Genomic DNA, 115,343 nt, shown 5'->3' on the forward strand with positions numbered 1-115,343 from the left:
TTGGCAGTCAATGTGTTGTTGTTGCGATTGATGCGAAACAAATTAACGGACAATGGATTGTGCATTTGGTTGGTGGAAAAGTGCCTACAGAACTTAATTTATTCGATTGGGCAATTGAAGTTGCTGAACGTGGCGCAGGAGAAATTTTATTTACGTCAATGGACAATGACGGAACCAAAAATGGTTTTGCAAACGAAGCTTTGGCTAAATTATCGACTTTAATAAATATCCCGATTATAGCTTCAGGCGGTGCCGGAAATATTCAGCATTTTGTAGATTCGTTTAAAGTGGGTAAAGCTGATGCGGCTTTGGCAGCAAGTGTTTTTCACTTTAAAGAAATTGAGATTCAGGCTTTGAAGGAAGAACTAAGAAGTAATGGTATTGAGGTTAGACTTTAGAAAATAGAGGATAGAAAATAGAATATAGAAGAAAGATCTTAGAAGCAAGATTATAAATAAATAGTAATAATATAGAAGTTCGAATCTAGTTTTATCTTTAAGACTTTCGACTTTAAAACTTTAGACTAAAAATTATGGACATAGATATAAAAAGCGCACACGGATTGATTCCGGCAATTATTCAGGATTCTGAGACAAAAAATGTTTTGATGCTGGGATATATGAACGAAGAATCGCTTCAGAAAACAATTGAGACTCAAAAAGTAACATTTTTCAGCCGTTCGAAACAAAGACTTTGGACAAAAGGCGAGGAAAGCGGAAACTTTTTGAATTTGGTAGACATCAAGAATGATTGTGATGGCGACACGCTTCTAATTCAGGCGAAACCAGTTGGACCAACATGTCATACAGGTGCTGATACATGCTGGCAAGAAGAAAATAAGGAAAATTATGGCTTTATTTCTCAATTAGAAAACACAATCAAAACAAGAAGAGAAAACGCCGATTCTGAAAAAAGTTATGTAGCTTCTTTATTCGAAAAAGGAATCAATAAAATTGCTCAAAAAGTTGGTGAAGAAGCTGTAGAAGTAGTTATTGAAGCCAAAGATGATAACGATGATTTATTTTTAAGCGAAAGCGCCGATTTGTTATTTCATTATTTGATATTATTGCAGGCAAAAGGTTTTCAATTGAATGATGTTGTCGATGTTTTGAAGAAACGTAAGAAGTAGTATAGTTTTAAGGGAAGAAAATATAATTGCATTGTGATTTATAACTATTACAGTTTTAAACATAATGCAATTTTTTTTTGTGTAATATTTTTTTAAAAAAAAAGTACTTCATAAACCTAAAATCTGGTTTATTGAATCACTTTGCAAGGCTTCGACTTCGCTTAGCTTGACAAAAACAAAAAAGAAAAAAAATCCGTTTAAATCCGCGTTTTCGCATAGCGAATCAGTGTCATCCGCGTGCCATCTCAACGCTACTCTATAAACTCAAAAATCGTAAATTCTTCTGGTTGATGAAAACCATATTTCAAACTTTTATAAGGCTGTAAAGCAAGATATTCTGTGGTATTACCGTAATCAATTCTAAAAGCATTTCCTTTCCATTTTGTTCCTGTTTTTGGCTTTGTAAAATTCCCGTTTTTAACAGTTTTCAAACTCGAAAACGGAATCTTGATTTCGGTATTATAACCTTCAGCTGTTATTTTACTAACGGTTTCTAATCCTGTAATATCAAAAGACATTGTTGTATTCCAGCCACCACAAACTGGCGAAATACATTTTAGCAGCATATCATAATTAGAAGAAAAGGCATTTACTCCAATCTCAACATAATTTTGTCCGTCGCCATCAGGATCTATAAAAATCTCTACTAAATCATCAGTATTAAAAATTGGAGAATCTTTCTTTTGAACCTTTCCTGTTATTTTAGAATCAGTAGAACGGTACGCTATATATAAGTTTTCATCATTCCACGAAAGTGAAACAAAAGTATTCTGAGTACCACTTTTACCGGAATTATGAATTACAAACGGACCAAGAAATGGCGTTTTCCAGTCTGATAGATTTCCGTCAATACTTAAATTTTCAATTATTTTATGGACAGGAATATTTTGCGAATAATTTGTTGTTGAGTAGATCAGGCACAAAACAAAAGTGATTGCACTAATTTTCATAAATAGTAGAAATGATTTGACAGGCTAAAATACAGAAGAATAAATGAAATTTAACATTAAATATTCAATACAGGGATTATAAAAATATTTAAAACTTGATTCGAATGTTTACATTTGTTGTGGTTAAAGCAGGTTGAATGCCTTCTTTATTTTGGTTAAAAGCAAATATTTAATTCGTATGAAAAAATACTTTGGCGGCGTTTTTATCGCCTTTTTAATTGGTTCTACAGCCAATGCGCAAGGACTTCTAAATAAGTCGGAAACGGTTTTTACACATCAGGATTCTTTACGCGGAAGCATTACAAAAGAAAGAATCTGGTGGGATTTAAAATACTATCATTTAGATGTAAAAGTAAATCCTAAGGAAAAAACTATTACAGGTTCGAATACCGTTCGTTATACTGTTTTGACTGCATACAACAAAATGCAAATTGATTTGCAGGAACCTATGCAGATTTATAAAGTAACGCAGGACGGAAAAGAATTGAAGTTTGAAAGAGACGGAAATGCTTTTTTTATTGAATTAACAGCAAATCAAAAAGTAGGTGAAACGAAGGAAATCGTAATTTCTTTTGGAGGAAAACCCAAAGAAGCAGTTAATCCGCCTTGGGATGGAGGAATTACCTGGAAAAAAGATAAAAACGGAAAAGATTTTATCGCTTCATCATGTCAGGGATTAGGTGCGAGTGTTTGGTGGCCAAACAAAGATCATATGTACGATGAAGTAGAGAATATGCTAATCAGCGTAAATGTTCCCGGAGATTTAACGGATGTTTCGAACGGAAGACTAAAAAGCGTTAAAAAAGAAAAAGACGGTACAAAAACTTTTAATTGGTACGTTTCGAACCCGATTAATAATTATGGTGTAAATATTAATATTGGAGATTATGTGAATTTCTCTGAAAAGTTTAAAGGAGAAAAGGGAGATTTAGACTGTAATTACTATGTTTTAAGAGATAATCTGGCTCTTGCGAAAGAACAATTTAAAGATGTTCCAAGAATGCTAAAGGCTTTTGAGAATTGGTTTGGACCTTATCCTTTTTATGAAGACAGCTATAAATTAGTCGAAGCCCCATATTTAGGAATGGAGCACCAAAGCAGTGTAACTTACGGAAATGGCTATAAAAATGGTTATTTAGGACGCGATTTAAGTGGAACAGGATGGGGATTAAAATTCGATTTTATCATTATCCATGAATCAGGTCATGAATGGTTTGCTAATAATATTACATATAAAGACATTGCAGATATGTGGATTCACGAGAGTTTTACCAACTACTCTGAAAGTTTATTTCTTGAATATTATTACGGAAAAGATGCTGCAGCAGAATACGTAATTGGATGCAGAAAAGGAATCAAAAATGACAAACCGATTATTGGAAATTATGATGTAAATAATGAAGGATCTGGAGATATGTATCCAAAAGGGGCAAATATGCTGCACATGATCCGTCAGATAATTAACGATGATGCAAAATGGAAATCGATTTTAAGAGGTTTAAACAGTACTTTTTACCATCAAACGGTTACTTCTAAGCAAATTGAAGATTATATAAACAATCAGTCAGGAATTAATTTTAACAGAGTTTATGCGCAATATTTGACTACAACTCAAATTCCGGTTTTTGAATATATTTTTAAAAATGGATCTTTTGGATATCACTGGACAAATTGTGTTTCTAAATTTGATATGCCGGTAAAAGTAATTTTAAACGGCGAAGAAATTTGGTTGAAACCTACAACAGAATGGAAATCGGAGAAAACAATAAACGAAAATAGAACTATAGCAGTTGATAAGAACTTTTATGTAACTAGTTCTAATATTGTTGAATAACGTTTAAAACAAATTCTAATTCGTTGGAATTAATAAACCCGACAGGTTTTTAAAACTTGTCGGGTTTGTCATTTTATATCATTATGTTTTTGTTTTATTTGTACGAATATTACCTTTTTATTTTTTAACTTAGGCGACAATTATCTGAACATAAGTGAGTTAATTTGTTCAGATTTTAAAAAGCGTATTCCGAAAAGCTAATAGAGTAGGAACAAATCAAATCATGTTATTATGAAAAACCTAAAAAACCTAAGAAACGTTGAAATTTTGAGTAAAAATGCACAGAAATTTATAATTGGCGGAGGTCTCCCATACGTAAATCCAACTATAGGTTTATGCGACAGATTGTGCGGAGAAGCCGGTGGAGTATTATCAAATACACCAGGAAGGGGTGATGTTTGCCTTGCAGGAACATCAACGTGCTGTTATTGCAGATAAATTGGTATTAAACCCTACAGTCCCGAAGCCTTGGGATAAAACCTGTAGGGTTTGTTATGTTCAACGTCAAAACAAATTTATCGGCTATTAAACTTCGCTTTTTCTTTGATAATATCGGCAATTTTTCGGTTTTCGATTTTGCTTTCAAGCCACGAGATAATATCAAGATATAAAAACGCTCTTTTTTCGTAGGTGTTCTTTTCGAGTTCAACGAAACGCGCATGCATTTTTTTGAATTCTTTTTTAATATCAGCCGGATAAAAGTTATTCAGGTTTCTTAGAAACTTAATGATTTCTTTTTGTACTTCGTGTAAGTCATTCATTTTCAATAAAAACTTATACGTATTTTTAAGGTGATTTTCTAAGTAGTAATCTTTTCCTAATTCATAATGCGCTATTAAAGACAAAAGTCTCGCAAAACACATTAGATCTTCACGCATGCTTAAGTTTTTGTTGTTTATGATTTTATCGAGATAGAAGATGCATTCTGTATATTTTTCATTTCCAAAATATATAGACGCTATTTTATAGAAAAACAACATTTCGTGATGTTCATCAAGGTGCTCGCTATGTATTTTAATCTTCTCCAGAATTTCAGGAATTAAATATTCGCTTTCAGCAAAAGTACCTTCCAGAATGTGCAAGTTCAATTTATTGTTATAAACGTATAGAAATGATAGTGATGCAATGTTATCATTTACAGGAAATTTTTCATCCTGAATCGTTTTTTCTAAAAGCGAAAGATATTTTTTGAAATTCGATTTGTATTTCAACATATATAAGGACTCCAGAAAATAATGATTCCCTTTAAGGAAAAATACAGGATTCTGATAAATCATATTGGGATTGTCGTAAAACAGCGTAACCCATTTATAAGCATATTTATAGCTTGCCAGGAAATCCTGAACAAGGAAACTACGCCATAAATTGGCATTATAAAACCAATATTTTTCACGGAAACCAAACTTAGTTTCATCTAATTTGGCAATATGTTTATTAAAATAGTCATCGATATATTTATATTCCTCATCATTTTTTACATAACCAGTTTTAAGCATGATTCCGTAAAGCTGAAGCGATAAATTTGATAATTTGCTTGAAATTGTGTTTCTGTAATTCAGTTCTTTTGCCTGAATAACCAGTTCGTCTGCACGTCCCTGAATACTGCGCGTAATATATTGTGATTCGATAAGTTTCTCGAATTCCACAATCTCATACGCCATATATTTCTCATCATTTTCCAGCGCAATCATTTTTGTTTTGTCCAGAATTTTTAAACTCTGTTTATACAATCCTTTGTTATATAAAATACCGGCAAAATCTATTTGTTCGCGCAATTGATAACGAATGTTCTGGCTGGGGATATTCAATCGAATACTAACCAGTATTTGCTTGTATAAGTATGATTTTAAGTTAGATAACTGTACTTTTTTAATGATTCCGCTCTTTAGGATAAGCTTTTCATCGTAGTTTTCAGATTTGTCCAGAATATTAAATAATTCAATGAATTTAGTATTTGAACTCGTCTCTAAACGGCTTGCAAAAATCTTAAACTGTCTTTTTTCTGATTTGGAAAGCGATTTTATTAATACAAATAAGAAATCTTTTTGATGGTTAGCCATTGTAAAATATAATAATATAACTTATTGATTATTAGTTATTTAGTTCGTTATAAATTGTGTTATGAACAGTATAATTTCATTAAAATGAATTTCATACTGAATAAGTACAATATATATTTGTTATCAAGATGTGAAATTACATTAAATAAATGAATATGAATAGAGAGAAAGTTCAAATTTTTGACACCACTTTGCGCGATGGTGAACAAGTTCCAGGATGTAAGTTAGATACTAAACAAAAATTAGTTATCGCAGAACGACTTGATAAAATGGGAGTTGATGTTATCGAAGCAGGTTTTCCTGTGTCAAGTCCGGGCGATTTTTTATCCGTCTCTGAGATTTGTAAAATTGTAGAAAACGCAACCGTCTGCGGATTAACAAGAGCTGTAAAAAACGACATTGATGTTGCCGCAGCTGCTTTAAAGCATGCTAAAAAACCTAGAATCCACACAGGAATCGGAACATCTGAATCTCATATACTCCATAAATTAAATACCACAAGAGAAGATATTATTGCCAGAGCAAAATATGCAGTATCACATGCAAAATCATATGTAGAAGACGTTGAGTTTTATGCAGAAGATGCCGGCAGAACTGATAACGCTTTCCTTGCAAAAGTTTGTGAAGAAGTGATTAAATCCGGAGCTACCGTATTAAATATCCCAGATACAACAGGATATTGTTTACCAGAAGAATACGGAGCAAAAATTAAATATTTAAGAGAAAACGTAAAAGGAATCGAAAACGTAATCCTTTCATGTCACTGTCATAATGATTTAGGAATGGCAACTGCAAACTCTATTGCAGGCGCTATAAATGGAGCGAGACAAATAGAATGTACTATTAATGGTATTGGTGAAAGAGCTGGAAATACGGCACTTGAAGAAGTGGTGATGATTTTTAAACAACATCCTTACTTAAATCTTGATACCAATATTAATACAAGAGAATTGAACGAAATGAGCCGATTGGTTTCTGAAAGTATGGGAATGATCGTGCAGCCAAATAAAGCTATTGTAGGAGCAAATGCTTTTGCACACAGTTCTGGAATTCACCAGGATGGTGTGATCAAAAACAGAGCAACGTATGAAATCATGGATCCGCTTGATGTCGGTGTAAATGAATCTTCAATTATTTTAACAGCAAGAAGCGGAAGAGCTGCTTTGGCATATCGTGCTAAAAAAGTTGGTTACGAGCTTACAAAAGTACAATTGGACATTGTATATCTTGAGTTCTTGAAATTTGCAGATATTAAAAAAGAAGTAATTGACGCAGATATTCATCAAATTATTGAAGCTTCGAAAATTGAAGGCGATTTAATTAGAAGCTAGATTGAAAAAGAGAGGAAAGAATAAAGAGAATAGAAGATAGAGAATAGAATAAAGAAGAAAGACTAAACTAAGATATAAATAAAGATTTAAATACATAAAGAACGAGACGTTATGAATTTGAAAATAGCAGTTTTACCAGGAGACGGAATTGGACCGGAAGTAATTTTACAAGCCAAAAAAGCTTTATACGCTATTGGTGAGGTGTACAATCATGAATTTGTTTTTGAAGAGGCTCTCATGGGGGCAATTGCTATTGAAAAAACAGGAAATCCATTACCGGAGCAAACGCTAAATCTTTGTTTAAATACTGATGCTGTTTTGTTTGGTGCTATTGGAGATCCTAAATATGACAACAATCCAAATTCAAAAGTTCGTCCGGAGCAAGGTTTGCTAAGGCTTCGTAAAGAACTGGGATTGTTTGCGAACATCCGTCCTATAAAACCGTATAAATCATTGATCGATTCTTCTCCTTTAAAAAGAGAAATTATCGAAGGTGCTGATTTTACTATTTTCAGGGAATTAACAGGCGGAGCTTATTTTGGAGCAAAAACATTAAATGAAGAAGGAACACATGCTTCGGATTTATGTGAATACTCAGAAGAAGAAATCACCAGAATTGCACATTTAGCTTTTAAATCGGCACAAAACCGACGCAAGAAGTTAACAATGGTAGACAAAGCAAATGTTTTGGAAACTTCAAGATTGTGGAGAAAAGTAGTTCAAAAAGTAGGCGAAAATTATCCTGATGTATTGTTAGACTTTTTGTTTGTAGATAACGCAGCGATGCAGATTATCTTAAATCCAAAACAATTTGATGTGATTTTGACAGAGAATTTATTTGGAGATATTTTATCAGATGAAGCCAGCGTTATTACAGGTTCTATTGGTTTATTGGCTTCGGCATCTTTAGGAGAAAAAAATGCGTTGTTCGAACCTATTCACGGATCTTATCCTCAGGCAAAAGGAAAAAATATTGCCAACCCAATTGCTTCCATTTTATCAGCCGCAATGTTGTTAGAACATTTTGGTTTATATAAAGAGGCAAATGTAATTTATCAGGCAGTTGAAAAAGCAATCGAATATAAAGTTGTTACAGTTGATTTAAAACCAGATTCAAAATTCGGTACAAATGAAGTAGGGGAGTTTGTTTCTAATTTTATTTTCAGCAAAGACGACTTGCTATATTTTAATAATGACAATGTTCATATCGGTCAATCTACAATTGTTTAGGTTTTTTATTAAAATAATGAAATAAATAACAAGAAGTATGTGAAATGTTGAGATTTTATTTTTTTAGTCCTGTTAGTTTTCATACTTTTGTGACACTAAAAAATAAAGAATGCAAATCTCAATTATTATTACTTCTGTCTTTGTTGTCAATGTGATTCACACATCTGCACTGGGAATGGTATAAATATAATTGAAAAACTATATTAGAAACCTTCCAAATACTGGAAGGTTTTTTTTTGAATAAAAATTAAAATAAAATAATACATAATGGAATTAAATAAGTACAGCAAAACCATCACTCAAGATCAAACACAACCTGCAGCGCAAGCCATGTTGTACGGTATTGGTTTAACTGAAGAAGATTTGAAAAAAGCACAAGTAGGTATTGTGAGCATGGGTTACGATGGTAACACGTGCAACATGCACTTGAATGATCTTGCAAAAGATGTTAAGAAAGGTGTTTGGGATGCAAATTTGGTCGGACTTATTTTTAATACCATTGGTGTAAGTGACGGAATTTCGAATGGTACTGAAGGAATGCGTTATTCATTGGTTTCCCGTGATGTAATTGCAGATTCTATCGAAACAGTTGTGGGAGCACAATGGTACGATGGTGTAATTGCTATTCCTGGTTGTGATAAAAATATGCCAGGAGCATTAATCGCAATGGGAAGATTAAACCGCCCGTCGATGATGGTATACGGAGGTTCAATTCACTCTGGAAAATGGAAAGGTGAATCTTTAAATATTGTTTCGGCTTTTGAAGCTTTAGGAAAAAAAGTAAAAGGAGAAATTACTCCGGAAGATTTTAAAGGAGTAATTCAAAATGCATGTCCTGGTGCTGGTGCTTGTGGCGGAATGTATACGGCAAATACAATGTCGTCTGCAATTGAGGCATTAGGAATGAGTTTACCATACAGTTCATCAAATCCGGCTCTAAGTCAGGAAAAAAGAGATGAATGTCTTGCTGCGGGAGAAGCTATTAAAATATTATTAGAAAAAGATATTAAGCCAAGAGACATTATGACTCGCAAAGCTTTTGAAAATGCAATAACAATCGTTGCAGTTTTAGGAGGTTCTACAAATGCAGTTATGCATTTAATCGCTATGGCTCATGCTGTTGACATCGAAATAACTTTAGATGATTTTCAGGCAATCAATGACAGAACACCAGTATTGGCAGATATGAAGCCAAGTGGTAAATATATGATGGAGGATATTCATGAAGTTGGAGGAATTCCTTCAGTAATGAAATATTTATTGAAAGCGGGATTAATTCACGGAGATTGTTTAACGGTAACCGGAAAAACTGTAGCTGAGAATTTAGCTTCTACACCGGATTTACAAGATGGTCAGGAAGTAATTCATGAAATACAAAAAGCATTAAAACCAACAGGAAATATTCAGGTTTTATACGGAAATCTTGCTTCTGAAGGTGCTGTTGCAAAAATCAGCGGAAAAGAAGGAGAATATTTCGAAGGTCCTGCTGTAGTTTTTGAAGGAGAATTTGAAGTAATTCCGGGTCTTGAGGCCGGAAAAATAAAACCGGGTAATGTAGTCGTCATCAGGTATTGTGGACCAAAAGGTGGTCCGGGGATGCCTGAAATGCTAAAACCTACATCGGCAATTATTGGAGCCGGATTAGGAAGTACGTGTGCTCTTATTACAGACGGCAGGTTCTCTGGAGGTTCACATGGCTTTGTCGTAGGACACATAACACCAGAGGCTTATGATGGTGGCGGTATTGCTTTAGTTAAAGATGGTGATTTAATCGCGATCGATGCTGTAAAAAATACAATCGACCTGAAAATTTCCGAAGAAGAATTTGCAGCCAGAAAAGCGGCTTGGGTACAACCACCGTTGAAAGTTACAAAAGGAGTTTTGCTTAAATACGCCAGATCGGTTTCAAGCGCATCTACAGGTTGCGTTACCGATAAATAATTTTACAACAACATATCAAAATCAATTGCGATTTTAATTAAAATCGCAATTGATAAAAAAAATATACTATGAAAATATCAGGGGCAGAAGCCGTTATAAGATGTTTATTAGCAGAAGGAGTAGATTTGGTTTACGGATATCCGGGAGGAGCCATAATGCCGGTTTACGACGAATTGTATAAATTTCAAGATCAGTTACACCATGTTTTAGTACGTCACGAACAAGGTGCAACTCATGCAGCTCAAGGGTATGCAAGAGCTACAGGAAAAGTTGGGGTTGCAATTGCAACTTCAGGACCGGGTGCTACAAATTTAGTGACCGGAATTGCAGATGCGCAAATTGATTCAACTCCTATGGTTTGTATTACCGGACAAGTAGGGAAACATTTATTAGGTTCTGATGCTTTTCAGGAAACTGATATTATCGGGATTTCGACTCCGGTAACCAAATGGAATTATCAGGTTACAGAAGCATCTGAAATTCCTGAAATTATTGCAAAAGCATTCTATATTGCTCGTTCTGGACGCCCGGGACCTGTATTGATTGATATTACTAAAAACGCTCAGTTTGATGAGTTCGAATTTAGTTATGAAAAATGTACGGGAATCAGAAGTTATGTTCCGGTTCCGAAATTAAAATTAGATAAAGTGGCCGAAGCTGCTGCTTTAATCAATAGTGCAAAAAAACCTTTTATTGTTTTTGGTCAGGGAATTATTCTTGGTCAGGCCGAAGAACAACTGAAAGCTTTTATCGAGAAATCAGGAATCCCTGCAGGGTGGACTATTCTTGGACTTTCGGCTTTACCAACAGATCATCCGCTAAACGTAGGAATGTTAGGAATGCACGGAAACTATGGTCCAAATATGTTAACCAACGAATGTGATGTTTTAATCGCGTTAGGAATGCGTTTTGATGATCGTGTAACGGGAAATTTAAATACGTATGCAAAACAGGCAAAAGTAATTCACTTTGAAATTGATCCTGCAGAAATTGATAAAAACGTAAAAACAGAAGTTGCGGTTTTAGGAGATGTAAAAGAAGCCTTAAATGCATTATTACCTTTAATTGATGCGAAATCGCATGATTTATGGCATAATGAGTTTAAAGAACTGCATAAAATAGAAGTAGAATCTGTTATAAATGAAGAGTTAAATCCAACGAATGGTAAAGGGATTTCAATGGGAGAAACGATGGAAATGATTAATAAACACTCAAAAGGTGATGCGATTATTGTTTCAGATGTTGGTCAGCACCAAATGTTTGCGTGTCGTTATGCTAAATTTAATTCAACCAAAAGTAATATTACTTCAGGAGGTTTAGGAACAATGGGATTCGCGCTTCCAGCTGCAATTGGAGCAAAAATGGGAAGACCGGATCGTGAAGTTGTGGCGATTATTGGAGATGGTGGATTCCAGATGACTATTCAGGAATTAGGAACAATTTTTCAGACTAAAGTTCCGGTAAAAATTGTGATCCTAAACAATGAGTTCTTAGGAATGGTGCGTCAATGGCAAGAGTTGTTTTTTGATAACCGATATGCATCGACAAATATGATCAATCCAAATTTTGTTGCTATTGCAGAAGGATATTACATTAAATCTAAAAAAGTAACCCAAAGAGAGGATTTAGATGCAGCTGTCGCAGAAATGATGGCTTCAAAAGATTCTTATTTCTTAGAAGTTATGGTAGAAAAAGAGAATAATGTATTCCCAATGATTCCAACAGGAGCATGTGTTTCTGAAATTAGATTAAGCTAAAGAAAAAAAGTTTCAAGTTTTAAGTTTCACGTTGCATAACCTGAAACCTGAAACAAGAAAAACTTTAAACAAAATAACATGGAAGATAAAACATTTACCATATCGGTATACTCAGAAAATAACGTGGGTTTGTTAAATAGAATATCAGGAATATTCTTAAAGCGTCACATTAATATATTAAGTCTAAACGTTTCAGAATCAGAAATAGAGAATGTTTCAAGATTTATTATTGTTGTAGATACAACTGAAAAATGGGTTAAGAATATTGTAGGTCAAATAGAAAAACAAATTGAAGTAATAAAAGCATTTTATCATACAGATGAAGAAACGATTTATCTTGAAAATGCTTTGTTTAAAATCGCTTCAAGTTTGTTGTTTGATGAAAAACAAATTCAGAATATCATCAAAGAAAGCCAGGCGACAATTGTAACGGTTTCGAGAGATTTCTTTGTAATATCAAAATCAGGAAGACGTTCTGAAATTGAAGAATTATATGCAAAATTTAAACCTTACGGCATTATGCAATTTGTACGTTCGGGCAGAATATCAGTTTCTAAAGAAAAAATGGAAATTTCAACATTATTAGAAACATTCAAATAGTATCATTTTAGTTTCCTTATTAATCAATTATCAAATTACACATTCATTAAATATTAAAAAAGAAAATGGCAAATTATTTCAATACATTACCACTTAGATTACAATTAGAACAGTTAGGAGTTTGCGAATTTATGGAGCAATCAGAATTTGCAGACGGGATTTCAGCATTAGCAGGAAAAAAAGTTGTTATTGTAGGTTGTGGTGCGCAAGGTTTGAATCAAGGTTTAAACATGAGAGATTCTGGTTTGGATATTTCATATGCATTACGTGCAGATGCAATCGCTGAAAAAAGAGCATCTTATAAAAATGCTACTGAAAACGGTTTTACTGTAGGTACTTATGAAGAATTAATTCCAACTGCAGATTTAGTTTGTAACCTTACTCCGGATAAACAACATACTGCTGTGGTTACCGCTATTATGCCATTAATGAAACAAGGTTCGACTTTAGCATATTCTCACGGTTTTAATATCGTTGAAGAAGGAATGCAGATTCGTAAAGATATAACCGTAATTATGTGTGCGCCTAAATGTCCTGGTTCTGAAGTTCGTGAAGAATACAAAAGAGGATTTGGTGTACCAACTTTAATTGCTGTTCACCCGGAAAATGATCCAAACGGTTTTGGTTTAGATCAGGCAAAAGCTTACGCTGTAGCAACTGGAGGACATAAAGCAGGAGTTTTAAAATCATCATTCGTAGCCGAAGTAAAATCAGATTTAATGGGCGAGCAAACGATCCTTTGCGGATTATTGCAAACCGGATCTATTTTATGTTTTGATAAAATGGTCGAAAAAGGAATCGAGCCTGCATATGCTTCAAAATTAATTCAATACGGATGGGAAACTATCACAGAAGCTTTGAAACATGGTGGTATCACCAATATGATGGATCGTCTTTCTAATCCTGCAAAAATTGAAGCTTATGAAATTGCAGAAGAATTAAAAGACATCATGCGTCCATTGTTCCAAAAACACCAGGATGATATTATTTCAGGAGAATTCTCCAGAACTATGATGATCGACTGGGCTAATGACGATAAAAACTTATTGACTTGGAGAGCTGCTACAGGAGAAACTAATTTTGAGAAAACTGCTCCTACAGACGCTCCAATTTCTGAACAAGAATATTTTGATAATGGAGTTTTAATGATTGCAATGGTTAAAGCTGGTGTAGAATTGGCTTTCGAAACAATGACAGAAGCAGGAATTATCGAAGAATCAGCTTATTATGAGTCATTACACGAATTACCTTTGATTGCAAATACAATTGCAAGAAAAAAATTATTTGAAATGAACCGTGTTATTTCGGATACTGCAGAATATGGTTGTTATTTATTTGACCATGCTTGTAAACCGTTATTAACTGAATTTATGAAAACTGTTGAAACAAACGTTATAGGAAAACCATTCTCAACTTCAAACGGAGTAGATAATGCTATTTTAATTGCAGTAAACAAAGAAATTCGTCAACATCCTATCGAAGAAGTAGGAGCATGGTTGAGAGAATCAATGACTGCAATGAAAAAAATTGGATAATAAATTGGGAATTACCACACATTTGAATGTGGGATTTGCACTGTATCTCTGTTTTATGTAATATTTTGAATTAGTAAGCACTTATTAAGAAAAATGGATATAGATGCATATTGCATTCACTTAACTTCTGCAAGCAAGTAAGTTAAGTGAAGCTAATCCCTAATGAAGGGGTATATTTAGTAAAATAGATATACTTGTTGAAGTTTCATTTTAATTAATAAAGATGCTGCTATTTTCAAAATAGAACACGGCAGTGTAATACAGAATTACTGAATTAATTGTTATTGAAATTGTTAAAAATAAAAGGCATGGTATTCATTTATCGTGCCTTTTTTGTGACATGCTTTTTTGTTCTTAAAAGTAAAAATTTATAGTAAATGCAGAAAAAATCCATATTTTTTCTAATATGTGTTTTTTTTAGATAAAATTTATGAATTAAATAATTTTAAGAATACGTTGATATTTAATACATTTATAAAAAAATTCCAAAAACATATGAGTTATTATAAAATTGAAAATTTAGAACAATATTTTAAACATTACAATAAGTCAATAAGGGAACCAAGGAAATTTTGGGGGAAGATAGCTGAAGAAAATTTTACTTGGTACCAACAATGGGAAAAAGTAGTAGATTTTAATATGGCTGATGCCGAAGTGAAATGGTTTACTGAAGCAAAAGTTAATATAACCAAAAATTGCATCGATAGACACTTAAGTAAAAGAGGAGAAAAAACGGCCATTATTTTTGAACCAAATGATCCTTCTGATAGTGCTTTACATATAACGTATAACGAATTATACGAAAGAGTTTCAAAAATGGCGAATGTTTTGCGTGAGCAAGGTGTTCGTAAAGGCGATAGAGTTTGTATTTATTTGCCTATGATTCCTGAGTTGGCCGTTTCGGTTTTAGCTTGTGCGAGAATTGGGGCAATTCACTCGGTTATTTTTGCAGGATTTTCAGCTTCTGCAGTTTCTGCAAGAATTAATGATTGCGAATGCAAGATGGTAATTACTTCTGATGGAGGTTACAGAGGAAATAAAACGATAGATTTAAAAGGAATTGTAGATGAAGCATTAGAAACCTGTCCATCTGTTACTAAAGTTTTGGTTGCAAAAAGAACCAATACAAACATCAAAATGAAAGAAGGCCGTGACGAATATTTACAGCCTTTATTAGATGCGGCTTTAGATAATAGTGTTGCTGAAATCATGGATGCCGAAGATCCCTTGTTTATTTTATATACTTCAGGATCAACTGGTAAACCAAAAGGAATGGTACATACTACGGCCGGATATATGGTTTACACTGCTTATACATTTAAAAATGTTTTTAGTCACGAAGAAAATGATATTTTCTGGTGTACAGCAGATATTGGCTGGATTACAGGTCACTCATATATTTTATACGGACCTTTATTAAATGGAGGAACTACAGTAATTTTTGAAGGAGTTCCATCTTATCCGGATTTTAGCCGTTTTTGGGATATTATCGAAAAACATAAAATCACACAATTCTATACAGCACCAACAGCAATTCGTTCTTTAGCAAAAGAAAGCTTAGATTATATTCAAAAATATCCTCTAAAATCGCTTAAAGTTATTGGATCTGTTGGAGAGCCAATCAACGAAGAGGCCTGGCACTGGTTTAATGACCACGTGGGAGATAAAAGATGTCCTGTTGTAGATACTTGGTGGCAAACAGAAACTGGCGGAATCATGATTTCTCCTATCGCTTTTGTAACACCAACAAAACCAACATACGCCACTTTACCATTACCGGGAATTCAGCCTGTGTTAATGGATGAAAAAAGAAATGAGATCGAAGGAAATCAGGTTGTAGGTAGTTTGTGTATTAAATTTCCATGGCCGGGAATCGCCAGAACAATCTGGGGAGATCACCAACGTTATAAAGACACTTATTTCTCTGCTTTCCCTGGGAAATATTTCACAGGAGACGGAGCTTTAAGAGATGAAGTTGGATATTATAGAATTACCGGTAGAGTAGATGATGTTGTAATTGTTTCAGGCCATAATTTAGGAACAGCTCCTATCGAAGATGCGATCAACGAACATCCTGCAGTAGCTGAATCTGCCATTGTTGGATTTCCACATGATATCAAAGGAAATGCTTTATACGGTTACGTAATTCTAAAAGAAACCGGAGAAGTTAGAAATAAAGAGAATCTGTCTAAAGAGATTAATCAATATATTTCTGATCATATTGGACCAATTGCAAAACTGGATAAAATTCAGTTTGTGTCTGGATTACCAAAAACGCGTTCAGGAAAAATTATGCGTAGAATTTTACGTAAAATAGCCGAAGGAGATTTTTCTAATTTTGGAGATACTTCAACACTATTAAATCCTGAAGTTGTAGAAGAAATCACAAAAGAAAGAATTTCTTAATTCTGAAAATAGATAGTAATAAAAAAGCCTCTTAAGAAATTAAGAGGCTTTTTTATATTTGAAATTGTATGACTTAATATTTGTCTGACTGAGCGAAGTCGAAGTTTTTTTATGCTGAATCAACTTTGCGGGACTTCTCCCGAAGCCTCGGGATCGCTTAGCTTGACAATTACGTAGTTTATGTGTAAACTACGTAATTTGCAAAAGATTTACAAAAACTTATCTTTTCTTATATCACTTATATGGTTAAAAAAAATTATTTAATTCCCAATCTGGATTTTAATTTCAAAAACAAAAGTGCAATTTTATAAGCATCTTCAGAAGAAGAATTTCTGTCACTTTTTGGGATTTTGAATATTTCGCTTAAATCGTCTAATGAAAACTGTTTGTCATTGATATCCATTAATTTGCGATACATCATATCAATATCAAGCGCTTCATTTTTTAAACGTCCACAATCCAGACGCTCAAGTGCAGCATTTAGCATTTCAATATCAAAATTAATATGATGTCCCACTAAAATAGAATTACCTATAAAATTCACAAACGCTTCAATAGCCTCTGGTTCAGGCATTTTTATCATTTTGCTTTCGATGATAAACTCATTAGAAAGTCCGTTATCCTGCAGGAATTTATATTGCAGTAAAACAGCCTCGAAATTTTCTTTTATTATAATACTGTCGTCTACCACTGAAAAAGCTCCCAAAGACAGAATAACATCTTTATTGGGGTTTAATCCCGAAGTTTCTGTAGATAAAACTACGAATCTATTGGGTTTTGCTTCGAGTTTAGTCAGATAATCTTTCCAGAAATCCGGATACTCTTTGTTGATATTTTTAATCCAGTCTAGCATAGTTATGAGAATTGTGTAAGTTGAAATTTACTCTTAATTAGTTCCTCAAGGTCTTTCATTGGGGTTAAGGCATTTTTTAACTTTTCTTTGTCTGTTTTAGACATCTCTCTTATATTGATATATTGTCCGGAATCGTCATTTTTTAATCCTTCAACAGTTCTAAATTTTGATAACGTTAAAAATGCTTCGGCACAACTTAAATATATTTCGGCATTTTTAGAATCTGTTATCGCCAGTTGTTTGAATCGTAAATAGGTATTTTTGATCCCTTTTATATTTGAATTTAAAATCAATAAGCGCGCAGCATCAATTAATGGCATTAATGCACGGGTTTTTATATCAAATTTTGTTTTATGCGGACCTTCTTCTTCCAAAATGAATTTTTTGAAAAAGCTTAAAGCAGAGTTTTTCTTTAAAGCATCATTTCCTAAAAAGTCAAAGAACAAAGTATTATTTACGGCATTCTTAAAAATGACATTTTCTATTACTTCTTCAATTTTTGGTTCACCAAAAACAATTTCATAATCAAAGAAAATACTGCTTAGATCGTTACTGTTTTCACCTGGAGTATTCATCCAGCTATTGTATTGTTTTGTCCAGTCTGTCAATGATTTACACCATAACATATTGCTTCCCATATGTCCGTTTGGGCAATATTCATAACCTACTTTTTCAAGTATGGCAGTTGTTCTTTTGGCTAATCTTAAAAAGTAATCTTTTACTTCTCTGTATTTTTCGGGCGCAACATCTTCAAAAATAAGTATACTATCCTGATCTGTAAGTAATAATTGCTCTTTACGACCCTGACTACCAATACTTAACCACGCAAAACGAGCAGGAGGGGAGCCTAAATCTAAAATAGACAACTCGACAGCACGTTTTATAATCGCCAGATTAATTTCGCTGGCAATATTACTAATATGAGAAATTGGAATATTTTTCTGAATTGAGTTCTGAATCAGATCAGACAAACGATCACGGATCTGTTTTAAGTCTTTTGGCAGCTGTGAGCGTTTAATTTCTTTAATTAACACACCAGGATTACTGGCTTGAGCTACAATTAAATCGTGTTCAGAAATAATTCCTTTCACAGCAGACTTACTTGTACCGTCTTTGGTAACACATAAGTGCGTAACATTGTGCTTTAGCATTAATAATTGTGCCTCGGCTAAAGAAACATTTTCAATTACGGTAACAACCGGTGAAGACATAATCTTATCAATTGTTTCTGTGATAGGATAACGTCCGGTTGCAATTTTAGACGATAAATCAGCATTTGTTACAATCCCAATTGGATTGTTTTTCTCGCAAATTACAATATTGTCAACCATTGATTCTGTCATCAAAATGGCAACATCTTTAACAATACGGTTAGATTCAGTAGTTAATGGCGAATTATTGTATACAAGTGATTGTATATATTGCATTTCTGTTTGCTGATCTACATAGAAAGCAGTGTCAGAAATTAGTTTTCCATTAGAATTTACATTGTCTTTTGCGTGTCTTGAATTGATGGCAAAATTCTCCAGTAAAAAGTTTAAAACGTCTGAATTATTAGCAACAAAAGGTCTGAAAACCGCTATAGGTATGGCGTAAATAATACTTTCTTCACGTGCTTTTGCTGTCATCATATAATTGTTTTTAGCAAAAAACGGACGCAGACCAAAAATATCGCCTTCATGACATTTGTTTATGATCGTTTCTTCGGCATCAGCAATTGTAGTTAAATTTATGACACCCGAAGCCACAACATAAAAACTATCATGAAGTACGTCGTTAATTTGAAATAAAACAGCGTGTTTTTCTAAATTGATAACACGAATATTTGTTGCAATATCAGATAATTCCTGAAAAGTTAAATTATCAAATGGCGGGTATTCTTTTAAAAAATCTGCAATATGCTCAGCAATTGTATTCATAATGTTTGATAATTTTTTTTAAAGTATCGAATGTAAAAATAATAAAATAAAGTCTTACAATGAAAGCATCTTCACGAGAATATAATTATTTTGAATAATTGCTAAAGTTTCCTGTTTTCAAGGCTTTAAAAATGTTTTTTTAGTCTTTTGAAATTGTTATTTGCATTTCAATTTAGGCAATTATAATGAAATTAATTAGAAGAGAACTTATATACTAATCGTTATGGAGCATTATTGTAGAATTTTATTATGAGAATCAGAATATATTGGAGAAGGTTTAAAATATTCTATTTTACATAATATAAATTATAGTTCAAATAGTATACATGAATTTAAGCGCTGATTTGCATTAAACCATGTTTTTAGCTAATATAACTTCGTGAGAATTATTTCTTTAGGAACTAAATCAGCGCCGCCTCTTTTAATAAACTGCAGCACTTCGTCATTTGTAAAAATAACTGCGCTTACGGAGCCATCTTTAGATTTGATATTTATTTGAGCTTTTTCTCCAAATGAATTTACATATCCTGTAACTTCCATAACGCCTGTAACAAACTTTTGATTGTCACTGATGATTTCTGCAGTCCCAAATATTTTATTATTTGATTGTGCGATATTAATCGTAAAAATATATTCTTTGCTGCAATCCTTGCAATTTTCAGTGCTCCATGTTCCTGTAAATCGATTTGTTTGTGCATGTGCTGAAAAAGAAATCAACATCAATAATAGAATAAATTTTCTCATATAAAATTTTCAAAAAAACTTTTAATAAATATGCTTCAAATATAAATCAAAAAAGCATTCACCACAGTGAATGCTTTTCTTTTCGATGTAAAATTAAATTATTTAATTTTTTTCAAATAAACAGATTTACCGTTAAGTGCAACATTTATTTCATTATTTTTTTCTGAAAAAGTTGTTCTTAAAGCGTTTCCTTTAAAAATGCTAACATCTCCGTAAACTTTTCCGGTTTCATCAGAAACATATTCAAATAATAATTTTTTATTATCTGGCTCAATTCCAATTTTATAACTGGAGAATTTTGATGTTGTAAGATTGAATTCTTGCTGTGTGTCAATAATTTTTCCGTCTGCATAGAAATTTGTAACAGATTTGTTCAAAGTAATGTCCGGATAATATTGGTTTACTTTTTGTAAAAGTGCATATTGCTCTGGCGATGCATCTTCGATTTTAGTTGTAATAGTCTGAGCAAATGACATTGTTGTAAAAATAAGAGCGAATAGTAAAATGTAATTTTTCATAAATTTTAGATTTAAATTAATGCTGATCTCATTTTTTGAAATCAATTAGGTGTCAATAAAACCATCTTTTGTTATTATAAGATGTGTTTAATTACATAACAAGGTACTAAATATTTACCTTTGCAGGAAATTAAAAGCAATTTTTTAAGAAAATGACAACAAAAAAATACATTAAACTCATACTTATTTTAGGTTCTTTGACAGCTCTTGGCCCTTTTTCAATCGATATGTACTTACCGGGATTTTCTGGTATCGCTAAGGATCTGCATACTACAGTCGCCAAAGTCTCCATGAGTTTATCCAGTTATTTCATTGGGATTTCTGCCGGACAATTGCTTTACGGACCTTTACTGGATCGTTTCGGTCGTAAAAAGCCTTTATTTGTTGGTTTGTTAGTGTATATATCGGCTTCTTTAGGCTGTGTTTATGTCACTAATATTGACTCGTTTATATTATTACGTTTTATTCAGGCAATTGGCAGTTGCGCTGCAACAGTTGCTTCTGTGGCAATGGTCAGGGATTTATTTCCTGTAAAAGATATTCCAAAAGTATTTTCCCTGTTAATGCTTGTTCTTGGTCTTTCGCCAATGCTGGCACCAACAATTGGCGGTTATGTTACTGAAGATTATGGCTGGCATACTGTGTTTTTTATTTTAATGTGTATGGGAATCGCTATTTTAATCGCCGCACAACTAGGTTTGCCAAATAGCTATAAACCGGATACTTCAATTTCTTTAAAACCAAAACCTATTATTTCTAACTTTTTAAAGGTGCTTAAAGAGCCTCAGTTTTTTACATATGCATTTACGGGCTCAATTGCTTTTTCAGGCTTATTTACATACGTTGCAGCCTCTCCTATAGTTTTTATGGATATTTATCATGTTGACGCTAAAACTTACGGATGGATTTTTGCCTTTATGTCGGTTAGTTTTATTGGGTCAAGTCAGTTAAATTCGGTTTTATTAAAGAGGTTTTCAAGCGAACAAATGATTTTTGCCGCACTAATTATACAATCTGTGACTAGTATTGTTTTCTTAATCCTTTCAGTAAATAATCTGTTAGGTTTGTATGAAACGATTGCAATGCTTTTTTTGTTTTTAGGATGTTTAGGAATTTCAAATCCCAATACTGCCGGACTCACAATGGCACCTTTTGCTAAAAATGCCGGAAGTGCTTCTGCTCTTATGGGCGCAATTCAGCTTGGTTTAGGAGCTTTGGCTTCATTTGCTGTTGGAGTTTTTGTAAAAGATTCTGTCGCACCAATGGTTCTTATCATGACTGTAACAACGATTATTGCTTTTATTGTTTTAAATATTGGAAAACGTTTTATTAAAAATAAAGTGGAAGTTTCTGAAAATGAAGATGTTTTGGTTGGGCATTAAATAAAACTTTTACAGAATCTTGTCATTTCGACGCAGCAGAAATCACAAACTGTTTCATAAAAAAAAGCCAGAATTTGATAATTCTGGATTTTTTTTATTCTGATCTAAAAACCCAATTAATTGGGATTTTTTTATCAATTTAAGATCTTTTATCCGGTCTGATAATCATTCTCAAAGACTGATCTCTTGCAAAATACGCAACCATCCAGTTCCAGAATGTATTTAATCTGTTTCTATAAGTAATCAATGATATTAAGTGGATAAACAGCCAGATAATCCAGGCAAAGAATCCTTTAAAATGCCATTTTGGACTTGGTAAATCTACTACAGCTTTATTTTTACCAATAATCGCCATAGAACCTTTGTCATTGTACATAAAAGGTTTTAATGGTTTGTTTTGAACTAATGCCTTAAAGTTTTTGGCCAAATTTAATCCTTGCTGAATCGCAACCTGAGCTACTTGTGGATGTCCGTCAGGAAAATTTTTATCTCCGGCTAAAATTGCCGTGTCGCCAATCGCATATACATTTAAAAGACCATTTACTTTATTGTACTGATCTGTTGCCATACGTCTGCCGCGGCCATAACTCTCTGTTGGAATTCCTTCAAATATTTTAGCCGAAACTCCGGCAGCCCAAATTAGATTTTTGGTTTTAATGGTTTCTCCATTTTCAAAATATACTGTATCGTCTATATAATCCGTAACCCGGCTGTTTAATTTAACCACAACGCCCAATTTTGTAATAGCGTCGAGAGTATCTTCTTGCGAAGCTTTGCTCATTGGTGCCAATAATGCGTCTCCCCCATCGACAAGGTAAACATTACTGGCTGATGTTTCTAATTCCGGATATTCTTTTAAAAGAATGTTTTTACGCATTTCAGCAAACATACCTGAAACTTCTACTCCTGTTGGTCCTCCTCCGGCAACAACAATTGTTAGTAGCTTACGACGTTTACGTATGTCTTTTGTAATTGCTGCTTTTTCCAGGTTTTTAAGCAATGTATTACGCATTTCGATGGCATCATTTAAGGTCTTCATCGGAATAGCATTTTTCATTACGTTTTCCATACCAAAATAACTTGTTTCAGCTCCGGTAGCAAAAACCAGATGATCATATGATAATTCGCCGTTATTAAGGATGATTTTATTCTCAGCAGGAACTACAGAAAGTAATTCACCTAAACGAAACTGAAGGTTTTTTTTGCCTGCAAAAAATTTTCTAAAAGGGTAACTGATGCTTGATGGTTCTAAGAACGCTGTAGCGACCTGATATATAAGTGGAGGAAAAAAATTATAATTATTTTTATCTACAAGTGTTACTTGTATTTTAGGATGGTTTACAAGTTCTTTTGCGAGATTTAGACCGGCAAAACCACCTCCTATGATGACTATATTCATATATGTATTATTAAATAGGGTTCGTGAGTAAAACTTTCTGCCTTAGCAGTTGTATAAATTTAACATTATAATTCCAAGATACAAAACCCAATTTGAGTTTATTTTAAATTGTTTCAGAATTAATTCGCTAATTTAAGTTTCATCATAAGATCTGTTTGTTCCTCGTTTCCTAATTTAAAAATGTGTTTGTCAAACTCAACAAAACCATTTTTTTTATAAAAACCAATTGCTCTCAGATTTTTCTCCCAAACACCTAACCATACATAGTCATTATGGTTATTTCTGGCAATTTCTATTGCTTTGTCGTAAAGTAATTGTCCAATTTTTTTGCCATGAAATTCTTTCGAAACATAAATTCTTTCAATTTCCAGCGCTTTATCGTCTTTTAATTCGGTTTGAGATTTACCAAAATTTACTTTTAGATAGCCAATTGCATTATTTTCAAGCGTAGCAAAATAAAATTCAGAATCGGTATTGTTAAGTTCTTCTGTTAGCTTTTCAGTAGAAAATTTTTCATCTAGATACTTTTGCATGTTTTGCTCAGAATTTGACTCTGAAAAGGTTTCATGAAAAGTTTTTCGGCCCATTTCTTTCAATTGGTTGATATCTTGTACTGTTACTCTTTTTATTTCAATAGTTTCCATGGGTAACTTTCTGTTGTTTTTTTAAGGTTTAGAATACCTTATAAAAATACAACAGAAACTATAAAACTATTGAACTGAAATGTTACTTTTTGAATTTTTTAACAGGCTTTTCGGTTACTTCAACTTTGTTTTGAAGAACGTAATTTGCCATTAATTTTTCAATCAATTCATCTTTAGTAAGATGATGAAAAATTGTTTTTACTTTCGTTTTTAGATCGGTCGAAATATCGTGATTCGGTTTTGTCTTGAAGATTTGTTTCGCCCATAAAAGGGTATTGTTTTCTTCTAAACATACTACAGAAGGTTTTTGAAACTGCGTAAATTTAATTCCCAATTCTTTTTCGAATTCCGGAATTTCAGCTGTTTCTTCTTCCTGTAAAACGGTTAACGAAAGTCCCTTTGCTCCTGCCCTTGCCGTTCTACCGCTTCTGTGAACGTAGTTTTCATACGTATCAGGCAAATGATAATTTACAACATAAGAAATCTCTTTTACATCTATTCCTCTTGCAGCTAAATCTGTTGCTACCAAAATGTTGATGTGTCCTTCACGAAATTGCTCCATGATTCTGTCACGAATTCCCTGAGATAAGCTGCCGTGTAATGCTCCTGAAGAAAAACGATTAATAGCTAAGTTTTTAGCCAGTTTATTGACTGCAGCTTTAGTTTTACAGAAGATGATTCCGCGTTCTCCGTCTCTTGAATTTAGGAAATGCATTAATACATCTAATTTTTCGATAGGATCAACTACAATATATTCGTGATCAATTCCTTGGTTTCCAACAGTTTCCATATTGGCGCTAACCTGAACTACGTTTTTATTTAAGTAATTCTGAATCAGTTGTTTGATTGTTCCCGGCAAAGTCGCTGAGAATAATAGAGTTCTGTGTTTTTTAGGAAGTTCAGCAACGATTTCGTCCAAACTTTCTTTTAAGATTGAAACCATTTCGTCGGCTTCATCTAAAACAAGATATTGTGTTTGTTTTAAATCAATCGCTTTACGCTGAATCAAATCGATTAAACGTCCCGGTGTTGCAACAACAATATGTGTAGGTTGTGTTAATCGCTCGATTTGTGGTTTTATTGGAATTCCTCCACACGTTGAAGCAATAGAAATGTTTGGAATATGTTTTCCAAAATCTTCTAAATTTCTAAAAATCTGTTGTCCAAGTTCTCTGGTTGGAACCAAAATTATGGCTTGTACAATTGGTGATTCTGTATCAATTAATTGCAATAAAGGTAATCCGAATGCGGCTGTTTTACCGGTTCCGGTTTTGGCTAAACCTACAACATCATGACTTTCAGATAAAAGTAACGGAATTGTTTTTTGCTGAATTTCTGTTGGTTCAACAATATTCAATTCGCTTAATGCTTTTAAAATTGGTGCTGAAATTCCTAATGATGAGAATTGTTTAGACATATTATATTTTTGTTTTTTTTTGTTTAAAGTTTCAGGTTTCAAGTTGTTCTTAAATTCGAATCAACTAGAAACCTGAAACTTTTAATTTTACCCCAATAAATATCGGGATAATGTTATTTCTTATGAAATCTAAAGCCCTAGCCCTGATGGTAGCGGCATCCTTTTTCTGGCTTCTTTAGCCGGGAAAAGATATAGCGGACAGCAGGAAATAGCTCCTAATTATTTAAATTCCAATTTTTTTATCCCGATAGCTATCGGGATCGCTCAGCGTGACAACCTGAAACCTGAAACTTAAAACTTGAAACCTGAAACAAATTTTTTATTCTTCGTCAGGTTCGTTCATGATTTTTTCACGATACTTTTTACCAATTAGTAAAACTAATTTTAACTTATAATCGTCAACCAGCCATTCGCGATAGTTTTTACTGCATTGGCTCAAACATTTTGCATAACGTTTGATACGGCATTCGATATCATCATCAAGTTCTTTTCCTAATGATTTTGCTTCTTGCAAGGTTTCTGTATTATCAACACACATGGCAGCGTGCTGTTCTAATGATTTGTCTAATACTACTTTAGAACGTAAATTTTGTTTGATGATTAGTTTGTGTTCTTCATCAACATCAAAAGTAACATCAGCAGTTTTGGCAAATTTTGCGCGCAATTCCGGTGGCATACTGTATTTGAAATACAATTCGATTTCAGTATCATCACGCAGATTTTCTAAATAAAATTCTGGTGATTTAAAGATATGCTGCCAGTTTACCGGCTCGCTCCATAAACCAAAACGTGCTGCATTATTACCTAAATCGATTACTGTAAATTCATCTTTACCTGGTAATTTACGAGATCCACGACCAATCATCTGATAATATAATGTAAGCGATTTTGTCGCTCTGTTTAAGATAATAGTTTCAACTGTAGGCTCATCAAAACCTGTTGTTAAGATTCCCACAGAAGTAAGAATTGCATCAGGAGTCTTTTTGAACCATGCTAAAATATCTTTACGTTCTTCAGAACTGCTTGTATTATCAAGGTGCCTGATGTCGTAACCGGCTTCTCTAAAAGTTTCATATACATATAATGAAGTATGAATACCATTGTTGAAAATCAGGGTTTTTTTACCTAATGAACGTTCTGTATAGGCATGCAGAAGTTTTTCCTGCATGATAGTATTTGTATATAAATCGTCTGAAGATTTTACGGTATAATCTCCGTTGATACCTACTTTTAGTGATGTTAATCCCACATCATAACTATAAGTAGTTGCTCTGGCAAGGAAACCTTTATCGATCAATGAACTAATGGTGTCTCCCACAATAAGTTCATCATAACTCTGGTGCATTGGTAATTTTATATTCGAACTCAAAGGTGTTGCTGTTACCCCAAGGATAAAAGCATTTTTGAATGAGTTTAATAATTTTCTGAATGAATTGTAATGTGCCTCATCGATAATAACCAAACCAATATTATCAAGATGTAATTTCTCGTCATTGATACGGTTTTTTAATGTCTCAACCATAGCCACAAAACAAGAATATTCGTTTTGATCCGGTAATTCTTTTACTTTACTGTTAATGATTTTATTAGAAACACCAAAACCTTTTAGCATTTTTGAGGTTTGTTTACAAAGCTCGATACGATGTGTTAAAACCACCACTTTTTTATCATTATTAGCTAAATAACGACGAACGATTTCAGAGAAAATAACTGTTTTCCCTCCACCTGTTGGTAATTGATATAATAAATGATGTTTCGAAGGAGCATTGTCTAAACGTTCAAAAATGGCATCGATATCGCCTTTTTGGTATGCATAAAGTTCTTTTTTCTCTTCTCTTTCTATTTCTAAAGTGTTTTGAGACATTGTTTATTTTTGGATTTTTGCAAAAATACACCTAAAAAACAGTTATTCATCTTATTTTAACGTAAAATAAATGATTTTTTTAAATAAGATTTTTTATGAGAAAAGCCTTTATAAGTCAATTTTGTCTGAAATTGCCTCAAAATCATACTTATTTTTCCATTTTTGTTGAATAGTTTCCTGTTGAATTGAGAAAACTCTTTCTTTAAATTCACTCAAAATCCCGTTAGAAATTATAAAATTGACAGCTTGCTCAAATGAATTGAGAATACTTTTGTAAAATAATTCCTGCTTAATAAAATTATTTGAAGAATAGGTTTGTGCGATTTCGATGTTATAAAGCATCAGATCAGCAATTACAAAAGGATCAACTCCAATCATTATAAAATGCTTGATGATTTTCTGGGCAACAGAACGTCGCATCTTAGCTTTTGGACGCCATTTTGCATTGGGTTTCTTTACAGGAAAATATTCATGCGAAATTTTTACTTTCGATTCCTGCAAAAGTTTGTCCTCTTTAGGATTAAAAACAAAATCATAATAGACTTTTACGGGACTAAATTTTTCATACAACTCGATAATTTGTTCTTCGAGTTGTTCCTTGGTCAATTCGCCAAAATATTTTTTTAAATCGCGTTTACTCATTATCAAAGTTTAAGGTTACAAAAGTAAATTACTTTATTGATTCATACTGCAAAAACCAATCCTAATACTTAATTTTGCTTGTATAAAACTTAAAAAACAGATACATGCTCAAGATTTTCAAAGTTACCGCAATTTTAGAGGGAATTTCTTATTTGGTGTTATTCGCTAATATGTTGATTATCAAAAACAACAATCCTGAATTATATCATTCTATATTACGTCCGTTAGGAATGACTCATGGTGTTTTATTTATTGGGTACATAATATTGGCAGTTTTGCTTAGGAAATCTCAAAATTGGGACTTAAAAACTTTCGGAATTATCCTGATTGCTTCTCTGATTCCTTTTGGAACTTTCTATATTGAGAAAAAATATCTGGAAAATAATGCATAAGCCTTTGGATAAAATATTTAATTTTTTATATCCGCTTTTTAGAGATTGGGGAATGAGCCGCAACTTTGCGTCTTATATTAGCCTTGCTCTTAACATTGTGATCATGGTAGTTTTGGCATTTGCCATTTATTATGTCGCAAAATTTGTTTTAGTGACTTTAACAGCGATTTTTGCGCAAAAAACTAAAACTAAGTTTGATGATTATCTAATTCACAACAAAACCACAAAATATACGGCATATTTAATTCCGTTTTTCTTTGTTTATAAGGCCGTTCCTATTATTCTGGATAAATATGAATATTGGGAATCCCTGTTTGGGAAAATAGTAGGTATTTATATTGTTTTGATTAGTTTATGGATCATCAGAACAATTTTTAATGCTTTACGCGATTATCTAAAACAGAAACCGGAATACAGCGACAAACCTATTGACAGTTTTGTTCAGGTTATTATGATTGTGCTCTGGATCTTTGGTGTTGCAATGATTATTTCGACATTATTCGGAATCAAAAAAGGAGAATTATTAACGATTTTAGGAACACTTTCGGCAATTATTATCTTGATTTTCAGGGATACTATTTTAGGATTTGTTTCTAGTGTTCAGGTTGCCATAAACGATATGGTTCGTATTGGTGACTGGATTACAATGGACAAATTTGGTGCTGATGGTGACGTAATCGAGATTAACCTGACAACGGTAAAGGTTCGAAATTTTGATAATACGATTACCACAATCCCTACTTATGCGCTGAGTTCAGATTCTTTTCAGAACTGGCGAGGCATGCAAAAATCTGACGGTAGACGTATAAAAAGACATATCCTGATAAAAAGCAGCAGTATTCGTTTCCTGAATAATGATGATCTTAATCATATGAAACGTGTACAGCTTATAAGTTCTTATATAGAAACCAGACAAGCTGAAATAGAAAAATACAACGATTTACGCGGTGTAGATAAATCGCTCTCGCTTAATGGTAGAAATATGACGAATCTGGGTTTATTCCGTAAATATATCATGCAATATTTAGTAACACATCCGGGACTAAATAAAGATATGCATATTATGTGTCGTCAGCTGCAATCGACTGCGCACGGAGTTCCGTTAGAGATTTATGCGTTTTCGAGCGATAAACGCTGGGCGAATTACGAATATATTATGGCTGATATTTTTGATCATGTAATGGCTTCGGTTATTTATTTTGATCTTGAAATATTCGAATTACCATCGACAATAGGACCGCTTAATTAGTTTTCAGTCTCAGTGGCAGTTTTCAGTTGTACTGACACTTAGAACTGAGGCTGAAAACTATTTTTTAATTTCTTCAAAAACAAATTTCGAATTATCATATTCTATTGGAGTTCCGGGCATAAAACACGGAAGATTGAAGTATATCCCTATTACCCCACTTCCTAAAAATAGTTTGTTTTCTTTTTTTAGCAAAGCAAGCGGTACTCTTTTCCAGCTTCCCCCGTTTGAGATATAATGAAAATCACCTCTTAAAGTGTCTCCTTTTATATCCCCTCTTACATCTCCTGAATCTTTACCTTGTTGATAATAAGATCTTTCGTAACGCCCGAAAAAGCGTTTGTCATTAATATCTATCGCTAAAACTGCTGTGTCCTTGCCATTTACGGCGTGATACACAATATGTTTGTACTCGCTTTTTTTGTCTCTGGAATTGCAGGAAACAATTAAAATTACGATTAAAACTGAAAACAATAAAGATTTTATATTCATAGAGAGGCTTTTTTTTACCATATAGTAATGTAAGTTCATTTAAAGGTTTACGCTTAATTTTTTAAACCATATAAGTGATGTAAGTTCATTTAAAACTTTACGCTTAATTTTAGATCAACTTATAATATCTTATATAACTTATATGGTGAAATTTTATTTATAATTCATACGGTAAAACTAATTTTCGCATTATAATTTTTTCTAAATTTAAAGAAAAAAGATGGAAGATAGAGATGCTTTTTTAAGAGAATTCAGAGGCGAAACTTTAGGAACAGTAAGTGCTCAATCTTCACCAGATGAGTTGTTTCAAAATCAGACGATTAGACCTATTCTAAAACTTCAAAATGATTTATTTATTGCCGTTTTTATCAACTACGTCAATAAAAACAAAGCTGATTTTTATTCGTATACAGTCGAAAAGAAACTTCAAACCATAGAAAATTCCATTCAGAAAGATATTAAGTTTAGAAATTCTCTTAAAGGAATTATTATGGCACTTTTTACGCTTGAAGAATATGATGCTTATATTCAGAACTCTTCGAGTTTAAACAAACGAATGATGAATTTGCTGGTTGAACGCTTGAAAAGTCAGGTACAATTGTTTGAGTTGGAAACTAAATAAATATAGTAAATGTCGATTAGAACCTTTTGGATAATTTTAATTAAAATATTAGGATTAATTTTAATTTCTCAAACTATAACAATAATTCCGGAATGGATTTCATCCATTTATTTCATATATGAAAATGGAGATACTAAAAATTTAATTATCCTTATTTTTAGTATTTTACTTGTTCTTTTTATTTTGTATTTAATTTTTCGTTTTTTCCTTTTTAAAGCCAATTGGATTATTGATAAATTAAGGCTTGATAAAGGTTTTGAAAATGATTGGATAGAATTGAATTCAAGCCAAAACAAAATAATATCAATAGCTATAATTATAATAGGAGGATTTATGTTTATTCAGAATGTTCCAATTATATTTAAGGAATTTTTTATCTTTTTTCAGCAGAAAATTCTTTTCAAAGATTATCCAAAATCTGGTTGGATTATCTTTTACTTTTGTAAAGCTATAATGGGTTATTTGTTAATAACGAACAGTTTTAGAATTGCGAGATTTATTGATAAACAGAAATAAAATTTAAATATTTATGTTCAATCAATTCCGAAATAAAATTCCATTATCTGATGAAAAATGGATTGAATATACCAACCTTTTCAATTGCATTGAAGTTCCTGCAAAAACAACCCTTTTAGAAGAAGGTGAAATTTCAAAAAAGCTTTTTATAATTGAAAAAGGATGCATCAGAGTTTGGTTTAATAATAATGGAAAAGATTTGACGACTCAATTCTTTTTCGAAAATCAAAGTGTTGCTTCTATCGAAAGTTTCATAAAAAAAATGCCAAGTCCGGTTGTGGTCGAAACTATTGAACCTTCTGTTTTATGGTGGATTCATAAAAATGATCTCGATAAAATTCTGGAAGAAATTAAAGAAATTCCAGCGTTGAGAGATCGTTTAATTGATATGCTTTTTCAACGCACATTTGATTATATGAAATATTTTTTTTCTTTTATAAAAGACTCTCCTACTCATCGTTATCTTAATTTAATTAAAGAAAGACCTCAAATCATTCAACGTGTTCCACAACATTATATTGCCTCTTATCTTGGTGTAACAACTGTTCATTTAAGCCGGATAAAAAGCAAATTACTACATAATAAATAATTAAATTTCACCATATAAGTTATATAAGTTCATTTAATTTTTTACTTATAATTTCTTATATCACTTATATGGTTTAATGTTTTTATTTGATAACAAATGTTATCGTCTTTCCTTTTATAGCGTTCTAATTTTGCTTCATAAAATTTAATAATTATGAAAGCAGCAGTTATTTATAAAAAAGGCGAATTGCCAAAATATGCAGAATTCGCAGAACCGATTGTGCAAAACGAAAATGAAGTTTTAATTTCAGTAAAAGCAGTCGCAATTACAAATCTGGATAAAGGAATTGTAAGCGGTGATCACTATTCTTCTGGTCATGAAAATCAAAACGGAATTGTAATTGGTAGCGACGCCATAGGTTTATTAGAAAACGGAACAAGAGTTTATGCTCGTGGAATTAGCGGCACAATTGCCGAGAAAGCGATTGTAGAAAAAAACAGAATGGTTCCTTTACCTGAAGAAATATCAGATGCAATTGCGGCATCAATGCCAAATGCCGTTGCAGGTTCAGCGATGGCGTTGCGTTTTAGGGCTAAAATCGAACCAGGAGAAACAGTTTTGATAAACGGAGCTACTGGTTTTACAGGCCAAATGGCGATTCAGATTGCGAAACATTACGGTGCAAAGAAAATAATTGTAACCGGAAGAAACGAAAAAATACTTCAAAGTTTACTGGAATTAGGCGCCGATGAAATTATTTCTCTTAAACAAGATGATAAAGTTATTCTTGCTCAATTGAAGTTAATTCAGCAAAATACGCCCATTGATATAATTCTGGATTATTTGTGGGGACATTCGGCTGAATTAATTTTCTCGTTTTTAAAAGGAAAAGGAAATTTTACGCATCACGTTCGGTATGTTTCTATTGGCGCTATGTCAGGTGATTCTATACAATTATCTGCAGCGATTTTACGAAGTGTAGATTTGCAATTATCGGGTTCAGGTTTAGGAAGCTGGACTAAAGACGAAGTAAAATTATTGTTTTCAGAAATTCTTCCGGAAATATTTGTTCTAGCTGCTCAAAATAAATTAAAAGTCAATATAGAAACTATTCCTTTGGTTGATATTGAAGAAATGTGGAATGCAGAAGTTCCGGACGGTAAACGATTGGTGGTTATGGTTTAAAGTCAAAATTATTGTGTTGAACGCGGATTAAACGGATTGCTAAAGCAAAACGCGGATAAAAACGGATTTATAGATGTCAATTATCGACAAAGTTTGTCATTTCGAGGAACGAGAAATCTCCACAAGAAACTCCGTAACGAGAATCTAATTTTGTCGAGCTTCTTACGAAGATTTCTCCTGCGTCGAAATGGCAACTATGTTTAAGCTTTGCGTTTTATTTATGTTGTAAATTCACAAAATCTATAAAATAAAAAAGGTTTGATGAGAAATAAATCCCATCAAACCTTTTAAATTAATTGTTATAAAAAATTACTCTTTAGACAACATCAATTCTTTAATGTATTTTACCGGAGCACTTCCAAAACTTAAGAATTTCTCATGAAATTTTTTCAAATTGAATTTATCTCCTTCTTTCTTTTTAAGTTCTTCTCTCAAATTATAAATCTCTGTATAACCTGTAAAGTACGAACATAATTGTACTTGAGATAAAGTAACACGTTTCCATTTTCCATCAGCTTCTGCTTGTTGCTGGAAAGCTTCTTTTGTCAATAAATCAATAGCAGCTTCTTTAGACATGTTTTTAGTATGAACGCTAATGTCTAAGATGGTATTACAAGTAGCTCTTAAATTCCATTTATAATACATTAACCACATTTCATCAGAATTTTTATAGCCGCTTTCCAGCATCATTTTCTCTGCATAAACCGCCCATCCTTCAACCATTGCACCATTTCCTAAGATTGATTTGATGATACTTGGCGATTGATTGCTGTAAACCAGTTGTGTGTAATGACCAGGAACTGCTTCGTGAATATTCAAAATCTGAAGAATATAATCATTGTATTCACGTAAATAACTTTCAGCATTTTCAGCTGTCCAGCCTGTCATGCTTCCTACATTATAGTAAGTATTGGCATTTTTATCATAAGGTCCTGGTGCAGAAATAGAAGCTCCTGCAACTCCTGCCATATAAGCTGGTTCTTTACGTACTACAAGTGGTTTTGATGGATCTATGTATAATAAATCTTTCGCTTTTACATACGCTGTTAATTCCGGAATTTGTTTCTCAATTTCTGATTGAAACTTTTCTGGTGTAGTATGTTGCAAGGAAATTTTATCAATTACTTGTTTGATTAATTCCAGTTTGTTTGTTGGTTTTGCTTCGTTTCCTTTGTATTTAGTCCAAAGTTTATCAGCCAAAACAAACATTTTATCATGTAAATCTTTTTTGTGATCGTTTGCAACTTTAAAAATCTCATCAGCAGTATAGCTTGACTGAATATCAAAATTGAATTTTTTAGCATATAATGCAGCGCCTAATCTAAAAGAACGTGGCGTTTTGTTTGGCAATTTTTTTAACCAATCAGCATAATCTATAACTGCTTTTTTAGCAATTTTTGCTTTGTCCAGGATTTCTTTTTTCTCTGCAGCACTTAATTTACTTTGTTCCAAAGCAGCATTTAGATCAGTGTCAAAAGCAGATGAACCGCCAAGATTTTGTGCTATTGCAAGTTCAGTGTGTTCAATAGTTGGGTTTTTGATGTTCTTTTTAGCAGCTTCATAATAAGCCGGAACATTATTCATTTTTATATTAAAAGCACGCAAACGAACTTCTAAAGGATCGTATTTTCCATTTAAAATCTCAGCAAATGCTCCGCATACATTGTATTCAGCAGGATTCCATTGAGATGATTTCATTTCTTTGATACTGAAAATAGTGCCTTCAAGCTGATTTTTTATCATTTGAAAATCGGTCTTGTTATTATCAGACAAATTTTCAATATCAAATTGTTTTAAAGAATCTAATTGTGCATTGACAAAATCAAGTTGAATTTTTTCTTCATTAGCATCCGGAACAGACAAAATACTGTCGTATTTATGATACCCAACGCCGGAAGCCCAACCTGGATTAATTTTCCATAAAGAAGTTACAAAACCATCTTTATACTTGTCAAATTTTCCGTCTAAAGCTTTATCTTCGTTAGACTTAGAACTTTTGTTACAAGAAAAAAGTAATGAAATTGCAAAAATTGAAACAAATAGTTTTTTCATAAGTTAATTTTTTAATGGTTTAAAGATAGAAAAAATGTTCTTTTTGCAAAACAATTTACTATTTGTAATCAATATTTCAATAATTCTGATAAAACTTCTTCAAAACGATTCTTAGGTAAAAACTGATCTTCTAATGCTTTTGTAAACGGAATTGGCGAATCTAAACTCGCAACCCTTTTTACCGGAGCATCCAGATATTCAAAACATTCCTCCATAATCAAGGCCGAAATATCACTTGCAATTCCGCCAAACAAAGTGTCTTCCTGATAAATGATTACTTTTCCGGTTTTCTTTACAGAAGCAAAAATAGTATCAGTATCCAAAGGCTGTAAGGTTCTTAAATCTATTAAATCAGCTTCGATTTCAGGATTCTTTGATAAAGTATCCAAAGCCCAGTGCACGGTAGCTCCAAAAGCGATAATAGTAACTGATTTTCCTTCTTTTAGCAAAGCTGCTTTTCCTAACGGAATGGTATAATAATCCACTGGAACATCCTGATAAACGCTGCGATATAATTGTTTATGTTCAAAAAACAAAACTGGATTTGGGTCATTTATAGACGTATTCAACAAACCTTTTGCATCATAAGGAAAAGCAGGATAAACGACTTTTAGCCCCGGAGTTTTAGTAAACCACGCTTCATTTGTCTGTGAGTGAAATGGTCCAGCCTGAGTTCCGCCGCCACAAGGCATACGAACTACAACATCAGCTTTTTCTCCCCAGCGATAATGTGATTTTGCCAGTAAATTTACGATCGGGTTAAAACCTGTCGAAACAAAATCAGCAAACTGCATTTCGACAATCGCTTTATAACCATTTATAGACAATCCCATTGCGGTAGAAACCACTGCACTTTCGCAAATTGGCGTATTACGTATGCGATCTTTTCCAAATAAGTCCACAAAACCATCGGTTATTTTAAACGCGCCGCCATATTCTGCAATATCCTGTCCCATTAGGATCAGGTTTCCGTGACGTTTCATAGATTGTTCCAGACTATATCTGATGGAATCTATAAAACGTATATTTTTTATTTCTTCGGAGGGATTAACTTCTTCATATTGATATGGTTTATAGACATCATCTAATTCTCCGCTGTAAGTTGGTACGATTTCAGGTTCTGCATTTGCAATGGCTAAATTTTCGTCAATTTCCTGTTTGATTTCATTGTGCAGCTTTTCATCAAATTCTGCGGTAAGAATACCATTTTCGGTTAAATATTTTCTATAATTTGCAACCGGATCTTTGGCAGCCCATTCGTCCATTAATTCCTGCGGTACATATTTTGTTCCGCTTGCTTCTTCATGACCACGCATTCTAAAAGTTTTAAACTCTAATAAAACCGGATGCGGATCTTTTTGCATGTCTTCTTTTAACTGCGTTATTTTATTGAACACCTCTACAATATTATTTCCGTCAACAATATAACTTTCAATTCCGTATCCAATACCTTTATCTGCAAGGTTTTCGCATAAATATTGTTCGTTTGTAGGAGTCGAAAGTCCATAACCATTATTTTCGATGATAAATATTACGGGTAATTTCCAAACAGCTGCAATGTTCAGCGCTTCATGAAAATCTCCTTCGCTCGTTGCGCCTTCTCCGGTAAATACAGCGGTTACTTTTTTATTGTTCTGAAGTTTATCTGCCAGTGCAATTCCGTCTGCGATTCCTAATTGAGGGCCCAAATGCGAAATCATACCTATAATATTATAGTCTTGCGTTCCGAAGTGAAAACTTCTGTCTCTTCCTTTTGTAAAACCATTTGCTTTTCCCTGCCATTGCGAAAAAAGTCGGTACAAAGGAATATTTCTGGTTGTAAAAACACCAAGATTCCTGTGCATTGGCAATACATATTCAGATTCATCCAATGCAGCAGTAACTCCTACAGCAATTGCTTCCTGCCCTATTCCTGAAAACCATTTTGAAACTTTTCCCTGCCGAATTAAGATCAGCATCTTTTCTTCGATTAAACGGGGTTTTAGAATTTTTTTATAAAGGTCAAGTAATTGATTGTCTGTAAGGTTTTGTCTGTAAAAGATCATTAGGTTGTTTTTTAGTAGTCAAATATATAAAAATATAACAATTTTAAAATTATTTGTTAAATAATTTAAAACCGAAAATCATTTTGTTTTAATAAAAATAAAAAAATAATTGGATGATTTTTATTTTTAAAAAACACAGCGCAAATATAATATGATATTTTGCTCTTAAATTAAATTTTATGTTATTTTAGCTACAAATCAATACTGGATGATTTTTTGAATATTCAAAAAATAAATCATTCTTTTTGGGTTAAAAATTGCATTTAAAATTAAATTTTATGGTAAAATTTAAAATTCAAATCTAAAATATTCTATACCTTTGTTATTGTAAGGATTAATATCCTTAGTTCTTTTTAATAAAAAATGTAAAGTATGCAAAACATTCCTAGTGTAGACTTACGTGATTTCCTTTCGGACAACCCGGAACGTAAACAAAAATTTGTAAATGAAATCGGCAGTGCATTTGAAAACATTGGCTTCGTAGCCTTAAAAGGTCATTTTTTAGACGACCAGTTAGTAGACGAACTTTATGGCGAAATTAGAAAATTCTTCGCCTTGCCAGTAGAGACGAAACATAGTTATGAAATTCCCGGAATTGGTGGTCAAAGAGGGTATGTTTCTTTTGGAAAAGAACATGCTAAAGGACGTAAAGAAGGGGATTTGAAAGAGTTTTGGCATTTTGGTCAATATGTTGACAAAGATTCTAAATATGCTTCAGAGTATCCTGACAATGTTGAAGTTAAAGAATTACCTCGTTTTAATGTTGTAGGTAAAGAAGCGTATCAAATGCTTGAAAAAACGGGCGTTTATGTGTTAAGAGCTTTAGCTTTGCATTTAGGCCTGGATGAGTTTTATTTTGATCAATATGCAAAAGAAGGAAACTCTATTTTAAGACCAATTCATTATCCGCCAATTACTTCTGAGCCGGAAAACGCAATTCGCGCCGCAGCTCACGGAGATATTAACCTGATTACCCTTTTAATGGGTGCACAAGGTAAAGGATTACAGGTTCAAAATCATGATGGAGAATGGATTGATGCTATTGCAGAAGACGACCAATTGGTTATTAATGTGGGAGATATGTTGTCAAGACATACCAACAACAAACTAAAATCAACGATTCATCAGGTAGTAAATCCGCCAAGAGAATTATGGGGAACTTCACGTTATTCTATTCCGTTTTTTATGCATCCGGTAAGCGATATGCGCCTGGATTGTTTAGAAAACTGTATCGATGCTGAGAATCCTAAGAAATTCGAAGATATTACTGCGGGAGACTATTTATACGAACGTTTAGTAGATTTGGGATTAATTAAAAAATAAGACCAAATAAAATTGAAATATTAAAATTCCAAATTCCAACTATCAATTGGGATTTGGAATTTAATTTTTAGAAACCACAACTATTGAAATTTATTTTTTAGCATAAAAAATTTATGGACTTACAAGATCAATTAAAAAACTTATTTCCGGATCACGTAGAATCAAATGAGCCTGAGGAAATCCAGGAGCAGGATCATGTTCTTTATATTCAAAAAGAACCTATGATTTGTAAATTCGAAAAGCGAAAAGGAAAAGCCACAACCATAATCGAAGGTTATGAAGGAAGTGACGAAGATTTTAAAATTTTGGCAAAAGAAATTAAAACAAAATTAAGCGTTGGTGGAACTTTTAAAGATGCTTCGATCATCATTCAGGGCGATTATCGCGATAAAATCATGGAAATCCTGAAAGCAAAAGGATTTAAAACGAAAAGAGTTGGTGGGTAAAAAAGTTTAAATTGTTTCAGGTTTCAAGTTTCAAGTTCTATGTTGAGATTTAAAATTAACTCATGAAATGATTTGCCAAAAAAGACGCACTGCTGTGCGCCTCTACAGAAAACCTTAAAAGAAAAAACATAAAATAAATCTGTGACAATCTGTTCAGTCCGTTAAATCAGTGGGCAAAAAAGATTACATCCTACAGGAAACCTCAGAACCTTTGAACCTTTGTCACTTTGAACCTTAAAGAAAAAAAATGATACAAAACTCAGAATTAATACTTAATCCGGATGGTAGTGTTTACCACTTGAACCTTCGTCCTGAACATATTGCTCATGATATAATTTTTGTTGGAGATCAAAACCGAGTAGAGAAAATCACACAGTTTTTTGATTCTATCGAATATTCTACACAAAAAAGAGAATTTAAAACACAAACCGGAATTTATAAAGGAAAGAGAATATCTGTAATGTCTACGGGAATTGGACCTGACAATATTGATATTGTTATAAATGAATTAGATGCTCTTGTAAACATTGATTTAGAGACACGCAAGCCAAAAAAAGAATTAACTTCTTTGAATATTATCAGGATTGGAACTTCAGGATCTTTACATGCTTATATTCCTGTGGACAGTTTTGTAATGTCTAAATTTGGTTTAGGATTAGATAACATGCTTCGCTCCTACCTGATCGATAAAGTATCGAATGCAGCGATCGAAGATGCTTTTATCGCCCACACAAATTGGGATATTAGAAAAGGAAAACCGTATGCAATTGCATGTTCTGAGAAATTAGAAAAAATTATCGAGTCAGATAAAATGTTTAAAGGTATTACTGCTACAGCCGGCGGTTTTTACGGACCACAAGGACGTGTTTTACGTTTAAATATTCAAGATGAAGCATTAAACAGTAAAATGGATAGTTTTACTTTTAATGAGGAGAAAATCACCAATTTAGAAATGGAAACGGCTGCTATTTATGGATTATCAGCACTTTTAGGACATAATGCTTTGTCATTGAATGCTATAATTGCCAATCGTGCATCCGGAACTTTTAGTGAAGATCCGTATAAAGCTGTAGATGAATTGATTGCTTATACTTTGAATAAATTAGCAGGGAAATAATTAGAGAATTTGTCCATTAAATAATTAGATAATTTATGGAAGCTGCTATTCTTAAAATTGAAAGATTATTGAAAAATGTCACTTATTTTCCAACAATAATTCAAAATATATTAGAAGAAAAAAAACTTGGAAAATGGTCTAAAAAAGAGATTTTAGGCCATTTGACAGATTCTGCCATACATAATTTGGTTCGTTTTACAGAAATTAATTATTTAGAAAAACCTTACCATTACAGACCATATAGTCAAATAGATTTAGTAAATTTAAATCAATATCAGGAAATGGATATTCAGGAGTTAACGCAGCTTTGGTTTTTATTAAACAAACAAATTGTAAAACTAATGAAATCTGTTGATGAGAAAGCTTTAGATTATAAAATTATTCTGACTGATGAATCAGTAATTGATTTAAAGTTTTTGATGACTGATTATGTAGAACATTTAGAACATCATATCAATCAGATAAAATCGTAGATTATGTTTTTAAGAGTAGCGAGACATACGAATAACCTGGAAGCAATTGAAGATTTTTATGTCGATATTCTGGGATTTGAGAAATTAGGAGGTTTTGAAAATCATAATAATTATGATGGTATTTTTATTGGTAAATCCGGTTTAGACTGGCATTTTGAATTTACACAATCCCAAACAAAAGCAAACCATACTTTTGATGAAGATGATGTAATTGTACTTTATCCCAAAACAATTTTAGATTATAACGAATTAATAAAAAGGCTTTTACAGTATAATATTTCAAGTATAAATGCAAAGAATCCGTTCTGGAATGAAAACGGACAAATGTTCCTGGATCCGGATGGTTATCGCATTGTTGTTTCTCCCTTGAAAGCAGAAATAGACGAAATTAATTAGATAATAAGTCAATTTGAAAATTAGATCATTGATTCTAATAGTTGATCTTAAAAAAATATTACAAAATAAATAATGGCAGAAGAAACACATAAAAAAATACTATTCAAATATTACAGCACTTATCTCGAAGAGATCGTTTCAGAGACCATGTGGGCAGAAATTATTGATGCTGAAAAAGGATATTATAAATTGGATAATATTCCGTTTTTTGGACCTTTGATTGCAACTGATGATATTTTTCGTGCAGAATATGACGAAAACGAAAAAAACTTTATACACAGGGAAACCATACAAAGTTCAGGAAATTCGATCGTTCAGGTTTTAATTTTGCAGGAAGGATTTGATAAGGAAATAATCAGAGAGAAATTAAAAACAATTAATTGCATATCAGAAGGTTTAAATGATACTTTTTTTGCTGTTGAGATTGTTAAAAATGTAGATTACGCAATAGTAAAGAGTTTATTGGATGAATATGAATCAAATTCAATAATAGAATTTGCAGAACCTTGCCTTTCAGAAAAACACAGAACCGATTTATTAAAAAACTAAATAACGCAAACTAAACAAACAAACTTAAAATACGCTTACCAAACTTAAACTTAACTTAAAAATGAAAACTGTAAAAATTGTAGGTGTTCCGGAACACTTCAATTTGCCATGGCATTTATGCATCGAAAATGGTGAATTTGAAGCTGAAAGCATTGATTTGCAATGGAACAATATTCCTGAAGGTACCGGTAAAATGTGTCAGATGCTTCGTGATGGTGAAGCTGACATTGCTGTTATTTTAACCGAAGGAATTGTAAAAGATATCGTTGCCGGAAACCCCAGCAAAATTGTTCAGATTTATGTACAGTCACCTTTGATCTGGGGAATTCATGTTGCGGCAAAATCAAGTTTTCAAACTGTAAAAGATCTTAAGGATAAAAAAGTAGCCATTTCCAGAGTTGGATCGGGATCGCAATTAATGGCTTATGTAAATGCACATGAAAATGGTTGGGAAACTGATAATTTGCAATTTGAGATCATCAATACTATCGATGGTGCTGTTGAAGCTTTGACAAAAGGAACTGCTGATTATTTTATGTGGGAACGTTTTATGACAAAACCGCTTGTAGATCAGGGTATTTTCAGACGTGTTGGCGACTGCCCTACTCCATGGCCTTCATTTGTTATTACGGTGCGTGATGAATTCCTGAAAAAGAATCCTAAAACAGTCGAGAAAATACTTGAAATTATAAACAAAACAACTCAGGATTTTACTGAAATACCTAATATAGACAAAACATTATCAGAATTATTCAATCAAAAAATCGAGGATATTCAGGAATGGTTAAAACTTACGCAATGGTCTCAAAAGAATTTGAGTGAAAAAGCATTTATTAAAATTCAAAATCAGTTATTTGATCTGGGAATTATTGATAAAAAAAGTACTTTTGTTGAAACTGTAAAAGCGCTGTAAATACTGCTTTTGATTCTTATGATAAAATTTCCTAAAATTGACTTTCCGCAATTAAAATCCAAATTACAGGTGAAATCTCCCTGGGACAGGATTATTATTATGCTGTTGAGTCTTTTAATCACGATCCCAATTTTTATCATACTGCATCAGAACCTGATTGATTTAGAATGGCCGTTCAATCTCGACCGCGTCTTTATCTTTATCTTTGTATTTGCTGCTATTTTCTTTCTTTTAATGTATCTGCGAACAATCATAATCTTATGTATTGCTGTTTATATATTGGTGCTTATCTACGGAAGTGTGATAGGAAATTATGGCTTTAGTGAAATATCCGAAGATTATAATTCGATGATTTATACGATGTCTGATAATCCTTTTCCGCAGGATATTATTGTGGCAAAGCTGCTTCCGTTTCCTAATAAATCAAAAATTATTAATGCCATAGAATACCAAAACCCAAAGGTTCGCAATTTTGCTATAATGGCCACTACGAAACATTTTAAAGGAATAAAAGGTTATTCAGATTATAGAACCATTATTCAGTGTTTTGCAGTTTTTAAAGAAATAAACGGACGTTGGAATTATGTTAATGACCCTAAAGAAGGAGATTATATTGCTACGGCGAGCGAATCATTAGAATATTTTTCAGGAGATTGCGACGATCATTCTATTTTAATGGCAGCAGCAATACGTTCTATTGGCGGAACTCCAAGGCTAATTCATACTAAAGGGCATATTTATCCGGAAATTCTAATTGGTTCCTTGATTGATCTGGAAAAAGTCAATTATTTAATCAAGAATGTGCTTTTTGTAAAAGAAAGTTATGGCAAAAAAATTCATTATCATATTGACGAACGCGGACAAGTATGGATGAATCTTGATTACACGGCAAAATATCCAGGCGGACCATTTATGTACGAAGAAATTTTAGGGGCGCTAACTCTAAAATAATTTTTTAGAAATTAATTATCTGAACCTCAAAGGTTTTAAGATTTTATGTAAAGGCACACAGCAGTGTGTCTTTTTTTTGTGCATTGCCTTTTTTTATTTAAGTATTGCATTTACTGATATCATAAGGAATTGTAAGGTTAGTTCCTGTTTATTTTTATAAATATTTGATTTTTAGATTTTTAATTAAAAATATTTTTGTAAATTTCTATGGTCTAACCTTAATCACAAAATCATGAAAAAATCTAAATTATTTATCTTCGGAATTGCATTATTAGCACTATTAATGGTTTCATGTCACAAAGATCGAAACAAATTGGTTAACTCCTGGAAAATAACAGCAGTTGAGCCTAAAATACCTCTTTCTGACTCTTTAAAAAATGTAATCCTGACGCAGGGACAACTTACATTTACAAAAGACGGACATGTTACGGGATATCTACAAAGAGAAATAACGGATGGTACATTTGCGTTGACAAAAGGAGGAAAAAGTTTAGTAATAAAAGATGAAACAGGAACCCCATATCCTTGTGAAAGTACTATAACTGATGACGAACTGATTTTAGACAGCAAAGAGATGAAAGTTACACTCAAAAAAATATAACAGACACTTTTTATATAAACCTAATCAACCACGCTGCAATACAGTGTGGTTTTTTATTTAAGACAAATTCTAAGTTGGGTTTGTTGTAATGAATTTATATTTTTTCTTTAAAATAAAAACACAAATTGTATCTTTGCAATCTTAAAATAATACAAATCACTTATGTGAAAAATAATTTCTTTCAGACAATTTAAAGCACAGACTGCAATCGCGGTTACGCTATTTATTCATCTTAACGGAAAGAAATTATGCTCATTCTACAAAACATTGCATATAAACACAGCAACACTAATTTATTGTTTGACACTATCAGTTTTACAATAAACAATCAGGATAAAATTGCCTTAATTGGTAATAATGGCGTTGGAAAATCGACTTTATTAAAAATTATTGCCGGCGAATTACAGCCTTCAAACGGAGAACTAAAAGTTAGTTCTGAGCCTTATTATATCCCTCAAATCTTTGGGCAATACAATCATTTTACGATTGGCGAGGCTTTGCGCGTAAATCATAAACTAAACGCACTTGCAGCAATATTGGACGGAAACGTAACGGAAGAAAATCTTACAGTTCTAAACGACGACTGGACTATTGAAGAACGTTGCAATGCTGCACTAAAATATTGGCAATTATCTGATTTAGATTTAGCACAAAAAATAGAAACACTAAGTGGAGGTCAGAAAACAAAGGTTTTTCTGGCTGGTATTTCGATTCATGAACCTCAATTGGTTTTACTTGATGAACCAAGTAATCATCTCGATTATACAGCGAGAGAATTACTCTACAACTTTATTGATTCTACAAATAGCAGCTTGATCATTGTGAGCCATGATCGAAAATTACTTAACCTTTTAAATACGGTTTACGAGCTCAGCAAACGCGGAATCAGTATATATGGCGGAAATTATGATTTTTATGCTGAGCAAAAAGAAATCGAAAAAACTGCATTGAACCATGATTTACAAAGTAAAGAAAAAGCGTTGCGAAAAGCCCGGGAAAAAGAACGTGAAACAGCAGAAAGACAGCAAAAACTGGACGCACGAGGAAAAAAGAAACAAGAAAAATCAGGTGTTGCCAGAATAATGATGAATACGTTACGCAATAATGCCGAAAATAGTTCTTCGAAACTCAAAAGCGTTCATGTCGAGAAAATTGATGGTATATCGAAGGAATTACGAGAATTACGCTCTGCTTTGCCTGATGTAGATCAGATGAAATTTGGTTTTGATAATTCGGGTTTACACAAAGGCAAAATTTTGTTTAAGGCAAATGCAGTTAACTACAGTTATAAAGAACAGTTATTATGGAAAAAGGATTTAAATATTGAGATAATAAGCGGTGAAAGAATTGTTCTAAAAGGTACAAATGGATCCGGAAAAACTACGCTGATCAAAATAATATTGGGAAATTTAGAACCAAAATCAGGAACGGTATATGCTGCCCCAAATAAATCGGTTTATATCGATCAGGATTATTCCCTGATAAATAATGAACTTAAGGTTTATGATCAGGCACAACAATTTAATAGCGCAGGATTAGAAGAACACGAAATAAAAATGAGACTTAATCGCTTTTTATTTCATAAAGAATATTGGGATAAACCTTGCAGCGCATTAAGTGGTGGCGAAAAAATGCGGCTAATGCTGTGTTGCCTCACCATTAATAACGAATCGCCGGACATGATTATATTAGACGAGCCAACAAATAATTTAGATATTCAGAATATCGAAATCCTGACCGCAGCTATTAATGAATATCAAGGAACATTGATTGTGGTTTCTCACGATGAATCATTTCTGGAGGCAATAAATATGGAGAAAACAATTGAGCTTTAATAAAAATAAAATTCTTGACAGAAAACCTCTAAAGTCTTATGATCTTAGAGGTTTTCATGTTTTTTAAGCATTCTAAATGTTTGATTTTGAGTAAATAATCAATAAATATTTTGCGCAGTCAAATAACTGCATTATATTTGCAGTCAAATAACTGCACAATGGAAATTCGTAGAGATGTATTTCAGGCAATCGCTGACCCTACCCGCAGGGCAATACTAAGTTTAGTAGCAATTCAGGCTATGACGCCCGGAACTATAGCGGAAAATTTTGATTCATCAAGGCAAACTATTTCAAAACACATTCAAATCCTGACGGAATGCGAATTATTGGAACAGGCACAAAATGGCAGAGAAATTTATTATCATATCAATGCCAAAAAAATGAAGGAAGTAGCTGATTTTATTGAGCCTTTTCGTCAAATGTGGGATGATCGATTTAACAAATTAGAAAGTATTATGAAGAACTATAAACCTAAAAAATAACTATTTATGGAACTAAAAACAAAAATTGATGCTCAGGATGGTAAACAGGATCTTATAATTACCAGAGAATTTGATCTTCCGTTAGCATTACTTTTTAAGGCTTATGATGATCCAGAAATTGTAGCACAATGGATGGGCACAAAAGTACTAAAACTAGAAAACAAGCAACACGGCGGTTATCAATTCGAAACGACTGATCCTCACGGAAATGTTGTATTTAAAGCAAATGGCGTAATTCATGAATACAGTCCAAACCAGAGAATTACACGTACGTTTGAAATGGAAAACTCTCCTTTTGCCGTTCAGCTTGAATTTTTAAAGTTTGAACTAATCTCTGATGAAACCAGTAAACTTACCATGCACATAATTTATAAATCAGCTGATCTTCGCGATCAAATGCTGAAATTGCCTTTTGCACAAGGTATAAACATGGCACACAATAGATTACAGGAAATTGTAAACAAACTTAAATAGCAACATCATGACAAAAAGAAATAAAATTATATATTGGATCGCTACTCTTTGGCTTGCATTAGGAATGACATCTACCGGAGTTGTACAATTAATTAAAATGAAAGAAGAAGTGGATATGATGACGCATTTGGGCTACCCTATTTACTTTTTGACACTATTAGGAATCTGGAAAATATTAGGTGTTATAGCCATACTTATCCCTAAATTTCCTTTATTGAAAGAATGGGCATATGCCGGTTTCTTTTTTGCCATGTCGGGCGCTGTTTTTTCTCATTTAGCTTCGGGAGATCCGGCTGTAGCACTTTTTGGACCAATCTTATTACTTGTTTTAACGGTTACTTCTTGGTATTTCAGACCTTTAGAAAGAAAAGTAACTTCTATAAATTTATAATATCCCTGTTTTTTTTTAACTTAGTAAGAAATTATTTAAACATATGAGTGCAAATAAAAATAAGTTGTCACCTGAACAACAAGAAGAAATACTGAATGTTTTAGAAACACGTTTTGAGAAAAATATGCAACGTCATAAAGATATTGAATGGGCAAAAGTAAAAGCTAAGCTGCAGGGTAATCCCAATAAATTATGGTCGCTCGATGAAATGGAAAGAACTGAAGGTGAACCGGATGTTGTAGGTTATGATAAAAAAACAGATGAATATATTTTTTATGATTGCTCTGCTGAAAGTCCAAAAGGCCGCAGAAGCTTTTGTTATGATCATGAAGCTTTAGAAAAAAGGAAAGAAAATAAACCAGCTGACAGTGCACTTAACAGGGCTACAGAAATGGGAATTGAACTTTTGAATGAAGAGCAATACAAGGAACTTCAGACATTGGGTAATTTTGACTTAAAAACATCCAGCTGGATCGCAACACCAGCTAATATTAGAAAATTGGGCGGAGCATTATTCTCAGATTTCCGTTACAATACAGTATTTGTGTATCATAATGGCGCCGAATCTTATTATGCCGCAAGAGGTTTTCGAGGATTGTTGCGAGTTTAGTTTTAAAGTTGATAAAGTAATTTTTTCAACAATAGCAAAAGCCTCCGTTCTCTTTAGACGGAGGTTTTGTTATTTAATTTAACTGAAAAAATATTCATTAAATTTTTAAAAATCTATTTTAAAAGTCTAGACATATTTCAATTTGGTTTTAATTATATTAGCAACAATTTTACCAAAACCAATAAATGAAAACAACTTTAAGCTTGCTTCTGTTTCTTACCTTTTTTAATGTATTTGCTCAAACTGAAGAACAACTGTTTCAGTATAAATATGAAATGTCGAAAGAATATCATAATAAACCTTCTTACGCCTTTAAGACCAAAAAATACGTTCCTGAAAAACTTTTTATTACCAGTAAATGCAAAACAGATATTTTAGAGAAATCTGCTGGTGTTTTTGCACAGAATACGATTTTATCAATACGAAAAAAAGAGAATAATCAAGTTGATATTATACTGGATTCTAAATTTCCGCCGGAGTATAATTGTGAATCATTTGGTTTTGTGAAACTGGAAAGTATAAGCAGTAATTTATTTGATTCTAAAAACAAAAAGATCAAATTATCTGATAGTGGTTTTTTGAATTTAGGAGGTGAATTCAAAAAAGATTCAAATACAGAATTAGAATATCAAACTGCTAATAAGCAATCTATTACGGTGGATAATAAAGATCTAAAATTAAAAGGAACTATTACTTATGAATTATCATTTCTAACCGATTATGTTATTCTTTCATTAGATAAAACAAAAGTGGGGTCAATTCTGGATATAAATGGTATTAAATATGAACTTTTCGAAATTTATAATAATAAAGTTATTTTGAAAAAGCTGATTAAGTCAAATTTAGAAAACAATATTAAGCTTCTTATTTTCAATAAAAAAAAGGAATTATTAGTTTATGAAGAAGGTTCGCGAAATTCTTTGATTTATAGTATGGCTTGTGGTCAGGAATATTTTGAATTTATATCAAAAAATAAAGATTACACTTTTGAAGAGTTTAAAAAGCATTTTACTTTTAAAGATATTATCAATAAAGAAAGTTTATATATAGTTCTCGAAGGTGTTGGCGATATAGAGAATGAATTTATTTTGTATGAACCAAAATATCAGGTCAAAAAAGAGTTTGAAGCAAAACTAAAAGGATAATTCTAATTTAAAAAAAGAAGTTTATAAGGCTATAAAAAGTATTAAACTATAGCTTTTTATACTACAGAGAGGATTTAGAAGATATTAAATTACAAAAGTTGATACAAAATAAATATGATTTTAGCCTTTGACACTTATTACTTTGACGGAAAAGCAAAAACGGTTTGCCTTGAATTTGAGGAATGGAACGAAAGTAAAAACTTTAAAATTCACACAGAAATTATCGATAATATCGAGGAATATGTTCCGGGAGAATTTTATAAAAGAGAGTTGCCTTGCATCATTAGTTTATTAAATAAGATAGATCTCACGAATATTGAAGCTATTATTGTAGATGGATTCGTGTATTTAGACGATGAAAAAAAATATGGTTTAGGTGGCCGTTTATATGAAAAACTGAATAATAGAATCCCAATAATTGGTGTTGCAAAAACAAATTTTGCCGCGATCGAAAAAAATAAGAGAGCTTTGAAGAGAGGCGATAGCAAAAAACCGCTCTATATTACTTCTATTGGTATTGAACTGGATGATGCTTTTGAAAAAGTAGAAAGTATGGCAGGAGAATTTAGATTTCCAACATTGCTAAAAGAACTGGATCGATTAACGAAAGAATTGTAAATACGGGCTATTTTAATAAAATTAAAATGGATTATTTGAAAGAATTAGAATTAACAGAGGACGATATACAATTTCTGAAAGCAAGAATTAAGGAATACGATAAATACAGCATTTTATGGGTAATCATTATGCTTTGTTTGTATTATGGTTTTTATCATTTAAATTTTTCAGAGGGAATTCCATCGGTGGCTTCAATTTTAGACAGCTTTATTATACTTGAATTTTTATTTTTAGGAGTTTTTACTTATGCGCTAATCAAAGGTTTTGAACGAAATGCAAAATGGAAGAAAAACCTATACAAACAAAAGAAAATTGCAGGCTCTTTTAAAGTTTTGGAGAAAATAATTACCAACCAGCATGATTCAGATTCGACGAGTCATAATGTGGTTAAAATATTTTCTGAGCCTGAAAATAAAAATAAATATATTTTTATGGATAATGATAACTTTAGAAAATTAAAGGTGGATGATTTTATTTATCTGGAATATTTTACAGATTCAGATCTCATCAAAATATTAGAATTCAACAATCGGAAATTAGAATACATAAGGTATCAAATCCACAATAACGCCTGGTGATAAATTACTTGTAAACGAGTGTTTTACTGAATTATATTTTAATTAAATTTGGATAAAACCGGATTTATAAATTAAAACAAATACCATGGAAGATTTAAAAAGCCAAACAGACTCATCTTTAAATGAGAACACGCCAAAAGTGACAGGAATTGGCGGGATTTTCTTTTTTTCAGAAAATCCTCAGGAAACCAGAGATTGGTATGCAAAGAATTTAGGACTTAATGTTAATGAATGGGGTTCGACTTTTGAATCCAGAAAAATAAATAAACCGGACGAAATAAGTTCACTGCAATGGAGTCCGTTTAAAAAAGGAGATGATTATTTTTCTCCGTCTCAAAAAGAGTTTATGATTAATTATCAGGTTCAGAATATTGAAGGACTTGTAGATAATCTAAAACAAAACGGAGTAACTGTACTGGATAATATTGAAACTTTTGATTACGGTAAATTTGTTCATATCATGGATGCAGATGGCAATAAAATAGAACTTTGGGAGCCGGTTTAATATCTTAATTATACTAAAACTGATTTTCGCAGCGGGTATTAAAGATCTTATTGAAATTTCATTTATCCATTAATAAGGTTCAATACGAATTAAACAACAATAATATGGAGGAAAATAATTATGTCTCTTTAATGAAGAATCTCGCTTCGCCATTAGATTATTCAGAAGGTTTTTATTTAGTATATATTGAAGTTGCTAAACCAACCACAGAAATAAGCGAAACGATTTTAGAACATGGTAAAATAATCTCAGAACTTGAATTTGGTTATTTATGCGAAGTCCATATGCAGGGTATTCCTGAAATCGCGCGCTCTTTATCCTTAAAAAATCATGCTATTTATCAAATGGTCAGATTGGTACGATTAAATAAAAAAACAGATAATAAGATTGATACAAAATAGCTTTGTATGATGCTCAGATACGAAAAGCTCCATTAGAAATAATGGAGCTTTTTTGTTCTTTAAATGAAGTTTATGAATCATTTTTCGTCATACTATTTTAGCTGAAATCAACTTTAAAACAGCATTTTTTTAGCTTAAATTTTGGAGTTAAAAATCAAACAAGCCTTATTTTGTTTGCTCCTTTTTGCAAAATTCCCTATATTACAGGAATTTAAAACGTCAATTTGTAACAAAATACCTTGACAGAAATATTAAGAAAATGAAACAATTACTTCAGTGGACCATCATAATTCCGGCACTTGCCTGGATTCTATTTTTTAGCGGACTAGTAGACAACAGCAGTATATTTCAGGTTATTGCAAGCATATTACTTATTCTTAGTGTTATGTCAGCCGTACACCATTCTGAGATAATAGCAGAAAGAGTTGGAGAACCTTACGGAACCATTATTCTGGCCATATCTATAACCGTTATAGAAGTTTCAATTATTGTCTCCTTAATGTTGTCAGAGGGTTCTGAAGCTGCTTCTCTAGCCCGTGACACGGTATATGCAGCGACGATGCTTATCCTGAATGGTATTATTGGACTTTGTCTTTTAATTGGTGGTTTAAAACATTATGAACAAAATTTTTCTGTTTCTTCTGTTACAATTGGCTTGGTTTCGTTGGTTTCGATTATCGTATTTACATTGGTCTTCCCTACTTTTACAGAAAGCGTTGCAGGATCTTATTATTCGACTCCGCAGCTTGTTTTCGCTTCAATTGCCTGTATTGTTATTTATTCTTCTTTTCTGTTTGCACAAACCAGCAGGTACAGACAATATTTTCTAACTGTTGGCGATGACGAAAACGAAGATGCAGTCGAACCAATAGCAATCGACAATAAAACCTTTTATACCAGTCTTGTTTTTCTTATTGTAAGTTTGGGGATTGTGGTATTATTAGCGAAAACCCTCTCTCCTACTATCGAAAGTATTATTGTAAGCTACCATCTTCCTAAAACTTTGGTGGGAGTTGTAATTGCAGCCATAATTTTACTGCCCGAAGCTATAGCAGCTATAATCGCAGCAAGAAAAAACAGGCTTCAAACCAGTATAAATTTAGCATTGGGTTCTGCTCTGGCGAGTATTGGGTTAACAATTCCCAGTGTTGCTGCAGTTTGTATCATGATGGATATGCCTATTATTTTGGGTCTGGACATTAAATCTATTGTTTTGCTTGCATTATCTGTATTTACAGTAATGTTGTCATTAAGCAAAGGAAAATCTAATATTGTTTACGGAGTCGTACTTCTGGTTAATTTATTTGCTTTTGTGTTTCTTATGATATATCCTTGATCTCATAAATAAATTATTTTTTGTGATGGAATTAGTTTTATATTAGTGTTTTAATCTACAAATAAAGAATTAACACTGGAATAAGAAAAAAATACAGAATCAAATAACATCATAACCAAACAGACAATGAAAAACAAAATTCTACTAACTTTTTTATTTTTAACGGCCTTTACTTTTGCGCAAAAGACAACTTTTAAAATTAAATATTCGGAACAGTTAGCAGTTTTTGTTTTTTTACAAAATCTTTCCCAGGATTATCCTGAAAATGTTTTTAAGACGGAATTTCAACAATCAAAATACAATATAGAGAAATATAAAAGTATAGTCTCAAAATTCGAAAAATTATCTCTTGATTATAGTTTTCGATTTGAAGAATATCCATATGGCTCAAAAAAGAGCATGCAAACAGAGGATATTTTGAAAAAAAATCTTATTGAATCCGAAAATTTAAGCGATTTCAAACTGCGGACTATTGGATTCATTCCTAATAAAACGTTGAGTGATTTAGCAGAATGTATTTCAGAATTTACGCCTGTTTATAACGAACTAATTTATTATCCGAATAAAGAAAAATTCGAAAAGCAACTTCTCGAAATCACAAACTATTCTGACGAGCAGGAAATAGAAAAATATTTTGCAACGGGATTGTTGTTCTATAATTCGAATTGGGACAAATCAATTCCTTTTATAATAGCTTTTTATCCTTTGCCTAATTCTAAAGGATTTACGGCACAAGCGTTTTGCAACAATTTTATTAGCGCGGTACAAACTGATTTAGGATCATATAAAGATCTTTTTAGTGTAATGTTACACGAAACATATCATATTATTTATGATGAACAATCAATTGAAGTAAAAACAGAAATTGATCGCTATTTTAAAGAAAATAAATCAAAATGCAGTAATTATGCGTATCAACTTATGAATGAAGCCCTGGCGACTGCATTAGGAAATGGCTATGTTTACGGAAAATTAGATGGCAAAATTGATGCTGGAGACTGGTATAATAAAAAATATATTAATCTCATGGCAAAGCAGATATATCCATTGGTTACAGCATATATTGATGAGAAGAAACCAATGGATAAAAATTTTATTGATACTTATATCAGGCTTTATGAAGAAAATTTTTCTAATTGGATAAATGAACTTGATAATATAATGACTTACAGATATGTATTGTCAGAAAATAAAAATGATGAGAATATGATAAGAAAACTGTTTAGATATCGTTCAAGATCAGAATTTGAAGATGAAATTACGGAAAGCAGTATCGAGAATATGCAGAAAACAACGCTAACAAAAATCATCATTATTTCGAAAAACAATACCGAAAAAATAAAACTGATAAAAAATAAGTTTCCGGAATTAAAAAACTGGAAAATTAATGCTGACAAAGAGTTTGCAGAGAAAATTCTATTAAATGATAAAAGCCAACTGATCGTATTAAATCAGAAAAAATCAACAATAGAAGATCTTATTAAATTGATACAATAGAAAATATATCGATCTCCTTTTTAAAATACTGATAAATTAAACTTTTGGTAAGAAATGAAAATTACACTGCAAATAATTATGCTAATTTTTATGTCGTCGGTTTATGCTCAGGAAAATGATGTAAAAAGTATCAGAACTACCAATAAAATCAAAACAAAGTATGGCGATCTTATTGTTAGCCAAAGCACAGGAAATGGAACTAAATTTACTCAAATTAGTAGTTTTATACATTTTTTTGAGGATTGCGAAGTTCAAAAAGAAACGGTTTACGTTAATTTTAATATAGATTCAGATTGCTTAATATCCTCATATGAAATGGATAAAAAAGGAAAAAGCAATTGTGCCATTACAACCATAAAGAATTTTTGCGATGAATTGATCTATATTATGAAAAAGGAAAACCTAATTAACGTTTTTGATAAAAGTGGTTGTTTTAGATTACCGTTTACAATTCAAAGTTCTCAGGAATAAGGGGAATTTATAACTATAAAAAAACTCCATTATTTTAATGGAGTTTTTTGGTTTCTAGAAGATTATTTTCTATTGAAAATTTTGACTTTTTATTTGTTTAATATTTTTTTCAATATGTTCTAAATAAATTGCATTAGTATTTATACTTCTTGAATATTTTTTTCTTGATTCCCAAGCACTTTTAGAAATTGGCTGAATTAATGGAGAAATTTGAAAATGCACTACTTCTTTCTTTCCTAAAACATTTATAAATGACATTTCAATGTAAGTTTTCACATTAACATCTCCAAAGTCTGAAATTTTCTCACGAGTTAAAAATTCATTCTCACTACAATATTTGTTATCAAATTCATAAATAAGACCTTCATTTTGTCCGGTAAATTTACCTTGACGGTTAATATATTCTGCTAGGCGAATATCTATTTCTTTATGGTCCTTTTTAACAATATTTAAAAATGATATTTCGCTTTCAATTTCAAAATTAGATATATTACTATTGTTATTAAATACAAGCCATTTTGTTACTGGATTTGTTTTAGTTGGATCATCATAATTTATTCGTTGAATTTCTATTTTTGGGGTGTTTTCCGAAGTCATAATCTTCGTTTGAATTTTCGAGATATTATTTCCTTGAGTTGCTATATTATTCGCTTGATTAGCGATGTCATTAGCTTTAAATGATACAAAAACACTAGTGACAGTTAAGGCTGTAGCTGCTAAAACTTCGAAAAATATTTTATTTCTTTCCAGAAAGCTGCGCAGATCAATTATTTTACTTTTCATAATTATTTTTAATTAGCGCGAATTTATATAAAATTAAAATTTTCTAATTAAGTAAAAATACCTGTTTATGGAATAAAATATTTTTTAAATCAGGATTAATTAAACCACCTCCAACTTCATAAAAACAATGTTAATAAGTCTTTTATTAACTTCAATTAGCTGACTATTTACAAGAAAGATATTTCTTATATTAGCCAACGATAAATGTTAATTTGTAATACAAATCCTTTATAAATTAGGAGTATTATTGCTGTTTATCGCTAACTAGTAACAAACCAAAACCACAAAAAAAAATTTTATGAAAAAAGGAACAATTCGTTTTACTTCCCTCGCTTTTATTTGTTTTACATCATCAATGTTTGCTCAATTAACATCTGAAAAAATTGATGCTTTAGTAGAAAATTCATTAAAAGAATTAAAAGTTGCCGGCGCATCAGTTGCTGTTGTAAAAGACGGAAAAGTAATTCATTTAAAAGGTTATGGCGTTAGTTCTGTAGAAACTAAAAAGCCTGTAAACGAATTTACCAATTTTCAAATAGCGTCTAATAGTAAAGCCTTTACAACTGCGGCGCTTTCTATTTTAGAAGATGAAGGCAAACTAAAATGGACAGACAAAGTAAGGGACGTTTTGCCTGAATTTAAGATGTATAATGATTATGTAACTGAGAATTTTAATATAGAAGATTTATTAACGCATCGAAGCGGACTTGGTTTAGGTATTGGCGATTTGATGTTTTTTCCTGATGGTTCAAACTTCACCATCAAAGATGTTATGACTAGTTTTCAATATTTTAAGCCAGTTTCGGCTTTTCGAACCAAATTCGATTATGATAATCTGCTTTATATTGTAGCCGGAGAAGTCATTGCAAAAGTAAGCGGTATGAGTTATGAAGCATTTGTACAAAAGAGAATCATTGAGCCTTTGCAAATGAATAATTCGTTTGCAGGAATCGATTTAATGAACGATAAAAGTAATCTGGCAGTACCACATTCGTCAGAATCAGGAACAATAAAAACTATCGAAAAATTTCAAATTCAGGTTAACGGTGCTGCCGGAGGGATAATCTCGAATGCTGCTGATATGTCTAAATGGATGATAACGCGCTTAAATAAAGGTCAATACGGAACTGATTTAAAATCAAAACTATTTTCTGAAAAAAACCATGACGAAATGTGGCGCATTCATACCACTTTAGGTGCAGATCCAAATCCCAGATATAATTCTCATTTTAGTGGTTATGGTTTGGGTTGGGGAATATCTGATGAGAAAGGAAACCTAAAAGTATCACACACAGGAGGATTACCAGGAATGCTTTCGATTGTAACTATGTATCCGGACCTTAATCTGGGAATTGTGGTTTTAACAAATACCCAAAATGGCGGTGCAGGACTTTTTACTGCAGTTACAAATACTATTGCTGATAGTTATTTGGGATTAGAAGATTATGGCTGGACCAATAAAGTAGTGGAATGGATGAAACAAGGTGAAAATACAAGTGACGACGTGACAAAAAGTATTTGGGAAAAAGTAAAATCCTCAAAAAATATAAAAGTAAAAAATGCAGATTTTATAGGAGTTTATGCTGATAAATGGTTTGGTGAAATTGAAGTATTTGAAAAAGATAAACAATTATGGTTCAAATCCTATCGTTCGCCTAAATTAAATGGTCCAATGGCTTTTTATAACGCCAATACATTTGCCATAAAATGGGAATATCAGGCAATGAATTGTGATGCTTTTGCTATGTTTTCGCTTGATGAAACAGGCAAAGCACAATCTATTTTGATGAAAGGGATTTCTCCAAACATAGATTTTAGTTTCGACTTTCAGGATTTAGATTTAAAAAGAGTAAAATAAGGCATTAAACTATAAAGATAATTATTATGAATGTAGATACATGTATACAAGGGTTTAATGACCAATTAAAACCCTATTAACTTTACTCAATAATGGCAGGATCAAATTTGTTACTTTTCTTTTTTAGTGCTTTAGGCGCTTTCAATGGTATTTTACTTTCGTTGTATTTTGCTGTAAATGCTAAAAAGAAAAATTTTACAAACTATTTTCTATCCTTGCTCCTATTGGTTTTAAGTATTAGAATTATCAAATCGATATTTTTTTATTTTAATCCGAATTTATCTAATATTTTCATTCATATTGGGCTTTCTGCCTGCGTTCTTATTGGTCCGTTTCTTTATTTATATCTAAAATCATATTCAGAAGTTGAAAAAGCAAACTGGAAACAAAATGTAATCCCTAATTTGGTAATAATTACCATTTTGGGTTCCCTATATCCTTATGTAGAACACAGGGAGATTTGGAGCAAATGGATTGTGTGTGTCATATACGCTCAATGGTTTGTTTACATTGTTTTATCTTTTAAATATATTCGTTCGATTATTCAAAAAATAAAGGGCAAAGAAACTTTAAAACGAATCGATGTTTGGTTTCTTAGTATTTATTTTGGCGTGGCATTTATCTGGTTGGCATATACATTTGCAGCTTATACATCATATATTGTTGGAGCTTTGTCCTTTACATTTGTTTTATATCTAATTATTTTACTATTAATCTTTAAAAACAGTCCTGAATCTACTTTCTTTAATGAAAAAGAGAAATACAAGAATAAAGAAATTGATAAAGAAACATTAGGTTTAATGAATCAAAAACTATCCGTTATACTAGAAAAAGAACTTTTTCTAAATCCTGATTTCTCTCTTGATGAAGCTGCAAAAGAACTTAAAGTAACCAAACATGTACTTTCGCAATATGTTAATGAAATATTGGGTAAATCTTTTTCAAACCTAATTAAAGAATATAGAATCGAAAAGGCAAAATTACTGTTAGAATCCACAAACAATTATACAATCGAAAGTTTGGGTTATGATAGTGGCTTTAGTTCAAAATCGACCTTTTTTACTACGTTTAAGAAAATTACGGGCATAACTCCTGCAGAATATCAAAAAAATATCCTGAAAAAATAAGTTCTACTTTATAATCTAAAACCCGCAAGCCGCATTAAACCTGAATATTTGTACTCATTATTAATAATTTAAAAAAATTAAAATGAGAAAAATGCTTTTATTTATTTCGGTTATTCTTTTGTCTTTAAATGTAAATGCACAAGCAAGCGACACTATAAACGATTGGAATCTGATTCAAAAAACAATAAATTTATACTTAGACGGTCAAGCTACGGGAGATTCAGTCAAAATAGGTTCTTCATTTGATGATTCCTGGCAATTGAAATATTTTGCTGATAACGAATTAAAAACCGTCACTAAAGCGCAATATGTTGTAGGTTTTACAGCGCATCCAAGACCCAAAAATTGGTCCGGTCGCACTGTATTTATAGATATTACAAACAATGTGGCAATTGCAAAAGTCGAAATTAGTACAGCAACACTTCTATTTATAGATTATTTTCATTTTATAAAGACAAACAAAGGCTGGTTAATTGTGGATAAAATTTCGACCAGAACACCTCATAAAACCGTTGAAGTTCCTGCGCCAAAAGCAAAATAATAATGTTGTTTTTTATAGTTAAACATTCTAATTTCTAACAAATGAAAATAACGATAATCTTATTATTTACTTTAACAGGCTTGAATTGTGCAAGCATCAATGCACAAAATAAAATATTATTTGTAACATCAAGCCAGGAGTTTTATGGAAACACAAATATCCCTGCCGCCAATCACTTTGAGGAAATTATTGTGCCTTATGATGCATTCATAAAAGCTGGTTACGAAGTTGATTTTATTAGCCCAAAAGGCGGTGCAATTTCTTTGGGATACATAAATACATCAGAGAGTTTGCAAAAAAAGTATTTGTATAATGGTTGGTTTATGAACAAATTAGCAAATACAATGAAACCAACGGAAATTATTTCAGATAACTATTTGGCAATTTTTTACAGTGGCGGCGGCGCAGCAATGTTTGGTGTAGCAGAAGACATTACTATTCAGAAAATTGCCGGAAAGATTTACAATAAAAAAGGAGTAATTGCTGCAATTTGCCACGGAACCGCCGGAATCGCTTATCTAAAAAACGAAAAGGGGAATTCGCTTTATGCAGGGAAAAAAATCACAGGATATCCGGATATATTCGAAAATAAAAATGCCGAATATTACAAAGCATTTCCGTTCTCGATAGACAAAGAAATAAGTAAAAATAAAGGAAACTTTAAGTATTCTGAAAAAGCCAGAGACGGTTTTTATATTGTTGACGGAAGATTTGTAACCGGACAAGATCCAAGCTCAGCACTAAAAGTTGCAAATGAAGTTATAGCGATCCTAAAAATTAATTTTGAAAACTCAAATACAGCTGTAAAAAGTGATTTGGCACAAATTACAGAAATATTGCTGGAATATATTGAAGGAACAGCAAACGGACAACCCGAAAGATTACGAAAGCCTTTTCATCCCGATTTTAATTTTTATACCGTTGCAAAAGATACTTTGTGGATACGTTCCGGCAAAGAATATATTGCGAATATAAAAGCTGGTGAAAAAAATAACCGAATTGGAAATATAATTGCAATCGACATAGAAAAAGATGCAGCAATAGCAAAAGCAGAAATCGTAATACCAAATCAGCGCACTTTTACCGATTATTTTTTGATACTTAAATATCAAAATACCTGGAAAATAGTGCATAAAAGTTATTCCTGGAAAGAATTGACAAAAAACTGAAAAGACTTAAATGGAAAAGAAAATAAAGAAGCATCATAAAAAAAACTCCTTAATTACTTAAGGAGTTTTTTTGTGAATTATCAGATTTAAACCAAGCAATTGATTTTTTTTATCGAATCATTTTTACATAAGCGCTATAAACATCATCTTTGATTGAGGTTCGAAGATAAACTTCGTTTTCGTCCTGTGTTTTAAATTCAAATTGAATTAAAGCTGCATCAGAATAATAAAATAAGAAATCATCATTTGCAAATTCAAGATTTGAAATAGGATTTGTTGTTAATTTTGCTTCCAGTGCTATTTCACCATTTGTGATGTCTATCTGAAAAAGTTTTTTCTTACGGGTATATCCCCAAATATTATCACTTTCCTCAACTATATACTCTACATTATCGCCTTTAAAATCAGTTTTCCAGAGCTGAGTTCCTGCTTTTGAATCTAAAGCATATATTGAAGAAACTTCTGGGCCTTGTGCTGCAAAATATACTTTTTTGTCTTTGCAAAATATGCGTTCTTTTACGTTATTTTGATTTTCATCAAATTTAAATTCCCATAAAATATCTGGTTTATTAGGACTTAAGGCAAAAATCACATTTTTTTCATTTGCTATAAAAACATTTTCACCATCAGTTACCGGTTTTCCATGTAAGGGTTGTTCAAAGGTTTTTTGGTAAATAAGTTTTCCTGTATTTGCATCTAAACTATAAAAATTAGATCCGCTTTGGGTAAAAACTTTATTATCGAAAGACAGAACCGGAATATCATTATTTGCAGAATCTAATTTGTAGTTCCATATCAAACTTCCATCTTTGGTATCAAGAGCATAAATATTGCCATTTTGAGAAGTTATATATAGTTTTCCGCCACTTATAACCGGAATTTGATCTTTTAGTACAATTTGATCCGTAATATTTCCTAATCTTGTTTTCCAAAAAGGTTTACCGGTTTGGTTGTCAATTGCAAAAATCTCACCATTGATAAACGGAACATATATCACGCCATCCAGCAATGTTACTGCATTTGCGCACATTTCTGTATACGCATCTGTAGCTTTTACCGTCCAGCCAATTTGCTCAGACTCTAAATCGAATGAAAAAAGAGAACCGTCGTAATCATAAATTAAAATTAAAGCCTGATCTAATGCCACTTTTTTAAGCGGCGTTATCACCTTATTAGTAACGATTTCATTAGGTGGTAAAATCTTATTATTAGAATTAGGATTGCCAGATTTTGGCGTAGTTGGCGCTTGCCCAAATATATTTATAACAGCAAATACAAATAAAAGAGTTATTATTTTTTTTTTCATTTTTAAAATTTGGGGTTAATGAAATAATATTATTTCTTCTTAGCAATAAAGTTGCTAAATGAAAGAATATCTATGTCAAATGTAGTAAAAAATTATTATAGCATTATTCGAAGTCATAAGCCTTTGAATTATGAATTACAATTCAACGAATTGTAACCAGATAACGTAGATTTACAACTATAATTGCCTTAAACCTTTTGCTCTGAAAGAGCCTCAGCAATAGCATAGTGCGAAGCGCTATGAACGAAAAAGGGTTAGAGTTTTAGCCCTGTAAGGGCAAAAAAGTAACTTTACGTATTTTAATCAAAGAATATGTTTTGACCATTTACTATAGAAAAAATCCTTAATCAAGTTATTGATGGAGGATTTAATAAAAGTTAATGATTAATTACTCATTACCAGAAACCTTAATTCGAATTACAGTAAGATTACCGTATTTTTCTAGATCTTCTTTTGTCCATTGGTATTGTTTGCCTTTAAGTCTTTTGTTAAAATTCCAGTCCAAAGGTTCTTTTATATATACATATAATCTCAGAGCACTTCCATCTATTTTTTTGTTCAATTCTTCACGACTTATAAAATAGAAAGAAAAATAAGAAGGATGATCTACAGTTGCTGTAACAAGTTTTATTTCAGGTTTTATTTCTTTTAAAAGATTTTTTAGAGGTTTATTGATGAATTGCTGCTCATTTGTTTTTAATTTATATAGATCAATTGTAGTTTGAACCAATTGTTGTGCTCTGCAGTTATAATTTATTAATAATAATAATATAGCAAAAAAAATGAATATATTTTTCATATTTTATTTAATTAAAAGGTCTTAAAGTGTATGTTTTCAATTATTTAGAGTGCAAAAAAAAATCCTCAGTCAATTTATTTGATTAAGGATTTAATAAAAGATTAATAATTTAATTATTCACTACCAGCGACCTTAATTCGAATTACAGTAAGATTACCATATTTTTCTACATCTTCTTTTGTCCACATTAATTCATTTCCTTTAGGTCTATCTTCATATTTCCATTCAATTGGAGTCTTTACATAGACATATAGTGACACTCGATCTTCCTTATTTCCTTCATTCTTTTTACGTTGTTTCAATGTTCTAAATTTAAAACTGAAATAATAAATCGGATCATCGTTAGTTGCATCTGCAGTTTTAATTTCCGGTTTTATTTCTTGTAAAAGATGTTTCAATGGTTTGTTAAGAAATTGTTGTTCATTTGTTTTTAATAAATAAACATTTTTTGTTGTTTGAACCATTTGTTGTGCTGTGCAATTATAATTTATTAAAAATAATAATATTGCTAAATTTTTCAGTATATTTTTCATATTAGATTTAATTACAAGGTGTTAAAGTATATGTTTTTGAACCATTTTGTGTAATTTCTTTACTTGTAAGAGGGTAAAATTCACCCTTACTATTTTGTTTGAGTAACGTTATACCAGCATCATATTTATCCAATATAAAAGCAATTCCGGATGTACGCCCTTCGATATTGTAGCCCATATAATCTTTCATTGCATCAATTTGATCAAATATAAAATTAGGAAACTCAGGCGGATAATTAGGTAATAAATCAGGAGGGTAATTTTTTACAAAATTCTGCGCAGCTGGCAGGTTATTAACAACAATTGCGTAAGTTTCGCCTCCAGTTACAATTATTGATGTATAAAAGGCAGAGCTTTTAGTGTTTAGTGTGACAGCTGCATAAATATCGCCTGAAGATAGCGGAGTATTATTTGGATGATTGTGGATTGCTGCCATAGCTCCCGGATATTCGCTTACTGCTACTCCGTTTGTTCCTCCATTTCTCATTACTGACTGCGAATATACGCCTGAACTTGGTGTTCCTAGAGTAATACTGTGTTCATTTCCATCAGCACCAGCCTGCACAACAGCTGCTCTTGCACTTATAAAGCCTGCATTTGATGCTATCATCGATGCTCTTACTGCAGCAAGGCATGGATCAAAAGGGGGAATTCCATTTGGGAAAAGCGGACCCGTGATTCCTGGCATATATCCAAAAGGCAGGTTGCCAAAACCACCGGGAATAGAAATATAATCAGGTAACCATACCCAGTTACTGCAAGTTGTGTAATTTTCTACAGTAACATAGTATGTGCATTCCAATCTGCTGGTTAAACTCTGTCCCTGATCAAAATTATGCAAGCCAAATAGTTCTCCATTTATATATTTTGCTGAGAATGAAATTTTATTATCACTTTTCTGAATCGTTATATAGCCTGAATATTTAGAACCAATATCGAGGATATTAAATGATTTGTCGTTATTATTAAATGATTTATCCTTGGTAGTATAAACAATATTAAACGAATTATATGTATCATCAATGTTTTTAATAAACAATAGTCTCATATAAGTTTTATAGTCTTTGTCTTCAAGAACATTTGTGGAGGTATTATTCAATAGTTGCAAAGGAACTTCAACAGCCAGTTGTCCATTATTATTGAGTAAAATGGCATTTTTCCAGTCAACAGCCTTGGTGTATTCGAGCGCTTCTAAATTCGGCTTGTTATTCTCAAAATATTTTCTGGCATTAATAATTGTTTTGTCTTTATTTGTAAGATCATTAGTGGCTGATGAATCGTTTTCGCAACTATAGAAAGCCATTCCCCAGCAAAATAACAATCCTTTTACAACACTTTTTACTTTAAATCTCATAATTGGTCTTTTAATTGTTAATATTTTATTAAAATTCCGAGATTTAAACTAAATAAGATGCCACAAAAAGTCATAAGAATATCAAAATAGGACAAGCTGAACAATCAAAAAACTAAAGGCATAAAAAAACTCCTTAATTTCTTAAGGAGTTTATATGTGTCTATTTATTTGAAAACAATTTCTCTAAAGCTTTAATATGATCCTCTTTAGATTTTAAAAGTTCCAGATTTAATCTTTTGATTTCTTCTAAAGCTTCCATCCATTTATCTACAGGATTTATATTGAAAGTTGGATAATAATTGTATCCATTAGAGTGATCATTAAAAGTATTAGAAATGATATTTATTGCTTGTTCTTCGTCAAAATTCTGAAACGCTTCAACAGGAATTCTCAACGCGCCCGAAATTTGTTTCAACAGATTATCTTCAATTACATCTTTTTGCTCCAGCATAGAAATTTTCTTCTGATTCCAGTCGTTTCCCAAATCAAAAGCCAATGATTCTTGTTTTATGCCAAGCATTTCTCTAAAACGTTTTACGTTTCTTCCCTGATGTATTTTTTGTTCCATAATAAATATCAAATTTTCCGAAGGCTCAAATATAAAGCCATCTAGATTAAAAACTCTTATTTTCAAAGGTAAAAAAATATCCTGTAAATATTCATTTGTCAGAAATTATATAAGGACAATGTTTTTATTCATTCTTATTTTCATCAATAAGTTTTGCCATATTAGCATTAAAAGGAGAAAGATTTTCATCTAAAGTAGAAAAGAAATCAAGATCGGCATTTTCTACTTCAACGATTGCTTTTTGCAAAACGGTTTCGCCTGTATTTGTTAGCTTAATCGTTTTTGCCCTTGTATCAGTTTCATGTTCCTGTCGTGTTATGAAGCCTTTATCTTCCAGCGTTCGCAATACTTTTGAAACCATCATTCTGTCAGCATTACTTTGATTGGCAATATCAATTTGTGTAACAGAATCGCTTTTTTTCGAAAGCCAGCCTAAAGCAGCCAACAACACAAATTGAGTTTGCGTTAAATCTAATGGATCTAAAACTTTTTTTAGTTTGCGCTGCCAAAGCATTGTTAGTTGTCCAAGCAAATAACCAGGACTATCTTTTGGACTTTTAAAATGAAAATTAATTTCTTTAGGCATAATGATATTGAAGCATTTGTGTCGATATTAAGTCAAAATCGAGTTTATAAATTTCAAAGATAATCAAGAGAATCTGTAGCAAATCTGGATAAGAAATTATTTTGTTCTTGAATTTGTTTCTAAAATTACTAAATAATTTACTTTTATTTTGTCTCCAAAAATGTAAGTTTATAACCGTCAAGGTCTTTTACGTGAAATGCTCTGCCAAAAGGTGTTTCTATAATTGGTCCAGCTGTGGTTACTCCATTCGTTATCAATTTTTCTTTCAATTCGTCTACATTTTCGTTAACAGCAAACCAAAGTGCCACGCCAGTTCCTAATTCTTTGCCTTCAATTGGTTCGAGAGGTGTGCGAATAGCAAAACTCGCTTGTCCTTGATTGTACTTAAAAATACAGGCTTGTGGGTTTGTGTTTCCAATTTCAAAACCTAATTTTTGCTCGTAGAAGTCTTTCGATGCTTCTAAATTATTTACTTGTAGTGACGCAAATGTTAATTCTCTCATTTTTAATAAATTTAAATTGTTGTCACAAATATAATATACACGACAACAATATACAAATAGTTTGTATATTTATTTTTTGAAAGTAAAAATTAGAATTGAATATTTAGAAAGTTATAGAAGTATATCAGCGCATGTTTTTAAGTTCCCAGTGTTTGACAACGTAGTAATTCCAAATTCCTTTTTGCACCGTAATTTCTAATGAATAGTCTTTTGGATTGCGATTATAATTTTGCCGATTCATTTCCTGACTAACGCTGAAGACTTCAGTCCGGTTTTGAAACTTAAAAGAAATATCCGGATTTTTTCTAGTATAAAAACCATCTACTTTACAATTTATTATTTCGATCTGATTTTTTTCTGCTTCTCTGGTGTTTATATAATTCCATGTTACGCCAGCAAATTGTCCAAAACTCAAATATGAAACTATAATTCCTTGCAGTAAATAAAACAAAATCACATATATTTTTTCATATGCCTTGGTAAAACTCAAATATGTCCTAATTAAGAAATCTTTCCTGTAAATCCCAAAAAATAATATTCCGATACATAATGGCAGAAAAAATATATAAATGTTATATCGAATATCGTGTCCAATTGTTGCACTTTCGAAGAATGTATGGTTTATAATAGCAAAAATCATAGCTAATATTAAAAGAATATAATGCCTTTGGTTGATTTTTTTCTCTTTGTTCTTAAGCTTCCTTCTTTCTATTTTCTTTAGATTTTGTTTTGATCTCAAATGTATTCGTATTAATTATTCATCTATTTTTTGATTATTCTAAAATATCTTATAATGTCTTGTTTATGATTTGTGTATGCAAGAATAAAACAATAAAGCCATAAAAAGAAGCTGGCAATAAAATAGTTTGAATTCATATTTATTTTGACTTGAATGAATTAATTACAATAAAGATTTTTCTTATATTAGTCCAAAAAAATCTAATTAATAATATATAGCTAATATAGCTTGGATGTCTTCTGGTTATTTTATTTTGTTAGCTCCCAATCTTATAAAAACCTCATGTATAAAAGAAATTTAGAACAAATTCTATCAATATTTTTTTTGGTTTTAACCGTAAATTTCGCTGTCGGACAGAAAAAAGAGTTCAGGGAAATGACTGTTGATAGTTTAACTTTCGCAAATAATAAAAAAATAGTAAACAGTCTAAATACTGATGTTTTTGAAAAAAAAATATTTACTAAAAAAAACATTCAAATTCCTTACAGACTCCTAAAACCAAAAGATAATAATAACCAAAAATATCCTTTAGTAATTACCTTTCACAACTCTACCCGATTAGGAAATGATAATGAAAACCAACTTGAACCATTTGCGAAAATTTGGTTAAGACCTGAAATTTATACTAAATATCAATGTTATGTAATAGCGCCGCAATTCAATAAGCGTTCTTCAGATTATGAGAAAAACAGTGATGGAATTCAAATTTCGAAACCTTCAGAAGATGTTTTTGCCTTATTAGAACTAATTCAAAACGTTGAAAAAGAATATCCAAATATTGATAAAAACAGGATTTACCTAATTGGTTATTCTATGGGTGGTTCTACGGCACAAAATTTACTAAATCTTGCGCCAGACAAATTTGCGGCCACTGTTTCTATTGCGGCTGTTCCTGATTTTTCTAATCTCAAAAAAATAAAAAGCAAAAATATATGGCTTATTCACGGCGAAAAAGATGATGAAAATCCTTATGTTGGAAGTCTTGAATTGTTTCGTAAAATGCCGTCAGATAAAAATCTCATCTTTACTACATTTAGCAACCTAAATCATAATAACATTGTTATTCCGTTTTTAACAACCGAAGAAATTCCAAAATGGTTATTTGATAAGCATAAATAAAAAATTGAGGTACAACTTAAGATATTACAGCTTGCATTTGAAATTTGTGTTGGTTCTAGTACGAAAAAATATTTATTATATTAGCCTGAATAAAAGCTAATTATAAATAAAAAATTTAGTCAGGCAGAAAAACCGTTTTTAAAAATGAAAAGGAACTTGCAAACTTTCCCAACATTGCTTACCGAAAGGTTAACACTTCGTAAACTTTCAAAAAATGATTCCGAAGAAATATTGCAATTGCGTTCAGACACAGAAATAAATAAATTTCTTGACAGAAAGCCAAGCAAAACAATAGAAGATGCCTTAAATTTTATCGAAATAATAATTCAAAATGAAAGCGAGGAACTTTTTTACTGGGCAATTACAAAAACCGGTGAGGATAAGCTTATTGGCACAATTTGTCTATTTGACTTTTTAGACGATCTAAAGAAATGTGAAATTGGATATGAGCTTCTTACTCCATATCAGCATCAGGGAATTATGATTGAAGCTGCGAAGAAAGTTCTGGAATACGCAATTAAAACACTTGAAATAAAAGCGATAGATGCGCAAACACATCAAGATAATCAAAGCTCAACGAAACTTCTTCAGAAATTAAATTTTAAGAAACTAGATGATATTGTAGAAAATAATCCTAATCTTATTTTGTATCGATTGACGACTTGAAGTTGTTAAGTATCTGTTTTCTTAGGAGAATATCTCTGACTTCGCATTCGGTATTCGGATTAACAAACATCGTAAAAATGTAAAACAAGGAAACTATTTTAAGAGTCTTTTTTTTGCTTGATTTGAAGTAACTAACATTAAAATAATTTATTGATCGAAATGAAATTAATTTATATTTAACCATTATAAAAACAATAGTAAAATCATCAAATTAACAACTTCCAAAGATTTATGTCTCAAGATATATCATTAATAATTTTTGCTGAAAATGACTTTGAAATTGCAGCAGAAATGCCACATTTTATTAATTCGGGAGTTTTGTATATACCAGTTCCTATTTTTGAAGGATTTGAATATGGGGAATTAATAACAGATGTTTTGAATAAAAATGATTCTAATATGTTAAACTATAAAAATGATTATCATTTTATAGAATTAGCAAACGAAATTGGTGCAAAAAATTATATAGCGCTTCATTTCTCTGAATACGGATCGATGACAATTAACCATTATGAGTTTGCTGTTCTGGAAAACGTTTTTATAAAGGATTCTATTTGGAGTACTGGCGGTCTAATAACTTCTGAAAATATAGATTCGTTTGAAGAGAATTATGAAAACAATAAAGGAGAAATTTTATTAAATATAAAAGTTGACCATAATTTTATTGAGCATTTAAAAAATTACGGCTCATGTAAATCGGTATATGAAAAATGGGGAAATAAAGTCAATTTTCAAGAAGTTCAGAATTATTATATTCAAAAACAGTTAGCAGAAAGAACAGATATCAATTTTGATGAAAGAGGATACAAAACTTTTACTGCTGATCTTTTTACAGATGCAAGTGAAAATATAGCAACAAATTCAAATAAGGAACAAATGGATAAATTTAAAACTTTATGGAAGATAATTAAATATAAGTTTAAAATTTAGAAAATTCATTTTAGAAAAGGCATAAAAAAACTCCTTAATTTCTTAAGGAGTTTCTTGGTGGGCGATGAGGGGTTCGAACCCCCGACCCCCTCGGTGTAAACGAGGTGCTCTGAACCAGCTGAGCTAATCGCCCTATTTTACTAGGTTGCTATCGTTATGTGATTGCGAGTGCAAATATACAGCTAGATTTTGTATTTGCAAGCGTTTTTTGAAATAAAATGAAATATTTTTTAGCTTTTTTATTTAGTAATCTATTTTTCAGCTTCTTAAAAAATGAAAAAAAATGCTATTTCCTTATATTTAGTTAAAAATACAGATGGCAAACTCTAATTTATAATAATCCTTTGTATTCATTTGCTATAATCATACATTTGTAAACCTTAATTGTATACTCAAATGGCAAGATTTAAAGAAAATGATTTACCAAAATCAAAAATAACCGCTACTTCACTTAACAAAGCAACTATAATATTCAAATACGCCGGAAAGCACCAATGGAAATTTTATGTTGGCTTGGTTTTCCTTTTACTTACAGGAGCCACTGCCCTCGCCTTTCCTAAATTAATGGGAATGTTGATTGACTGTGTAAAAAATAAAGACAATGATCAGGCAAACAAAATTGCTTTAGGATTAATTGTGATCTTATTTCTGCAATCGTTCTGTTCGTTTTTCAGATTGTCTTTGTTTGTTAATTTTACCGAAAACACATTAGCAAACCTGCGATTATCACTATATACCAATTTAGTAAAACTGCCAATGACATTTTTCTCTCAAAAAAGAGTTGGAGAACTAAACAGTCGTATAAGTGCAGATATTACTCAGATCCAGGATACGCTAACATCGACAATTGCCGAGTTTTTACGTCAATTTATACTTATTATAGGCGGGGTTATTTTATTGGCTACAGAAAGCTTTAAATTAACCTTATTAATGTTGGCCGTAGTTCCTCTTGTAGCCGTTGCTGCTGTAATTTTTGGACGTTTTATTCGAAAATATTCAAAACAAGTTCAGGATCAGGTTGCAGAAAGCCAGGTTATTGTAGAAGAAACCATGCAGGGAATTAGTATCGTAAAAGCTTTTGCAAACGAATGGTACGAAGTTGCCCGTTATAAAGGTAAAATTAGCGAAGTTGTAAAACTGGCTATCAAAGGCGGTAAATATCGTGGTTACTTTGCATCGTTTATTATTTTCTGTTTATTTGGTGCTATCGTTGCTGTTGTGTGGTACGGAGTTCGGTTAAGTATTGCAGGCGAAATGAGCGTTGGACAATTAATTTCATTTGTATTGTATTCGACATTTGTTGGCGCTTCATTTGGTGGAATTGCCGAGTTATATGCACAAATTCAAAAAGCAATTGGCGCTACCGAAAGAGTTTTTGAATTATTAGAAGAAACTCCGGAGAAAATAAATGCAGTACAAAATAGTACTCCACTAGAAAAAATAAAAGGAAATGTATCTTTCAAAAATGTAGCTTTTAACTATCCTTCAAGAAAAGAAGTTCAGGTATTAAAAGATGTGAATTTTACTGCTGAATTTGGACAAAAAATCGCGATTGTAGGTCCAAGTGGCGCCGGAAAATCTACTATTTCTTCCCTTTTACTGCGTTTCTATGATATTAGTTCAGGAGAAATCACAGTTGACGGAAAAAATATCTACGATTATGATCTTGAAAATCTTCGTGGTAATATGAGTATTGTTCCTCAGGATGTAATTTTATTTGGCGGAACCATCAAGGAAAATATTGCATACGGAAAACCAGATGCAACCAATGAAGAAATTATCCTGGCTGCAAAACAAGCAAATGCTTTTAATTTTGTAGAAGGTTTCCCTGAGAAATTTGAAACTGTCGTAGGAGAACGCGGCGTAAAATTATCCGGAGGACAACGCCAGCGTATTGCAATTGCCAGAGCATTGCTTAAAAATCCAAGTATTTTGATATTAGATGAAGCAACATCATCTTTAGACAGCGAAAGCGAAAAATTAGTTCAGGAAGCGTTAGAAGTTTTAATGGAAGGAAGAACAAGTATTATTATTGCTCACCGCCTTTCGACTATTAGAAACGCTGATAAAATATTAGTTTTAGATAACGGAAAAATAACCGAAGAAGGAACGCATCAGGAATTAATAAATCTCGAAAACGGAACCTATAAAAACCTAAGTAATCTTCAGTTTAGTAATTATTAGTTAGAAAATCCTAAACCTCAAAATTAAACCCGACAGGTTTTTAAAACCTGTCGGGTTAAAAAAAGTGCATAAAAAAGCTCCAATGCAAATTGGAGCTTTTTTATGTAAACTGTAAACTGAGACTGAAAACTATTTCCCTTTCCTTCTCTTACGTTCTGCTTTTATCATCGATAATTCACGGCTTGTCTGACCCGCTACAGAAGTATTTTCTTCGGCACGACGAATCAAATAAGGCATAACATCTTTTACAGGGCCAAATGGCAAATATTTCGCTACATTATAACCATTTTCGGCAAGGTTGTAACTAATATTATCACTCATTCCGTACAATTGTCCAAACCATATTTTATTATCGTTTTTCGCAATTCCTTTTTCCTGCATCATTTCCATCAATTTATAAGAACTCAATTCATTGTGAGTTCCCGCAAAAATTGACATTATTTCTAAATGCTCTAACATATAATGTACAGCAGCATCATAATTAATATCTGTAGCTTCTTTAGAAACACAAATTGGCGAAACATAATTTTTTTCTTCTGCTCTTTTGTTTTCTTTTTCCATGTAAGCACCACGAACCAGTTTCATTCCAATAAAAAAGCCTTCAGTTTTAGCCACTTCATGCAATTTTTTTAAATAATCCAGACGGTCCCAACGGTACATTTGCAAAGTATTAAATACGATTGCTTTCTCCTTATTATACTTACGCATCATATCAGTAACAAGATCATCAGCGGCATCCTGCATCCAGCTTTCTTCACCATCAATCAATAAAGCCACATCTTTTTTATGTGCTTCACCACAAACCTGGTCAAAACGGGCCACTACTCTATCCCACTCTGCTTGTTCTGCAGGAGTCAAAGTTTGTTTTTCGCCTAATTTCTCATACAATTCAAAACGTCCAAAACCTGTTGGTTTAAAAACAGCAAACGGAATCGCCAAACGTTCTTTAGCAAATTCAATTGTTTTTAAAGTCATTTGTAAAGCAGCGTCAAATTGCTCTTCTTCCTCTTTTCCTTCAACAGAATAATCTAAAACAGATGAAACACCTTTGGTAAACATTTTATCTACCACTGTAATACAATCGTTCTCGTTTACGCCACCACAAAAATGGTCAAAAACAGTTGCACGAATTAATCCTTCTACAGGAAGATTTGCTTTGATGGCAAAATTGGTAACAGCAGTTCCTATCCTTACTAAAGGTTGGCTGTCGATCATTTTAAAAAGAAAATAAGCTCTATCAAGTTCTGTGTCGCTTTTTAGCGAAAATGCAACCTGAGTGTTATCGAATATTTTTTCCATTAAGGTCAGTTTTTTGTGCAAATATAGATAGAGTTTTGAATATTATTTACTAAAACACAGCATAATTTTTAATATCGTTAATAAGATTAACTCAATTATTATATAAAGTGGTAAGAGTTTACTTCTTTATATAGATTCCCATTTAAAAAATCAAAATAAAGAGATCAAATCATTACTTAGAATCATTCGTTTTAAAACAAATTTGAGTCAAAGTTTGAATATTATTTAGTTAAAAATGCCTTATTTTGCGGTTTCAATTAACTACAGAAATATGCAATCTATTCAAGCTAATAATTATCTCGTACATTTTAACCAAAATGCATACGAAGCCCTAAATAATCATTTAAAAGAAAATAAATACTCTAATTTGTTTATTGTAGTTGATAATGAGACAAATGAGTATTGCCTACCTAAATTTTTGCCTTTACTTGAAACAGATTTAACGATTGAAATCATTGAATTTGAATCTGGAGAAATCAATAAAAATATTGAAACCTGTATTGAAATCTGGAAAGTACTGACAGAACTTGGTGCTGACAGAAAATCGCTTGTAATAAATCTTGGCGGCGGCGTAGTAACAGATCTTGGCGGATTTGTTGCCTCTACTTTTAAACGCGGTATAGATTTTATCAATATTCCAACAACCTTATTATCTATGGTAGACGCTTCTGTTGGCGGAAAAACAGGAGTTGATTTAGGAAATCTTAAAAATCAGATTGGTGTTATCAACGTACCTCAAATGGTATTAATTGATACGGATTATCTTGAAACTTTACCACAAAGCGAAATGCGTTCCGGTCTGGCAGAAATGCTAAAACACGGACTAATATATGATGCAGCATACTGGAAACAGTTTTTAGACCTAAAAGCAATTGATTTTGCTGATTTTGATGAATTGATTTATCGCTCTGTCGAAATTAAAAATGATATCGTAATTCAGGATCCAACAGAAAAAAATATTCGTAAAGCATTAAATTTTGGACATACTTTAGGACATGCTATCGAAAGTTACTTTCTGGAAAGTGAAACTAAGAAAACATTACTGCACGGAGAAGCGATTGCAATTGGAATGATTTTGGAAAGTTATATCTCTTTGCATAAAAACTTAATTACTGCAGCAGAATATACTGAAATCAAAACCGCAATCAAGAGTATTTATGATGATGTAAAAGTCGAAGAAAATGACATCGATCCTATCTTGGAATTGCTTATTCACGACAAAAAAAATGAATATGGTTTGATTCAATTTGCCTTAATTGAAGGAATCGGAAAAATAAAAATTAATCAATCCGTTGAAAATAAATTGATTCTAGACGCGTTTCAAGATTATAAATCTTAAACTTTTTTTAATAAAAAGCTTTGCTTTAGGTATATATTATTTTTTACATTTGCCACGATGAAAACAAACAAAAAACAAAGACAATTCAGTTCTTATAGAAACCGGCTCAATAGTTCCTTGCTAAGGATGTTGAATCGTTTTTATACGAGCAAAAGTCCGTTTTGTTGTGATATTTTTCAATGCTCAAAAGCAGAACACGAAAAACTGCAAATTGTATTTGCGAATATTAGGGTTTGAATTTTAGATTTAGTACCGTTTTCTAAATTAAAAATTACAATCTCAAATATCACAAAATATAATGAATACAAAATATTCTGATCTAATTAATCAAACTTACTATTTTCCTCAAACGGAATTTAAATTAAACAAAGACAACCTGCAATTTCACAATATCGATTTGATGAAATTAGTTGAACAATACGGTACGCCTTTAAAATTTACTTATTTACCGCAAATTTCTGAAAACATTAATAAGGCAAAAGCCTGGTTCAGAAAATCAATGGAAAAAAACAAGTACGACGCAAAATACTACTATTGTTATTGCACAAAAAGTTCTCATTTTGAATACATTATGAATGAAGCTTTCAAAAATAATATTCACATAGAAACATCATCAGCATTTGATGTTAATATTGTAGAAAATTTGCTTGAAAATGGTAAAATCAACAAGAGTACTTATGTTATTTGTAACGGATTTAAAAGAGACGAATACATTACTAATATTGCAAGATTAATCAATAGCGGACATAAAAACACGATTCCGATTATTGATAATTATGAAGAACTTGATTTGCTTCAGGCAGAGATTAAAGGAAAATTCAAAATTGGAATTCGTATCGCAGCCGAAGAAGAGCCTAAATTTGAGTTTTATACTTCTAGATTAGGTATTGGATATAAAAACATTGTTTCGTTTTATAAAAAACAAATTCAGGAAAATGATAAATTAGAGCTTAAAATGCTTCACTTTTTTATCAATACCGGAATAAACGATACTTCATATTACTGGAATGAGTTAGTAAAATGTATTAAAGTATACATTGCACTTAAAAAGGAATGCCCTACCCTTGATGGTTTGAACATTGGCGGAGGTTTCCCGATTAAAAATTCTCTTGCGTTTGAATATGACTATCAATATATGATTGATGAAATTATCAATCAGATTAAAATTGCATGTGATGAAGCCGAAGTTGATGTACCCAATATCTTTACAGAGTTTGGATCATTTACAGTAGGTGAAAGCGGTGGCGCAATCTATCAGATTTTGTACCAAAAACAACAAAATGACAGAGAAAAATGGAATATGATTGATTCCTCATTCATTACCACTTTGCCGGATACTTGGGCTATAAATAAACGTTTTATTATGTTGGCGGTAAACCGCTGGAATGATACATACGAGCGGGTTTTATTAGGAGGTTTGACTTGTGATAGTGACGATTATTACAACTCAGAACAAAATATGAACGCCATTTATTTGCCTAAATACAACAAAGAAAAGCCATTGTATATTGGTTTCTTTAATACTGGTGCGTATCAGGAAACTATTGGTGGTTACGGAGGTTTACACCACTGTTTAATCCCACAGCCTAAACATATTTTAATAGATCGAGATGAAAACGGCATTTTAGCGACTGAAGTTTTCTCAGAACAGCAAACTTCTGATGATGTATTGAAAATTTTAGGTTATACTAAAAAAGTATAAAAAAAAACCTGCAAAATAAAAGTTAATAAATATAAAATTATTAATTTGCAGTACCATCCAAAAGGTTACACTTTTAATTCAAAAAAAACAAAAAAACAAAAACAAAATGAAAGGACCAATCAGTCAGTTTATTGAAAAACATTATTTACACTTTAATTCTGCCTCTCTGGTTGACGCTGCAAAAGCATACGAGCAACAATTGGCAAATGGTGCTAAAATGATGGTAAGTATGGCTGGCGCAATGAGTACAGCAGAAATTGGTAAAATTTTTGCCGAAATAATCAGACAAGATAAAGTACAAATTATTTCCTGTACCGGAGCCAATCTAGAAGAAGACATCATGAATTTAGTAGCACACTCTCATTATGAAAGAGTGCCTAACTACCGTGATTTGACTCCGGAAGATGAATGGGCTTTGCTTGAAAGAGGGCTAAACCGTGTTACAGATACTTGTATTCCTGAGCATGAAGCATTTCGTCGTTTGCAAAAACATATTTACAAAATCTGGAAAGATGCTGATGACAAAGGAGAACGTTATTTTCCGCATGAATTCATGTATAAAATGTTGTTATCCGGTGTCTTAGAAGAATATTACGAAATAGATTTAAAAGATAGCTGGATGTATGCAGCTGCTGAGAAAAACTTACCTATTATTGTACCGGGTTGGGAAGATAGTACGATGGGAAATATCTTTGCTTCATACGTAATCAAAGGAGATTTAAAAGCTTCAACCATGAAGTCAGGAATCGAATATATGGTTTTTCTTTCAGATTGGTATCCAAAAAATAGTGCTAACGGAATTGGATTTTTCCAAATTGGTGGTGGTATTGCAGGAGATTTTCCTATTTGTGTAGTGCCAATGCTTTATCAGGATATGGAAATGCATGATATTCCGTTCTGGAGTTATTTCTGTCAGATTTCAGATTCTACAACTAGTTACGGATCTTATTCCGGAGCAGTTCCAAACGAGAAAATCACTTGGGGTAAATTAGATATTAAAACCCCTAAATTTATTATTGAGTCGGATGCTACAATTGTTGCACCGTTAATTTTTGCTTACTTATTAGATTTATAGGATATTTATGAAAAGAGTTATAGTAGACTACGCTAAACTTACCAACGAAATTTTGAACCTTTTGGTAGAGAAATTTCCTGATGGTTATGATGATTCGGATGTAATCCGTTTTAGAAATGCTAAAAACGAATTGATCGAAGCTGTTGAAGTTCGTACTGAAGACACTATTTATTTAGTAAAAATTAGTACCAAACTTGCTGACAGAATCGAGAATTACGATGAAGATGATGATATCGACGTAGATGTTGATGTAATCGAACCAGTAAAAGGTCTTGATCTTGATGATGATATTGATGATGACGATGACGATGATACATTAGATAAACCGGATGTTGATGGTGGTGATGACGATGATGACGAAGACAAAGATCCAGATGATATTGCTGACGAAGATGATGAAGACGACGAAGATTAATTTTTATCTTTCAAAATAAACTAAAGGAACTCTATTGGGGTTCCTTTTTTTATTAACTTCAAAAAATAATAAAAAATAAGAAAAATACTATATTTAATATTTTTCATTATATTTAGCGATCAATAAATATCAGCCAATGACTTCAGAAATTTTACATGCCAAATTAAAAGAAAATTTCGGATTTGAAAAGTTCAGACCCAATCAGGAAACGATTATTAATACTATACTTTCCGGTCAGGATACTTTAGCTATTATGCCAACCGGAGGAGGAAAATCGATTTGTTTCCAGTTACCGGCATTGGTTTTACCGGGAATTACGATTGTTATTTCTCCTTTGATCGCCTTGATGAAAGATCAGGTAGACAGTTTAAAAACCAACGGAATCCTGGCTTGCTACATCAATAGCAGTCAATCAAGTGAAGAACAGCAATTTTATATTGATAACTTAAAATCGAATAAATTCAAGCTTGTTTATATCGCTCCGGAAAGTCTGTCTTATCTTGATGTTGTTTTTAATGAGCTAACAATCAGTTTAATTGCGATTGATGAAGCGCATTGTATATCTTCGTGGGGACATGATTTTCGTCCTGCATATACCAATTTGGGATATCTAAAAAGCCGCTTCCCCTCTACTCCTGTCCTTGCATTGACAGCTACAGCAGATAAAGCAACGCGTACGGATATAACAAAACAGTTGAAATTAAGAAATCCAAAAACTTTCGTAGCTTCATTTGATCGAAAAAATCTAAGTTTAGAAGTTCGTCCGGCATTAGACCGGGTAAAACAAATTATTGATTTTGTAGAAAACAAACCCAATGAATCCGGGATTATTTATTGCTTAAGCAGAAAAACTACAGAAGAACTCGCTTTGAAATTGCAAAAAAGCGGCGTAAAAGCTAAAGCATATCATGCCGGTCTTGAAAATAAACTCCGTGCCAAAACACAGGATGAGTTTATAAACGATGATTGTCAGGTGGTTTGTGCTACAATTGCGTTTGGAATGGGAATTGATAAATCAAATGTTCGTTGGGTAATTCATTATAATTTACCAAAAAATATAGAAGGTTATTATCAGGAAATTGGTCGTGCTGGTCGTGATGGTTTACCTGCTGAAACTGTTTTGTTTGAAAGTTATGCCGATGTAATTCAGCTTCAAAAATTTGCTTCAGAAGGATTAAACTCTGATGTTCAGCTGGCAAAACTGGAAAGAATGAAACAATATGCAGATGCATTAAGCTGCAGACGAAAAATTCTCCTTTCCTACTTTGGTGAACTCGTAAAAGAGAATTGCGGAAACTGCGATATTTGCAAAAATCCTCCAAAATTTTTCGATGGTACGATTCTCGCGCAAAAAGCATTGTCGGCCATTAGTCGTTTGCAGGAATCTGAGCCTTTGGCTGTAATTGTAGATTTTTTGCGCGGCTCTAGAAACGCGTATATCTACGAAAAAAATTATCAAAGCTTAAAAACCTACGGAATTGGCGCCGACATATCCTGGTATGATTGGAACCAATACCTAATTCAGTTAATAAATCTTGGATATTGCGAAATTGCTTTTCATCAGCACAATAAGATTTTGCTTACTCCTTTTGCGAAGAAAGTTTTGTTTGAAGGCGAAAAAGTACAATTAACTACAGTTGTCAAAAAAGTAATTGATAAAAATGAAATAAAGGAAGTTAAAACTAAAACAGCTAAAAATTCTCTTTTTGAAATACTTCGAACATTACGTTACGAAATTGCCAAAGATGAAGAAGTTCCTGCTTATGTCATTTTTAGTGATGCAGCCTTAAGACAAATGGAAACTCTGCGACCAATGAGCGACGAAGAATTTCTTGCCATTGATGGTGTTGGTAAAGTAAAGCTTGAAAAATACGGACAAGAATTTATAGATGCAATTACTTATTATGAAAAAGTAAAGAAAACAAAAGTTAAAGCTAAAAAAGAAGGCAACACTTATAAAACAACTTTAGATTTATTTCAAAATGGTGCCACTGTAAAAGAAATTGCTGAGCAAAGAAATTTGGGGTATACCACGATTATTTCGCATTTGGCAAAATTATATGTTGATGGCAGTAATATAGATTTAAGTGAGTTTGTATCTGAAAGTGAAGTTTTAGAATTGCATAAAGCACAAAAAGAATTGGAATATCCAACCGCGTTAAAACCGTATTACGATCATTTTGAAGAAAAATTATCGTATGATAAAATTAGATTAGGTTTGGCAATTGTTGAGAGGAATAAGTAATCTTAGTTTTTCTGTCATTTCTCCCTTAGTTTGAAATGACATGATGCTAAAATAAAAAATCCTGTGAAATTAACTTCACAGGATTTTTTGTTTTTAAAAAGTAAATTACAAATACCTTTCTTCAAAAACTTTTTGATGATGTTTTTGATGACCAATAATAACAAAACCTAAAGCTCCTGCTGATAATTGATGTGTTGAAGCAGTTCCAACCCTTTTTAGTTGTTCTTCAGATAGACTCTTGTAAAACAATAAGGTTGAATGTCTTACAGCGGAAAGCTCTGTTAATAAATCCTGAATGCTTCTCGCATTTGCGTTTGTATTGTCTACATAATCATTCTCTTCAAAACCCGGTAAAGGTGTTTTATCATTTCTTGAAAAACGCAAAGCACGATACATAAAAATACGTTCACAATCTATCAAATGCTGAATAATGTCTTTAATAGTCCACTTGCCTTCCGCATAACGGTAATCAAATTTATCTAGTGGAATATTTTGTACAAAGCGGATAAAATCATGAAGAGAGATTTCTAACTCTTCAATCAGATTAACTTCTCCGGCTTCACGAACATAATTTGCAAAAGGACCGGAATATTCTGTTTCTAATAATTGACTTGAATTCATATTTTTTACAATTTATATATCCTTAAATTTTTCTGTAATCTAACTTTATGCTGAATTTCTACTTGCATTGGTATTTCCAAAAAGTGATCTTGTAACGATTTTTTCGTATACTTTTATCAACTCTTCATTTCCATTAGTATCTTTATTCAATTCGTTAATTTTTAGCAAAGCATATTGTTGTATTGTTAACAATGGCAATACAATACGTTCTCTTACCTGAATAGAAGCTATACCATCAGGATAATTTTCCATTAAGGTTTTATGTCCTGCTATTTTCAATAAAAGACGTTTTGTTTCTGAAAACTCATCATAGATAATTTGCCAGAATTCACCAAATTCAGGATCTTTTCTCATATATGCTGTCAATGGTAAAAATGATTTTGCCAGAGACATCATACTATTTTCTAAAAGTGTTTTAAAGAATAAAGAATTATGATATAAATCTTGTACTTTATCCCATTGTCCGCTTTCTTCAAAATATTTTAAAGCAGATCCTACTCCAAAAAATCCAGGTACATTTTGTTTCAATTGACTCCATGAACCTACAAAAGGAATCGCTCTTAAATCAGCGAAGTCTAATGATTCAGACTTGCTTCTTTTAGATGGTCGGCTTCCAATATTAGTTTTAGAATAATATTTTAACGTACTCATCTTCTCTAAATAAGGAATAAATTTAGGATGATTTTTAAAGCTTAAATATTTATCATATCCTAAGCCTGCCAATTGAGTTAAAATTTGTGTTTCTTCATCACTCAATTCATTTTTTCCTTTACTAAAAACCTGATTCGTTACTCCAGCGCTTAATAAATTCTCTATATTATAACGGCAAGAATCTAAAGTTCCAAAATTAGAACTAATGGTTTGTCCCTGAACGGTAATCTGAATTTCATTATTCTCGATTTTTGGACCAAGAGATGCGTAAAATTTATGTGTTTTTCCGCCTCCACGTGCAGGTGGTCCTCCACGACCATCAAAGAAAATAGCTTTAATACCATATTTTCTTGAAATTTCAGTAAGCGCAATTTTAGCCTGATATATACTCCAGTTTGCCATTAAATAACCACCATCTTTAGTTCCGTCAGAGAAACCTAACATGATTGTTTGTTTATTGCCCCTTGATTTTAAGTGTTTAGAGTATTCAGAATTGGTGTACAACTGCTCCATAATCTGATGCGCATTTTGCAAATCATCAACAGACTCAAAAAGCGGAATAATATCCACTGTTGGATTCTCCCAATTGTTCAATCTGATCATGGCAAAAGTTTCCATAACATTCAGCGCGCTTTCGTTATTACTGATGATATAACGATTTGCTCCAAATTCGCCATTATTGGCCTGAATGGTTTTTATAGCCTGAACAGATTCTAAAGTTGATCTTGTAATTTCGTCATCAAAATCTGCCGGATTTAATTCTCCTTTTACTTTTGATAAAACAACTAATTTCTCTTCTTCGGATAATTCAAAATAATTAGCAGGGAATATTTTTGAATCAGAATTCAAATAATGATTTACCACATCCTTAAATACTGCATCATGAATTTTACTATTCTGGCGAATATCTAAAGTCGCAAAATGAAAACCAAAAAGATTAATTTTTACTAAAAAAGCTTCCAGTTCATCCAAATAAAGAGACTGATGTTTTTCGATAATAATATCTCTGATAAGATTTAACTGCGTTAACAATTCGTCTAAAGTAATATAGATTTCACCTTTTGAATAAAAAACAGAACGATAAAGTTTTTGTTCAAGTTCAGATACCAAAGTATCAACACCTGAGAACGTTAACTTACGTTTTAGATTTCTCATTTCTATATAATAACACTTCAAAATCGAAGTACGCAAACGCTCCGCAACTTTTAATGTGATTTCAGTAGTTACAAACGGATTTCCGTCACGATCTCCACCCGGCCAGAAGCCTAGTTTGATTAATTGATTTTGAATAGAGTTTCCCTGAAGGATATTTTTTTGTAAATAATGAACAATTTCTCCTGAAGTAGCATAGAAAACATTTTCTAAATACCAGATCAAACTAACCGCTTCATCATAAGGATTTGGTTTTTCATTCTGGATAAAAGGAGTTTTACCCAACTGTGCCAGTAATTGTTTTATTTTTAATAAATCATTTTGGCGAATTGCTTCAGTCAAATCATTTATAATTCCTAAAACCGGACCAGGATAAAACTGTGTAGGATGCGCTGTTAAAACAGTTCTTACATTAAAGCTTTCCAGGAATTCGATTAATTCTTCATCTTTCTCTTTCGCATCAGATTTCTCTTTGATATCGCGTAAAGATCCGCGCCCTTCCATATTGTTTACTTCAGGAAAAGCAGCATCTTCGATCGCATCAAATAATACAATCTGACGTTCTATATATTGAATAAATCGAAACATTAAATCGATTTTCTCCGTTTCTGAAGCATCGTTTAAATATCTGTCTGAAAAGAAATCAAAAATTTCCTTAGGTGTTTCTTGTTTTTTAAATCCCGTTTCGCAAGTTTCTGAAAATAAAGGAAGTAAAGCTCCTGTATTGTCTATAGAATCAAAGGGTAAAGTTATAAATACACTATTATATATATGGTATTTAGAGAGAACATCTTGATTAAAACGTTCTATTTTAGGCAACGTGTACATAATCTATTGTAGTTGGTGGTTAATTAGTCATAAAAAAACCCCAAGAATAAACTTGAGGTTATATTTAAATATAGCATTCAAGAAGATATTACATATTTTTAAAAATAGTATGCATCAAACGCTTCTTATCGTTTATACTTTCTTCTAATGAAATCATAGTTTCTGTTCTGTAAACACCATCGATATCATCGATCATGAAGATAACTTCTTTTGCGTGTTTAGTATCTTTTGCTCTGATTTTACAAAAGATGTTGAATTTTCCTGTAGTTACAGAAGCTACTGTTACAAACGGGATTTGATTGATTCGCTCTAGTACAAATTTTGTTTGAGACGTATTATTAAGGAACACACCTACATAAGCAATAAATGAATATCCTAATTTATCGTAATCTAAGGCCAATGAAGAACCCATTATTATCCCGGCGTCTTCCATTTTTTTTACTCTAACATGCACTGTACCAGCAGATATCAATAGTTTTTTTGCAATGTCAGTAAACGGAACTCTCGTATTGTCTATTAACATATCTAAAATCTGGTGATCTACTTCATCTAAACGAAATTTACTCATAATTCTTTAATTAATATTACTAATTGCTATTACAAAGTATAAAAATATATATAAAAAACAACAAATTCACATAAAAATTAACTTTTTATCAATCCGTTAACAAATTTAACATTTTTATTTAAATAAAAATCTGCTTTTTGATTCAATTTCGGAAAATTAGTAAAGTCATCTGAATAAACTGCTCCTTTTGCATCATATTCATAATGTCCAAAATAATTTTCCAATTCGCCCACTTCAACTATGTAAGCATTAAAATGAATTTTATTTTCAATCAATTCTTCTTTGTATTGTGCGACAAAATTCGTAATAATTTCGATACCATCATAATTTATTTTGATGTTTTTATACATAAAATCATAAAAAACCACTTTATTTTGTGAAATATTCAAATAATCACTAATTCTATTATTAACTAAATCGTTTTCGCTTATCGATTTAAAACCTGAAATAAGTGAGAAAAATAGGAACTTTCGAGTGATTTCTCTCTCGTAATCATTAGCAAAATGGCCGGCTTCAAATAGTATAGTTGGCACTCCTAAAAACTGGAATGTATCTCCTATACAATTGATATTGAACGAGTCATCAAATCGCCCAATTTGTCCCGGAATATATTCTTGCAATACATCATTGATTGCTGCAATTACATTTATAGCTTTTAAACGGTTCTCGTTTATCTCTCTTTCTTCATTATACGAGGGTGCTAAAAATGAAACAGTTGCCGGCTTACCTGTTGCTCCTGCGCCAAAAATAGTACGCTGATCATGCAAATTAAAACAGTAATGAGGTTTAAAGGTTTCAAAAGCTTCTCTTAAAACGTTGCTTTCCGGTTGTGTCAGATTCTGTGAATCACGATTTAAGTCCACTTTATTAGCATTTTCTCTGGTATAAAGTCTTGCACCATCAGGATTTAAGATCGGAATACTATAAAATGTAAATGTATTAAGCATTTTTTCTGCAAACTCAGATCCGCTGTTTAATACATTAATAAAGTCAAACAACGCTTTTGTAGTCGTACTTTCATTTCCATGCATTTGTGACCATAGATAAATACGTGTTTCTCCAGTTCCAATTTTGTAACTGTAGATAGGTTCGTCTAAAACAGATCTGCCAATTATTTGTACTTGATTATTAGTATTTAGTTTCTCTAATATAGGCTGAATATGATCTAAAGTCAAATAACGACCTGATATTGATTGCTCTTTGTGCTGGCTAAATAATTCTTCTAAATTCATTGTCTTTTGATTAGTTTACAAAAGTAAACATCTTTATTTTTACAATTGTAAACAATTAAAAAAAGAGATAATTTATAATTGTAAACATAATTTTGTCCTTTATTTAGTTAATAAGCATATCAGGAGTTGACAAATGTTATTACTTTAAATAAATAAATTTAAATTACTATATATTAGCTATTTACAAGTGATTAACTAAAGTATTTATTGCTTAATAAACAGCCTTAATATATAATTTACAAGTGTAAAATTGCTTTATTGAATCCTTTTAGTTACATTTGTAAACAACGATTTAAATAACAACAATTTACAATGGTAAACATCGATGATTTTGTAAAACGTCTGGAGATTATACTGGATTATTATGCGTTGAATGCTTCTTCTTTTGCAGACAGAATTGGTGTTCAGCGTTCAAGTATGTCTCACCTGCTTTCCGGAAGAAACAAACCCAGTCTGGATTTTGTAATGAAAATTTTAGAAGTTTTTCCGGATGTAGATTTATATTGGATCCTAAATGGAAAAGGAAGTTTTCCTAAAAATAATGAGGAAGTTTTAGAAACTGTAAAAACGCCCGCTCCTGCTTCGCAAGAAAATTTTACAGGCGGAGATTTATTTTCTCAGATAAATTATAAAGAAGTTCAAAAAACAGAAACAACACCTTCTCCGGAAATTAAAAATCAAAATTTAATTCCTGAACAAGGTGAAATAGAAAAAATTGTCATTTTTTATAAAAACGGAACCTTCAAGGCCTATAATCCGTAATTTGAAAAAATCGCATATTTGAAAAATTTTTAAAATAATTTTCGTTTAAGTGATTCTCACGGGACTTAAAAATATTGAAAATTTACAGCTGAAAACCATTTTCAGGAATTTTACCTAAAACTCCTTCATAATGTTTTTTCAATACCAAAAGATCGGCTTCATAATCTCCGGTTGGAAAAAATGCCTTTCCTAAATTAACTTCTTTTTTACCCCAGTCAAAAGCAACCGGAATAATTGGCACATTTGCCTTAAGAGCTATATAATAAAATCCGCTTTTAATTTCTGTAACTTTCTTGCGTGTTCCTTCAGGAGCAACTGCCAGACGAAAAACTTCTTTTCTTTTAAAAATAGCCGCAATCGAATCGACTTTGTTAAGTCCGCCGCTGCGATCTAATGGTTCTCCTCCTACACTTCTGAAATAATATCCAAACGGAAATTTGAATAATTCCTTCTTTCCTACCCAGTTCATTTCTAATCCGGAGATTCCACGCGTAAAAATTCCTAAATAAAAATCATGATTACTAGTATGTGGCATCACCATCATCACACATTTTTTAACTTCTGCATTTTCAATTCCTACTATTTTCCAGCCCATTAGCTTAAAAAAGATGAATTTGTACAACTGTTTTTTCATTAAAATTTATTTTTTGTTGCAAAATAAAAGATTTAAAGTGGTAAATTTGAGTAAAAGCATTTAAAAATGATTCAAAAATTATTTAGTTATATCATTCCAATAAAAATATTCAAGAAAAAATCAGAAAGAAGTAAAATTATCGAAATTACCTGGGCGAATGGTGAATTGGTTTTAGATTCTGAAAATACAAATTATTCATACGGCAGTTTGCAGCGTATATTAAGGTATGGACTTAGAAATATAGGTTATGATACTATTCTTAAAATGGATCATATTCTATTATTAGGAGTTGCAGGCGGAAGTGTCATAAAAACATTGGTGGATGAAATAGAATACAAGGGGAAAATTACCGGTGTCGAAATTGATTCGGATATGATACAGATCGCAAATCAATATTTTAACCTGGATCAAATAAAACAATTAGAAATTATTATTGATGATGCATTTGAATTTGTATTAAAAACAAAAAACAAATATGATCTGATTATAATTGATATTTTTGAAGATATTAAAATGCCGAATTTTTTATTTGAGAGTTTTTTTAGCGAACGTATTTGTTCCCTTTTGAAAAATAATGGTTTTGTACTTTTTAATACCATGATTTTAGATGAAGCACATAATGTTCGAAATCAAAAATATATTTCTGAAATAAACACTGCATTATTTACTTCAAAAATGCTGCCTCGCGTAGAAGTACATAATGAACTAATAATTATTGAAAAAGTCGCCTAAAATCAAATTTTATGAAACCTCTTGTATCTATACTAAAAGCCTTACCGCCTACTAAGATTATTGATTCCAGTATTCATTTATCAAAATATATTCCGTTGGATTTATCAATAACCAATCATGAGTTAGTTGAAAGTAAACCTGAAAACGCTGTAGAATTTGAAAATTTTATTTCAAATTATTTAGAAAAAAACAATGCACAAGTTGCATTTGGCGGCTATATAGAAGGTCGTACATTATACCAGCGAAGCACTATTTTTAAGAACGACTCAATTCCGGAACGTAATATTCATATAGGCCTGGATTTATGGACAAAAGTTGATACCGCAGTTTTAGCTCCGTTAAACGGAAAAGTACACAGTTTTAAAAACAATGTGGGTTTGGGAGATTATGGTCCAACAATAATTTTAGAACACATTGTCGAAAATGAAAAATTTTATACTTTATACGGACATTTATCGTTAGAAAGTATAGAAAACCTTAGTGTTGGGAAAGTTTTTAATAGAGGGCAACAAATTGGAACTTTAGGAAACTCCTCTGTCAATGGAGATTATGCACCGCATGTTCACTTTCAGATTATAAAAAATATCGAAGAATATCATGGTGATTATCCCGGAGTTTGTAATACAAATGATTTGAATTTCTATATTGAAAACTGTCCGGACCCCAACTTATTATTAAAAATTACTTAAATAGTTATGAAGAAAGCAGGATTGATTATATGTTTGTTGTTGTTAATAGGATGTAAATCGAAAAACATCAGCAGAGACACTGAAGATTTAAAGATTAAGAAAATTTCTGGTTCAGAAATTAATGCCAATCAACAACAAAAAGCCTATGAATTGGGCAAACGAGTTTTAGAAACTTGCAATACATCGAAATTTAAACCCTTTAATGAGACTGAAGTTACTTCATCTGTCAGAGAAAACACAACTGAAGAACGCCTGACTAAAACTTGCCAGAAATTTAGACAGTATTACGGAAGTTTTATTGATTTAAAATTAGATGGAGTTTATAAAACAAAACAAGAAGTCGTGTATCGCTATCATGCTTTATACACAAAAAAGGTTGCTAATAAGGAATTGCGCGTTTTTGTAAATGAAGACAATTTAATTTCTGCAATCAAATCAATGGATTGGGATGAAAAATTTGATTCTAAACTAACAGAACAATAAAATAAAACTATGAATTTAAAACTATCTCTTTTAATAATACTGTTAATTTCAACATTTGCAAACGCTCAGGAAACAATGAGCATAAAAGGTTCAAAACCTTATCCCGCAACACAGGATTATACTTTTATTTGTGAAAAATATGTATATACCGGCGAAGCAAATGTGCAGATTGCAAAAACAGAAAAAGGAGGAGTTTTAAAAATAAGCATACAAACTACAAATGATAAAACCCGCATTTCAGGCGGGTTATATGTTGATTTAGCAAATGGAGATGTTATACCGTGTGTTGATAAAAACAGCAATGAAACTATAGAAGGTAAAACATCTTCATACTATTATTTTACTCCGGCTGAAATGATTAAGCTTAAAAAAAATGATATTAAAGGAATTAGATTTATAGTAAAAGGAAACGCTGCAACTTTTGGCGATCAAACAGGTTATTTTACAGCTTCGAACAAAATGTCTTATTTTTCGACGGCCTTCGATAAATCAAAAAAAACATTTGATACAGCTGCAGCAATTAGTGCATTATAAATAAAATATTTGCTCTAATAAATCTTATATTTATATCTAATTTTAATATCCCATGAATTCTAACGAAGCCTTAATTACAAAATTCTATACTGCTTTTGCAAACGCTGATGCTAAAACAATGAGTGAATGCTACCATCCGAAAATTCATTTTGTTGATCCTGCATTTGGTTTGCTTAAAGAAGAGCAAGTTTCTAAAATGTGGGAAATGTTAATTTTAAGAAGTAAAGGCAATATCAAAATTGAATTTTCAAATATAAAAGCAGATGATGTTTCAGGATCTGCAAAATGGGTTGCAGCCTATAATTTCAGTAAAACCAATAGAAACGTAATTAATAGAGTTTCTGCTGAATTTGTATTTCAAGACGGACTTATTATTAAACATACCGATAGTTTTAATGTCTGGAAATGGTCTAAACAAGCTTTTGGAATTACTGGTTATTTATTAGGATGGACGGGTTATTTTCATAAGAAAATTCAGGAACAAGCTTTATTATCACTAAAAAAGTTTCAGGAGTCAAAATAATTAAGTCTTTTATAAAAACACAAAGTTCGCAAAGCTATATTAAAATTAGCTTTGCGAACTTTATATTTTATGGATATTTCTACACGCTTTGCGTAAAAACTTAACTCCCGATAACTGTCAGATTGCAGTTAAATTTTAAGTAAAGTTAAGATTTAAACCATCCGGCAACTAATTCATCCTCAAATGAATTTGCGTTTTTATGAATAAACTCGTTTGTATTTTTATTATAAGAATAATCTAAAGCCCAGGTTTGGTGATTTTTAGCCAGATCCTTAATGCTTTCGCAAACTAAAGCAATTTCTTTATCAGTTGTTGTTGGGTGAATAGACATTCTGATCCATCCCGGTTTTTTGATCAAATCGCCAATCGTGATTTCATTTACCAATTTATTCGAAGTTTCCTGATCTACATGCAGTAAAAAATGTCCATAAGTTCCGGCGCAGCTGCATCCTCCCCTGGTTTGAATTCCAAATTTATCATTTAGTAATTTTACACCTAAATTAAAATGAAGATCTTCAATAAAAAAAGAAATAACACCTAAACGATTCGTATGTTGACCAGCTAAAATTTTAATATTTGAAACCGCTCCGAGTTCATTAAAAACATAATCAACAATTTCGTGTTCGCGTTGCAGGATATTTTCAATTCCCATTTCTTCTTTAAGTTCAATTGCCAGTGCTGTTTTTATAACTTGCAGAAAACCAGGAGTTCCGCCATCTTCACGATCCTCAATATTGTCAATATATTTATGTTCACCCCAAGGATTTGTCCAGCTCACGGTTCCTCCGCCAGGACAATCAGGAATCATATTATTGTATAGTTTTTTATTAAAAATCAAAACTCCCGAAGTTCCCGGACCACCTAAAAATTTATGAGGAGAAAAGAAAATTGCATCGAGATATGATTCGGGATCTTCAGGATGCATGTCAATTTCTACATAAGGTCCTGAACAAGCGAAATCTACAAAGCAAACTCCGTTATGTTGGTGCATTAATTTGGCTGCTTCATGAAAAGGAGTTTTTAAACCTGTAACATTCGAACATGATGTTATAGAAGCAATTTTGATCGTTCGGTCAGCATATTTTTCTAATAGTGCTTCTAAATTATCCAAACAAAAAAGTCCTTTTTCACAAGACGGAATAATTTCAACATCAGCAATAGTCTCTAACCATGATGTTTGATTAGAATGGTGCTCCATATGTGAAATAAACACAATTGGTTTTTTTTCGGCCGGAACATTAATAAAATCTTTAAGATTTTCAGGAATTTTCAAACCCAAAATACGCTGAAATTTATTTACAACACCTGTCATTCCTGTTCCGTCAGTAATCAAAACATCATCCTGATTGGCATTTGTATGACGTTTTATAATATTTCTGGAATGATGATATGCTTTTGTCATGGCAGTACCTGACACCGTTGTTTCTGTATGAGTATTCGCTACAAAAGGTCCAAATTCATTGAGAAGTTTTTCTTCAATAGGGCGATAAAGCCTTCCGCTGGCTGTCCAATCTGTATAAATAATTTTTTTCTTGCCGTATGGAGAAGTAAATTCCTGATCAATTCCAACAATATGTTGCCTAAAATCCTGAAAATAAGTTTCCAGAGTGATGGTATTATTTTTGCTATTCATTAGTGTGCCTGAGTTTGATTGCAAATATATTGCTTTTTTATATAATTGCGAATTTATCAATTGTAAACTTCAAACATTACATAACCGGTTAGTATCTTTAGTTAAATTGTCATTTTTTTAATAATTTATCACAATATTCTATCGGATTAATAGGGCAAGTAAAATTAACAATACCATTTTATGAAAAATTTATCAGTAGCTACTTTTGGTGGTGGATGTTTTTGGTGTATTGAAGCTGTAATTCAGCGTTTAAAAGGAGTAGAATCCTTAAAATCAGGTTTTTCAGGAGGTTTTATAAAAAATCCTCCATACCGTGAAGTTTGTACTGGCAGGACTGGACATGCCGAAGTTATACAAGTAACATTTAATCCTGACATAATTTCATATCATGATCTTCTTTATATTTTCATGACAAGTCACGATCCAACAACCTTAAACCGTCAGGGAGCTGATGCAGGAACTCAATATCGTTCTGTCATTTTGTATCATGATGAAGAACAAAAAGCAATTGCAAAACAAGTTTTCGAAGAAGTGAAACGTTTTTACGAAGATTCAATTGTAACTGAATTAAAACCTTTTGAAGTGTTTTACAACGCCGAAGAAGATCATCAAAATTATTACAATAATAATCAGGATGCGCGTTATTGCCAGATAGTAATAGATCCGAAAGTACAAAAACTAAAAAAAATGTACGCAGATAAGTTAGTAGGCTAATTAAAGATTTTGACACAGATTAGAAGGATTAGAATGATTTTCCTCACTTACTTATAAATTTCTTAGAGATTTAAAAAGAATCATTTTAATCTGTATAATTTGTGGCAAAAAAATAAAAAATACAAATGAAAAATTTAAAAATAAAGAATCGATTTACTACTGAATTGCCTGCAGATCCTAACGAAACCAATGAAATTCGTCAGGTTTCAAATGCTGTTTTTTCTTATGTAAATTCAACAAAACCTTCAAATCCGGTGCTGATTCATGCTTCTGAAGAAGTAGCTGAATTAGTTGGTATTTCTACAGATGAAATTAAGTCTGAATCTTTTGTAAATGCCTTTTCAGGAAAAGAAATTCTTCCCGAAACACGTCCGTATGCAATGCGTTATGCCGGACATCAGTTTGGGAATTGGGCAGGACAACTGGGTGATGGCCGTGCTATTAATTTGACCGAAGTTGAACATAATAATGATTTTTTTACACTTCAGTTAAAAGGAGCCGGAAAAACACCGTACTCCAGAACGGCCGACGGTTTAGCAGTTTTACGTTCTTCTGTCAGAGAGTATTTGTGTGCTGAAGCGATGTATCATTTGGGAGTTCCCACTACCCGATCACTTTCGCTGATGTTATCCGGCGATCAGGTTTTACGCGATATTTTATACAACGGAAATCCAGCTTATGAAAAAGGTGCTATTGTTTGCCGCGTTGCTCCGTCTTTTATTCGTTTTGGAAGTTTTGAAATGCTGACGGCCAGAAATGAACTCAAAAATTTAAAACAATTTGTTGAGTATAACATAAAATACTATTTCCCGGAGATTAAAGGCGAACCAAAAGAACAATACATAGAATTCTTTAAAACAGTCGCGGATAAAACCCGTGAAATGATTTTACATTGGCAACGTGTAGGTTTCGTGCATGGAGTAATGAATACTGATAATATGTCAGTTCATGGAATCACGATCGATTATGGACCTTATGGCTGGTTAGAAAATTACGATCCTAACTGGACTCCAAATACTACAGACAGTCAAAATAGAAGATACCGTTTTGGGAATCAACCGCAAATTGCGCAGTGGAATTTATATCAGTTAGCAAATGCTCTTTATCCGTTAATTAATGAAGCAGAACCATTAGAAAAAATCTTGGAAGCCTTTATAAATGATTTTGATTCAGATTACAAAACAATGTTTTTAAGTAAGTTAGGTATATTTACTTCTACTGAAACTGATAGTAAATTAATAATAGCTTTAGATACAGTTTTACAATTGTCCGAAACTGATATGACTATCTTTTTTAGAACTTTAAGCCAGATAAAAAAGACAGATTCAGTTGATCAGGCAATTGAAAAAATTCAATATTCATTTTATATACCGGAAGAAATTTCAGGAGATATTTTAGATTCCTGGAAAAAATGGTTTGCTGTGTATCTTGAAAGATTACAAACTGAAGAATTATCAGATGAAAATCGTTTAGAAAAAATGAACGCTATAAATCCTAAATATGTTCTTCGAAATTATATGTCACAGTTGGCAATTGATGCAGCAGATCAGGGAGATTATTCTTTAATTGATGAGCTTTACAAATTATTACAAAAACCTTATGATGAACAACCAGAATACCAAAAATGGTTTGCAAAAAGACCAGATTGGGCAAGATCAAAAGTAGGTTGTTCCATGCTTTCTTGTAGTTCTTAAAAGTTTTTTTGCCACGAATTTATAGATTTGCCTATAAAATAATGTCAAATTGAGCGAAGTCGAAATGCACACAAAGTGTTCTGGACTTCGCTCGAACTGACAACAAAAATTTGCCTAAATTCGTTAATTTGTGATGATATTTTTATTTTGAAGTAATAAAATCCACAATCATATTGGCATGAACGCGAGAGTTTTCGATAAACCATTTATGTGTATGCATCCCGCCGCACACAACTCCTGCTAAAAATAAACCTTCTACATTTGTTTCCATTGTTTCAGGATTGTATTTTGGTGTTTTTAATTCATCTTGAGATAGTTGAATTCCCATTTTTTCAAGAAAAGTCAAATCAGGTTTATAACCTGTCAATGCTAAAACAAAATCATTCTCTATTGTAACTTTTCCGTTTGGTGTTTCAATTTCGACTTTATCTTCACTAATTTCGGTAATATTAGATTCAAAATAAGCTTTAATACTTCCTTCAGCAATCCGGTTTTCTATATCTGGTTTTACCCAATATTTTACTCGATTATTGATTTCGTTTTTACGAATAACCATTGTAACATTTGCTCCTTTTCTCCAGCATTCTAATGCTGCATCAACAGAAGAATTATTGGCGCCCACAACTAAAATATTTCTAAAGGCATATTCATGCGCTTCTTTATAATAATGACGCACTTTTGGCAATTGCTCTCCTTTTATATTCATTGTAATGGGAATATCATAAAATCCGGTAGCAATAATCACATTCTTAGCATCATATGAAGATTTGTTTGTTGTGATTTTAAATCTTTTATTTTCTAATTTCTGAACTTCAGTAACTAGTTCAAATAAGTTAATATTAAAATTAAAGTAGCGATGTATATTACGATAATATTCCAAAGCTTCTTGACGGCCAGGCTTTGGCGCCAGGCAATTAAACGGAATATCTCCTATTTCCAGTCTTTCTGCTGTTGAAAAAAAAGTCATATACAAAGGATAGTTGAAAATACTATTTACAATCGCCCCTTTTTCTATAATCAGATAACGTAAGTTTTTCTTTTGAGCTTCTATTGCACAAGCAAGACCAATAGGACCGCCTCCAACAATGATTAAATCATATTGTTCTGTCATAGTTCTATTGTTTTTCCCAGTCTTTAAAAGGATTTTTACTCAAATAAGCATTATAGTATCTGGGGTCATTAGTAACTTCTTCTCCTAACCAATCCGGTTTCTCAAACGTTTCTGTTTCAGATTCCAACTCGATTTCGGCCATTACCAAGCCTTCATTTTCTCCATAAAATTCATCTACTTCAAAAATATGTTTTCCTGACTTTATCTCAAAACGGGTTTTTTCTATTTTGCCTTTTTCGCATAATTTAAGTAATTCCTGAGCTTCATCAACAGGAATTTCATTTTCCCATTCAAAACGCGACATTCCGCCTTGTTTTCCAATTCCTTTAATGGTAATAAAGCCTTTATTTCCTTTAATTCTAACCCGAACAGTTCTTTGCGGGATTGAACTTAAATATCCCTGAGCAATTTTATTTTGAGTAAAAGCCTGTTCTTTAAAATCACCAGATTTTACAAGAAACTTTCTTTCTATTTCGACCATTTCTCTGTATTAAATTAAATTTTATGCAAGTTACTTAATTTAATTCACTCCTAAAATCAAGAACTAGTTATCTATAAGATTTTGCTTAAATATGTAATCGTCTCAAAATTAGATATATAGATTCAAAATAACAGACTATTAATGTATTATGTATTTATTTTTTTGTTAAATTTGATAGAATCTTAACTCCATCACTTATGTCTAAAAAAGCACTTTATCTATTAGGCATTGCAATAACCATTATTTTAGGTACCTATTTGTATGTAAACTTTTGTTGCAATTGTACTATAAAAACACCAGCGCCTGATACTGAAAAAGTACCGGTAGTTGTGGGTGAAGAGACTAATTTTGTCCCTTTTATTCTAAATGGTTCCGGAATTGATTATCATACAAATGATAACATCAAGTTCCTGAAAAACAGTTTTGCAGTTATTCTGCCTGTTAGTGATTCTGTAGCGATTGGAATTGAAAACCTTAAAAAATTTTTAATTGCAAATCCAAAACAAAAAATAACCATCACCGGTTACGCTACTTCGGATGAGACAAATAGTACTTCGGATGAAAATCTTGGTCTTGCAAGAGCAAATGATATAAAGAAGTATTTTATTTCTAAAGGTTTATCAGCTTCTCAATTGGATACTAAAGGTGAGATAATTGATAAATGGAAAACAAATTCAGATACGCTTTTAGGTCCTGCCGAATACAAATTTGAAACATTGGAAACAACTCCCGATGTAACTGATGAATGGGTAGTTTTGAAAAATAAAATTAATGGAGATCCTTTAATCCTGCATTTCAATACCAATAAAGCCAGTGATAAACTGACAGATGTTGAAAATCAAAAAGTGGCAGATTTATTACACTATATGAAACATGAAAAAGATGCAGTTATTTTAGTGGTTGGACATAGTGATAATGTTGGAAATCGGGATTCTAATGTTATTCTTGCCCAAAAACGTGCTGATTTTTCTAAAAATTATTTATCTAAAAAAGGTATTGAAGAAAGTCGTATTACCACTGAATCAAAAGGACCTGATGAACCTGTTGGCGACAATAATACGGGAGAGGGAAAAGCGACCAACAGAAGAACCGTAATTACAATCAAATAATTAATCAAAATATACTATTATGAATATACCATGTATCTTAATACCTGTACTAGTTGGATTAATCTGTGGAATTTTGGGTTACTTACTAGGAAAAATGAATTCTAAAGGAGATGATTCGCTTGCTTTATCACTGCAGGCTGATTTAGATGCCTGTAAAGCAAATACAAGAAACCTGAATGCTAAAATTTCTTCTTTAGAAGATGATTTGGCATCAAAAACTAATGTTTCTGCATCCGGACAATCTTTTACATCTACTGCAGCTCCGGCCTTTTTGTTTGATGCATTACTGGCATCTGATACTTATGGAAAAAAAATCAAAGAAAATGATCTGAAAATCGTTGAAGGTATCGGACCTAAGATTGAGGCTTTATTAAATGCAGCTGGTATTACCACCTGGCAGGAATTATCAGAAACATCAACTGAAAAATTACAATCAATTCTGAATGCAGGCGGAGAAAATTTTGCGATTCATAATCCCGGAACCTGGGCTAAACAAGCTTTTTTAGCTTATCAGGGCAAATGGCAGGAATTAAAAGACTGGCAACAAGGTTTGCTGGGAGGAAAAGAGTAAAGAAAAGTTACAAAGGTACAGAGTTGCAAAGGTTCAAAGGTTTTGTAACTCTGTATTTATTTTAAACTTTTTGTTATTTTATTTGAACCTCCTAAAAAATTGAATCCCATTTTTTAGAAAGATTATACCATAATTGTCCTTGAGAAACTTCAAGCGGACAATCGATATTGTTGGTATAAAGTGCTCCGGTTCCCAAACCTTGAGGCATATTTGAATGCTGTAAAAATGTCCATTGTGAAATAGCGTTGAGCCCGATATTACTCTCTAATGCTGATGTAATCCACCAGCCAATATTGTATTTTTCGGCCAAATCAATCCATTCTTTGGTTCCTCTAAAACCGCCAATAAAACTTGGTTTTAGAATGATGTACTGAGGTTTGATTTTTTGCAATAATTTTTCTTTTTCTTCTAACGAGAAAACACCTATCAATTCTTCATCCAGCGCAATAGGAAATGGGGTTGTTTTACATAAATCTGCCATTTCTAAAACATTCCCTTTTTTAATTGGCTGTTCTATACTATGAAGCTGAAATTTGTTAAGTTGAACAAGCTTATCTAAAGCTTCGTTTAAAGCAAAAGCGCCATTTGCATCAACCCGAATTTCGATTTGTTCTGCTGAAAAATGACTTCGGATAAAGTGTAATAATTCTAACTCTTTCTCAAAATCTATCGCACCAATTTTAAGTTTGATACAACTGAAACCATCAGCTAATTTCTCTTCAATTTGCTGTTTCATATAGGCAGCTTCTCCCATCCAAACCAAACCATTTATAGTAATTGATTTAGAATTGTTTGTAAAATCTGATGGAAACAACACATATGGATCTTTACTTTTTAGTGATAAAAAAGCCATTTCGATCCCGAATTGTATTGACGGAAATTCAAGTAGCGCTTCCCATAAAGCAGTTTCTCCCAAATGAATATTTTCGCAAGCCCAGTTTAGTTTTTCTTCATAATCATCCCTGTCATCTGCACTTAAACCACGTAGAATTCCGCACTCTCCTATTCCTTTTTTATTATTTTCTTCAAGAACAATAAACCATGTTTCTTTTTGCATCATAACCCCTCTGGAAGTTCCTGAAGGGCGCTTAAACTCGAGCATGTATTTGTGGTAAGTTGCTTTCATGATTGTATTTTAAACCATATAAGTTATATAAGTTCATTTAATCAGATTGTGTAAAATCTTAATGGTTAAAGATTAAGCAAGCTTTATATGATATAGTTTCAATGAACTTATATAACTTATATGGTAAGCCTTTAATTGTATAATTTCAAAACTCTTTCAAAGTCTTTTGATGGTAAACCTGCTTTTTCGAAAACGGCAAAGTCTTGTTTTGTTTTATCTTTCCAGCTTAAATTATCGGTGACGTTTTGAGTCTGATATTTTTTATAGATTGCTTTTGCCTCACTATAATCGTCGCTCACCAAATAAACATGCGCTAAATTTAATTTTACCAATAACTCTGTGTCGTCCAGTTTTTCACCTTCTTTAAGAAACTTAATGGCTTTTGCATATTGTTTCGTCAGAATGTAGCAGTATCCAATAGAACTGTAATCAATTGCCGTAGCTTTACCATCATTTATGATAGTATTTAGCTTTTGAATCGCTTCATTGTATTTTTGCAATTTTATTAAAGTCGAAGCCTGAGTTCTCAAATCATTATAAACGTTTTTAGAAATATCTGCATCTTTATAACACGTGTTTCCAAAGTCTTTATATACTTTGTTTTTTTCTATTGGCAATAATTTTTGGAACTCTGTGTAACGATATTGTTTTATAATTTTATCCAGAATACAAACACAAAAATCATCAGAATTGGCCATTTTTTGAGCCATTGTCGATGTTTTACAAAGACTTATAATTTCGTTTTTGTTGTCTTGGTTCCATCCACGGTTTAATTTCGTGTCTACCCAAGGCACAACTTCAAGAACAATTTTTTGATTTAGAAGCCAGTTTTTGCTGTGAAATCCAAACCATATTGTGCTGATATCCTGACCTAAACACGAAGATTTATCAAGCGACAATCTTTTTGCGTCTTTACTTAATGGCTCTACCTGTGCATAACAGGATTTATCTGTCTTGCCATCATCGATATATTTTTTTGCAGCATCATTTGAAGTAAAAAGTGCATAAGTACAAGTATCATCTCCGGAGATTTTTGACATTAAAAAAACGGCTCCGGCAGAACCTTGAGAAATTCCGGTGGGATCCGGAATTGATTTTAGTACAGAAACCAAACTATTCGCCATTTGCTGGTTTTCGTCTAATAGTGTGATTCTATAAACGATTTCTGTTGTACCTACGGGCAGGTCTTCGGTTTTTAGTACGATTCGGTCACGGGCTGAAACTATAATTTCTTTTGTTGTAGCGCGTTCTTTGTCCCAATAACCATCTTTTTGAGCAAAAGAATGAAATGAAACTGTGATCAAAAAAAATAGTGCAACCTTTTTTAAATTCATTTTATAAAATTTAGTTTAAATGTCCATGCAAATTTCAAGCCTAATTTTTGAGCATTTGCTGAATTCTTTTTTCAGCCTCTTCTTTTGTAATTCCGTTGTAATAATCTTTTACAAATGGATGATCGAAATCTTTATGAGGAAAAATTTCGGGTCTTTCATTACCACTCTTAGTAACTACTGTTGTTGGGATACTACCTGAGAATTCATATTGCGAAATATAATTCGAAAGCCACCCAAAATAATTGGTTTCATGATTTTCGTTATCAAAGTTTTCCAGATAATCCTTAAAACTTTGTTCGCTTAATGAAACCCAGAAACCATATTCCAGATCTTCACAATGATCGTTAACTTTTTGAAATAAAACAACCCTAACAAATCTAAGAACATGTTCCGGATGTTTTATTACGCAAAAATCAGAATCGATTACTGCAATATCTTCTTTTTCCTGATCAGACAGATTATGATAACTATTAGGAGAATTATAGGTTAATGCGGGCCAGCTTTCGTGTTCCTGACCACAACATTCACAAATGAATTTAATCGTTTCGTTCATCTAATTTTATTATGAATACTAAAATCCCAGCCCCGATAGAGGCGGTATCCTTTTTTGAGAGGATTTTTCATCTTCTCAAAAAAGATATAGCCGAAAGCGGGAAATAGCTCCTTATGATTTTCAAACTTTTAAAATTTCGAAATTCTAAAAGCTCTATTGGTATACTAATTAAAGTTCTATTGAATCTCCAATTTCAAGAAGCATTAAATCTTTGCCTTTATCGAAAAATTTACGAATTGCATCTTCATGATTGATTTCGATATAACCGAAAGTGTCAAAATGATAGCCCAGGATTTTATCGCATTCGATAAAATCAGAAGCAATAATAGCATCTTCGACATCCATTGTAAAATTATTTCCGATTGGAAGTATTGCCAAATCTAATTTTGTACGCAACGGAATCAGTTTCATATCATATGTAAGAGCTGTATCGCCGGCTATGTAAATATTTTTATGCTCGCTTTCGATTACAAAACCGCCAGGATTTCCGCCGTAGCTTCCGTCAGGAAATGAGCTTGAATGAATGGCATTTACATATCTTACTTTTCCGAAATCAAAATTCCAGCTTCCGCCATGATTCATTGGGTGCGCTTTTAGCTCTCTTTGAGCATAATAGCTTGTAATTTCAGCATTTGAAACTATTACTGCATTGGTACGTTTTGCAATAGCTTCTACATCGAGAACGTGATCGCCATGTGCGTGTGTAAGCAATATATAATCTGCTTTTAATGTGTTTATGTCAATTGCCGCAGCTTTTGGATTTCCTGTAATAAATGGATCAACAATAATATGTTTTCCTCCAACTTCAATGCCCAATGACGCGTGTCCGTAAAATGTGATTTTCATTTTTGTAAAATTTTAAAGTTGAACTTTGTTTATCTTCCACCTAAGAAAAGGTTAACAATAATGTCTGAAATCAATGAAATCATACATACTGTTAATAATATTGAAAGCAAAAATGTGCTAAGTGCCAGTTTTTTTAATTCTGGGTCTAACAGCTTAGGATTTTGATTTTTATAGACGGTAATTAAATGTTTAGTTAAAGGTATGTAGGCCAATAAAAACAGGTATTGATCGAAATTGTAATCGCTTAAAATTGCAAAAACAACAACCAGAAGCATCGCTGTAATAATCAACGTAAAGTGATAAATTTTAGCTTTTGCCCCACCAATTTGAACTACGATTGTATTTTTTCCTGATTTTCTGTCTGATTCTTCATCGCGCATATTATTCAAATTCAAAACTCCTACGCTTAGCAAACCAATTGAAATGGCAGGAAGAATCAATAAAGGATCTACTTCTTTAGAATATAAAAAATTAACACCCAATGTACTTACAAGTCCGAAGAAGATGAAAACAAATACATCACCAAGCCCTTTATATCCGTAAGCTGAATTTCCTACTGTATAACGAATTGCCGAAGCAATTGCTGCAACTCCCAGTAATAAGAAAAAGATTGAATATCCGAAATTAGTTTCGCCAAATGCAAAATAAATTAAGATTATTGCAGATAGTAAAGTAAGCAAAGAGGTTATTATTATGGCTTTTTTCATGGCTTGAGGCGTGATAACTCCGCTTTGAATAGCACGCTTTGGTCCTATTCTGTCTTCATTGTCAGTTCCTTTTACACCATCTCCGTAATCATTTGCAAAATTGGATAAAACCTGCAATCCTAATGTTGTTAATAAGGCAAAACCAAAAATTTTCCAACTAAATACTTCTGTAGGTGTATTAATCGCTTCTGTAGGATTTGAAAGCGCGTAAATACTTCCAACTATAATTCCAGAAACTGATAAAGGCAATGTGCGCAATCGTGCGGCTTCAATCCAATGTTTCATATTTTAATTTTAGATTTTAGATTTCTTTAAAAAGTTTTCAGTCACAGTTTCAGTTTTAAGTTTCAAGACTGTGACTGAGACTGGAAACTATTACTTTTTAAGGTAACCATTTATTTTCACCAAAGTTTGGTTTTCTTTTTTCTAAGAAAGCATTTCTTCCTTCTTTTGCTTCTTCGGTCATGTAGGCTAAACGAGTTGCTTCACCAGCAAAAACTTGTTGTCCTACCATTCCGTCGTCTGTTAAATTCATGGCGAATTTTAGCATTTTTATAGAGGTTGGTGATTTCTGTAGGATTTCCTGAGCCCATTCATATGCTGTATCTTCCAGCTCATCATGTGGGATAACGGCATTTACCATTCCCATATCCATAGCTTCCTGAGCAGAATAATTTCTTCCTAAAAAGAAAATCTCACGTGCTTTTTTCTGACCCACCATTTTTGCCAGATAAGCTGATCCGTAACCTCCGTCGAAACTGGTTACATCTGCATCTGTTTGTTTAAAAATCGCATGTTCTTTACTTGCCAGAGTCATGTCGCAAACCACATGCAAACTATGTCCGCCACCAACTGCCCAACCCGGAACAACTGCAATAACTACTTTTGGCATAAAACGTATTAAACGCTGTACTTCAAGGATATTTAAACGATGCTGACCATCTTCACCAACGTAACCCTGATGTCCGCGCGCATTTTGATCTCCTCCGCTGCAAAAAGAATATACACCATCTTTTGTAGATGGCCCTTCTGCAGAAAGCAAAACTACTCCTATCGAGGTATCTTCTTGTGCGTCGTAAAAAGCCTGGTATAATTCTGAAGTTGTTTTAGGACGAAAAGCATTTCTAACATTTGGTCTGTTGAATGCGATTCTTGCAACTCCGTTACATTTTTTATATGTTATATCTTCAAATTCTCTGGCAGTTATCCAATCCATTTCTATTTGTTTAATTTTAAATAATTATAGTGTAAAAATAAAGCATTTTTACATTTTTACCTACTCAATTTACTTTAAGTCTGTGAGAAAATGACGCCTAATGTTAACAATTGGTATTATCTTACAAAAAATAACGTTTTTTAACATTAGTTTTAAAAAATTATAAGTAATTTTACACCCTAGAAATCAATGAGATACATTTTATTTCATAGGATTCAGATTGATTTTCTTTCACTGATTTATTAACCTAAAAAATGATTTTTTTGAGAAAATTTAAAAAATTTGTCGCTCATTTTTACATGGTTTTTATTCGTAAACCCTTAAATAATGAGCAAATGATTTACTCATTTGTTGAAACTTCGAAAAGGAAATAGTAACACCTAAGGTTAAATGCTGGAATTGTTTAGTAATTAGTATAAAATTGATTACGAAAAGAGGAAAAAATACTAACTAAAACTTTCCATAAGTTATTTTATAAACCAATGGATCAGCCGTGAAATTGATGTTTCGCTTTTAATATGAATGTATGAATTGTTTGAAGACATACCGTTTCAAGAAGTAATTTCTAAAATTTTTAAAGTAGTTATCTCTTGAATGGATTCGAATTTATTTTATTTCTGTTTTTTTTTAATTACAATTTTTTTTAAAACTAGAATAAAAAGGGAAAGGCTGCTTGTAATGAGCAGCCTTTCCTGTTTTTAAGGAATAATGTAAAGAAACTTTTAGTTTTCCTTTATCAGATAAATTCCGTCGTCTTTAATTTCTATAAGTTTGTCTTTGTATAAAGCTCCAATTGCTTTTTTGAAAGTTTTTTTACTCATTTTCAATACCGTTTTGATATCCTCAGGATGCGAAGCGTCATTTAAACGTAAAAAACCACGATTGGCTCTTAATTCATCTAATATTTTTTCTGCATTTGGCTCAATACTCTGATAACCTTGCACTTGCAATGCAACATCAATTTTATTGTCAGGGCGAATGTTTTTAATAAAACCAATCATTCTGTCTCCGGTTCTGATCGCATCATCATAAACTTCATCTTTGTACAACAATCCTTTGTGTTGCTCATTGATGATTACGTTGATTCCTAATTCCGTAATATGCGAAACGATTAAATCTACTTCTTCGCCTTTTTCAACCGTTAGGTTTTCATTGCTTAAAAATTGATTTAATTTACTTGAAGCTACCAAACGATTGGTTTTTTCATCCATATAAAGGTAAACTAAGTAACGTTTTCCTTTTTCCATTGGACGCGCTTGTTCTTTAAACGGAACAAGAATATCTTTTTCCATTCCCCAGTCCATAAAAGCGCCAACCTGATTGATGTAATTTACTCTTAAAAGGGCAAATTCATTCAATAAGATATAAGGTTCAAGTGTTGTAGCGACAGGGCGTTGTTCGTGGTCTAAATATACAAAGACGATTAATTCTTCGCCTATTTCAAATTCATTGGGAACGTATTTATTGGGTAATAATATATCGTGAATTCCTTCCGGATCTTCTTCAGGATTTCCTAAAAATAAACCAACTTTGGTATCACGTAATATGGTAAGGGTATTGTATTTTCCTATTTCAATCATTTCTATAAGGTTCTAAGCTGTAAAATAGCTGAGTTTCTAAAGTGCAAATGTACGAAGTTTGAAAATGGTACGACGAAAAATGTTTTAGATAAAAATGTATCGTAAGATCTTTTTTCGGTTTCTCTTTTTTTTAATTAAATTTGAGAATCTAAAATTAATTCCAAATCAATGAAAAAGACCATTTTTTATTCTGCTTTTATTTTTCTGTTTTGTACACAAATAACCCTTTCTCAAGTTGTTGAAGACCCGGAAATAAAGAAAATGATTACCGAAATTAAGGCTGAAAACCTTGAAGCAACAGTTCGTAAATTAGTTTCTTTTGGCACAAGACATACATTGAGCGATACAAAAAGCAAAACAAAAGGTATTGGCGCCGCGCAGCAATGGGTAAAATCTGAGTTTGATAAATATGCATTAGAATCTAACGGAAGACTAACTTCTGTAATTGATTATTTTACTGTTAAAGCTGATGGAAAGCGTATCAATAAGGATAGCCAGCTTGGCAATGTAATGGCGACTTTAAAGGGAACAGACCCAAATGATAATCGTGTCCTTATTATAAGCGGACATCTTGATTCGAGAGTTTCTGATGTAATGAATGTAAAATCAGACGCTCCGGGTGCAAATGACGATGCTTCAGGAGTTGCAGCTGTAATGGAATTAGCAAAGGTAATGAGTAAAAGATCTTTTCCGGCAACCATTATTTTTGTGGCTGTAGTTGGTGAAGAGCAAGGTCTTATTGGTGCCCGACATCTTGCTGAAACAGCAAAAGAATCAAACTGGAATATTATTGCAATGCTAAATAACGATATGATTGGCAATAGTTTGTCAAGTGGAACTAATTTAAGAGACAATACACAAATCAGAATTTTCAGTGAGACAATTCCGTTTATGGAAACCGAAGATGAAGCAAAAATGCGTAAAGCAACAAGCCGCGATAATGACAGTCCGTCGAGATTACTGGCACGTTATATCAAAACAGTTACAGAGCAATATGTAGATCAGTTAAAAGTAAAATTGATTTACAGAAATGATCGTTTTTTACGTGGCGGCGATCATACTCCGTTTAGCCAAAATGGTTTTGCAGCAGTTCGTTATTGTGAAATGAATGAGAATTTTGATCATCAGCATCAGGATTTAAGAACCGAAAACAATATAAAATATGGTGATTTAGTTGAATTTATGGATTTTGATTATCTTAGAAAAAATACGTGTTCTAACTTAGCAACTTTGGCAAATCTTGCATGGTCGCCAAAAGCACCAACAAATGTGGGCATTGAGGTTAAAAATCTTTCTAATTCATCTGCTTTCTCCTGGAATGCTCCGGATGGAAAAGGACAATACGGATATCAGATTTTGATGAGAGAAACATCTTCTTCTCACTGGGAAAAAACATTTTTTGTAAAGGATACAAAAGCTGAAATACCTTATTCTAAAGACAATTACTTTTTTGCAATACAAACTGTAGATGCATTAGGACATTCAAGTTTACCGGTTTTTCCGGTACCAATTAGATAAAATTACTACATAAAAAAGCGCCTGATCAGGCGCTTTTCTTTTTTAATCTTACAAATAGATTATTTGTAAATACTTTCTTTTTTAAAATGCAATGTCAGCAAATAATAAACAACAGCTCTGTATTTGTGTTTGTTCGAATGTCCATATTTTTGAAGAACAGTAGAAATCGCCGGTTCTAAATCCGGACCATCCGGTAATCCCAGTTTCTTAATCAGGAAATTTTTTCTCACAGTATCTATTTCTGAATGTTGAGTTCCGGCAACCGTAGATGCATCTGCATTATAAATAGAGGGTCCGCAGCCAATAACTACTTTAGTTAGTAAATCCATATCTGGTGTTACACCACATTTTACTTTTAGATCTTCTGCATACTTTTTAATCAATTCTTCTCTTGCACTCATAATAAAAATTTAAATTAGGTTTATAAAAACCAAATTTAAAGATTTATCCTACATTAAAAATTATTTTAAGTTAATTTTATTTACAATTACACTAATTCTTTAAAGTATTGTTTTAAAATAACATCGTTTTCAAAAGTTGGAGTAAAAATTTCTAAAATTCCTGCAGTACTATTTTCATTATAAAGTGCTGCTAAATTCTTTTCTAACGAAGGTACATCATTAGCAGTCAAATAATTAAGATTATACATTTTGGCTAAATGCTCAGCTGTTAGATGATGAGAGGTTTCAAAATAAGTATTAAAAACAGGTTTTTCTTCATGTCCTGGCAAAATTCTGAAGATTCCTCCTCCTCCATTATTTATCAAAATAATTTTGAAGTTTTTAGGAATATAGGAATTCCATAAAGCATTGCTATCGTATAAAAAACCAATATCTCCGGTAATGAATACGGTTTGCTTATCGCTTCTTCCTACTGCCGCACCTACTGCTGTTGATGTGCTTCCGTCAATACCACTTGTTCCGCGGTTGCAATAAACTTCAATTGAAGGATCAATCTCAATTAACTGCGCATAACGAATCGCTGAACTATTGCTAATTTGCAGCTGACTGTTTTTAGGAAGTGATTCTATTACTTTTTCGAATACTTTAAAATCAGAGAATGTAATTTTACGCAAATATTCCTGTTTTCTGATTTTTCTTAAATCGTAAATTTTATCAATTTTTGAGAAATATTTACTCGATACAAATGCTGTTTTTGGAAGCAGTTCTTTGAAAAAATCTTCTGGTTCCATTACAAAATGTTTACTTAAAGCATTAAATGTATCGTAAGCACGTAAAGTGTCTATATGCCAATGATGTGCAGGTTTGTATTTTCGTAAAAAAGCCTTAATACGTTTTGAAACAATCATACCGCCAAAAGTGATTAAAACTTCTGGTTCTAATTCTTTAAAATCACAATCGTCAAAAGGTGTAATTAAGCTGTCTATACTATTAATAAAACTTGGATCATGTAAGTTTGATGTTGTCTCCGTGAGCACTACAACTGAGGGATCTTTGGCGAAGTTTTCGAGAATTTCTTTGCTTACAGAATTAGCTTCGTTTATGCCTCCAATAAGAATTAATTTTCTTTTTGAAGTATTCCAAACAGAAACTACATCATCAATATTTTCAATAATTTTTGTTCCTGGAATTTCCTCTGAGTGCGTAATTTTTGGTTCAACAGAAAGTTCTGAAACCGTTTCGTATAATGGTTCCTCAAACGGAGCATTGATATGAACAGGTCCTTTTTGAAGAATGGCGGTTTCTATTGCTTTATTGATTTTTAAATCATTTTCGACAGAAGCATCTTCGGTTAAATTGGCATTGAAAACGGAATGGTTCTGAAAAACATTTTCCTGACGAATCGTTTGCCCATCGCCAATATCGATTTTGCTTTGCGGACGATCTGCAGAAATTACAATTAACGGAATCTGGCTGTAAAAAGCTTCGGCCACAGCAGGATAATAATTCAATAATGCTGATCCTGAGGTACAAACCACTGCGGTTGGCAATTTTGTTTGCTGGGCAATTCCTAATGCAAAAAAAGCGGCACAACGTTCATCAGCAATGCTGTAACATTGAAAGTTGGGATTTTGTGCAAACCCAATTGTTAAAGGTGCGTTTCTTGATCCCGGAGAAATGATAATATTGGTGATTCCTTTTGCTAAACAAATTTCGATAATGCTTTGAGCAAGCGCTATTTTGGGGTAAATCATTCTTATGGAGTATTACTTTTTTAAAGAAAATCTAAAGCTGACGATTTCTTTTTAATATCACAAAGTTACAAACTTCGCATTGGATTTAACTTATAAATAGGAAGATATTAAGGGCTGTTTTTAGAAAAAGGGAATATATTTGTAAAACCGATTTTTTAATAAAAATATACTCCTTATGCGTTTCTTCTATATCTTGTTTTTTTGCCTTTCGATACAAGCCATGCAATCTCAAAATCAGTTTGTTCCTGATGATACGCCTTATAAAACAGCTTTAGAAAATGCCAAAAAAGAGGGCAAACCGCTATTTGTAATGCTTTATGCTGATTGGTGCCCACATTGCAACCAGATGAAAAAAGAAGTTTTTAGCGATCCTGCAGTGATCGAATTTTTAAAGAAAAACTATACTTGTGCCTGGAAAAATATCGAAAAAGAAGAAGGAATTGCCCTTAAAGACAAATATGGTACCAAATCACTGCCTGCTTTTTTATTTATAGACCCAAATACTGAAACCCTTTTATATGCTTTGAAAGGAGAATCTAAAAAGGCCGATTTTATGACCGAGGTCAATTATGCCTTGAATCCTAAAATGCAATTGCCGTATTTAGAGAAACAATTTCTTGCAGATCCCAGTAATTCAACTACTTTTTTTACTTATCTGAATACATTGAAGAAAGGAAAAGACAGAACCGATTTATCGATTCCAACACATATTTACCTCAATACACAATCTGATGCACAATTGGTTAGTGAACTAAACTGGCGTGTTATTGCAAATGGCGTAACCGATATTAAGTCGAGAGAGTTTCAATATGTTTTAAACCATCAAAAAGATTTTGCTGTTGTAGCTTCACAAAATCGTGTTGATCGCAAAATTGAAAGCATTGTAAATGAATTGCTTCGCCCTTATGTTGACAATTTAGACACGATAAACTATTATAAACAAAGAGAAATTGCAAAATCGATTCGATTACAAAAGACAGATTCAATTGTTTTTAAATTTGATCTGACTTTAGCGGAAAGAACTGAAAAATGGGATTTCTATAAAAAGGTAACACTTGAAAATACCGAAAAATTGGTTTGGAATGATGCGAGTTTCCTTAAGGATATCGGTCAGACTTATTTAAAACACATTTCAGATGCCGAAAGCTTAAAAAAATCAATTTTCTGGGTAAAACATTCGCTAGAATTAAATGATTCATTTGACGGTAATTTGCTTGTTGCCAGACTTTATAATAAGATAAAAGATAAAAAATCAGCTTTAAAATATGCCAAAGATGCTAAGGTAATTGGTACCCAAATGGGCTGGAGTACCAAAGATGTAGATGATTTATTAGCTGAACTAAATAAGAAATAACAAAAAAGACCAAAACAACCATGAACGTAATACTTAGACCTGCGACAACAAATGATTTAGAGAAGATTCTGGAAATTGTAAATCATTCTATTTTGCATACTACTGCAAATTATAGTTATGATATTCAAACTCTTGAAGTACAAACAAAATGGTTTGAAGATAAAACAGCCAAAAACCTGCCCATCGTTGTGGCTGAGTTAGCAGGTGAAGTTGTTGGTTTTGGGAGTTACGGACAATTTCGTGAAAAAATTGGATATCAATATACCATCGAACATTCTGTTTATGTAGTTGATAATGTGATTGGAAAAGGTGTTGGATCTAAACTATTGCTTGAATTAATTCGTCTCGCAAAAGAACAGGGTTATCACGTAATGATTGGTGCAATTGACGCTGATAATGCCGGAAGTATTGCTTTTCATGAACGATTTGGATTTATAGTAACAGGAACCATTCGTGAGGTTGGTTATAAATTTGATCACTGGCTTGATTTGGTTTTTATGCAATTGATCTTGAAGTAATGGGACGCGGATGAAACGGATTCGCTAATGCGAAAACGCGGATTAATGCGGATTTTTTTCTTTTTTTTCTACAATGTTTATTTACTGGAACGCTTTTACCTGAAAGTTTTTTTACCGCAAAGGGCACAAAGAATTATGCGACGCAAAGCTGAATGTTAATATTTTTTCGTTTCGAACGTAAAAATTTAATTTATAAAGAAACTATTTTTAATCTACAACTATTGAATACAGACTATCCAATACAAAAAGGCTATCTTAAAGTTAGTGAAGTTCATGAAATCTATTATGAGGTTTGTGGCGTTGATGATGGCGAAACTTATTTATTTGTTCACGGTGGTCCTGGTGCAGGGTTTTCAGAGCATGATAAGCGTTTTTTTGATTTTAAAAAACATAAAGTTGTCTTTTTTGATCAAAGAGGATCTGCTAAAAGTAAACCTTTTGGGAGCATAGAAGAAAATACGACTCAGGATTTGGTTAATGATATTAATGCGCTTCTCTCCTCTCTTAAAATCGAAAAGATAAATATTTTTGGTGGTTCCTGGGGAACAACTTTAAGTTTAGTATTTGCTATACAGAATCCGGAAAAGGTAAAAAGTCTTTTGCTAAGAGGTGTATTTCTGGGAGATAAAAAATCAATTGATCATTATTTGAATGGCGGTGTCGAAAATGAGTTTCCTAAGGAATGGTCTCGTTTTAAAGGTAATGTACCAACTGCTTCAGGTTTAAGCATTCCGGCTTATTATCTTGATCAAATGCTGAACGGAAGTCCGGAAAATAAAAAGTTCTTTTGTTACGAATGGGTATTTTATGAAATATCGATCTTTAAGAAAGGAATAAGCGAAAGTGAAATTGATACTATTATAAATGAATTTCCGTTTGAGTCTTTAGCAATTATGGAGGCGCACTACTTGGGAAACAATTGTTTTATTGAAGACAATTATATAGTAGATAACATAAATTTTTTAGACAATATACCAACTATAATAGTCCATGGGAAATATGATGCTATTTGTCCGGTTCAATACGCTGAAACATTACATCATAAACTTAAAAGATCTGCTTTGTATATTGAAAACACAGGACATTCGGATTCTGAACCTGGAATTGAACAGACGATTATTGAGATTTTAAATCAATAGATTAGTTTGTTTTAAAGAGCTTAGAAACCAGTTTATACACGCTTTTGTCCTTTCGAGGCACGAGAAAATCTTCAAGAGTGGCTCGATAACCATTTAAGATTTAAAATACGCAACTTCGACTTCGCTCATTCTGACAGACTTTGGAAAAATATAAATCAAAAAAAATCCACAAACTTGAAATTGATTCAAATTGGTGGATTTTATGGTTTAGATAGTTATTACTTAACTTTTTATCCAATTAATCACTTCTGGATCTGTTGGCAATGTTCTTGGCTTGATTACTTTAACCAATTCTCCTTTTTCGTTGATTAGATACTTTTGAAAGTTCCATTCTACTTCAGAATCCTGTAATCCATTTTTAGATTTTTGCGTCAAAAACTTGTAAACCTCACACATATCATCTCCTTTTACAGAAACTTTATCCATCATAGGAAAAGTTACACCGTAATTTTGTTGGCAAAATGTCTCGATTTCTTTGTTAGTACCCGGTTCCTGAGAAGCAAAATTATTAGCAGGAAAACCTACAATTACAAAACCTTTGTCTTTATATTCTTTGTAAATAGCTTCAAGATCTTTGTACTGAGGCGTTAATCCACATTTTGAAGCAGTATTCACAATCATAACTTTTTTACCTTTTAGAGAGGCAAAATCAAAAGTATCGCCTGATAAATCCTGAACTTTAAATTGGTAAATATTTTCTTTTGCCATGGCTTTATCTGTTTTAGATAATTTATTTTTACTGGTTTGAGCCTGAATTTGTGTACCTAATAAAAAGACAACACTACACGCTATAAATACTATTTTTTTCATTGTTTAATTTTTTATAAAATTAGTTAAAATCTGTTTTCAGTAAATATTTTGTCTGCTTTATTTTTATTAAACATAAGTTAAATAAAAAATTGAAGCCTAGCGTTAATCAGACGCTAGGCTTCCCCCCATACAAACAAATCAAACCATGAATTAATTGTTATGCTTTTATATTTTTATCGTATTATAATTGATGCCCCGGTTATTGTGAAAATTATATTTAAAATCAAAATATCTTTCTGTTTTATATCGTTTACTGGCGTTTATATTATAAAATGTACTAATTCTTATAATGAGATGAATCTAATTATTTTAATTTCTTATTTAATTTTCGGTTTGGAAGTCCGGGGACATCAACCATTAAATACTATATTAAATCTGAATTTTTATTATAAATAATATTGTTTCGAAAATCACTATTATTAAAATTGGTTAATGCCAAAACTGTGGTTAAACCCACAATTAATATCTTTAAAGTATATACGTAACTCATGAGATTTGGTTTTTAATATTGAGATTTACTTATTTTTAATAATTTTTAAATTTTTAACTTCTCTTCTTTGATTTTAAAACGGCCGCTGAATTTTAAATTTTGAAGCTGTTTTCTTTCGTTCTGCTATTTTCAGAATTATCGTTTGATGTTATAATAGCATTTACGTAATTGGATTACTTTTGGTTTTAAAAAAATGAAAAAAAATATTGATTTTTTTCAAATGCCTTATTTTACTAGGTTTTAGGCTACAAAAAAATTTACAATTTTCACAAAAAAATAAATTATCTTTATCTCAAAGTATAAAATAGTATACTAAAATTTTGTTTAAGCTTTAAAATCCGAATCTATGAGTCAAGATGAGTTGTTAGTTTTAATTTACAAAAAAGACGAAAGAGCTTTTACCCATTTGTATGATATGTACTCTAAAAGTTTGTTTTCTGTCATCAATGTTTTAATAAAAAATCGAGAAGAAGCCGAAGATGTTTTGCAGGAAGTTTTTGTCAAAATCTGGAAAAATATCGATTCTTATAATGAAGGAAAAGGTCGTTTTTACACCTGGATCCTTAATATAGCTAGGAATACATCGATTGACAAGCTAAGATCAAAAAATTTTAATAACAGCCAAAAAAACCTATCTTCAGATAATTTCGTAAATCTGTTAGACGACAGCAATAAATTGACTAATAGAATTGATACAATCGGAATTCAGGAATTCGTCAAAAAACTGAAACCAAAATGTATTGAGATTATAGATTTATTATTTTTTAAAGGATATACCCAACAGGAAGCTTCAGAAGAATTAGCTATTCCATTGGGAACTATCAAAACACAAAACAGAAACTGTATTAACGATTTACGTAATTATTTAAAAATATAATGGAAGCACAAGAATATATAGAATCAGGAATTCTGGAATTGTATGTTTATGGTTTGTTAACCGAAACTGAAAATCTGGAAATAGCGGAACTGGCAAAAAAGAATCCGGAGGTTGAACAGGAAATTATTTCGATAGAAAAAGCGATTGTAGCTTTATCATCAAGCTTCTCTCCTTTTCACTCTGTAGCTAATTTCGAAAAGATAAAAGCCCGCTTAGAATTGAAACATGGCAAAGTAGTCGAGATGAAACCGGCTTCGAACTGGTCTCAATACGTGGGTTGGGCTGCAGCAGTATTATTGCTTTTAGGTTTTGGATATCAAACTCTGGAACTTACTAAAACAAAAGATGCTATTGCTACTGTTGGTACTGAGAAAAACAAAATACAAAGAGATTATGCTTACTTAGACCAGCAAAATAAGCAAACAGAAAAAAACCTTACTATTGTAAGGGATATTAAAAATACCGGTGTAACACTTGGTGGTCAGGCAGTTTCTCCTAAATCATTTGCAAAAGTGTACTGGAACAAAGAAACAAAAACGACTTATATTGACGCAGCAGGTTTACCAACGCCACCAAAAGGAATGGTTTATCAGGTTTGGTCTTTAAAATTAAGTCCGGTTCTTACACCAACAAGCATTGGTTTACTGGATAATTTTGAAGGAAATGATCAAAAAATATTTGCTGTAAGTCAAACAAATTCAGCAGAAGCTTTTGGGATTACTCTTGAGCCAGCTGGAGGAAGTTTAACACCTACAATGGAACAATTGTACACTTTAGGAAAAGTTTAAAAACTTAATTAGTTTGAAAATTCAAAACGCATATTAATAATTTAATATGCGTTTTTTTATTATTTTTAATTCGTATAACTATCTATAAACCAACACTTATTCAAACTATGAATTCAATTTTACTATTACGTCTTTCTGTTGCTGTAATTCTTCTTACCCATTCTGTTTTTGGAATATTTGATAACGGAATTAATGATTTTGGGAATTTATTTCTCAACCAGATTGGCTTTGCTCCTTTTGGTGTAATTCTGGCGTGGTCCATTAAATTATCGCACATAGTTGCAGCCGTACTTTTGATTTTCAATAAATATATTAAGCTTGCCGGATTTGTAACCATTTTTGTTTTAATAATGGGAATTATATTAGTTCATTTTAAAGAAGGCTGGTTTGTTGTTGGAGGCGGAAGAAATGGCATGGAATATAATGTTTTACTTATTATTGTTTTATTGGCGATCATGTATCCTGAAGGATTTAAAAATAATAATCGTAATTTAAATCATATATAGAACCAAATACTTTCTTAAATAAAACCCTAAAAAGAAAATAATCAAGTATTTTCTTTTTTTATATTCATCTATATCGTAATATTGCAATATAGAAATAAAACGATGGGCGCTACAAAAACAGATCATTTTACAGATGAACAAAACGAATTGGCTATTTTAACGAAGGCTTTAGGTCATCCTGCACGAATCGCTATTATTCAATACTTATTAAAAGTGAATACATGTATTTGCGGTGATATTGTAAATAAACTTCCGCTTTCTCAACCAACAGTTTCTCAACACTTAAAGGAATTAAAAAATGCCGGGCTTATAAAAGGAAACATCGAAGGAAATGCCATTTGCTACTGTATTAATGAAGCGGGTTTTGAAAAAATTAAAGTTTTTTTTAGGCAAATTGATCTTCATTTAGAAAAAAGAAAAAACGAGTGTTGTTAATTATTAAATCAAATTATTATGAAACTTTCAGAAATTAAAAAAATACTGACTACTATTGAAGCCGTTAATTTTCAGTTACCAGACGGAAAATTTGTACCTGAATATTTTCACGTAACCGAAGTTGGTTACATAACAAAAAACTTCATCGATTGTGGCGGAGTTGTTCGTAAAGAAACGGTTGTAAATTTCCAGCTTTGGGATGCTAACGATTATGAGCACCGCTTAAAACCTCAAAAATTAATTCATATCATTGAGCTTTCAGAGAAAGTTTTAGGAATAGAAGATTTTGAAATCGAAGTAGAATATCAAAATACGACAATTGACAAATATGATTTAGGTTTTAACGGAAAAGATTTTCTGTTATTAAATAAAACAACAGCTTGCTTAGCACAGGATCAATGCGGAATTCCGTCAGAAAAACCAAAATTAAAACTGACTCAATTAAATTCTGACGAATCAAATTCATGTACCCCGGGCGGGAGTTGTTGCTAAACTTAAAAGGTTATAAAAATGTCGAATCAAAATGCTTTATATTCAAAAATTCAATCTTTAGCGCAATCTTTTGATTTTGCCGCAATTTCTAAAGATCGCAAAGATATACTACAACCACTTGTTGGTTTTATTCAGCTAAAGTTTGAGCAACAACAAGAAATTAGATTGAACTTAATTTGTACGCACAATTCCAGAAGAAGTCATTTGGCTCAGGTTTGGGCGCAAACGGCAGCACATTATTATAAAATTAAAAATGTTTCCTGCTATTCTGGCGGAACTGAAGCTACGGCTTTATTCCCAAAAGTTACTGAAACACTAACGGAATCCGGTTTTAAGATCCAGAAAATATCTCAAGGTAATAATCCGGTTTATGCGATTAAATTCTCTGAAAACGAAGCGCCAATTATTGGTTTTTCTAAAACCTACGATGACGATTTTAATCCGGAAAGTGAATTTGCTGCTATCATGACTTGTTCGCAAGCTGACGGAGGTTGTCCTTTTATTCCAGGAGCCGAGAAAAGAATTGCAGTTACTTATGATGATCCAAAAGCTTTTGATAATACTCCACAAGAAACAGAAAAATATAATGAAAGAAGTCTGCAAATTGCAACTGAAATGTTTTATGTTTTCTCACAAATAAAAAAATAAGATGTCCTTAAATCATTGTTTTCCTGTTGCAGAGAAAAAGAAATTAGGTTTTCTGGATCGTTTTTTGACGCTTTGGATTTTTCTTGCCATGTTTATTGGTGTTTCTGTTGGATATTTTTTTCCGTCAAGCGGAAGTTTCATCAATTCGTTTTCTAGCGGAACTACAAATATTCCATTAGCGATTGGTTTGATTTTGATGATGTATCCGCCATTAGCAAAAGTGAAGTATGAAAAAATGGGGGAAGTTTTTAAAAATACCAAAATATTAGGTGCTTCTCTCTTTTTAAACTGGATTCTTGGCCCGTTTTTAATGTTTTCATTAGCACTTTTATTTTTAAAAGAT

The 115,343-nt window shown here is 32.0% G+C and carries 117 protein-coding genes and 1 tRNA gene (2 of these 118 cut by a window edge); 74 read left to right on the forward strand and 44 right to left on the reverse strand.

What is annotated here, in order from left to right; genetic code table 11:
• Positions 1-398, forward strand: the 3' portion of a protein-coding gene (gene hisF, locus BXU01_RS18970) for an imidazole glycerol phosphate synthase subunit HisF (RefSeq protein WP_083694749.1). Its footprint begins 358 nt before the window's first position; only the last 398 of its 756 coding nucleotides appear in the window; its start codon lies beyond the left edge, outside the window; its stop codon occupies positions 396-398.
• A gap of 134 nt (positions 399-532) precedes the next feature.
• Complete coding sequence (gene hisIE, locus BXU01_RS18975) at positions 533-1,129, forward strand: bifunctional phosphoribosyl-AMP cyclohydrolase/phosphoribosyl-ATP diphosphatase HisIE (RefSeq protein ID WP_083694750.1); 597 nt, start codon at positions 533-535, stop codon at positions 1,127-1,129.
• A 251-nt stretch (positions 1,130-1,380) separates the two neighbouring features.
• On the opposite strand, the gene BXU01_RS18980 is transcribed toward hisIE, so the two are convergent.
• On the reverse strand, positions 1,381-2,079 hold the full coding sequence (locus BXU01_RS18980) for a carbohydrate-binding family 9-like protein (RefSeq protein WP_083694751.1): 699 nt from the start codon (positions 2,077-2,079) through the stop codon (positions 1,381-1,383).
• Between the two features lie 178 nt (positions 2,080-2,257).
• Between BXU01_RS18980 and BXU01_RS18985 the strand changes: the two genes are divergently transcribed.
• A complete protein-coding gene (locus BXU01_RS18985) occupies positions 2,258-3,913 on the forward strand; it encodes a M1 family metallopeptidase (protein ID WP_083694901.1) in 1,656 nt (551 codons plus the stop codon).
• A gap of 267 nt (positions 3,914-4,180) precedes the next feature.
• Positions 4,181-4,351 carry a hypothetical protein gene (locus tag BXU01_RS23700; RefSeq protein WP_165689810.1) on the forward strand — a complete coding sequence of 57 codons (171 nt, stop codon included), beginning with the start codon at positions 4,181-4,183 and terminating at the stop codon, positions 4,349-4,351.
• 77 nt (positions 4,352-4,428) lie between these two features.
• Here the strand turns inward: BXU01_RS23700 and BXU01_RS18995 are convergent, their stop codons facing one another.
• The gene (locus BXU01_RS18995) at positions 4,429-5,973 is read right to left on the reverse strand and encodes a hypothetical protein (protein ID WP_083694753.1); all 1,545 of its coding nucleotides are present in this window, start codon (positions 5,971-5,973) and stop codon (positions 4,429-4,431) included.
• Between the two features lie 155 nt (positions 5,974-6,128).
• Between BXU01_RS18995 and BXU01_RS19000 the strand changes: the two genes are divergently transcribed.
• The 7 genes from BXU01_RS19000 (at position 6,129) to acs (ending at position 16,773) form a co-directional block, all read left to right on the forward strand.
• Positions 6,129-7,304: a 2-isopropylmalate synthase gene (locus tag BXU01_RS19000; protein WP_083694902.1), complete on the forward strand. Its 1,176-nt coding sequence runs from the start codon at positions 6,129-6,131 to the stop codon at positions 7,302-7,304.
• A gap of 111 nt (positions 7,305-7,415) precedes the next feature.
• Positions 7,416-8,534, forward strand: a complete 1,119-nt coding sequence (gene leuB / locus BXU01_RS19005) for a 3-isopropylmalate dehydrogenase (RefSeq protein WP_083694754.1) — start codon at positions 7,416-7,418, stop codon at positions 8,532-8,534.
• Between the two features lie 267 nt (positions 8,535-8,801).
• Positions 8,802-10,475: a dihydroxy-acid dehydratase gene (ilvD, locus tag BXU01_RS19010; RefSeq protein WP_083694755.1), complete on the forward strand. Its 1,674-nt coding sequence runs from the start codon at positions 8,802-8,804 to the stop codon at positions 10,473-10,475.
• A 68-nt stretch (positions 10,476-10,543) separates the two neighbouring features.
• A complete protein-coding gene (ilvB, locus tag BXU01_RS19015; protein ID WP_083694756.1) occupies positions 10,544-12,232 on the forward strand; it encodes a biosynthetic-type acetolactate synthase large subunit in 1,689 nt (562 codons plus the stop codon).
• Between the two features lie 78 nt (positions 12,233-12,310).
• Entirely contained in the window at positions 12,311-12,832 is a 522-nt protein-coding gene (gene ilvN, locus BXU01_RS19020; protein ID WP_055092264.1) for an acetolactate synthase small subunit, read from the forward strand.
• A 65-nt stretch (positions 12,833-12,897) separates the two neighbouring features.
• Positions 12,898-14,367 carry a ketol-acid reductoisomerase gene (ilvC, locus tag BXU01_RS19025; RefSeq protein WP_083694757.1) on the forward strand — a complete coding sequence of 490 codons (1,470 nt, stop codon included), beginning with the start codon at positions 12,898-12,900 and terminating at the stop codon, positions 14,365-14,367.
• A 495-nt stretch (positions 14,368-14,862) separates the two neighbouring features.
• The gene (gene acs / locus BXU01_RS19030; RefSeq protein ID WP_056253337.1) at positions 14,863-16,773 is read left to right on the forward strand and encodes an acetate--CoA ligase; all 1,911 of its coding nucleotides are present in this window, start codon (positions 14,863-14,865) and stop codon (positions 16,771-16,773) included.
• A 256-nt stretch (positions 16,774-17,029) separates the two neighbouring features.
• Here acs and BXU01_RS19035 read toward each other — a convergent pair whose 3' ends face one another.
• The 4 genes from BXU01_RS19035 to BXU01_RS19050 all read right to left on the reverse strand — a co-directional run bounded on the left by BXU01_RS19035 (position 17,030) and on the right by BXU01_RS19050 (position 20,807).
• Positions 17,030-17,626 (reverse strand): PolC-type DNA polymerase III, encoded by a 597-nt coding sequence (locus BXU01_RS19035; protein WP_083694758.1) that lies wholly within the window; start codon positions 17,624-17,626, stop codon positions 17,030-17,032.
• A gap of 2 nt (positions 17,627-17,628) precedes the next feature.
• Positions 17,629-19,545 (reverse strand): DUF294 nucleotidyltransferase-like domain-containing protein, encoded by a 1,917-nt coding sequence (locus BXU01_RS19040; protein ID WP_055092256.1) that lies wholly within the window; start codon positions 19,543-19,545, stop codon positions 17,629-17,631.
• 366 nt (positions 19,546-19,911) lie between these two features.
• Positions 19,912-20,289, reverse strand: coding sequence for a hypothetical protein (locus tag BXU01_RS19045; RefSeq protein WP_083694759.1), 378 nt, complete (start codon positions 20,287-20,289; stop codon positions 19,912-19,914).
• Between the two features lie 98 nt (positions 20,290-20,387).
• Positions 20,388-20,807, reverse strand: coding sequence for a hypothetical protein (locus BXU01_RS19050; protein WP_083694760.1), 420 nt, complete (start codon positions 20,805-20,807; stop codon positions 20,388-20,390).
• 152 nt (positions 20,808-20,959) lie between these two features.
• Between BXU01_RS19050 and BXU01_RS19055 the strand changes: the two genes are divergently transcribed.
• Positions 20,960-22,189: a multidrug effflux MFS transporter gene (locus tag BXU01_RS19055; protein WP_083694761.1), complete on the forward strand. Its 1,230-nt coding sequence runs from the start codon at positions 20,960-20,962 to the stop codon at positions 22,187-22,189.
• A 139-nt stretch (positions 22,190-22,328) separates the two neighbouring features.
• Here the strand turns inward: BXU01_RS19055 and BXU01_RS19060 are convergent, their stop codons facing one another.
• From BXU01_RS19060 to BXU01_RS19080, 5 genes are all read right to left on the reverse strand, one after another.
• Positions 22,329-23,588, reverse strand: coding sequence for an NAD(P)/FAD-dependent oxidoreductase (locus BXU01_RS19060; protein ID WP_083694762.1), 1,260 nt, complete (start codon positions 23,586-23,588; stop codon positions 22,329-22,331).
• A gap of 119 nt (positions 23,589-23,707) precedes the next feature.
• On the reverse strand, positions 23,708-24,232 hold the full coding sequence (locus BXU01_RS19065) for a GNAT family N-acetyltransferase (protein WP_083694763.1): 525 nt from the start codon (positions 24,230-24,232) through the stop codon (positions 23,708-23,710).
• An 82-nt stretch (positions 24,233-24,314) separates the two neighbouring features.
• Positions 24,315-25,649 carry a DEAD/DEAH box helicase gene (locus BXU01_RS19070; RefSeq protein ID WP_083694903.1) on the reverse strand — a complete coding sequence of 445 codons (1,335 nt, stop codon included), beginning with the start codon at positions 25,647-25,649 and terminating at the stop codon, positions 24,315-24,317.
• A gap of 319 nt (positions 25,650-25,968) precedes the next feature.
• Positions 25,969-27,513, reverse strand: a complete 1,545-nt coding sequence (locus BXU01_RS19075) for a DEAD/DEAH box helicase (protein WP_056253358.1) — start codon at positions 27,511-27,513, stop codon at positions 25,969-25,971.
• 108 nt (positions 27,514-27,621) lie between these two features.
• Positions 27,622-28,155, reverse strand: a complete 534-nt coding sequence (locus tag BXU01_RS19080; RefSeq protein WP_083694764.1) for a DUF6155 family protein — start codon at positions 28,153-28,155, stop codon at positions 27,622-27,624.
• 104 nt (positions 28,156-28,259) lie between these two features.
• Here BXU01_RS19080 and BXU01_RS19085 point away from each other — a divergent pair, with 104 nt between their 5' ends.
• Together BXU01_RS19085 and BXU01_RS19090 are read left to right on the forward strand one after the other, a co-directional pair.
• Complete coding sequence (locus tag BXU01_RS19085; protein WP_083694765.1) at positions 28,260-28,547, forward strand: DUF3817 domain-containing protein; 288 nt, start codon at positions 28,260-28,262, stop codon at positions 28,545-28,547.
• Entirely contained in the window at positions 28,540-29,796 is a 1,257-nt protein-coding gene (locus tag BXU01_RS19090; RefSeq protein WP_083694766.1) for a mechanosensitive ion channel family protein, read from the forward strand. The genes BXU01_RS19085 and BXU01_RS19090 overlap by 8 nt, the downstream gene beginning before the upstream one ends.
• Positions 29,797-29,853: 57 nt before the next feature.
• Here BXU01_RS19090 and BXU01_RS19095 read toward each other — a convergent pair whose 3' ends face one another.
• A complete protein-coding gene (locus BXU01_RS19095; RefSeq protein WP_083694904.1) occupies positions 29,854-30,285 on the reverse strand; it encodes a hypothetical protein in 432 nt (143 codons plus the stop codon).
• 220 nt (positions 30,286-30,505) lie between these two features.
• On the opposite strand from BXU01_RS19095, the gene BXU01_RS19100 reads away from it, so the two are divergent.
• The 4 genes from BXU01_RS19100 to BXU01_RS19115 all read left to right on the forward strand — a co-directional run bounded on the left by BXU01_RS19100 (position 30,506) and on the right by BXU01_RS19115 (position 33,137).
• Positions 30,506-30,907 (forward strand): glyoxalase, encoded by a 402-nt coding sequence (locus BXU01_RS19100; protein ID WP_083694767.1) that lies wholly within the window; start codon positions 30,506-30,508, stop codon positions 30,905-30,907.
• 9 nt (positions 30,908-30,916) lie between these two features.
• Entirely contained in the window at positions 30,917-31,423 is a 507-nt protein-coding gene (locus BXU01_RS19105) for a hypothetical protein (protein WP_083694768.1), read from the forward strand.
• A gap of 13 nt (positions 31,424-31,436) precedes the next feature.
• Positions 31,437-32,012: a Crp/Fnr family transcriptional regulator gene (locus BXU01_RS19110; RefSeq protein ID WP_083694769.1), complete on the forward strand. Its 576-nt coding sequence runs from the start codon at positions 31,437-31,439 to the stop codon at positions 32,010-32,012.
• Positions 32,013-32,165: 153 nt separating this feature from the next.
• Entirely contained in the window at positions 32,166-33,137 is a 972-nt protein-coding gene (locus BXU01_RS19115; protein ID WP_083694770.1) for a zinc-binding alcohol dehydrogenase family protein, read from the forward strand.
• A gap of 309 nt (positions 33,138-33,446) precedes the next feature.
• On the opposite strand, the gene BXU01_RS19120 is transcribed toward BXU01_RS19115, so the two are convergent.
• Positions 33,447-35,189 carry a DUF885 domain-containing protein gene (locus tag BXU01_RS19120; RefSeq protein ID WP_083694771.1) on the reverse strand — a complete coding sequence of 581 codons (1,743 nt, stop codon included), beginning with the start codon at positions 35,187-35,189 and terminating at the stop codon, positions 33,447-33,449.
• A gap of 68 nt (positions 35,190-35,257) precedes the next feature.
• Positions 35,258-37,234, reverse strand: a complete 1,977-nt coding sequence (locus BXU01_RS19125; protein WP_083694772.1) for a thiamine pyrophosphate-dependent enzyme — start codon at positions 37,232-37,234, stop codon at positions 35,258-35,260.
• A 372-nt stretch (positions 37,235-37,606) separates the two neighbouring features.
• On the opposite strand from BXU01_RS19125, the gene BXU01_RS19130 reads away from it, so the two are divergent.
• From BXU01_RS19130 to BXU01_RS19235, 22 genes are all read left to right on the forward strand, one after another.
• Positions 37,607-38,557 (forward strand): isopenicillin N synthase family oxygenase, encoded by a 951-nt coding sequence (locus BXU01_RS19130; RefSeq protein WP_056253382.1) that lies wholly within the window; start codon positions 37,607-37,609, stop codon positions 38,555-38,557.
• Between the two features lie 113 nt (positions 38,558-38,670).
• The gene (locus tag BXU01_RS19135) at positions 38,671-39,003 is read left to right on the forward strand and encodes a translation initiation factor (protein ID WP_083694773.1); all 333 of its coding nucleotides are present in this window, start codon (positions 38,671-38,673) and stop codon (positions 39,001-39,003) included.
• Between the two features lie 247 nt (positions 39,004-39,250).
• Entirely contained in the window at positions 39,251-40,120 is an 870-nt protein-coding gene (locus tag BXU01_RS19140) for a nucleoside phosphorylase (RefSeq protein WP_083694774.1), read from the forward strand.
• Positions 40,121-40,155: 35 nt separating this feature from the next.
• Positions 40,156-40,593 carry a DinB family protein gene (locus BXU01_RS19145; RefSeq protein WP_083694775.1) on the forward strand — a complete coding sequence of 146 codons (438 nt, stop codon included), beginning with the start codon at positions 40,156-40,158 and terminating at the stop codon, positions 40,591-40,593.
• 3 nt (positions 40,594-40,596) lie between these two features.
• On the forward strand, positions 40,597-40,989 hold the full coding sequence (locus BXU01_RS19150) for a VOC family protein (RefSeq protein ID WP_083694776.1): 393 nt from the start codon (positions 40,597-40,599) through the stop codon (positions 40,987-40,989).
• Positions 40,990-41,061: 72 nt separating this feature from the next.
• A complete protein-coding gene (locus BXU01_RS19155) occupies positions 41,062-41,538 on the forward strand; it encodes a DUF4265 domain-containing protein (RefSeq protein ID WP_083694777.1) in 477 nt (158 codons plus the stop codon).
• A 61-nt stretch (positions 41,539-41,599) separates the two neighbouring features.
• Positions 41,600-42,451, forward strand: coding sequence for a substrate-binding domain-containing protein (locus BXU01_RS19160; protein WP_083694778.1), 852 nt, complete (start codon positions 41,600-41,602; stop codon positions 42,449-42,451).
• 18 nt (positions 42,452-42,469) lie between these two features.
• Positions 42,470-43,402, forward strand: a complete 933-nt coding sequence (locus BXU01_RS19165) for a transglutaminase (RefSeq protein WP_083694779.1) — start codon at positions 42,470-42,472, stop codon at positions 43,400-43,402.
• Positions 43,403-43,634: 232 nt separating this feature from the next.
• Entirely contained in the window at positions 43,635-44,003 is a 369-nt protein-coding gene (locus tag BXU01_RS19170) for a hypothetical protein (RefSeq protein WP_083694780.1), read from the forward strand.
• Positions 44,004-44,251: 248 nt separating this feature from the next.
• Positions 44,252-45,838, forward strand: coding sequence for a ribosomal protection-like ABC-F family protein (gene abc-f / locus BXU01_RS19175; RefSeq protein ID WP_083694781.1), 1,587 nt, complete (start codon positions 44,252-44,254; stop codon positions 45,836-45,838).
• 158 nt (positions 45,839-45,996) lie between these two features.
• Positions 45,997-46,320, forward strand: coding sequence for a helix-turn-helix transcriptional regulator (locus BXU01_RS19180; protein ID WP_083694782.1), 324 nt, complete (start codon positions 45,997-45,999; stop codon positions 46,318-46,320).
• 6 nt (positions 46,321-46,326) lie between these two features.
• Positions 46,327-46,794 (forward strand): SRPBCC domain-containing protein, encoded by a 468-nt coding sequence (locus BXU01_RS19185; protein ID WP_083694783.1) that lies wholly within the window; start codon positions 46,327-46,329, stop codon positions 46,792-46,794.
• Positions 46,795-46,801: 7 nt separating this feature from the next.
• Positions 46,802-47,185 carry a DoxX family protein gene (locus tag BXU01_RS19190; RefSeq protein WP_083694784.1) on the forward strand — a complete coding sequence of 128 codons (384 nt, stop codon included), beginning with the start codon at positions 46,802-46,804 and terminating at the stop codon, positions 47,183-47,185.
• 43 nt (positions 47,186-47,228) lie between these two features.
• Positions 47,229-47,795: a DUF4256 domain-containing protein gene (locus BXU01_RS19195; RefSeq protein WP_083694785.1), complete on the forward strand. Its 567-nt coding sequence runs from the start codon at positions 47,229-47,231 to the stop codon at positions 47,793-47,795.
• 185 nt (positions 47,796-47,980) lie between these two features.
• On the forward strand, positions 47,981-48,940 hold the full coding sequence (locus BXU01_RS19200; protein WP_083694786.1) for a hypothetical protein: 960 nt from the start codon (positions 47,981-47,983) through the stop codon (positions 48,938-48,940).
• A 114-nt stretch (positions 48,941-49,054) separates the two neighbouring features.
• Positions 49,055-49,558: an endonuclease V gene (locus tag BXU01_RS19205; protein ID WP_083694787.1), complete on the forward strand. Its 504-nt coding sequence runs from the start codon at positions 49,055-49,057 to the stop codon at positions 49,556-49,558.
• Between the two features lie 26 nt (positions 49,559-49,584).
• Positions 49,585-50,136, forward strand: a complete 552-nt coding sequence (locus BXU01_RS19210; RefSeq protein ID WP_083694788.1) for a hypothetical protein — start codon at positions 49,585-49,587, stop codon at positions 50,134-50,136.
• An 85-nt stretch (positions 50,137-50,221) separates the two neighbouring features.
• Positions 50,222-50,641 carry a VOC family protein gene (locus tag BXU01_RS19215; RefSeq protein WP_083694789.1) on the forward strand — a complete coding sequence of 140 codons (420 nt, stop codon included), beginning with the start codon at positions 50,222-50,224 and terminating at the stop codon, positions 50,639-50,641.
• 104 nt (positions 50,642-50,745) lie between these two features.
• On the forward strand, positions 50,746-51,042 hold the full coding sequence (locus tag BXU01_RS19220) for a hypothetical protein (RefSeq protein ID WP_123774117.1): 297 nt from the start codon (positions 50,746-50,748) through the stop codon (positions 51,040-51,042).
• Between the two features lie 259 nt (positions 51,043-51,301).
• Positions 51,302-52,378 carry a calcium:proton antiporter gene (locus tag BXU01_RS19225; protein ID WP_083694791.1) on the forward strand — a complete coding sequence of 359 codons (1,077 nt, stop codon included), beginning with the start codon at positions 51,302-51,304 and terminating at the stop codon, positions 52,376-52,378.
• Between the two features lie 126 nt (positions 52,379-52,504).
• A complete protein-coding gene (locus BXU01_RS19230) occupies positions 52,505-53,875 on the forward strand; it encodes a hypothetical protein (protein WP_083694792.1) in 1,371 nt (456 codons plus the stop codon).
• 54 nt (positions 53,876-53,929) lie between these two features.
• Entirely contained in the window at positions 53,930-54,346 is a 417-nt protein-coding gene (locus tag BXU01_RS19235) for a hypothetical protein (protein WP_083694793.1), read from the forward strand.
• A 69-nt stretch (positions 54,347-54,415) separates the two neighbouring features.
• Here BXU01_RS19235 and BXU01_RS19240 read toward each other — a convergent pair whose 3' ends face one another.
• The gene (locus tag BXU01_RS19240; protein ID WP_083694794.1) at positions 54,416-55,129 is read right to left on the reverse strand and encodes a hypothetical protein; all 714 of its coding nucleotides are present in this window, start codon (positions 55,127-55,129) and stop codon (positions 54,416-54,418) included.
• A 298-nt stretch (positions 55,130-55,427) separates the two neighbouring features.
• Here BXU01_RS19240 and BXU01_RS19245 point away from each other — a divergent pair, with 298 nt between their 5' ends.
• From BXU01_RS19245 to BXU01_RS19260, 4 genes are all read left to right on the forward strand, one after another.
• On the forward strand, positions 55,428-56,987 hold the full coding sequence (locus tag BXU01_RS19245) for a serine hydrolase (protein ID WP_083694795.1): 1,560 nt from the start codon (positions 55,428-55,430) through the stop codon (positions 56,985-56,987).
• A gap of 92 nt (positions 56,988-57,079) precedes the next feature.
• Complete coding sequence (locus BXU01_RS19250; RefSeq protein WP_083694796.1) at positions 57,080-58,114, forward strand: AraC family transcriptional regulator; 1,035 nt, start codon at positions 57,080-57,082, stop codon at positions 58,112-58,114.
• Positions 58,115-58,196: 82 nt separating this feature from the next.
• Complete coding sequence (locus tag BXU01_RS19255; protein WP_083694797.1) at positions 58,197-58,655, forward strand: nuclear transport factor 2 family protein; 459 nt, start codon at positions 58,197-58,199, stop codon at positions 58,653-58,655.
• A gap of 41 nt (positions 58,656-58,696) precedes the next feature.
• Positions 58,697-59,824: a nuclear transport factor 2 family protein gene (locus tag BXU01_RS19260; RefSeq protein WP_083694798.1), complete on the forward strand. Its 1,128-nt coding sequence runs from the start codon at positions 58,697-58,699 to the stop codon at positions 59,822-59,824.
• 109 nt (positions 59,825-59,933) lie between these two features.
• On the opposite strand, the gene BXU01_RS19265 is transcribed toward BXU01_RS19260, so the two are convergent.
• From BXU01_RS19265 to BXU01_RS19300, 8 genes are all read right to left on the reverse strand, one after another.
• The gene (locus BXU01_RS19265) at positions 59,934-61,130 is read right to left on the reverse strand and encodes a PQQ-binding-like beta-propeller repeat protein (protein WP_083694799.1); all 1,197 of its coding nucleotides are present in this window, start codon (positions 61,128-61,130) and stop codon (positions 59,934-59,936) included.
• A gap of 388 nt (positions 61,131-61,518) precedes the next feature.
• The gene (locus BXU01_RS19270) at positions 61,519-61,929 is read right to left on the reverse strand and encodes a hypothetical protein (protein WP_083694800.1); all 411 of its coding nucleotides are present in this window, start codon (positions 61,927-61,929) and stop codon (positions 61,519-61,521) included.
• 113 nt (positions 61,930-62,042) lie between these two features.
• Positions 62,043-62,462 (reverse strand): hypothetical protein, encoded by a 420-nt coding sequence (locus tag BXU01_RS19275; RefSeq protein ID WP_083694801.1) that lies wholly within the window; start codon positions 62,460-62,462, stop codon positions 62,043-62,045.
• A 7-nt stretch (positions 62,463-62,469) separates the two neighbouring features.
• Complete coding sequence (locus BXU01_RS19280) at positions 62,470-63,816, reverse strand: hypothetical protein (protein ID WP_083694802.1); 1,347 nt, start codon at positions 63,814-63,816, stop codon at positions 62,470-62,472.
• A gap of 160 nt (positions 63,817-63,976) precedes the next feature.
• Positions 63,977-64,384, reverse strand: a complete 408-nt coding sequence (locus BXU01_RS19285; protein ID WP_083694803.1) for a helix-turn-helix transcriptional regulator — start codon at positions 64,382-64,384, stop codon at positions 63,977-63,979.
• A gap of 124 nt (positions 64,385-64,508) precedes the next feature.
• The gene (locus tag BXU01_RS19290) at positions 64,509-64,970 is read right to left on the reverse strand and encodes a MarR family winged helix-turn-helix transcriptional regulator (RefSeq protein WP_083694804.1); all 462 of its coding nucleotides are present in this window, start codon (positions 64,968-64,970) and stop codon (positions 64,509-64,511) included.
• Positions 64,971-65,113: 143 nt separating this feature from the next.
• On the reverse strand, positions 65,114-65,473 hold the full coding sequence (locus tag BXU01_RS19295; protein ID WP_083694805.1) for a VOC family protein: 360 nt from the start codon (positions 65,471-65,473) through the stop codon (positions 65,114-65,116).
• Between the two features lie 124 nt (positions 65,474-65,597).
• Positions 65,598-65,963 (reverse strand): hypothetical protein, encoded by a 366-nt coding sequence (locus BXU01_RS19300; RefSeq protein WP_123774119.1) that lies wholly within the window; start codon positions 65,961-65,963, stop codon positions 65,598-65,600.
• A gap of 531 nt (positions 65,964-66,494) precedes the next feature.
• Here BXU01_RS19300 and BXU01_RS19305 point away from each other — a divergent pair.
• From BXU01_RS19305 to BXU01_RS19315, 3 genes are all read left to right on the forward strand, one after another.
• Positions 66,495-67,331 (forward strand): prolyl oligopeptidase family serine peptidase, encoded by an 837-nt coding sequence (locus BXU01_RS19305; protein WP_083694807.1) that lies wholly within the window; start codon positions 66,495-66,497, stop codon positions 67,329-67,331.
• Between the two features lie 144 nt (positions 67,332-67,475).
• Positions 67,476-67,997: a GNAT family N-acetyltransferase gene (locus BXU01_RS19310; RefSeq protein WP_083694808.1), complete on the forward strand. Its 522-nt coding sequence runs from the start codon at positions 67,476-67,478 to the stop codon at positions 67,995-67,997.
• Positions 67,998-68,228: 231 nt separating this feature from the next.
• The gene (locus BXU01_RS19315; protein WP_083694809.1) at positions 68,229-68,927 is read left to right on the forward strand and encodes a hypothetical protein; all 699 of its coding nucleotides are present in this window, start codon (positions 68,229-68,231) and stop codon (positions 68,925-68,927) included.
• Between the two features lie 55 nt (positions 68,928-68,982).
• Here the strand turns inward: BXU01_RS19315 and BXU01_RS19320 are convergent.
• Positions 68,983-69,060 (reverse strand) — tRNA-Val (locus tag BXU01_RS19320).
• A 263-nt stretch (positions 69,061-69,323) separates the two neighbouring features.
• On the opposite strand from BXU01_RS19320, the gene BXU01_RS19325 reads away from it, so the two are divergent.
• Positions 69,324-71,111, forward strand: a complete 1,788-nt coding sequence (locus tag BXU01_RS19325; protein ID WP_083694810.1) for an ABC transporter ATP-binding protein — start codon at positions 69,324-69,326, stop codon at positions 71,109-71,111.
• A 129-nt stretch (positions 71,112-71,240) separates the two neighbouring features.
• Here the strand turns inward: BXU01_RS19325 and BXU01_RS19330 are convergent, their stop codons facing one another.
• Entirely contained in the window at positions 71,241-72,410 is a 1,170-nt protein-coding gene (locus BXU01_RS19330; RefSeq protein WP_055092153.1) for a proline dehydrogenase family protein, read from the reverse strand.
• Positions 72,411-72,681: 271 nt separating this feature from the next.
• Here BXU01_RS19330 and aroB point away from each other — a divergent pair, with 271 nt between their 5' ends.
• The 5 genes from aroB (at position 72,682) to recQ (ending at position 79,186) form a co-directional block, all read left to right on the forward strand.
• Entirely contained in the window at positions 72,682-73,749 is a 1,068-nt protein-coding gene (aroB, locus tag BXU01_RS19335; protein ID WP_083694905.1) for a 3-dehydroquinate synthase, read from the forward strand.
• Between the two features lie 298 nt (positions 73,750-74,047).
• Complete coding sequence (locus BXU01_RS19340) at positions 74,048-75,451, forward strand: decarboxylase (protein ID WP_055092150.1); 1,404 nt, start codon at positions 74,048-74,050, stop codon at positions 75,449-75,451.
• A 106-nt stretch (positions 75,452-75,557) separates the two neighbouring features.
• Positions 75,558-76,526: a deoxyhypusine synthase family protein gene (locus BXU01_RS19345; protein WP_056253513.1), complete on the forward strand. Its 969-nt coding sequence runs from the start codon at positions 75,558-75,560 to the stop codon at positions 76,524-76,526.
• Between the two features lie 7 nt (positions 76,527-76,533).
• The gene (locus BXU01_RS19350; protein ID WP_083694811.1) at positions 76,534-76,941 is read left to right on the forward strand and encodes a DNA primase; all 408 of its coding nucleotides are present in this window, start codon (positions 76,534-76,536) and stop codon (positions 76,939-76,941) included.
• A 136-nt stretch (positions 76,942-77,077) separates the two neighbouring features.
• Positions 77,078-79,186, forward strand: a complete 2,109-nt coding sequence (gene recQ / locus BXU01_RS19355; protein WP_083694812.1) for a DNA helicase RecQ — start codon at positions 77,078-77,080, stop codon at positions 79,184-79,186.
• Positions 79,187-79,291: 105 nt separating this feature from the next.
• Here recQ and BXU01_RS19360 read toward each other — a convergent pair whose 3' ends face one another.
• The 4 genes from BXU01_RS19360 to BXU01_RS19375 form a co-directional block, all read right to left on the reverse strand.
• Complete coding sequence (locus BXU01_RS19360; protein ID WP_083694813.1) at positions 79,292-79,807, reverse strand: DinB family protein; 516 nt, start codon at positions 79,805-79,807, stop codon at positions 79,292-79,294.
• 45 nt (positions 79,808-79,852) lie between these two features.
• On the reverse strand, positions 79,853-82,438 hold the full coding sequence (locus BXU01_RS19365) for a phosphoenolpyruvate carboxylase (RefSeq protein ID WP_083694814.1): 2,586 nt from the start codon (positions 82,436-82,438) through the stop codon (positions 79,853-79,855).
• An 88-nt stretch (positions 82,439-82,526) separates the two neighbouring features.
• Positions 82,527-83,006, reverse strand: a complete 480-nt coding sequence (locus tag BXU01_RS19370) for an Lrp/AsnC family transcriptional regulator (protein WP_008468989.1) — start codon at positions 83,004-83,006, stop codon at positions 82,527-82,529.
• Between the two features lie 77 nt (positions 83,007-83,083).
• Complete coding sequence (locus BXU01_RS19375) at positions 83,084-84,238, reverse strand: M14 metallopeptidase family protein (RefSeq protein ID WP_083694815.1); 1,155 nt, start codon at positions 84,236-84,238, stop codon at positions 83,084-83,086.
• Between the two features lie 312 nt (positions 84,239-84,550).
• Between BXU01_RS19375 and BXU01_RS19380 the strand changes: the two genes are divergently transcribed.
• Positions 84,551-85,000, forward strand: coding sequence for a helix-turn-helix transcriptional regulator (locus BXU01_RS19380; RefSeq protein WP_083694816.1), 450 nt, complete (start codon positions 84,551-84,553; stop codon positions 84,998-85,000).
• Between the two features lie 82 nt (positions 85,001-85,082).
• Here the strand turns inward: BXU01_RS19380 and BXU01_RS19385 are convergent, their stop codons facing one another.
• The gene (locus BXU01_RS19385; protein WP_083694817.1) at positions 85,083-85,634 is read right to left on the reverse strand and encodes a 1-acyl-sn-glycerol-3-phosphate acyltransferase; all 552 of its coding nucleotides are present in this window, start codon (positions 85,632-85,634) and stop codon (positions 85,083-85,085) included.
• A 66-nt stretch (positions 85,635-85,700) separates the two neighbouring features.
• Here BXU01_RS19385 and BXU01_RS19390 point away from each other — a divergent pair, with 66 nt between their 5' ends.
• From BXU01_RS19390 to BXU01_RS19410, 5 genes are read left to right on the forward strand one after another with little or no spacing between them, the layout of a single operon-like run.
• Positions 85,701-86,366: a spermidine synthase gene (locus tag BXU01_RS19390; protein ID WP_083694818.1), complete on the forward strand. Its 666-nt coding sequence runs from the start codon at positions 85,701-85,703 to the stop codon at positions 86,364-86,366.
• A gap of 11 nt (positions 86,367-86,377) precedes the next feature.
• Entirely contained in the window at positions 86,378-87,055 is a 678-nt protein-coding gene (locus tag BXU01_RS19395; protein WP_083694819.1) for a peptidoglycan DD-metalloendopeptidase family protein, read from the forward strand.
• Positions 87,056-87,061: 6 nt separating this feature from the next.
• Complete coding sequence (locus BXU01_RS19400; protein ID WP_083694820.1) at positions 87,062-87,538, forward strand: hypothetical protein; 477 nt, start codon at positions 87,062-87,064, stop codon at positions 87,536-87,538.
• A gap of 9 nt (positions 87,539-87,547) precedes the next feature.
• Complete coding sequence (locus BXU01_RS19405) at positions 87,548-88,072, forward strand: hypothetical protein (protein ID WP_083694821.1); 525 nt, start codon at positions 87,548-87,550, stop codon at positions 88,070-88,072.
• 52 nt (positions 88,073-88,124) lie between these two features.
• Positions 88,125-88,595 carry a nuclear transport factor 2 family protein gene (locus tag BXU01_RS19410; protein WP_083694822.1) on the forward strand — a complete coding sequence of 157 codons (471 nt, stop codon included), beginning with the start codon at positions 88,125-88,127 and terminating at the stop codon, positions 88,593-88,595.
• A 145-nt stretch (positions 88,596-88,740) separates the two neighbouring features.
• On the opposite strand, the gene BXU01_RS19415 is transcribed toward BXU01_RS19410, so the two are convergent.
• The gene (locus BXU01_RS19415; RefSeq protein WP_083694823.1) at positions 88,741-90,228 is read right to left on the reverse strand and encodes an aminotransferase class V-fold PLP-dependent enzyme; all 1,488 of its coding nucleotides are present in this window, start codon (positions 90,226-90,228) and stop codon (positions 88,741-88,743) included.
• A gap of 180 nt (positions 90,229-90,408) precedes the next feature.
• Here BXU01_RS19415 and msrA point away from each other — a divergent pair, with 180 nt between their 5' ends.
• Complete coding sequence (gene msrA / locus BXU01_RS19420; protein WP_083694824.1) at positions 90,409-90,942, forward strand: peptide-methionine (S)-S-oxide reductase MsrA; 534 nt, start codon at positions 90,409-90,411, stop codon at positions 90,940-90,942.
• 125 nt (positions 90,943-91,067) lie between these two features.
• Positions 91,068-92,636 (forward strand): YdiU family protein, encoded by a 1,569-nt coding sequence (locus BXU01_RS19425; protein ID WP_083694825.1) that lies wholly within the window; start codon positions 91,068-91,070, stop codon positions 92,634-92,636.
• A 142-nt stretch (positions 92,637-92,778) separates the two neighbouring features.
• On the opposite strand, the gene BXU01_RS19430 is transcribed toward BXU01_RS19425, so the two are convergent.
• Together BXU01_RS19430 and BXU01_RS19435 are read right to left on the reverse strand one after the other, a co-directional pair.
• Positions 92,779-93,747: a YpdA family putative bacillithiol disulfide reductase gene (locus tag BXU01_RS19430; protein WP_083694826.1), complete on the reverse strand. Its 969-nt coding sequence runs from the start codon at positions 93,745-93,747 to the stop codon at positions 92,779-92,781.
• 4 nt (positions 93,748-93,751) lie between these two features.
• On the reverse strand, positions 93,752-94,228 hold the full coding sequence (locus BXU01_RS19435) for a CYTH domain-containing protein (protein WP_083694827.1): 477 nt from the start codon (positions 94,226-94,228) through the stop codon (positions 93,752-93,754).
• Positions 94,229-94,425: 197 nt separating this feature from the next.
• Here BXU01_RS19435 and BXU01_RS19440 point away from each other — a divergent pair, with 197 nt between their 5' ends.
• Together BXU01_RS19440 and BXU01_RS19445 are read left to right on the forward strand one after the other, a co-directional pair.
• Positions 94,426-95,337 carry an OmpA family protein gene (locus tag BXU01_RS19440; protein WP_083694828.1) on the forward strand — a complete coding sequence of 304 codons (912 nt, stop codon included), beginning with the start codon at positions 94,426-94,428 and terminating at the stop codon, positions 95,335-95,337.
• Between the two features lie 19 nt (positions 95,338-95,356).
• Positions 95,357-95,908: a hypothetical protein gene (locus tag BXU01_RS19445; RefSeq protein ID WP_083694829.1), complete on the forward strand. Its 552-nt coding sequence runs from the start codon at positions 95,357-95,359 to the stop codon at positions 95,906-95,908.
• A gap of 91 nt (positions 95,909-95,999) precedes the next feature.
• Here the strand turns inward: BXU01_RS19445 and BXU01_RS19450 are convergent, their stop codons facing one another.
• The 7 genes from BXU01_RS19450 to BXU01_RS19480 form a co-directional block, all read right to left on the reverse strand.
• Positions 96,000-97,034: an o-succinylbenzoate synthase gene (locus BXU01_RS19450; protein ID WP_083694830.1), complete on the reverse strand. Its 1,035-nt coding sequence runs from the start codon at positions 97,032-97,034 to the stop codon at positions 96,000-96,002.
• Positions 97,035-97,165: 131 nt separating this feature from the next.
• Positions 97,166-98,368 carry a M48 family metallopeptidase gene (locus BXU01_RS19455; RefSeq protein WP_083694831.1) on the reverse strand — a complete coding sequence of 401 codons (1,203 nt, stop codon included), beginning with the start codon at positions 98,366-98,368 and terminating at the stop codon, positions 97,166-97,168.
• Positions 98,369-98,408: 40 nt separating this feature from the next.
• Positions 98,409-98,921 carry a DUF2199 domain-containing protein gene (locus tag BXU01_RS19460; protein ID WP_206196630.1) on the reverse strand — a complete coding sequence of 171 codons (513 nt, stop codon included), beginning with the start codon at positions 98,919-98,921 and terminating at the stop codon, positions 98,409-98,411.
• A 168-nt stretch (positions 98,922-99,089) separates the two neighbouring features.
• Positions 99,090-99,767 (reverse strand): metal-dependent hydrolase, encoded by a 678-nt coding sequence (locus tag BXU01_RS19465; protein WP_055092101.1) that lies wholly within the window; start codon positions 99,765-99,767, stop codon positions 99,090-99,092.
• Between the two features lie 29 nt (positions 99,768-99,796).
• Entirely contained in the window at positions 99,797-100,759 is a 963-nt protein-coding gene (menA, locus tag BXU01_RS19470; RefSeq protein WP_083694832.1) for a 1,4-dihydroxy-2-naphthoate octaprenyltransferase, read from the reverse strand.
• Between the two features lie 97 nt (positions 100,760-100,856).
• Entirely contained in the window at positions 100,857-101,690 is an 834-nt protein-coding gene (locus BXU01_RS19475; protein WP_035681238.1) for a 1,4-dihydroxy-2-naphthoyl-CoA synthase, read from the reverse strand.
• A 722-nt stretch (positions 101,691-102,412) separates the two neighbouring features.
• Entirely contained in the window at positions 102,413-103,270 is an 858-nt protein-coding gene (locus BXU01_RS19480; RefSeq protein WP_083694833.1) for a S1 RNA-binding domain-containing protein, read from the reverse strand.
• A 168-nt stretch (positions 103,271-103,438) separates the two neighbouring features.
• Between BXU01_RS19480 and BXU01_RS19485 the strand changes: the two genes are divergently transcribed.
• The gene (locus BXU01_RS19485) at positions 103,439-104,788 is read left to right on the forward strand and encodes a M28 family metallopeptidase (protein WP_083694834.1); all 1,350 of its coding nucleotides are present in this window, start codon (positions 103,439-103,441) and stop codon (positions 104,786-104,788) included.
• Positions 104,789-104,847: 59 nt separating this feature from the next.
• On the opposite strand, the gene BXU01_RS19490 is transcribed toward BXU01_RS19485, so the two are convergent.
• Positions 104,848-105,189 (reverse strand): DUF2853 family protein, encoded by a 342-nt coding sequence (locus BXU01_RS19490; RefSeq protein ID WP_083694835.1) that lies wholly within the window; start codon positions 105,187-105,189, stop codon positions 104,848-104,850.
• A gap of 86 nt (positions 105,190-105,275) precedes the next feature.
• A complete protein-coding gene (menD, locus tag BXU01_RS19495) occupies positions 105,276-106,943 on the reverse strand; it encodes a 2-succinyl-5-enolpyruvyl-6-hydroxy-3-cyclohexene-1-carboxylic-acid synthase (RefSeq protein WP_083694836.1) in 1,668 nt (555 codons plus the stop codon).
• A 175-nt stretch (positions 106,944-107,118) separates the two neighbouring features.
• On the opposite strand from menD, the gene BXU01_RS19500 reads away from it, so the two are divergent.
• The 3 genes from BXU01_RS19500 to pip all read left to right on the forward strand — a co-directional run bounded on the left by BXU01_RS19500 (position 107,119) and on the right by pip (position 109,954).
• A complete protein-coding gene (locus BXU01_RS19500; protein ID WP_083694837.1) occupies positions 107,119-108,297 on the forward strand; it encodes a thioredoxin family protein in 1,179 nt (392 codons plus the stop codon).
• Positions 108,298-108,317: 20 nt separating this feature from the next.
• The gene (locus tag BXU01_RS19505) at positions 108,318-108,815 is read left to right on the forward strand and encodes a GNAT family N-acetyltransferase (protein ID WP_083694838.1); all 498 of its coding nucleotides are present in this window, start codon (positions 108,318-108,320) and stop codon (positions 108,813-108,815) included.
• A 221-nt stretch (positions 108,816-109,036) separates the two neighbouring features.
• Positions 109,037-109,954, forward strand: coding sequence for a prolyl aminopeptidase (gene pip / locus BXU01_RS19510; protein ID WP_165689812.1), 918 nt, complete (start codon positions 109,037-109,039; stop codon positions 109,952-109,954).
• 222 nt (positions 109,955-110,176) lie between these two features.
• Here the strand turns inward: pip and BXU01_RS19515 are convergent, their stop codons facing one another.
• A complete protein-coding gene (locus BXU01_RS19515; protein WP_055092084.1) occupies positions 110,177-110,764 on the reverse strand; it encodes a glutathione peroxidase in 588 nt (195 codons plus the stop codon).
• Between the two features lie 364 nt (positions 110,765-111,128).
• Positions 111,129-111,254: a hypothetical protein gene (locus BXU01_RS23905; protein WP_255373803.1), complete on the reverse strand. Its 126-nt coding sequence runs from the start codon at positions 111,252-111,254 to the stop codon at positions 111,129-111,131.
• 346 nt (positions 111,255-111,600) lie between these two features.
• Here BXU01_RS23905 and BXU01_RS19520 point away from each other — a divergent pair, with 346 nt between their 5' ends.
• The 7 genes from BXU01_RS19520 to arsB form a co-directional block, all read left to right on the forward strand.
• Positions 111,601-112,131, forward strand: a complete 531-nt coding sequence (locus BXU01_RS19520) for an RNA polymerase sigma factor (protein ID WP_055092081.1) — start codon at positions 111,601-111,603, stop codon at positions 112,129-112,131.
• Positions 112,131-112,919: an anti-sigma factor domain-containing protein gene (locus BXU01_RS19525; protein ID WP_083694840.1), complete on the forward strand. Its 789-nt coding sequence runs from the start codon at positions 112,131-112,133 to the stop codon at positions 112,917-112,919. The genes BXU01_RS19520 and BXU01_RS19525 overlap by 1 nt, the downstream gene beginning before the upstream one ends.
• 107 nt (positions 112,920-113,026) lie before the next feature.
• On the forward strand, positions 113,027-113,425 hold the full coding sequence (locus BXU01_RS19530) for a DoxX family protein (RefSeq protein ID WP_083694841.1): 399 nt from the start codon (positions 113,027-113,029) through the stop codon (positions 113,423-113,425).
• Between the two features lie 102 nt (positions 113,426-113,527).
• A complete protein-coding gene (locus BXU01_RS19535; protein WP_083694842.1) occupies positions 113,528-113,860 on the forward strand; it encodes a helix-turn-helix transcriptional regulator in 333 nt (110 codons plus the stop codon).
• An 18-nt stretch (positions 113,861-113,878) separates the two neighbouring features.
• Positions 113,879-114,352: a DUF6428 family protein gene (locus BXU01_RS19540; protein ID WP_083694843.1), complete on the forward strand. Its 474-nt coding sequence runs from the start codon at positions 113,879-113,881 to the stop codon at positions 114,350-114,352.
• A gap of 18 nt (positions 114,353-114,370) precedes the next feature.
• Positions 114,371-115,000, forward strand: coding sequence for a protein-tyrosine-phosphatase (locus tag BXU01_RS19545; RefSeq protein WP_083694844.1), 630 nt, complete (start codon positions 114,371-114,373; stop codon positions 114,998-115,000).
• Position 115,001: 1 nt separating this feature from the next.
• Positions 115,002-115,343, forward strand: partial view of an ACR3 family arsenite efflux transporter gene (gene arsB, locus BXU01_RS19550; protein ID WP_083694845.1) — the beginning only. It continues 729 nt past the right edge of the window; the window shows 342 of its 1,071 coding nt (coding positions 1-342); its start codon is at positions 115,002-115,004; the stop codon falls past the right edge of the window.

Source organism: [Flexibacter] sp. ATCC 35103, assembly GCF_001975985.1.
Taxonomy (GTDB): domain Bacteria; phylum Bacteroidota; class Bacteroidia; order Flavobacteriales; family Flavobacteriaceae; genus Flavobacterium.

Excerpts from the sequence above, each read along its gene's own strand:
- hisIE (WP_083694750.1), top strand. The coding sequence starts at position 533 with ATGGACATAGATATAAAAAGCGCACACGGATTGATTCCGGCAATTATT.
- BXU01_RS18980 (WP_083694751.1), bottom strand. The coding sequence starts at position 2,079 with ATGAAAATTAGTGCAATCACTTTTGTTTTGTGCCTGATCTACTCAACA.
- BXU01_RS18985 (WP_083694901.1), top strand. The coding sequence starts at position 2,258 with ATGAAAAAATACTTTGGCGGCGTTTTTATCGCCTTTTTAATTGGTTCT.
- BXU01_RS18995 (WP_083694753.1), bottom strand. The coding sequence starts at position 5,973 with ATGGCTAACCATCAAAAAGATTTCTTATTTGTATTAATAAAATCGCTT.
- BXU01_RS19000 (WP_083694902.1), top strand. The coding sequence starts at position 6,129 with ATGAATAGAGAGAAAGTTCAAATTTTTGACACCACTTTGCGCGATGGT.
- leuB (WP_083694754.1), top strand. The coding sequence starts at position 7,416 with ATGAATTTGAAAATAGCAGTTTTACCAGGAGACGGAATTGGACCGGAA.
- ilvD (WP_083694755.1), top strand. The coding sequence starts at position 8,802 with ATGGAATTAAATAAGTACAGCAAAACCATCACTCAAGATCAAACACAA.
- ilvB (WP_083694756.1), top strand. The coding sequence starts at position 10,544 with ATGAAAATATCAGGGGCAGAAGCCGTTATAAGATGTTTATTAGCAGAA.
- ilvN (WP_055092264.1), top strand. The coding sequence starts at position 12,311 with ATGGAAGATAAAACATTTACCATATCGGTATACTCAGAAAATAACGTG.
- ilvC (WP_083694757.1), top strand. The coding sequence starts at position 12,898 with ATGGCAAATTATTTCAATACATTACCACTTAGATTACAATTAGAACAG.
- acs (WP_056253337.1), top strand. The coding sequence starts at position 14,863 with ATGAGTTATTATAAAATTGAAAATTTAGAACAATATTTTAAACATTAC.
- BXU01_RS19035 (WP_083694758.1), bottom strand. The coding sequence starts at position 17,626 with ATGCTAGACTGGATTAAAAATATCAACAAAGAGTATCCGGATTTCTGG.
- BXU01_RS19040 (WP_055092256.1), bottom strand. The coding sequence starts at position 19,545 with ATGAATACAATTGCTGAGCATATTGCAGATTTTTTAAAAGAATACCCG.
- BXU01_RS19045 (WP_083694759.1), bottom strand. The coding sequence starts at position 20,289 with ATGAGAAAATTTATTCTATTATTGATGTTGATTTCTTTTTCAGCACAT.
- BXU01_RS19050 (WP_083694760.1), bottom strand. The coding sequence starts at position 20,807 with ATGAAAAATTACATTTTACTATTCGCTCTTATTTTTACAACAATGTCA.
- BXU01_RS19055 (WP_083694761.1), top strand. The coding sequence starts at position 20,960 with ATGACAACAAAAAAATACATTAAACTCATACTTATTTTAGGTTCTTTG.
- BXU01_RS19060 (WP_083694762.1), bottom strand. The coding sequence starts at position 23,588 with ATGAATATAGTCATCATAGGAGGTGGTTTTGCCGGTCTAAATCTCGCA.
- BXU01_RS19065 (WP_083694763.1), bottom strand. The coding sequence starts at position 24,232 with ATGGAAACTATTGAAATAAAAAGAGTAACAGTACAAGATATCAACCAA.
- BXU01_RS19070 (WP_083694903.1), bottom strand. The coding sequence starts at position 25,649 with ATGTCTAAACAATTCTCATCATTAGGAATTTCAGCACCAATTTTAAAA.
- BXU01_RS19075 (WP_056253358.1), bottom strand. The coding sequence starts at position 27,513 with ATGTCTCAAAACACTTTAGAAATAGAAAGAGAAGAGAAAAAAGAACTT.
- BXU01_RS19080 (WP_083694764.1), bottom strand. The coding sequence starts at position 28,155 with ATGAGTAAACGCGATTTAAAAAAATATTTTGGCGAATTGACCAAGGAA.
- BXU01_RS19085 (WP_083694765.1), top strand. The coding sequence starts at position 28,260 with ATGCTCAAGATTTTCAAAGTTACCGCAATTTTAGAGGGAATTTCTTAT.
- BXU01_RS19090 (WP_083694766.1), top strand. The coding sequence starts at position 28,540 with ATGCATAAGCCTTTGGATAAAATATTTAATTTTTTATATCCGCTTTTT.
- BXU01_RS19095 (WP_083694904.1), bottom strand. The coding sequence starts at position 30,285 with ATGAATATAAAATCTTTATTGTTTTCAGTTTTAATCGTAATTTTAATT.
- BXU01_RS19100 (WP_083694767.1), top strand. The coding sequence starts at position 30,506 with ATGGAAGATAGAGATGCTTTTTTAAGAGAATTCAGAGGCGAAACTTTA.
- BXU01_RS19105 (WP_083694768.1), top strand. The coding sequence starts at position 30,917 with ATGTCGATTAGAACCTTTTGGATAATTTTAATTAAAATATTAGGATTA.
- BXU01_RS19110 (WP_083694769.1), top strand. The coding sequence starts at position 31,437 with ATGTTCAATCAATTCCGAAATAAAATTCCATTATCTGATGAAAAATGG.
- BXU01_RS19115 (WP_083694770.1), top strand. The coding sequence starts at position 32,166 with ATGAAAGCAGCAGTTATTTATAAAAAAGGCGAATTGCCAAAATATGCA.
- BXU01_RS19120 (WP_083694771.1), bottom strand. The coding sequence starts at position 35,189 with ATGAAAAAACTATTTGTTTCAATTTTTGCAATTTCATTACTTTTTTCT.
- BXU01_RS19125 (WP_083694772.1), bottom strand. The coding sequence starts at position 37,234 with ATGATCTTTTACAGACAAAACCTTACAGACAATCAATTACTTGACCTT.
- BXU01_RS19130 (WP_056253382.1), top strand. The coding sequence starts at position 37,607 with ATGCAAAACATTCCTAGTGTAGACTTACGTGATTTCCTTTCGGACAAC.
- BXU01_RS19135 (WP_083694773.1), top strand. The coding sequence starts at position 38,671 with ATGGACTTACAAGATCAATTAAAAAACTTATTTCCGGATCACGTAGAA.
- BXU01_RS19140 (WP_083694774.1), top strand. The coding sequence starts at position 39,251 with ATGATACAAAACTCAGAATTAATACTTAATCCGGATGGTAGTGTTTAC.
- BXU01_RS19145 (WP_083694775.1), top strand. The coding sequence starts at position 40,156 with ATGGAAGCTGCTATTCTTAAAATTGAAAGATTATTGAAAAATGTCACT.
- BXU01_RS19150 (WP_083694776.1), top strand. The coding sequence starts at position 40,597 with ATGTTTTTAAGAGTAGCGAGACATACGAATAACCTGGAAGCAATTGAA.
- BXU01_RS19155 (WP_083694777.1), top strand. The coding sequence starts at position 41,062 with ATGGCAGAAGAAACACATAAAAAAATACTATTCAAATATTACAGCACT.
- BXU01_RS19160 (WP_083694778.1), top strand. The coding sequence starts at position 41,600 with ATGAAAACTGTAAAAATTGTAGGTGTTCCGGAACACTTCAATTTGCCA.
- BXU01_RS19165 (WP_083694779.1), top strand. The coding sequence starts at position 42,470 with ATGATAAAATTTCCTAAAATTGACTTTCCGCAATTAAAATCCAAATTA.
- BXU01_RS19170 (WP_083694780.1), top strand. The coding sequence starts at position 43,635 with ATGAAAAAATCTAAATTATTTATCTTCGGAATTGCATTATTAGCACTA.
- abc-f (WP_083694781.1), top strand. The coding sequence starts at position 44,252 with ATGCTCATTCTACAAAACATTGCATATAAACACAGCAACACTAATTTA.
- BXU01_RS19180 (WP_083694782.1), top strand. The coding sequence starts at position 45,997 with ATGGAAATTCGTAGAGATGTATTTCAGGCAATCGCTGACCCTACCCGC.
- BXU01_RS19185 (WP_083694783.1), top strand. The coding sequence starts at position 46,327 with ATGGAACTAAAAACAAAAATTGATGCTCAGGATGGTAAACAGGATCTT.
- BXU01_RS19190 (WP_083694784.1), top strand. The coding sequence starts at position 46,802 with ATGACAAAAAGAAATAAAATTATATATTGGATCGCTACTCTTTGGCTT.
- BXU01_RS19195 (WP_083694785.1), top strand. The coding sequence starts at position 47,229 with ATGAGTGCAAATAAAAATAAGTTGTCACCTGAACAACAAGAAGAAATA.
- BXU01_RS19200 (WP_083694786.1), top strand. The coding sequence starts at position 47,981 with ATGAAAACAACTTTAAGCTTGCTTCTGTTTCTTACCTTTTTTAATGTA.
- BXU01_RS19205 (WP_083694787.1), top strand. The coding sequence starts at position 49,055 with ATGATTTTAGCCTTTGACACTTATTACTTTGACGGAAAAGCAAAAACG.
- BXU01_RS19210 (WP_083694788.1), top strand. The coding sequence starts at position 49,585 with ATGGATTATTTGAAAGAATTAGAATTAACAGAGGACGATATACAATTT.
- BXU01_RS19215 (WP_083694789.1), top strand. The coding sequence starts at position 50,222 with ATGGAAGATTTAAAAAGCCAAACAGACTCATCTTTAAATGAGAACACG.
- BXU01_RS19220 (WP_123774117.1), top strand. The coding sequence starts at position 50,746 with ATGGAGGAAAATAATTATGTCTCTTTAATGAAGAATCTCGCTTCGCCA.
- BXU01_RS19225 (WP_083694791.1), top strand. The coding sequence starts at position 51,302 with ATGAAACAATTACTTCAGTGGACCATCATAATTCCGGCACTTGCCTGG.
- BXU01_RS19230 (WP_083694792.1), top strand. The coding sequence starts at position 52,505 with ATGAAAAACAAAATTCTACTAACTTTTTTATTTTTAACGGCCTTTACT.
- BXU01_RS19235 (WP_083694793.1), top strand. The coding sequence starts at position 53,930 with ATGAAAATTACACTGCAAATAATTATGCTAATTTTTATGTCGTCGGTT.
- BXU01_RS19240 (WP_083694794.1), bottom strand. The coding sequence starts at position 55,129 with ATGAAAAGTAAAATAATTGATCTGCGCAGCTTTCTGGAAAGAAATAAA.
- BXU01_RS19245 (WP_083694795.1), top strand. The coding sequence starts at position 55,428 with ATGAAAAAAGGAACAATTCGTTTTACTTCCCTCGCTTTTATTTGTTTT.
- BXU01_RS19250 (WP_083694796.1), top strand. The coding sequence starts at position 57,080 with ATGGCAGGATCAAATTTGTTACTTTTCTTTTTTAGTGCTTTAGGCGCT.
- BXU01_RS19255 (WP_083694797.1), top strand. The coding sequence starts at position 58,197 with ATGAGAAAAATGCTTTTATTTATTTCGGTTATTCTTTTGTCTTTAAAT.
- BXU01_RS19260 (WP_083694798.1), top strand. The coding sequence starts at position 58,697 with ATGAAAATAACGATAATCTTATTATTTACTTTAACAGGCTTGAATTGT.
- BXU01_RS19265 (WP_083694799.1), bottom strand. The coding sequence starts at position 61,130 with ATGAAAAAAAAAATAATAACTCTTTTATTTGTATTTGCTGTTATAAAT.
- BXU01_RS19270 (WP_083694800.1), bottom strand. The coding sequence starts at position 61,929 with ATGAAAAATATATTCATTTTTTTTGCTATATTATTATTATTAATAAAT.
- BXU01_RS19275 (WP_083694801.1), bottom strand. The coding sequence starts at position 62,462 with ATGAAAAATATACTGAAAAATTTAGCAATATTATTATTTTTAATAAAT.
- BXU01_RS19280 (WP_083694802.1), bottom strand. The coding sequence starts at position 63,816 with ATGAGATTTAAAGTAAAAAGTGTTGTAAAAGGATTGTTATTTTGCTGG.
- BXU01_RS19285 (WP_083694803.1), bottom strand. The coding sequence starts at position 64,384 with ATGGAACAAAAAATACATCAGGGAAGAAACGTAAAACGTTTTAGAGAA.
- BXU01_RS19290 (WP_083694804.1), bottom strand. The coding sequence starts at position 64,970 with ATGCCTAAAGAAATTAATTTTCATTTTAAAAGTCCAAAAGATAGTCCT.
- BXU01_RS19295 (WP_083694805.1), bottom strand. The coding sequence starts at position 65,473 with ATGAGAGAATTAACATTTGCGTCACTACAAGTAAATAATTTAGAAGCA.
- BXU01_RS19305 (WP_083694807.1), top strand. The coding sequence starts at position 66,495 with ATGTATAAAAGAAATTTAGAACAAATTCTATCAATATTTTTTTTGGTT.
- BXU01_RS19310 (WP_083694808.1), top strand. The coding sequence starts at position 67,476 with ATGAAAAGGAACTTGCAAACTTTCCCAACATTGCTTACCGAAAGGTTA.
- BXU01_RS19315 (WP_083694809.1), top strand. The coding sequence starts at position 68,229 with ATGTCTCAAGATATATCATTAATAATTTTTGCTGAAAATGACTTTGAA.
- BXU01_RS19325 (WP_083694810.1), top strand. The coding sequence starts at position 69,324 with ATGGCAAGATTTAAAGAAAATGATTTACCAAAATCAAAAATAACCGCT.
- BXU01_RS19330 (WP_055092153.1), bottom strand. The coding sequence starts at position 72,410 with ATGGAAAAAATATTCGATAACACTCAGGTTGCATTTTCGCTAAAAAGC.
- aroB (WP_083694905.1), top strand. The coding sequence starts at position 72,682 with ATGCAATCTATTCAAGCTAATAATTATCTCGTACATTTTAACCAAAAT.
- BXU01_RS19340 (WP_055092150.1), top strand. The coding sequence starts at position 74,048 with ATGAATACAAAATATTCTGATCTAATTAATCAAACTTACTATTTTCCT.
- BXU01_RS19345 (WP_056253513.1), top strand. The coding sequence starts at position 75,558 with ATGAAAGGACCAATCAGTCAGTTTATTGAAAAACATTATTTACACTTT.
- BXU01_RS19350 (WP_083694811.1), top strand. The coding sequence starts at position 76,534 with ATGAAAAGAGTTATAGTAGACTACGCTAAACTTACCAACGAAATTTTG.
- recQ (WP_083694812.1), top strand. The coding sequence starts at position 77,078 with ATGACTTCAGAAATTTTACATGCCAAATTAAAAGAAAATTTCGGATTT.
- BXU01_RS19360 (WP_083694813.1), bottom strand. The coding sequence starts at position 79,807 with ATGAATTCAAGTCAATTATTAGAAACAGAATATTCCGGTCCTTTTGCA.
- BXU01_RS19365 (WP_083694814.1), bottom strand. The coding sequence starts at position 82,438 with ATGTACACGTTGCCTAAAATAGAACGTTTTAATCAAGATGTTCTCTCT.
- BXU01_RS19370 (WP_008468989.1), bottom strand. The coding sequence starts at position 83,006 with ATGAGTAAATTTCGTTTAGATGAAGTAGATCACCAGATTTTAGATATG.
- BXU01_RS19375 (WP_083694815.1), bottom strand. The coding sequence starts at position 84,238 with ATGAATTTAGAAGAATTATTTAGCCAGCACAAAGAGCAATCAATATCA.
- BXU01_RS19380 (WP_083694816.1), top strand. The coding sequence starts at position 84,551 with ATGGTAAACATCGATGATTTTGTAAAACGTCTGGAGATTATACTGGAT.
- BXU01_RS19385 (WP_083694817.1), bottom strand. The coding sequence starts at position 85,634 with ATGAAAAAACAGTTGTACAAATTCATCTTTTTTAAGCTAATGGGCTGG.
- BXU01_RS19390 (WP_083694818.1), top strand. The coding sequence starts at position 85,701 with ATGATTCAAAAATTATTTAGTTATATCATTCCAATAAAAATATTCAAG.
- BXU01_RS19395 (WP_083694819.1), top strand. The coding sequence starts at position 86,378 with ATGAAACCTCTTGTATCTATACTAAAAGCCTTACCGCCTACTAAGATT.
- BXU01_RS19400 (WP_083694820.1), top strand. The coding sequence starts at position 87,062 with ATGAAGAAAGCAGGATTGATTATATGTTTGTTGTTGTTAATAGGATGT.
- BXU01_RS19405 (WP_083694821.1), top strand. The coding sequence starts at position 87,548 with ATGAATTTAAAACTATCTCTTTTAATAATACTGTTAATTTCAACATTT.
- BXU01_RS19410 (WP_083694822.1), top strand. The coding sequence starts at position 88,125 with ATGAATTCTAACGAAGCCTTAATTACAAAATTCTATACTGCTTTTGCA.
- BXU01_RS19415 (WP_083694823.1), bottom strand. The coding sequence starts at position 90,228 with ATGAATAGCAAAAATAATACCATCACTCTGGAAACTTATTTTCAGGAT.
- msrA (WP_083694824.1), top strand. The coding sequence starts at position 90,409 with ATGAAAAATTTATCAGTAGCTACTTTTGGTGGTGGATGTTTTTGGTGT.
- BXU01_RS19425 (WP_083694825.1), top strand. The coding sequence starts at position 91,068 with ATGAAAAATTTAAAAATAAAGAATCGATTTACTACTGAATTGCCTGCA.
- BXU01_RS19430 (WP_083694826.1), bottom strand. The coding sequence starts at position 93,747 with ATGACAGAACAATATGATTTAATCATTGTTGGAGGCGGTCCTATTGGT.
- BXU01_RS19435 (WP_083694827.1), bottom strand. The coding sequence starts at position 94,228 with ATGGTCGAAATAGAAAGAAAGTTTCTTGTAAAATCTGGTGATTTTAAA.
- BXU01_RS19440 (WP_083694828.1), top strand. The coding sequence starts at position 94,426 with ATGTCTAAAAAAGCACTTTATCTATTAGGCATTGCAATAACCATTATT.
- BXU01_RS19445 (WP_083694829.1), top strand. The coding sequence starts at position 95,357 with ATGAATATACCATGTATCTTAATACCTGTACTAGTTGGATTAATCTGT.
- BXU01_RS19450 (WP_083694830.1), bottom strand. The coding sequence starts at position 97,034 with ATGAAAGCAACTTACCACAAATACATGCTCGAGTTTAAGCGCCCTTCA.
- BXU01_RS19455 (WP_083694831.1), bottom strand. The coding sequence starts at position 98,368 with ATGAATTTAAAAAAGGTTGCACTATTTTTTTTGATCACAGTTTCATTT.
- BXU01_RS19460 (WP_206196630.1), bottom strand. The coding sequence starts at position 98,921 with ATGAACGAAACGATTAAATTCATTTGTGAATGTTGTGGTCAGGAACAC.
- BXU01_RS19465 (WP_055092101.1), bottom strand. The coding sequence starts at position 99,767 with ATGAAAATCACATTTTACGGACACGCGTCATTGGGCATTGAAGTTGGA.
- menA (WP_083694832.1), bottom strand. The coding sequence starts at position 100,759 with ATGAAACATTGGATTGAAGCCGCACGATTGCGCACATTGCCTTTATCA.
- BXU01_RS19475 (WP_035681238.1), bottom strand. The coding sequence starts at position 101,690 with ATGGATTGGATAACTGCCAGAGAATTTGAAGATATAACATATAAAAAA.
- BXU01_RS19480 (WP_083694833.1), bottom strand. The coding sequence starts at position 103,270 with ATGATTGAAATAGGAAAATACAATACCCTTACCATATTACGTGATACC.
- BXU01_RS19485 (WP_083694834.1), top strand. The coding sequence starts at position 103,439 with ATGAAAAAGACCATTTTTTATTCTGCTTTTATTTTTCTGTTTTGTACA.
- BXU01_RS19490 (WP_083694835.1), bottom strand. The coding sequence starts at position 105,189 with ATGAGTGCAAGAGAAGAATTGATTAAAAAGTATGCAGAAGATCTAAAA.
- menD (WP_083694836.1), bottom strand. The coding sequence starts at position 106,943 with ATGATTTACCCCAAAATAGCGCTTGCTCAAAGCATTATCGAAATTTGT.
- BXU01_RS19500 (WP_083694837.1), top strand. The coding sequence starts at position 107,119 with ATGCGTTTCTTCTATATCTTGTTTTTTTGCCTTTCGATACAAGCCATG.
- BXU01_RS19505 (WP_083694838.1), top strand. The coding sequence starts at position 108,318 with ATGAACGTAATACTTAGACCTGCGACAACAAATGATTTAGAGAAGATT.
- BXU01_RS19515 (WP_055092084.1), bottom strand. The coding sequence starts at position 110,764 with ATGAAAAAAATAGTATTTATAGCGTGTAGTGTTGTCTTTTTATTAGGT.
- BXU01_RS23905 (WP_255373803.1), bottom strand. The coding sequence starts at position 111,254 with ATGAGTTACGTATATACTTTAAAGATATTAATTGTGGGTTTAACCACA.
- BXU01_RS19520 (WP_055092081.1), top strand. The coding sequence starts at position 111,601 with ATGAGTCAAGATGAGTTGTTAGTTTTAATTTACAAAAAAGACGAAAGA.
- BXU01_RS19525 (WP_083694840.1), top strand. The coding sequence starts at position 112,131 with ATGGAAGCACAAGAATATATAGAATCAGGAATTCTGGAATTGTATGTT.
- BXU01_RS19530 (WP_083694841.1), top strand. The coding sequence starts at position 113,027 with ATGAATTCAATTTTACTATTACGTCTTTCTGTTGCTGTAATTCTTCTT.
- BXU01_RS19535 (WP_083694842.1), top strand. The coding sequence starts at position 113,528 with ATGGGCGCTACAAAAACAGATCATTTTACAGATGAACAAAACGAATTG.
- BXU01_RS19540 (WP_083694843.1), top strand. The coding sequence starts at position 113,879 with ATGAAACTTTCAGAAATTAAAAAAATACTGACTACTATTGAAGCCGTT.
- BXU01_RS19545 (WP_083694844.1), top strand. The coding sequence starts at position 114,371 with ATGTCGAATCAAAATGCTTTATATTCAAAAATTCAATCTTTAGCGCAA.